Origin of the sequence: Chryseolinea soli (assembly GCF_003589925.1) — a bacterium.
GTDB classification, from domain to species: Bacteria; Bacteroidota; Bacteroidia; order Cytophagales; family Cyclobacteriaceae; genus Chryseolinea; species Chryseolinea soli.
The window spans coordinates 5244203-5359545 of record NZ_CP032382.1; the positions used below are offsets into that span (position 1 = coordinate 5244203).

85 protein-coding genes (2 of these 85 running past the window's edge) are annotated in these 115343 nt (G+C 52.3%); 58 read left to right on the forward strand and 27 right to left on the reverse strand.

Annotated elements, in window-relative coordinates; all coding sequences use genetic code 11:
• The 5 genes from D4L85_RS22315 to D4L85_RS22335 all read right to left on the reverse strand — a co-directional run.
• A protein-coding gene (locus tag D4L85_RS22315; RefSeq protein ID WP_228450580.1) for a M20/M25/M40 family metallo-hydrolase crosses the window boundary here: on the reverse strand, positions 1-1056 show its 5' portion. The gene continues 351 nt to the left of window position 1, outside the view; 1056 of the gene's 1407 nt are visible here — the first part of the coding sequence; its start codon is at positions 1054-1056; the stop codon falls past the left edge of the window.
• A 133-nt stretch (positions 1057-1189) separates the two neighbouring features.
• The gene (locus D4L85_RS22320; protein ID WP_119756386.1) at positions 1190-1456 is read right to left on the reverse strand and encodes a phosphoribosylpyrophosphate synthetase; all 267 of its coding nucleotides are present in this window, start codon (positions 1454-1456) and stop codon (positions 1190-1192) included.
• 22 nt (positions 1457-1478) lie between these two features.
• A complete protein-coding gene (locus tag D4L85_RS22325; RefSeq protein ID WP_119756387.1) occupies positions 1479-1676 on the reverse strand; it encodes a hypothetical protein in 198 nt (65 codons plus the stop codon).
• 241 nt (positions 1677-1917) lie between these two features.
• Positions 1918-2676 carry an SDR family oxidoreductase gene (locus tag D4L85_RS22330; RefSeq protein WP_119758900.1) on the reverse strand — a complete coding sequence of 253 codons (759 nt, stop codon included), beginning with the start codon at positions 2674-2676 and terminating at the stop codon, positions 1918-1920.
• A gap of 176 nt (positions 2677-2852) precedes the next feature.
• The gene (locus D4L85_RS22335; RefSeq protein WP_119756388.1) at positions 2853-5483 is read right to left on the reverse strand and encodes a sigma 54-interacting transcriptional regulator; all 2631 of its coding nucleotides are present in this window, start codon (positions 5481-5483) and stop codon (positions 2853-2855) included.
• A gap of 196 nt (positions 5484-5679) precedes the next feature.
• Here D4L85_RS22335 and D4L85_RS22340 point away from each other — a divergent pair, with 196 nt between their 5' ends.
• From D4L85_RS22340 to D4L85_RS22350, 3 genes are all read left to right on the forward strand, one after another.
• Positions 5680-6612, forward strand: a complete 933-nt coding sequence (locus D4L85_RS22340) for a helix-turn-helix domain-containing protein (protein WP_160143916.1) — start codon at positions 5680-5682, stop codon at positions 6610-6612.
• A 101-nt stretch (positions 6613-6713) separates the two neighbouring features.
• A complete protein-coding gene (locus D4L85_RS22345; RefSeq protein WP_160143917.1) occupies positions 6714-7091 on the forward strand; it encodes a nuclear transport factor 2 family protein in 378 nt (125 codons plus the stop codon).
• Between the two features lie 68 nt (positions 7092-7159).
• On the forward strand, positions 7160-7876 hold the full coding sequence (locus D4L85_RS22350; RefSeq protein ID WP_119756391.1) for an SDR family oxidoreductase: 717 nt from the start codon (positions 7160-7162) through the stop codon (positions 7874-7876).
• Between the two features lie 80 nt (positions 7877-7956).
• On the opposite strand, the gene D4L85_RS22355 is transcribed toward D4L85_RS22350, so the two are convergent.
• Positions 7957-8706 (reverse strand): motility-associated ABC transporter substrate-binding family protein, encoded by a 750-nt coding sequence (locus D4L85_RS22355; protein ID WP_119756392.1) that lies wholly within the window; start codon positions 8704-8706, stop codon positions 7957-7959.
• A gap of 201 nt (positions 8707-8907) precedes the next feature.
• Here D4L85_RS22355 and D4L85_RS22360 point away from each other — a divergent pair, with 201 nt between their 5' ends.
• Positions 8908-11508, forward strand: a complete 2601-nt coding sequence (locus tag D4L85_RS22360) for an ABC transporter permease (RefSeq protein ID WP_119756393.1) — start codon at positions 8908-8910, stop codon at positions 11506-11508.
• A gap of 129 nt (positions 11509-11637) precedes the next feature.
• Positions 11638-14376 (forward strand): alpha-L-rhamnosidase, encoded by a 2739-nt coding sequence (locus D4L85_RS22365; protein ID WP_160143918.1) that lies wholly within the window; start codon positions 11638-11640, stop codon positions 14374-14376.
• Here the strand turns inward: D4L85_RS22365 and D4L85_RS22370 are convergent.
• Complete coding sequence (locus D4L85_RS22370; RefSeq protein ID WP_119756395.1) at positions 14373-15398, reverse strand: zinc-binding alcohol dehydrogenase family protein; 1026 nt, start codon at positions 15396-15398, stop codon at positions 14373-14375. The genes D4L85_RS22365 and D4L85_RS22370 overlap by 4 nt on opposite strands.
• Positions 15399-15599: 201 nt before the next feature.
• Between D4L85_RS22370 and D4L85_RS22375 the strand changes: the two genes are divergently transcribed.
• Positions 15600-18059 (forward strand): glycoside hydrolase family 95 protein, encoded by a 2460-nt coding sequence (locus D4L85_RS22375; protein ID WP_228450582.1) that lies wholly within the window; start codon positions 15600-15602, stop codon positions 18057-18059.
• A gap of 192 nt (positions 18060-18251) precedes the next feature.
• Here D4L85_RS22375 and D4L85_RS34500 read toward each other — a convergent pair whose 3' ends face one another.
• A complete protein-coding gene (locus tag D4L85_RS34500) occupies positions 18252-18389 on the reverse strand; it encodes a hypothetical protein (RefSeq protein WP_160143919.1) in 138 nt (45 codons plus the stop codon).
• Positions 18390-18883: 494 nt separating this feature from the next.
• The gene (locus D4L85_RS22380; protein WP_335621947.1) at positions 18884-20074 is read right to left on the reverse strand and encodes a glycosyltransferase family 2 protein; all 1191 of its coding nucleotides are present in this window, start codon (positions 20072-20074) and stop codon (positions 18884-18886) included.
• 208 nt (positions 20075-20282) lie between these two features.
• Between D4L85_RS22380 and D4L85_RS22385 the strand changes: the two genes are divergently transcribed.
• The gene (locus tag D4L85_RS22385) at positions 20283-21518 is read left to right on the forward strand and encodes a PD40 domain-containing protein (protein ID WP_160143920.1); all 1236 of its coding nucleotides are present in this window, start codon (positions 20283-20285) and stop codon (positions 21516-21518) included.
• Here D4L85_RS22385 and D4L85_RS22390 read toward each other — a convergent pair.
• Entirely contained in the window at positions 21500-22096 is a 597-nt protein-coding gene (locus D4L85_RS22390) for an HAD-IB family hydrolase (protein ID WP_119756397.1), read from the reverse strand. The two genes, D4L85_RS22385 and D4L85_RS22390, sit on opposite strands and share 19 nt — an antisense overlap.
• A 3-nt stretch (positions 22097-22099) precedes the next feature.
• Positions 22100-22966: a UbiA prenyltransferase family protein gene (locus D4L85_RS22395; RefSeq protein WP_228450584.1), complete on the reverse strand. Its 867-nt coding sequence runs from the start codon at positions 22964-22966 to the stop codon at positions 22100-22102.
• 110 nt (positions 22967-23076) lie between these two features.
• Here D4L85_RS22395 and D4L85_RS22400 point away from each other — a divergent pair, with 110 nt between their 5' ends.
• From D4L85_RS22400 to D4L85_RS22410, 3 genes are read left to right on the forward strand one after another with little or no spacing between them, the layout of a single operon-like run.
• Positions 23077-25293, forward strand: a complete 2217-nt coding sequence (locus tag D4L85_RS22400; protein WP_119756398.1) for a GumC family protein — start codon at positions 23077-23079, stop codon at positions 25291-25293.
• Between the two features lie 6 nt (positions 25294-25299).
• The gene (locus D4L85_RS22405) at positions 25300-26682 is read left to right on the forward strand and encodes an MBOAT family O-acyltransferase (protein ID WP_119756399.1); all 1383 of its coding nucleotides are present in this window, start codon (positions 25300-25302) and stop codon (positions 26680-26682) included.
• A gap of 4 nt (positions 26683-26686) precedes the next feature.
• On the forward strand, positions 26687-27622 hold the full coding sequence (locus D4L85_RS22410) for an SGNH/GDSL hydrolase family protein (RefSeq protein WP_119756400.1): 936 nt from the start codon (positions 26687-26689) through the stop codon (positions 27620-27622).
• Here D4L85_RS22410 and D4L85_RS22415 read toward each other — a convergent pair.
• Complete coding sequence (locus tag D4L85_RS22415) at positions 27619-28383, reverse strand: FkbM family methyltransferase (RefSeq protein WP_119756401.1); 765 nt, start codon at positions 28381-28383, stop codon at positions 27619-27621. The two genes, D4L85_RS22410 and D4L85_RS22415, sit on opposite strands and share 4 nt — an antisense overlap.
• Complete coding sequence (locus D4L85_RS22420) at positions 28384-29121, reverse strand: class I SAM-dependent methyltransferase (protein ID WP_119756402.1); 738 nt, start codon at positions 29119-29121, stop codon at positions 28384-28386. It abuts the gene before it with no gap.
• A 51-nt stretch (positions 29122-29172) separates the two neighbouring features.
• Here D4L85_RS22420 and D4L85_RS22425 point away from each other — a divergent pair, with 51 nt between their 5' ends.
• The 10 genes from D4L85_RS22425 (at position 29173) to D4L85_RS22470 (ending at position 46338) form a co-directional block, all read left to right on the forward strand.
• Positions 29173-30501: a flippase gene (locus tag D4L85_RS22425; protein WP_119756403.1), complete on the forward strand. Its 1329-nt coding sequence runs from the start codon at positions 29173-29175 to the stop codon at positions 30499-30501.
• A gap of 1 nt (position 30502) precedes the next feature.
• The gene (locus D4L85_RS22430) at positions 30503-31699 is read left to right on the forward strand and encodes a glycosyltransferase (RefSeq protein WP_119756404.1); all 1197 of its coding nucleotides are present in this window, start codon (positions 30503-30505) and stop codon (positions 31697-31699) included.
• 31 nt (positions 31700-31730) lie between these two features.
• Entirely contained in the window at positions 31731-32594 is an 864-nt protein-coding gene (locus D4L85_RS22435; protein WP_160143921.1) for a beta-1,6-N-acetylglucosaminyltransferase, read from the forward strand.
• 73 nt (positions 32595-32667) lie between these two features.
• Complete coding sequence (asnB, locus tag D4L85_RS22440) at positions 32668-34563, forward strand: asparagine synthase (glutamine-hydrolyzing) (protein ID WP_119756406.1); 1896 nt, start codon at positions 32668-32670, stop codon at positions 34561-34563.
• 30 nt (positions 34564-34593) lie between these two features.
• Complete coding sequence (locus D4L85_RS22445) at positions 34594-35706, forward strand: glycosyltransferase family 4 protein (RefSeq protein WP_119756407.1); 1113 nt, start codon at positions 34594-34596, stop codon at positions 35704-35706.
• Between the two features lie 76 nt (positions 35707-35782).
• The gene (locus D4L85_RS22450) at positions 35783-36490 is read left to right on the forward strand and encodes a TolC family protein (protein ID WP_160143922.1); all 708 of its coding nucleotides are present in this window, start codon (positions 35783-35785) and stop codon (positions 36488-36490) included.
• 198 nt (positions 36491-36688) lie between these two features.
• Positions 36689-43372, forward strand: a complete 6684-nt coding sequence (locus D4L85_RS22455) for a fibronectin type III domain-containing protein (protein ID WP_119756409.1) — start codon at positions 36689-36691, stop codon at positions 43370-43372.
• 110 nt (positions 43373-43482) lie between these two features.
• On the forward strand, positions 43483-44601 hold the full coding sequence (locus D4L85_RS22460) for an acyltransferase family protein (protein WP_119756410.1): 1119 nt from the start codon (positions 43483-43485) through the stop codon (positions 44599-44601).
• Positions 44598-45242, forward strand: a complete 645-nt coding sequence (locus D4L85_RS22465; protein WP_119756411.1) for a class I SAM-dependent methyltransferase — start codon at positions 44598-44600, stop codon at positions 45240-45242. The genes D4L85_RS22460 and D4L85_RS22465 overlap by 4 nt, the downstream gene beginning before the upstream one ends.
• Entirely contained in the window at positions 45205-46338 is a 1134-nt protein-coding gene (locus tag D4L85_RS22470) for a hypothetical protein (RefSeq protein WP_119756412.1), read from the forward strand. The genes D4L85_RS22465 and D4L85_RS22470 overlap by 38 nt, the downstream gene beginning before the upstream one ends.
• A 12-nt stretch (positions 46339-46350) precedes the next feature.
• Here D4L85_RS22470 and D4L85_RS22475 read toward each other — a convergent pair whose 3' ends face one another.
• The 7 genes from D4L85_RS22475 to D4L85_RS22505 all read right to left on the reverse strand — a co-directional run bounded on the left by D4L85_RS22475 (position 46351) and on the right by D4L85_RS22505 (position 58551).
• Positions 46351-47691, reverse strand: coding sequence for a PorP/SprF family type IX secretion system membrane protein (locus D4L85_RS22475; protein ID WP_119756413.1), 1341 nt, complete (start codon positions 47689-47691; stop codon positions 46351-46353).
• Positions 47692-47715: 24 nt separating this feature from the next.
• Complete coding sequence (locus D4L85_RS22480) at positions 47716-53802, reverse strand: PKD domain-containing protein (RefSeq protein ID WP_119756414.1); 6087 nt, start codon at positions 53800-53802, stop codon at positions 47716-47718.
• Positions 53803-54334: 532 nt separating this feature from the next.
• Entirely contained in the window at positions 54335-54940 is a 606-nt protein-coding gene (locus tag D4L85_RS22485; RefSeq protein WP_160143923.1) for an acyltransferase, read from the reverse strand.
• A complete protein-coding gene (locus D4L85_RS22490) occupies positions 54931-55836 on the reverse strand; it encodes a glycosyltransferase family 2 protein (RefSeq protein WP_119756416.1) in 906 nt (301 codons plus the stop codon). Before D4L85_RS22490 ends, D4L85_RS22485 begins: the two co-directional genes overlap by 10 nt.
• Positions 55836-57038, reverse strand: a complete 1203-nt coding sequence (locus D4L85_RS22495; protein WP_119756417.1) for a glycosyltransferase family 2 protein — start codon at positions 57036-57038, stop codon at positions 55836-55838. The genes D4L85_RS22490 and D4L85_RS22495 overlap by 1 nt, the downstream gene beginning before the upstream one ends.
• 6 nt (positions 57039-57044) lie before the next feature.
• Positions 57045-58160, reverse strand: coding sequence for a sugar transferase (locus D4L85_RS22500; protein WP_119756418.1), 1116 nt, complete (start codon positions 58158-58160; stop codon positions 57045-57047).
• Position 58161: 1 nt separating this feature from the next.
• On the reverse strand, positions 58162-58551 hold the full coding sequence (locus tag D4L85_RS22505) for a response regulator (RefSeq protein WP_073140894.1): 390 nt from the start codon (positions 58549-58551) through the stop codon (positions 58162-58164).
• Positions 58552-59437: 886 nt separating this feature from the next.
• Here D4L85_RS22505 and D4L85_RS22510 point away from each other — a divergent pair.
• From D4L85_RS22510 to D4L85_RS22625, 24 genes are all read left to right on the forward strand, one after another.
• Positions 59438-59866, forward strand: a complete 429-nt coding sequence (locus D4L85_RS22510) for a CBS domain-containing protein (protein WP_119758904.1) — start codon at positions 59438-59440, stop codon at positions 59864-59866.
• Positions 59867-60068: 202 nt separating this feature from the next.
• Positions 60069-60497 (forward strand): NADH-quinone oxidoreductase subunit A, encoded by a 429-nt coding sequence (locus D4L85_RS22515; protein WP_119756419.1) that lies wholly within the window; start codon positions 60069-60071, stop codon positions 60495-60497.
• Positions 60494-61129 carry an NADH-quinone oxidoreductase subunit B gene (locus D4L85_RS22520; protein WP_073140895.1) on the forward strand — a complete coding sequence of 212 codons (636 nt, stop codon included), beginning with the start codon at positions 60494-60496 and terminating at the stop codon, positions 61127-61129. The genes D4L85_RS22515 and D4L85_RS22520 overlap by 4 nt, the downstream gene beginning before the upstream one ends.
• A gap of 115 nt (positions 61130-61244) precedes the next feature.
• A complete protein-coding gene (gene nuoC, locus D4L85_RS22525; protein WP_119756420.1) occupies positions 61245-62990 on the forward strand; it encodes an NADH-quinone oxidoreductase subunit C/D in 1746 nt (581 codons plus the stop codon).
• A 33-nt stretch (positions 62991-63023) separates the two neighbouring features.
• Entirely contained in the window at positions 63024-63488 is a 465-nt protein-coding gene (gene nuoE, locus D4L85_RS22530; RefSeq protein WP_119756421.1) for an NADH-quinone oxidoreductase subunit NuoE, read from the forward strand.
• 35 nt (positions 63489-63523) lie between these two features.
• On the forward strand, positions 63524-64786 hold the full coding sequence (nuoF, locus tag D4L85_RS22535; RefSeq protein WP_119756422.1) for an NADH-quinone oxidoreductase subunit NuoF: 1263 nt from the start codon (positions 63524-63526) through the stop codon (positions 64784-64786).
• Between the two features lie 2 nt (positions 64787-64788).
• The gene (nuoG, locus tag D4L85_RS22540; RefSeq protein ID WP_119756423.1) at positions 64789-67509 is read left to right on the forward strand and encodes an NADH-quinone oxidoreductase subunit NuoG; all 2721 of its coding nucleotides are present in this window, start codon (positions 64789-64791) and stop codon (positions 67507-67509) included.
• On the forward strand, positions 67482-68444 hold the full coding sequence (nuoH, locus tag D4L85_RS22545) for an NADH-quinone oxidoreductase subunit NuoH (protein WP_119756424.1): 963 nt from the start codon (positions 67482-67484) through the stop codon (positions 68442-68444). The genes nuoG and nuoH overlap by 28 nt, the downstream gene beginning before the upstream one ends.
• 28 nt (positions 68445-68472) lie before the next feature.
• Positions 68473-68988 carry an NADH-quinone oxidoreductase subunit NuoI gene (gene nuoI / locus D4L85_RS22550; protein ID WP_119756425.1) on the forward strand — a complete coding sequence of 172 codons (516 nt, stop codon included), beginning with the start codon at positions 68473-68475 and terminating at the stop codon, positions 68986-68988.
• A 3-nt stretch (positions 68989-68991) separates the two neighbouring features.
• Positions 68992-69519 (forward strand): NADH-quinone oxidoreductase subunit J, encoded by a 528-nt coding sequence (gene nuoJ, locus D4L85_RS22555; RefSeq protein ID WP_119756426.1) that lies wholly within the window; start codon positions 68992-68994, stop codon positions 69517-69519.
• Between the two features lie 20 nt (positions 69520-69539).
• Entirely contained in the window at positions 69540-69848 is a 309-nt protein-coding gene (nuoK, locus tag D4L85_RS22560; RefSeq protein ID WP_073140906.1) for an NADH-quinone oxidoreductase subunit NuoK, read from the forward strand.
• A 4-nt stretch (positions 69849-69852) separates the two neighbouring features.
• Positions 69853-71730, forward strand: coding sequence for an NADH-quinone oxidoreductase subunit L (gene nuoL, locus D4L85_RS22565; RefSeq protein ID WP_119756427.1), 1878 nt, complete (start codon positions 69853-69855; stop codon positions 71728-71730).
• The gene (nuoM, locus tag D4L85_RS22570; RefSeq protein ID WP_119756428.1) at positions 71727-73262 is read left to right on the forward strand and encodes an NADH-quinone oxidoreductase subunit M; all 1536 of its coding nucleotides are present in this window, start codon (positions 71727-71729) and stop codon (positions 73260-73262) included. Before nuoL ends, nuoM begins: the two co-directional genes overlap by 4 nt.
• Positions 73249-74682 carry an NADH-quinone oxidoreductase subunit N gene (locus tag D4L85_RS22575; RefSeq protein ID WP_119756429.1) on the forward strand — a complete coding sequence of 478 codons (1434 nt, stop codon included), beginning with the start codon at positions 73249-73251 and terminating at the stop codon, positions 74680-74682. Before nuoM ends, D4L85_RS22575 begins: the two co-directional genes overlap by 14 nt.
• 256 nt (positions 74683-74938) lie before the next feature.
• Complete coding sequence (locus tag D4L85_RS22580; RefSeq protein ID WP_119756430.1) at positions 74939-75772, forward strand: DUF7832 domain-containing protein; 834 nt, start codon at positions 74939-74941, stop codon at positions 75770-75772.
• A 189-nt stretch (positions 75773-75961) separates the two neighbouring features.
• The gene (gene abc-f / locus D4L85_RS22585; protein WP_119756431.1) at positions 75962-77551 is read left to right on the forward strand and encodes a ribosomal protection-like ABC-F family protein; all 1590 of its coding nucleotides are present in this window, start codon (positions 75962-75964) and stop codon (positions 77549-77551) included.
• Between the two features lie 174 nt (positions 77552-77725).
• Positions 77726-78538 carry a glucosaminidase domain-containing protein gene (locus D4L85_RS22590; RefSeq protein WP_119756432.1) on the forward strand — a complete coding sequence of 271 codons (813 nt, stop codon included), beginning with the start codon at positions 77726-77728 and terminating at the stop codon, positions 78536-78538.
• 202 nt (positions 78539-78740) lie between these two features.
• On the forward strand, positions 78741-80135 hold the full coding sequence (locus tag D4L85_RS22595; RefSeq protein WP_119756433.1) for a glucoamylase family protein: 1395 nt from the start codon (positions 78741-78743) through the stop codon (positions 80133-80135).
• A gap of 305 nt (positions 80136-80440) precedes the next feature.
• Entirely contained in the window at positions 80441-82354 is a 1914-nt protein-coding gene (locus tag D4L85_RS22600; RefSeq protein WP_119756434.1) for a 7TM diverse intracellular signaling domain-containing protein, read from the forward strand.
• Positions 82355-82656: 302 nt separating this feature from the next.
• Positions 82657-85680 carry a SusC/RagA family TonB-linked outer membrane protein gene (locus tag D4L85_RS22605; RefSeq protein ID WP_119756435.1) on the forward strand — a complete coding sequence of 1008 codons (3024 nt, stop codon included), beginning with the start codon at positions 82657-82659 and terminating at the stop codon, positions 85678-85680.
• Between the two features lie 11 nt (positions 85681-85691).
• Positions 85692-87206 carry a RagB/SusD family nutrient uptake outer membrane protein gene (locus tag D4L85_RS22610; protein WP_119758905.1) on the forward strand — a complete coding sequence of 505 codons (1515 nt, stop codon included), beginning with the start codon at positions 85692-85694 and terminating at the stop codon, positions 87204-87206.
• An 87-nt stretch (positions 87207-87293) separates the two neighbouring features.
• Complete coding sequence (locus D4L85_RS22615) at positions 87294-88205, forward strand: LamG-like jellyroll fold domain-containing protein (RefSeq protein WP_160143924.1); 912 nt, start codon at positions 87294-87296, stop codon at positions 88203-88205.
• Between the two features lie 78 nt (positions 88206-88283).
• The gene (locus D4L85_RS22620) at positions 88284-89918 is read left to right on the forward strand and encodes a glucoamylase family protein (protein ID WP_119756437.1); all 1635 of its coding nucleotides are present in this window, start codon (positions 88284-88286) and stop codon (positions 89916-89918) included.
• A 176-nt stretch (positions 89919-90094) separates the two neighbouring features.
• The gene (locus D4L85_RS22625) at positions 90095-92317 is read left to right on the forward strand and encodes a glycoside hydrolase family 3 N-terminal domain-containing protein (protein ID WP_119756438.1); all 2223 of its coding nucleotides are present in this window, start codon (positions 90095-90097) and stop codon (positions 92315-92317) included.
• A gap of 95 nt (positions 92318-92412) precedes the next feature.
• Here D4L85_RS22625 and rhaM read toward each other — a convergent pair whose 3' ends face one another.
• Positions 92413-92727 (reverse strand): L-rhamnose mutarotase, encoded by a 315-nt coding sequence (gene rhaM, locus D4L85_RS22630; RefSeq protein WP_119756439.1) that lies wholly within the window; start codon positions 92725-92727, stop codon positions 92413-92415.
• 20 nt (positions 92728-92747) lie between these two features.
• Complete coding sequence (rhaT, locus tag D4L85_RS22635; RefSeq protein WP_119756440.1) at positions 92748-93827, reverse strand: L-rhamnose/proton symporter RhaT; 1080 nt, start codon at positions 93825-93827, stop codon at positions 92748-92750.
• Between the two features lie 561 nt (positions 93828-94388).
• Here rhaT and D4L85_RS22640 point away from each other — a divergent pair.
• The 5 genes from D4L85_RS22640 (at position 94389) to D4L85_RS22660 (ending at position 100101) form a co-directional block, all read left to right on the forward strand.
• Positions 94389-95336 carry an acetyl-CoA carboxylase carboxyltransferase subunit alpha gene (locus tag D4L85_RS22640; RefSeq protein WP_119756441.1) on the forward strand — a complete coding sequence of 316 codons (948 nt, stop codon included), beginning with the start codon at positions 94389-94391 and terminating at the stop codon, positions 95334-95336.
• Between the two features lie 78 nt (positions 95337-95414).
• Positions 95415-96254: an MBL fold metallo-hydrolase gene (locus tag D4L85_RS22645; RefSeq protein ID WP_119756442.1), complete on the forward strand. Its 840-nt coding sequence runs from the start codon at positions 95415-95417 to the stop codon at positions 96252-96254.
• A 48-nt stretch (positions 96255-96302) separates the two neighbouring features.
• Positions 96303-97073, forward strand: coding sequence for a patatin-like phospholipase family protein (locus D4L85_RS22650; RefSeq protein ID WP_119756443.1), 771 nt, complete (start codon positions 96303-96305; stop codon positions 97071-97073).
• Positions 97070-99094 carry a urocanate hydratase gene (locus D4L85_RS22655; protein WP_119756444.1) on the forward strand — a complete coding sequence of 675 codons (2025 nt, stop codon included), beginning with the start codon at positions 97070-97072 and terminating at the stop codon, positions 99092-99094. The genes D4L85_RS22650 and D4L85_RS22655 overlap by 4 nt, the downstream gene beginning before the upstream one ends.
• Before the next feature lie 413 nt (positions 99095-99507).
• Positions 99508-100101, forward strand: coding sequence for a porin family protein (locus D4L85_RS22660; protein ID WP_119756445.1), 594 nt, complete (start codon positions 99508-99510; stop codon positions 100099-100101).
• A gap of 156 nt (positions 100102-100257) precedes the next feature.
• On the opposite strand, the gene tyrS is transcribed toward D4L85_RS22660, so the two are convergent.
• From tyrS to D4L85_RS22680, 4 genes are all read right to left on the reverse strand, one after another.
• Positions 100258-101541 carry a tyrosine--tRNA ligase gene (tyrS, locus tag D4L85_RS22665; RefSeq protein ID WP_119756446.1) on the reverse strand — a complete coding sequence of 428 codons (1284 nt, stop codon included), beginning with the start codon at positions 101539-101541 and terminating at the stop codon, positions 100258-100260.
• 49 nt (positions 101542-101590) lie between these two features.
• Positions 101591-102244 (reverse strand): carbonate dehydratase, encoded by a 654-nt coding sequence (gene can / locus D4L85_RS22670; RefSeq protein WP_119756447.1) that lies wholly within the window; start codon positions 102242-102244, stop codon positions 101591-101593.
• A 9-nt stretch (positions 102245-102253) separates the two neighbouring features.
• A complete protein-coding gene (locus D4L85_RS22675) occupies positions 102254-103813 on the reverse strand; it encodes a SulP family inorganic anion transporter (protein ID WP_119756448.1) in 1560 nt (519 codons plus the stop codon).
• Positions 103814-103918: 105 nt separating this feature from the next.
• Positions 103919-104299, reverse strand: a complete 381-nt coding sequence (locus tag D4L85_RS22680) for a hypothetical protein (protein ID WP_160143925.1) — start codon at positions 104297-104299, stop codon at positions 103919-103921.
• 143 nt (positions 104300-104442) lie between these two features.
• Here D4L85_RS22680 and D4L85_RS22685 point away from each other — a divergent pair, with 143 nt between their 5' ends.
• Entirely contained in the window at positions 104443-104913 is a 471-nt protein-coding gene (locus D4L85_RS22685; RefSeq protein WP_119756450.1) for a pyrophosphohydrolase domain-containing protein, read from the forward strand.
• A gap of 93 nt (positions 104914-105006) precedes the next feature.
• Here the strand turns inward: D4L85_RS22685 and D4L85_RS22690 are convergent, their stop codons facing one another.
• The gene (locus D4L85_RS22690) at positions 105007-105234 is read right to left on the reverse strand and encodes a hypothetical protein (protein ID WP_119756451.1); all 228 of its coding nucleotides are present in this window, start codon (positions 105232-105234) and stop codon (positions 105007-105009) included.
• Between the two features lie 53 nt (positions 105235-105287).
• Here D4L85_RS22690 and D4L85_RS34505 point away from each other — a divergent pair, with 53 nt between their 5' ends.
• The 8 genes from D4L85_RS34505 to D4L85_RS22725 all read left to right on the forward strand — a co-directional run.
• Positions 105288-105506 (forward strand): hypothetical protein, encoded by a 219-nt coding sequence (locus D4L85_RS34505; protein WP_160143926.1) that lies wholly within the window; start codon positions 105288-105290, stop codon positions 105504-105506.
• A 441-nt stretch (positions 105507-105947) separates the two neighbouring features.
• Entirely contained in the window at positions 105948-106838 is an 891-nt protein-coding gene (locus tag D4L85_RS22700) for a hypothetical protein (protein ID WP_228450586.1), read from the forward strand.
• A 237-nt stretch (positions 106839-107075) separates the two neighbouring features.
• Positions 107076-109121 (forward strand): carboxy terminal-processing peptidase, encoded by a 2046-nt coding sequence (locus D4L85_RS22705; RefSeq protein WP_160143927.1) that lies wholly within the window; start codon positions 107076-107078, stop codon positions 109119-109121.
• A gap of 317 nt (positions 109122-109438) precedes the next feature.
• On the forward strand, positions 109439-109612 hold the full coding sequence (locus tag D4L85_RS34510) for a hypothetical protein (RefSeq protein WP_160143928.1): 174 nt from the start codon (positions 109439-109441) through the stop codon (positions 109610-109612).
• 325 nt (positions 109613-109937) lie between these two features.
• Positions 109938-113030, forward strand: coding sequence for an ATP-binding cassette domain-containing protein (locus D4L85_RS22710; RefSeq protein ID WP_119756455.1), 3093 nt, complete (start codon positions 109938-109940; stop codon positions 113028-113030).
• 52 nt (positions 113031-113082) lie between these two features.
• On the forward strand, positions 113083-113535 hold the full coding sequence (locus D4L85_RS22715) for a hypothetical protein (protein ID WP_119756456.1): 453 nt from the start codon (positions 113083-113085) through the stop codon (positions 113533-113535).
• Positions 113536-113638: 103 nt separating this feature from the next.
• Entirely contained in the window at positions 113639-114259 is a 621-nt protein-coding gene (locus D4L85_RS22720; RefSeq protein ID WP_119756457.1) for an FISUMP domain-containing protein, read from the forward strand.
• Between the two features lie 278 nt (positions 114260-114537).
• A protein-coding gene (locus tag D4L85_RS22725) for a response regulator (RefSeq protein ID WP_119756458.1) crosses the window boundary here: on the forward strand, positions 114538-115343 show its start. Its footprint extends 1954 nt past the window's final position; 806 of the gene's 2760 nt are visible here — the first part of the coding sequence; it begins with the start codon at positions 114538-114540; its stop codon lies beyond the right edge, outside the window.

The window sequence follows — 115343 nt, forward strand, 5'->3', positions numbered from 1 at the left end:
GCTGACCAGGGTGGCCTTCACTTTTTCGGGATCTTCGCCCGGCAGCATGCGGCAGTTCACGGTGGCCGTGGCGGTTTGAGGCAAGGCGTTGTCGGCATGGCCGCCCTGGATGCGAGTGGCCACGCAGGTGGTGCGGAGCAGGGCGTTGTAGTTGGGGAAAGCCGAGAGGCGCTTCAGTGCTTCCGGATCGAAGGGCGTTTTCAAAATGCCTTTCATGTCTTCGGCCAGCGTGCCGGTCTCTATTTTTGAAGAACGCTCGAAGTACACGCGGGTGCCTTCGTTCAGGTTCATGGGAAAATCGAAGTTGGACAGGTTGTCGAGCGCGTGCGCCAGTTGATATATGGCGTTGTCTTTGCGGGGTTGCGAACTGTGGCCGCCGCGGTTGTGCGCTTCCAGCACAAAGCTTTGAAATACTTTTTCGCTGAGCTGCACCTGGTTCAGAATTTTCTTGCCGTCTTTTTCCTGACCGCGGCCTCCTTCGTTGAGGGCATACTCGGCGTCGATGAGGTCTTTGTGATTTTCGAGGAGCCATTTCACCCCGTTGTTCTCACCGCCTTCTTCATCGGCTGTGAGGGCCACGATGATGTCGCGATCGGGTGTGAAGTGTTCTTTCTTCATGCGCACCAGGTTGGCCACAAAGATGGCTGCCATGGCTTTGTCGTCGCTGGCGCCGCGGGCATAGTAGAAGCCGTCGATCTCTTCGAACTTGAACGGATCGGTGGTCCAGTCTTCGCGCAGGGCTTCCACCACGTCGAGGTGGGCCAGGAGTAGCAGGGGCTTGCGTTTACCACTTCCCCGCAGGGTGGCCACCAGGTTGCCTTTGCGATCGGTGGGCCCGCCGATAAAGAGGTCTTTGTCGGTGAAACCTGCCGCTTTCAGTCGCGCAGCCATGGCTTCGGCGGCTTGGGTAGTGTTGCCCACGGAGTGGGTGGTGTTGATCTCGATGAGCTCTTTGAAGATGTCGCGTGTGAGCTTCTGGTCGGGTTGGGAGGAGGCGCCAGTGGCGAGGAGCATCAGGCATACGCATAGGCCTGAGCAGAGGGTTACATGCCGCATAGATTTAGGTTAATGGTTAACTCCCCTAAAATAGTCAAAATTACACAACGCCGGTCGTGATTATGACGGCCGGCCTATGCTAAAAATGACAACGGTTGCAGAGCATGTATCCACGTAGAATCATTTCAAGATTTCACGTAGCGGACGGCGCATCCTTCGCATCCACCACCACCGTACCCTTTACTCCGGCCGTGGAAGAAATGGCATAGACCGTCGTGCTATCACCAGGATTGGAATTTCCTTCCACCCGGTCGATCTCATCGACATGAAAATCCTCCGGATCGAGCCGCAGGTCCAGATCGCTGCAGTACAGGCAGAAAGAGTCTGTTGCCAGATCATCTTCGTAGCCCTTTTTCTTTAAGGCTGACAAAGCATCGTCAAGAGATTCATAGTTTTGCATATCCTTTGATTTTTTAGGTTGATCAACTATTGTTTTGCGGACTTTCCGGGGAAACGTTTTCTTCGCCGGACGATAACGGCAGGTCCTCCATTCGGAGGGCATCATCAAGAAATTCACTGCCCTCATCCATATAGAGCGGGCGCTCATGATGAATAAGCGTGTGTGTATCGGATGGCTCTTTCAGATCATGATTCGTGGGATGTAAGAAGAAGAGGTTCATGATGTTTTGATTTAGGTTGTTGAATAGATTCTTTTCTCCAAGTAAAGACGAGTGAAAGTTTGGTCTGCTGACTTGTTGATTTGCCGTGTTGTTGGCCGGTTTTCATAAGGATCATACGCCGGCATAGGGATATCCTGATGCACGAACAGGTGGAAAGTGCATTCCCGTTTTTACAACCGCCTCGGCAAGCTGTCACCCGTCATCTTCGTTTCAACAGCCAGCAGACCAAAGAAGAAATTTTTTAAACTTTTTGAGGTTGGCTTCGCAGCCATTTTTCATAGCTGATCTTCCCCAGCTTGGCACGCCCGTCGGAAGGTACCAGGGCAGCGTTGGGAATTTCACCGCCATAATACTGGGAACGGCTGTTGGGTACTACCTGGCGGGAGTCGCTCGTGTCGTGGAGATAGCGGGTGACAAACTCCGGCATGGTTAGACGTTCGGGGCCGGCGATCTCCTGGATGCCTTTGATCGGTGCTGCCAGTGCCGCCTCGGCCACGAAGGCTGCCACGTCATCAGAGGCGATAGGTTGGAATTGAACCGCCGAAATATGCACTTGCGTTCCGTCGGTGGCTTGGTTCGCGATGCCCGGCAGGAAATCCAGGAACTGTGTGCTTCGGATGATGGTAAAGGGAACGCCCGACCGTTTGATCAGATCTTCCTGAACGAGTTTCGCGCGCATGTACCCCACATTCTGCATAAGGTCGACACCCACAATAGAAAGTGCGAGGTGATGCTTCACGCCGGCATTGATCTCCGCGGCCAGCAAATTGCGGCCCGCGGTTTCAAAGAATTCCATGACCGCCTTGTCTTCAAAAGAGGGTGAGTTGGCCAGGTCAATAACAACATCCGTATGGTTCATGGCTTCGGCTAAGCCTTCCCCGGTAATCGTATTGATGCCGGTGGCGGGAGCACCGACGATCACCTCGTGACCTCCCTGACGAAGAATGGCAACTACTTTGCTTCCAATGAGGCCGGAGCCTCCGATAACTACGATTTTCATAATGTTATTTTTTAGAATGGTTGATTTGATCCTATAGAGGCCAACCAGATGCCAGTTCGTCAAGTAATTGATTGTCAGATATGTAATAAAATCCAGCCGCTAATTTTTCACTGTATTTCGTGAAAGCACGAAAAGTTTCACGAAATAAGAGGACTAAATGGGCCGCGATGGCGTGATCAATTGGAAAAGTAGTCGGCTTTGGTAATGCCCAACTTTTTCATTTTGGAGTGCAGCGTATTGCCGGGGATCTTCAAGATTTCAGCAGCGCTACCGGCACCTGAAACTTTACCGGCACAACGTTTCAAGGTTTCAATGATATAACTGCGTTCAACTTCCTCCAATGAGCGATTTAAAAGAAACGCCTGCTCTTTCTTTTCCGCGTCGGCATGCTGGGGTATGTATACATCATCCAATGTACCGTCGGTTGCCAACAATATGCTGCGTTCTATTAGATACTCCAGCTCTCTCACATTGCCAGGCCACGTGTAGCTACGCAGTTGTTGGATTACCTTGGGGGCCACTTTCCTGATCTTACGGCCGGTATTCCGGCTGTACTTCTCTACAAAAAAATGGGTGAGGGGTTCGATATCGTCCGACCGGTCGCGTAACGGTGGCAAATGAATGGGAAACACATTGAGACGGAAATACAAATCGGCGCGAAAACGACCGGCTTTCACTTCCTCTTCCAGGTTGCGATTCGTGGCAGCAATCAAGCGGACATCGATCTTTATGGTTTGTTTGCCACCCAGGCGTTCCAGTTCGCGTTCTTGTATGACACGCAACAATTTTGCCTGTGCTTCGAGCGGCAATTCACCAATTTCATCGAGGAACACAGTACTATTATTACCCAGTTCAAATTTGCCAATGCGCCGGTCAAGGGCCCCGGTAAAAGCACCCCTTTCATGACCAAACAATTCGCTTTCGATAAGATTTGCCGGCAAGGCAGCGCAGTTGACTTTTACCATCAACTTGTCTTTTCGTGGCGATGCATTATGAATGGCACGCGCGATAAGTTCCTTGCCGGTGCCGGTCTCACCCAAGACCAACACGGTCGTATTGGAATCGGCCACCAGCGACATCAGCCGATATACTTTTTGCATCTGTTCGCCGCCACCGATGATCTCTGAAAAATTATAAATGGTTTTGATCTGCTCCTTCAGGTAATCATTCTCCACCTCCAGTTGCTTTTTATAGGCCAGTAATTTTTCATTGGCCAGTATATTCGCAATCGCAATGGAGATCTGTGCGCAGATGCCTTTCACGATCAAAGGACTCAAGCGGTTGGCCAGCAACCAGATCGTGCCGATGTTTTTGTCACCGACGCGCAGCGGCAGGCTGTACATATTCTTCAACCCGGTTGTTTTCCAGAGTTGTGCGTAGGCGTTCCCGCTCTTGAGTTCTTCTTCCACGTTAAACACCAACCCGTCCTTGCTGGCCAGCACCTGCGCGGTATAGGTTTCATCGATCGTGATGCGGTGGGCTGACATTTTATCAAAATCCACTTTTGCATTTTCAAACAATGTACGGTCAAACATAAACGGCAACATATGTACCCCATCCTCATCGATCACCCGGAGCATGGCGAGTTTCGTATGCAATATTTTATCCAGCACTCTGAAAATGGCGGTCTGCAGCTCAAGTTTCGTTCTGGCCTGCGTCACGTCATTGCTGAAATCCAGCAGGAAGGCCTGCTCTTCCTGTTTCTGACTGATTTGCTCGTTGGCCATGATGTTGGCCAGCGCGATGGAGATCTGTGCGCAAATCCCTTGCAACAACGGGATGTTGATCTCTTCAATGTCCAGGAACAAAATGCCATGATTCGTCTCCCCGTTACGCAACCGGATGCCGACGATCTCTTTGAATCCCATCCCTTTCCAATACTGTAAGTAGGCTGAGGTGATACCGCGTTGTATTTCCCGATCCACATTGAACAATAAAGGGATCGCACTATCGAGTATGCGGTTCTGGAGTCCGTCGTTGATGGGGTATCGCGCGCTCTCCAGTGCCCTCACTACTTTTGGATCATGTGTTTTGGTGAGGTCGTAGACATAAGGACTCATGGTCGTGTTGTCGTCATTGATCCTGCGGATCACAAAGCCACCCGGCGGATTTAGCTTGCCGAGTGCAGCGCGAACGGCACGCGCAAGCTCCTCTTTCGTCCTTACCGTGGCGATGTCGCTGCTAAACTCGAGCAGGAATGATTTTTCTTTTTCCTTCTTCAGCAGTTCCTCATTTTTGATAATGTTGGATACGGCGCTCGATAACTGAGGCGCAACACCTTTGATGACATTTCGAAATTCGTTGCTAAAGCTGCCCGGTTTGTCGGAATAGATGTGAATAAAACCCATCGGCTTGCCTTCTTTCATGAGCCGGGTCATGAGAATTTCTCGCACGCCTTTTTCATAGTTCACGCGGAGAAAAGCAGGGCTTTTGGGTTTGTCCATGATCTCTTCCAACAAAAAAGATATCGGTTCTTCTGCCTGCAACACGGCCTGGATGAAGGGTTCGTTCAAGGAAAACCTGGCCTGCACCATTTCGTTGTACCGGGCGTGCGTCCGGATGGGAGACCCGTCATTGTCCAGCAAGAAAGGGACATAGGTTTCGTCTTTGCGGTCGATCAGGGTAACGATGGTATGCGTAAAGTAAAATAACCCTTTGATCCGTTTTCTAAAAAGCGTGAGCAGGTCATTCTTTTCCCGGACCCGGGTGATGTCATCTCCCAATTCCAGCAAAACCTTTCTTTCCTGCTCCAGCGTCGGCGGGACGGGAACGGCGGTTTCAGGTGGCGGGAGCTTTGCGCTTTTCATGAAAGCAAGTTATGTAAAATACGGTTTGGAGACAGAAATATTCGACATCCTCTGGCTTTTTAAAGGCAGACGTTATTTTGAGCACCAGGTCATTCTTTTCGACTTATGGAGGTAATGTTTGCATGAATATTGGGGGAAGGTTTATCTTTGGTTCCCCCGCGCCGGAGATGCATTTATTTTTTTTAAGAACGATTCTGTGGGCAAGACAAAAAAGGAAAAACTTCCACAATACAAGCTCGAACACTACGCCGGTGCACACCGTTCCGGGGAGCAAAGTGTCGATTTCGGTTATAACACCCTGGAAGAATCGCTTAAAATTCCCGGGTTCGAATTGTATTCCACCCAAGGGCTACGGGAGCGCATCGGTCCGCTTAAATCTTTTTTCTACAGGATCGGATTCACGCTGGCAGGAGGTGTGTCGGTTGAACTGGGATTGGAGAAATATAGCCACAGCAGGGGTACGGTAAATTTCACGGCCATCAACGACATCTTTTCGCTCTATGACCCGACGCACGATTTTTTTGGCTACTACATGCTGTTCACGCCTGCATTCATGCAGGAAGAGCAAATGTTGTCGCGAAAGCTTGGCGACGAATATCCTTTTTGGCACCCGTCCAATATGCATTTTCTAAACTTGTCGGCCGGGGAATTGGATCAGATCGTATACTTTGCGCGGAAGATCGATGAAGAATTGCATCATCAGAAAACAGGACGGGTGGAGGCCGTGCGCATGTACCTCACGCTTATCCTGCTGGAATGCAAACGCAGCTTCGAACGTCAGGACTTGAGTTCCTACAAGGGCTTTTCGGAAAGCAACATGCTGGTGGCCAAATTCAAAAAACTGGTGGCCGAACATTTTTTGAAAGAGCGCCATGTATCCGACTACGCCGATAGGCTGGCCGTTACCCCCAATCATTTGAATAAAGTCATCAAGGAACATACGGGGCTTACCGCCCTGGAGAATATACAGGAAATGCTTTTGTTGGAAGCGAAGGCCCAGGTCCGGCACACAGACCAATCCATTTCCGAGATCGCCTACGCCCTGGACTTCAGCGACCCGGCGTCATTCAATCGTTTCTTCAAACGCTCCACCGGCGTTACACCCCTCGATTTTCGCCAGAAAGCATAATCCGGACAATACCGCGCCTGATCCGGCCAATGACGACCTTCCTTACAGGCTGCACCTTTGTAGTGTTGAATCCAATCAAAAAATTCAAATCAACAAAGACCATGAAAACAGCAAAGGAGATCGTCATGAACTACATGCAGGAAGTATGGGTGAATCGCCGTGTCGACGCCATCGACCGGTATATTTCTCCTCAAACCTTCATCCAGCACAATCCCAACCTCGACAACGGGAGGGAAGCTTTGAAACAGTTTCTGCCTTACCTGTTTGGTACCATCATGCCACAGGGCAGTTGGGAGGTGAAACGCGTCATTGCCGAGAACGACCTGGTGGTCGTGCATAGCCTGGCCGTGGCAGCATCGGGCCACCGGGGCACGGCCGTGGTGGACATTTTCCGGGTGGACGACAACCAGATCGTAGAACACTGGGACTTGTCGCACGAGGTCCCCGACACCACCAGAAGTGGTAATCCGATTGTATAAGGGACGCAGGGTACCGGATTTTTTCCGACACAAGATGGATCATTAAAAAAAAATAACAACAAACCAATATGAAATTAACGAACAAAAGAATCGTAGTGGCCGGAGGAAGCTCCGGCATTGGATTGGCCACGGTTTCCATGCTGGCCGAAGCTGGCGCCGAAGTGACCGCGCTGAGCCGCGGCGCGGATAAGCTCCAGGCGGTCACCGCTAAATTCCCACAAGTAAACACCGCTGCGGTAGATGCCGGTGATCGAATACAATTGGACGCTTTCTTTAAACGCTACGGGGCATTCGATCACCTGGTGGTGACGTTGAGTGGTGGCAAAGGCGGTGGCCTGTTCAAGGACCTGAACCTGGATGATATCCGCACAGGGCTGGAAGGCAAATTATTTCCGCAGCTGAACATCATGCAGGCCGCGCTGCCTTACCTGAGCAAGCAGGGAAGCATCACGCTGGTATCCTCGATATCGTCGCGTTCCAGGGCAGTCGGTGTGTCCGGTCTGGCCGCGATCAATGCAAGCATCGAAGCGATGCTGCCATCGCTGGCCCGGGAACTGAAGCCCTTGCGCATCAATGCCGTCGCCCCGGGCGTTGTGGACACGGCCTGGTGGGACTTCCTCGATGAGGATTCAAAACAGAAAACATTCGGAGCGTATGCCGCCCAGATCCCAGCAGGGCGTGTTGCACAGCCTGTGGATATTGCGGAGGCTATACTTTTTGCGGTGACCAATGACTACATGACCGGATCGGTGTTGGAAATCGATGGCGGGTTGCGCCTCACGTGAGCTGTTTGCTCTTGGTCTTTCAACATCGCCTGCTTTGCCTGCCTCGGTCTGGTCGACAAAAGGAGAGAGGAGCCATCCCATCAGCGCTTCAAAAGCCACTGAAAGGTATCGTGCATAAATTCCTGGCATTGATAGTCATCGACGCCTTCCCAACTGGTCATGTATAACGACACCATGCCGTCGCCCATCACGATGATCTTGCCACCGTTCTTTACTTCCTTGTATACGCCAAAGGGAAATTTTTCGGTGCGGATGTTAAAACAGAATGGCGTGCCACCATTCACGATCCTGGCACCGTGATAGGAGATCTTCAAAGGCTTCGGGGTGATGACGCCGGCCTTGGTTGAGCCGCCCGCCAAGCTATCGGGGTTGGGCCCATCGAACGCAATGCCAAACGGGCGGATCAGATCGTTCACGTTGGTTTGTTTCAGGTTGGACCAGTAGTCCGCGTCCATGACGACGAACAACGAGCCGCCGTTGCTGATGAACTTGGTCACGGCACTAACTTCTGCTGGAGTATACTGTCCCGACGGGATATGGATGAACAAGAGACTGCCTTTGGTGAGCTGCTCCGGTTTTATTTCATCTTTGATATACACCAATTCCGCATCCACGGAGTTGGCGGTTTTCGTTATCTCGCCGGTCATATAGTTTATCCGGTTGACCAGGGAAGGATCCTTACCCTCCACACCCGCCGGATCGTTCCAAAAGATTTGCTTATGGGCCAGATCGATAACGATCCGATGCTTGGCTTTTTTCGGAGTTTGGGCTTCGACGTATCCCGTGAAAACAATGGCAAGAAGGAGTGCAAATAATTTAATAGGGCGCATAATAGAATAGGTTGATATATGCGACGACAATGACAATGCGTATGCCAGGTTCTCCAGACCCCCTGGCACCACCTATTCGTAGCGTTGCTTGCAAGGGCGTGCCCGCAACTGGACAAAAGTGATCGATACCGGCTTCATTGCAATTCAGGAATTTATTGTGTTATTTACTTAACAAAATATAAGGATATAACCTCTCGTGCTATGCACCTACGCAACTTGGCCCTCCGTTTGTTAAAAGGATTCTGCCCGCCCGCTCTGCGTGAAGCCATCGAAGGCGACCTCTTGCAACGGTATGAGAAGGACGTGATGGCCTTTGGAGAACGCGAAGCTTCCCGAAGGCTGTTGTGGAATGTGCTCCGTTTTTTCAGACCGGGTATTTTGTTGAGAAACAAGATTCAAACACCAAACCATAATCTCATGCTCCGCACAAACGCCAAGGTGATCGCCCGTCAATGGGGCAGGAGCAAGGCGTTTTCGTTTGTGAACCTGACCGGCCTCACCCTGGGTGTGACGGTGTGTTTGCTGGTGACCCAATTCGTTTTGTTCGAGAATAGCTTTGAAGATTTTAACAGACGCGCCGACAGGACGTATCGTGTAAACCTGTACAACACAGAGAACGGTGTTTTCGACGAGATCACTCCCCACACGGTCGCGGGCCTGGGGTATGCGTTGAAACAAACTGCGCCCGGCGTGGAATCCGTGGCCCGCATCGGTTTCAAAACGCGGGGCGTGGTGACGCACAAGGCGCGCCAGGTCGAGGACCGGGAAGAGATCGTGTTTGCCGACCCCTCGATCGTTGACGTGCTGGACCTCGAGGTGACCACGGGCCGAAAAGCAGATGGGATGCGCGATGCAAGCACCCTCCTGATCTCGGAGTCGGCGGCCATGAAATATTTCGGCCGGCCCGACGTGACGGGCGAGACGTTGGAAGTGGGGTTCAACAACAACAGCCTGCAACCAAAGACCTATGCTATCGGCGGCGTGTTCAAGGACATTCCGGTCAACGCGCACCAGCATTTTCAATTCTTGCTGCCACCCGAGAACGAGCAGGCCTGGAATGGAGATTGGGATTGGAGCGAGGTGAACACGTATGTGGTGTTATCATCCAGCGTGCAACCCAGCGACCTGGACCTCGCATTGTCCCGCATCGTCAAAGAACATCACCACGACAACACCGGCGACCGTTACTTGCTGGAACCCGTACGCGAGATCCGGCTCCATGCGCTGGATGGAAGCGGCCGGGGGGCTGTGGTGAATTTCTTTATCCTGTTGGCGTCGGCGATCCTGTTGCTGGCATGGTTCAATTACATTAATCTCTCTACAGCCCGGTTCTTCGAGCGCATGAAGGCCGTTGGCATTCGCAAGTTGATGGGGGCCACGCGACGCCAGTTGGTCTTCCAGTTTTTGATGGAATCTTTTTTCTTTAATGTGCTTTCGTTTGGGTTTGCCGTGATCTTATTTTTTATGGCATGGCCCCTGGTAACGGACGTTTTGCAAGAGCCGATTCCCGTCACACTGTTCAACGAGCCATGGGCAGTTGGTTTTATCCCCGGTTTTATTTTGATAACGTCGTTGTGTGCGGGCTTCTATCCGGCATTGGCCCTATCTTCTTTCAAGCCTTTGTCTTCGCTTCAGGGGAAGATCAACGGCTACACGGACCGTGCTGTGCTGCGCAAAGTTTTGGTGACGGTTCAATTGGCCGTGTCGATGATTTTGATCACGGCCGTAGTGGCCATCCGGCAGCAAATCGGATTTATGCAAGGCCAACACCTGGGCATCGCCATCGATCAAACGTTGATCGTGGAGGAACCCTTAGTGACCGACGGCACCACCGTGCAAAAGTTTGAGACATTCAAGCATGAAATGCTGATGTTGCCCAGCGTGCTTGGGGTTACCTACGCTTCGACCTTTGCGGGCACAGAGATCGATTGGCATCGGATGGATATTACTTTAGGACAGGAAAACGCTACTCCTAGATTTCACAGCCGCATCGTTGCCGTGGGCACCGAGTTCCTGGACGTGTTCCAGCTGCCACTTTTGGAAGGAAGAAATTTTGATGCTGCAGCGGAGAGCGATCGCAAAGCAATGCTCATCAGCGAAGCGGCATGCAGGATGTTTGGTTTTTCCACGAACGCGGCGGCGCTGGGAAAATTGATCTTTGTGGGCAGCCGCCAGTTCGAAGTGATCGGTGTGTTGAAAGATTATCACTACCGTTCATTACAATCGGGTATTGAGCCGCTGCTCTACATGAAAGGATATCCGCGCAATCCACGCTATGCCATCAAGGTCGCACCGGAAAATATCTCTAAGACCTTGATCACGATAGAATCCAAATGGAAACAAGCTTACGCGGGGAATGTTTTCAAATATTATTTCCTCGATGAATTTTTCAACCGTCAATATAACGCCGATCAAAAACTGGGAACCTTGGTATCTGCACTTTCACTGCTGGCGGCATTCATTTCCTGCACCGGACTATTCGGCCTCACCCTATATTCCGTCAACCGTAAAGAGAAAGAGATCGGCATCCGGAAAGTTTTTGGAGCCTCTGTTTCCGATGTCGTCATCTTCTTAACACGCGACCTTCTCCGGCTCATCGCGGTGGGCGGCGCATTGGGTGTGCCATTGATTTATTATGGTGTGAACGCATGGCTTGAAGGATACGCCTATAAAATGCCATTGGGCATCCTGATGTTTGCTGGACCAGTAATGATTATTGCCGCGCTCGCGCTTATCACCACCGGCGCGCTTACGGTGGCTGCCGCCAGGCGAAGCCCAGTGGACGCGATGAAATGTGAATAACCTGCAGCATCAACTGCATTAACCATCCTGATCTATCCTGTATCGCGACGCACGATTTATCGCTGATGAATTTTGCATGATTTAATTTTAAGAAGGACATTGGACAAAATTCCATACACTTCTGGCATCATGAAAAAATTACAGTCCACCATCTGCGTCCTCATCGCTTTTCTTTCAGCATGCAGCATTGTACAAGCGCAAGACATCCGGCTTTACGACTTGCGTTGCAACAGCGCCACAAATCCTGTCGGCGTCGAGGATGCGCATCCGGCACTTTCGTGGAAGATCGCCTCGACCGCTCGTGGCGAAAAGCAAACCGCGTATCAGATCGTGGTGGGCCTCACCGAGAGCGACATAGAACGGGCACCCGTATGGAATTCGGGGAAAGTGATGTCGGAACAATCGGTACTCGTTCCCTATGATGGCCGGGCTTTGGAAAATGGCAAGCGCTATTTCTGGAAAGTGAAAATCTGGGATCGCAATGGGAAAGAATCGCCTTACAGCACCGCACAGTTTTGGGAGATGACCGTAAGCCTGGAACATTTCACCGCAGCGTGGATCAGCGCTCCTGCCGTGTTTGATTTTCAGAAACTGAACCGCCACCGCTATGCCATGATCAAAGGCGAGACGCACGACTTCCTGGAACCCATGCCCCTGCTGCGCAAGAAGTTCGACCTCAGGCAAAATATCGCGAAAGCCACCGTCTATGTGGCTGCGCCCGGTTTTTTTGAACTGTTTATCAATGGAAAGAAAGTTTCCGACGACATTCTTAACCCTGCCTTTACAAACTACGACAAGACCGTTCTCTTTTCAACCTACGATGTGACCTCCTTCCTGAAAGGTGGTGCCAATGCCCTGGGCGTGATGCTGGGAAACGGCTGGTATAACTCCACATCAAAAGAAGTATGGGGTTTCGACAAAGCGCCCTGGCGAAATTTGCCTGCCCTGAAATTGCAATTGGAGATCACCTACGACAACGGCGAAAAGCAAATGATATCCACCGACACTCAATGGCTGGCCATCGCAGGGCCGACCTTGTTTACGGCGCTGCGCCAGGGAGAGTATTACGATGCCCGCCTGGAAGTGCCACGCTGGAGTGAAGCAGAAGCCGATGAAAAGAACTGGCAGCCTGTACGCCGGGTAGCTGGTCCGATCGGAACGTTGCGGTCTCAAAAGCAGCCTCCGGTGCAGGTAACGCAGGTGCTTGATGCGGTGAAATCCCAACGCCTGGCCAATGGCCACATCGTCTATGACTTTGGGCAGAACATGGCAGGCTTTGTGAGTCTGAACGTTTCCGGGAAAGCCGGCAGCCGACTCCAATTCAAGTATGCCGAAAGGGTAGACGCCAATGGGGCCGCCGACCAGTCGAACATCAATAACTTGTTAGCGGACTCGCTGTTCCAGATCGATCGCTATACGCTGAAGGGCGGGGGAGACGAACGGTGGTCGCCGCGGTTTGTCTATCACGGATTTCGCTACGTGGAAGTGTGGGCCGATGGCGAACTGCCGCAATTGAAAAGCATTCAGGCGAAAGCCATCTCCACCGCGTTTGAGAGCGTGGGCGATTTCACGTGCTCCAGCGAAACCGTTAGCAAAATACAACAGGCCACCCGTTGGTCGTATCGCAATAATTTTGTCGGCTTCCCCACCGACTGTCCTCAGCGCGAGAAGAATGGCTGGACCGGCGACGCGCAGTTGGCTTGCGAAGGCGGCTTGTCGAACTTTGATGCAGCCACGGCCTATCAAAAATGGTTGGGCGACATTCGCGACGAGCAACAATCCGATGGTAGCTTGCCCGGCATCATCCCCACACCGGGATGGGGCTACTACTGGGGCAACGGACCCGCGTGGGACATCGCCTGCATCGTCATTCCCTGGGCAACCTACCGGTACACCGGCGACCGCCGCATCCTTCAGGACAATTTCGCCACCATGAAAAAGTATGTCGACTACATGCACATGCGTTCCCCCGATCTCATCGCCGACTTTGGTCTTGGCGATTGGATCCCGGTGGAAACGGAAACGCCCGTCGGAGTTACCTCCACCGGATATTTTTACTATGGTGCGTCCACCATCGCCAAGGCCGCTGGTCTGCTGGGCAACACAGCCGATCAGCAAGCCTACCAGGCCTTGGCCGCCAAAATAAAAGAGGCTTTCCATAAAAAATATTATAATCCCAAAACACAGACCTATGCCAATGGCTCACAAACGGCATTGAGCACGGCACTCTTCCACGGACTGGTGCCCGACAACCTCGTGAACGCGGTTCGCAAAAAACTGGTGCAGGCCGTGCACGCCAGAAACGATCACATCGACACCGGCATTCTCGGCGCCCGCTATATGCCCCATGCGTTGACCGACGCAGGAGAAGCCAACCTGGCCCTGAACGTGATCACACAAACCACCTATCCCAGTTGGGGCTACTGGCTGGCAAAGGGCGCAACCACGCAGTGGGAAGATTGGAAAGGCGAGTGGTCCCTCGATCACATTATGTTCGGCGACATGAGCTCTTGGTTCTATAAAGCGCTGACGGGAATCCGCCTCGACAGCAACGTACCCGGATTCAAGCACTTTATCATCAAACCCGAGCATACGGAAATCCTGCAATGGGCAAAAGGAAAATATGAGTCGGCTTATGGATCCATCTCAAGCGAATGGAAAAATGAGAACGGCAGATTTGTCCACGACATCGAAGTGCCCGTGAACACCACGGCTACCTACTATGCGCCCACCGGTAAGGCGACGAATATCAAAGAAAGCGGTAACACGTTAGCGAGCCAGGGAATTCGAATCACTGGAACCGGGCAGGGGAGGGTGGTGCTTGAACTGGAAGCTGGGAAATACCATTTTGAAATGGCCGGGAATTAGATCCGCACATCCCAATCCGTCATCACTTTGATCTCCGGCGAGGAAGGATTGGCCCATGTGGACAGCTCTATCAAAATGTCGCCACACGATGCATGCCGCGTAATGTAGGCCTCTGTATTGAATTTCTTTTGACGAAGCACGTTCATCACAAAATCAAAATCCTGGCGTGTGGCATTACGGCTACACATCAGTGTGGTTTCCTTGGCATGCAGGGCAGGGTGCTGAAAGGCCAGCTCGCCTTTGAATAGACCAACCAACACCAGCGTGCCGCCGTGCCGCATATAGTCGGTAGCGTTTTCAATGGCCCGCTTGCTGCCCGTGGCATCAATAACGACATGGGCGAGGTCGCCACCCGTAAATCTTTTCAGGTTTTCGATGGCCTCTGTGTTGGCCAGTAGGATCGCGTCTGCTCCGAAGTGTCGTTGCGCCAGCTCCAGGCGGCCTTCGTTGATATCGACGGCCACCACCGTCGCGCCGAGAGATTTTGCCAATTGGATGATCCCCATACCGATCGGACCGCATCCCAACACCACCACCAGGTCGTCCTTTTTCACACTGGCCCTCCGCAGCGAATGTGCGCCAATGGAGAGCGGTTCCACAATGGCGATCTCGTCGAACGACAGGTCGTTGGCGGGGATCAGCAAGTGGGGTGGCAGCGAGATGATGTCTTGCATGCCGCCGTCGGTGTGCACGCCGAAGACCTTCAGGTTCTGGCAGCAATTGGTTTTTCCGGCCTGGCAGGCCACGCACTGGCCGCAGTGAATATAAGGGATGACCACGGCCTTGTCGCCAACCTTTAGTCCATGATCCGGGCCGTCGATCGCCGTCACCTCCGTGGCCAGCTCATGGCCCAGAATGCGCGGATAGGAAAAGAACGGCTGGTTTCCTTTGAAAGCATGAAGATCGGTGCCACAAATGCCCACGCGCTTAACCTGCAGCAAAGTCATCCCGCTTTCCAGCGAAGGCTCGGGTTTGCTTTGAAACGAAAGCAACTCAGGACGCTCACAAATGATAGATCGCATAAATTTTACCGGTAAAGATAGCCTCCAAATAAACAGGATAAGAAAAGGTGAAATATAAGAAAGATGTGACATTATTTTGGGAAGGTGCCCCGTCGCCCTAAAAAAATAGGCGCTGAAAAAAAGAAACTGTCATCCCACGGGCAAGTGTGTTATATTGATCGCTCTTTTCACTATGGTATCCATCTATCTTATTTATTTTTTATGCTCCGTCCCTCTGCACGCCTGATCTGTCTTGCATCGTTTATGTTCTGCGTAATTTCCCAAAACGTTCTTGCGCAGGACGATCTGAAACTCTGGTACCGGCAACCCGCGCGAAACTGGAATGAAGCCTTGCCGCTGGGCAACGGCCACTTGGGCGCCATGGTGTTTGGTGGCGTCGCCGAAGAACGCTACCAGCTCAACGAAGCCACGCTTTGGTCAGGCGGGCCCGTCAACACCAATCCCAATCCGGCTGCACCACAATACCTGTCGGCGATCCGGAAAGCCTTGTTCGAAGAAGATTACCAGAAGGCCGAAGCGCTGACAAAAAAAATGCAAGGCCTGTTCACGGAATCATACGAACCGCTGGGAGACCTCCAGCTCAAACAAGTCTTGAACGGGACACCAACCGCTTACTATCGTGACCTGGACATTTCGCGTGCCATCGCCACTACGCGGTTCACGGTGGACGGCGTCGAGTACACCCGCGAGCAATTTATTTCCGCGCCCCAACGGGTGATGGTCATCCGCATCACGGCAAGCAAAAAAGGAGCCTTGAATTTCACGGCACAGACGTCCAGTCCATTGTCGGCCAAAGCGCAAGCCAGCGGCAACCAAATCGTACTGAAGGGAAATGCTCCCGTCCACACCGATCCCAGCTACCTGGAAACTATGGAATTGCCCGTCATCTACAACGACCCGCAACAATGCAAAGGCATGCGCTTTGAACTTCAAGTGAATGTGAAGACCAGCGACGGCCAGGTGACGACAACCGAAACCGGCGTGCAAGTGAGCAACGCAACGGAGGCCCTGCTGTTCGTTTCGGCTGCCACCAGTTTCAACGGATTTGACAAATGCCCTTTGAAGGATGGCAAAGACGAACACGCCATCGCCACCCAACATATGAGTGCTGCGAGTGGACTTTCGTTTGATCAATTGAAACAAGCGCACGCCGGCGACTACCAGAAATATTTCCAACGCGTTCGCCTGGAACTGAACGGCAATCCCCCAAGCGCACTTCCCACGGATGAGCGCCTGAAGCGGTATACGAAAGGCGAAGCAGACCCTGCCTTGGAAGCCTTGTATTTTCAATTCGGCCGCTACCTGCTCATTTCTGCATCGCGGCCTGGAGGCACAGCCGCCAATTTGCAGGGCTTGTGGAACCAGGAAGTGCGGCCGCCGTGGAGTGCAAACTACACCACCAACATCAACACGGAAATGAACTACTGGATGGTGGAGTCGTGCAATCTTTCAGAATTGCATCTCCCGCTGATCGATCTCATTCAGAATGTGTCGGTCACCGGGAAAGAGACGGCAAAGAATTTCTATGAAGCTCCGGGCTGGGTGCTGCACCACAACACCGACATCTGGGCCACCACCAACCCCGTGAGCGGCAGTCCTTCGTGGGCAAACTGGCCCGTGGGTGGTGCATGGTTGTGTCAGCATCTGTGGGAGCACTACCAATTTACCGGTGATAAAACGTATCTGCACGACACCGCCTATCCCGTGATGAAAGATGCTGCCTTGTTTTGCATGGCCTGGTTGATCGAAGACAAGAACGGCAACCTTGTGACCGCCCCCTCCACATCACCGGAAAATGTTTTTGTCGCCGACAAGGGCGTGAAGGGCACCGTCTCCGTTGCCACCACGATGGATATGTCTATTATCCGCGACTTGTTCGACAACGTGATGGAAGCGTCGGCCGTGTTGGAGACCGATGAAGCGTTTCGAAAAACAGTGGCCGCTCAGCGCGGCAGACTTTTTCCTTTGCAGGTAGGCAAGAAAGGCGACTTGCAGGAATGGTATAAGGATTGGGATGGAGAAGATCCACAGCATCGCCACATTTCGCACCTGTTCGGGCTTTTCCCCGGCCGCGAGATCTCACCCCTGACCTCACCGAAGTTTGCCAACGCCGCCCGCAAATCGTTGGAACTGCGCGGCGACGGTGGCACAGGATGGTCGAAAGGGTGGAAGATCAACGTGTGGGCACGCCTGCTGGATGGCGACCACGCGCACAAACTCATCCGTGAACAACTCACCCTCACCGGCATGGAAGGAACAGACTATTCGAACGGTGGCGGAACCTATCCCAACCTGTTCGATGCCCACCCACCGTTCCAGATCGATGGAAATTTTGGTGGCACGTCCGGCATCACGGAGATGTTATTGCAAAGTCATCTCAAGGAACTGCATCTTTTGCCGGCCATTCCTCACGAATGGTCTAGCGGTACCGTTAGCGGCTTGAAAGCAAGAGGTGGATTTGTGGTGGACATGACGTGGAAGAACAATACACTACAACAGGCCAGCATCCTGTCGTTGAATGGGGTGATGTGTACGATACGCTCGGCGGTTCCCATACGGGTGAAAGGAGCGAAAGCGACATCAGCGAAAAGCGACCAAGGTTACGTGACGACGTTTCCCACAAAAAAGGGTGCCACCTATACCGTCAAAGCCCGGAAATGAGCGGTAAAAAATCCGTTTGAGCACTGGAAATGCGATGTATTTCCGGGTGTAGTAAAAAAGAACAAGACGAATGCCGCAAGACGGTGCAGAACTGCGGATTTATCGCCGGTAATGACCGTTCATCCATGCGTTACGCGTTCGGATGGACGACGACTCCTCTTTTTACAAAGAAATGGCGATGAAAAAACTTTTTTAGCGGGTGAGTGAATCGATGACGAAGAACACCAGGAGGACAATGGCGATTCCGATGAGCAAACTGATGGTGAGAGCGATGATCAACCCCCTTTTTATGGGGTTTATTTCATATTTTCCGTGTACACGTTCAGGCATATACCAAGGTAGAGCATCGCGTGCACTGAAATCATTTCAATTTTTGTGTTTAATCAAGGGTGTATTGTTTTCAATTTTATTAGGGGCCTTTTATTTACTTAAGGAAACTTTCTTTCACACATGTGATCGGCAGAAAACGGCCACACATCGCGTCGCCAGACGGGTTTAAAACGGAGCCGAATGTTACGGATGGCCTATCGGTAATGAAATAATTTGACAAAAAATTCGTTTCGGGGGTTTGGGGTGAATCGGGCTAAATGCAACACTGTTTTGGAAAAGGGATGCATGTTTTCGGGGACTTTTTAAATTTTTGGTGGGTGCGTCTCGCGAATGTGAAGATTTTTGTGGAAGGAAGTAAACTCAGTTTGAACCGCCTCGCCTTCGCTGAAGCTTCGGCGAGCAAAGAAAGTCGCCCTCCTTCGCTAAAGCTGCGGCGGACAGGCAAAGTTGGCGCAAAGCGTTTTTCACTTTTTTTCTTTTTCGTATGCAAATGTTTAAGGCTCGTTTACCACCGACCGTTTTGCTTTTTCCCACAACACGGTTTGACTTCCTCTCATAAATCTTCCTAATCCTGCGAACACGGCAAGGTTCATGACGGAAAAATAGTAGGGGACAAAAAAGCCTTTGATGGAAATTTCCTTGTCGCGATTGAGATACCCTAAAAAGGCGATGGCATAGAAGAAGACTTGTGCAGCAAGGGCCAGTTGATAAACCAATAAACCTTGCCCGGCCAGGTACAGGCTGCTTGCGAAAACCAGTACCAGCGAAAGCGGCGCCAGCGTCCAGCGCAGCACGCGGTGCGAGAAGTATTGAAAGCTCACGATGCCATAGCGGAACGGGTTGAGGAGGTACATCAACATGCCCATAGCCTGGAATGCACCTGACGAGATGCGCACTTTGCGTTTCCATTCTTCTTCTACGGAGGCCGACGCCATTTCGGTGGCATAGGCTTCGGGCTCGTAGATGAAGCGGTGGCCCTGGCCCACGATGCGCATGGACAAGTAGAAGTCTTCGATGATCATGTTTTCGGGCGGCGTCTCATAGAGGGCCGTGCGCACGGAGAACAGCTCACCCGCGGCTCCGACTACGGAGTGCAGCTCGGAATCTTTTTTCTTGAGAAAGGATTCATATTTCCAATACAAGCCTTCGCCGCCACCCGAAGCATTGTCCTTGGCCTTTTTGAAGATGCGTTTCTCACCGGCCACACCGCCCACGTCGGGGGATTGGTAGTGGCGCACGATGTTGCGGACCGCCTGGGCATTGAGGTCGGTGTTGGCATCACAAAAGATCACCAGGGGGGTGGTCACGTATTTCATCACCCGGTTCACGGCGTGGATCTTGCCGCGGCGTTCGGGTTGGTGATACACGGCGATGTTGTGGAATTTGCCCAACACCTCGCGGCTGTTGTCGGAGGAACCGTCTGTCACAAATTTGACGATGAGTTTGTCTGTGGGATAGTCCAGGCTTAGGGTGTTGTGTACCTTTGTTTCCAGGTAGGGGGCCTCATTATAGGCGGCGATGAGCAGGGTCACTTCCGGCAGGTCGGCGTCGGGCAAGGGTTGGATTGGGGTGGGCTTGCCCTTGAGTTTGGCCAGCCCATAGACCACGATGCCGTAGCCGATGTACGTGTAGAGGACCACGGCGCTGCCGAGCCAGAAAAGGTAGAACGCGAGCGTATCCATCATCGAGGGTTTTGGGGAGTTTAAGCTACAAAGGGCAATTTAAATAGGAACACGGAGAAGTTAAGATATTTATTATTTTTGTCAGTTGCCAACGTGTGTAATCCCCGCCTTCACGTCTCCCTGGCATTTTATTTGGAGTGGGTTGCTGCCGTGAGGAATGCACCCGATTTTACCACGTGACAACGAAGGCATACTAAAAAAAAATGGGCGGATGCGCTTAGCTAGTTTTATTATCATTTTACTTTCTTTTCCGGCCTGCCTAGCAGTAGGGCAGGAGTTGGATTTTAGTCTACCGGTGAAGTTGCCGCCGGGTGTCAACAGCGATCAGAATGAGTCCGCGCCGTTGTTATCGGAAGATGGAAGCACGCTATATTTTATCCGGTCGGGCTCCGTCGAGAATGAAGGCGGTAAGTACGCCGGCACCGACGCCTGGGTGAGCCATTTCAATACGACCACCAAAGATTGGGGCCGGGCCGTCAACAACGAACTGCCAAACGACAAAGGGAACAACTCCGTAGTGGGCGTGAACTCCCGGCGGAGAGTGGTGTACATGCTCAACACCACGTCGTCGAAAATACCAAAGGGAATTTATTTTCTACAGCGCACCGAAACCGGATGGACGCGCCCGGAACTGGTCCCGATCAAGGGCCTTAGTTCCGAAGGATTTTTAGGCATTTATGTGTCGCCGGATTTTGACGTGATGTTCGTCTCCATGAAGGGCCCCGACTCCCGGGGCGAGGAAGACCTCTACATCAGTCTGAAGGCTGCCGATGGCCAATGGTCGACCCTGCAGAACCTGGGGGCCACCATCAACACGACAGGCTTCGAGATCTCGCCCTTCCTCTCGGCCGACAAAACCCGGCTTTTCTTTTCCAGCAATGGCCACCCCGGATCGGGCGACGCCGATATTTTTTACAGCGACCGTCTCTACAACTCCTGGGAAACGTGGACGGTGCCCAAGAACCTGGGGACGCAAGTGAACTCCCCCAAATTCGATGCATATTTTTCGATGCAAAAAGATTCCTCGGCCTACTTCGTGAGCAACCGCGGAGGAAAGTCGGACGATATCTACCGGACGAAGGCCAAGCTTCGCCCCTCGGCGGCCACCGCCACTTACCTCACCGAAAAAGAAACCGAAGAACTGCTGGGAATCAGGGTGATCCGCAAAATTGAATTTGCCCCCAGCATCACCACGCTGACCTCGCCACAACGCGAACTGATCTGGTTTCTCACCAACAAACTGGTGAGCAAGCACGAGATTCGCGTGCAACTGCAATATTTTGACAAAGAGGACGAGGAGACCTCGAAGCGCCTTTTGGAAGTGATCAACCAGTTGGTTTTGGCTGGAATAGACGGGTCGCGCATCGACAAGCTGAGCAAGGCTGGAAAAGGAGGGGGCAAGGACCAGATCGAGTTGGTCCTGATGCGTCAGACGATGGAGCGATAGTGGGGGTCTGTAGCCAGGGCCAGCATTTCGCGGTCGCCGCGTGAGTCGCCATAGGCAATGATGCGGTCGTAGCCGGCCAGGTCATATGCTTCGCGTATGCGACGGGCTTTTTCTTCGCCAAAACAATTCTGTCCTTTGATCTTGCCGGTGAGGAGATTATCACGGGTTTCCAGTTGGGTGGCCAGGCAACGGATCTGCCATTGAGCACACCAGGGGCCAACCCAATCCTCCGGCGAGGCCGACACCACGGCGATGTCGTATTGTTTTTGTTTATAGTCCTTGAGCAGGGCCAATCCCTGGTCGCGGAGGAGGGAGGGGACGACGGTGGTGGCAAATTCGATCCCTTTTGTCCGGAGCTTCGTCACGGGAACGTTGCCAAAAAAATGTTTTAAAACAATTTCCTTGGCCCGGTCGTTTCGGATAAGCTTGGTCATGTAGAGTGCCATCACGGGGCTGAGCCAGGCGAAGCCCAACAGGAACCGCAAGGTGCCATGATAGAAGCGGATAAAGGCGAAGAGGGTATCCTTCCGCGTGAGGGTACCGTCGAAATCGAAAAGGACCAGGTGCTTTTGCGCCATGCCTCAGTGGATGTAGATGATGAGGTAGAAACTCACGATCCATCCCAGCAAGGTGAGGATGATGAACTTGTCTTTGAGCAGGATGGCCGTGGGCGATCCGCTGTTTTCCGAGACAAAGGTGATCTGCAAATAGCGCATCACCCCGGCGATCACAAAAATGGTGGTGCCGAAAAGCCATTGCGTGTTGAGACGTTGCGTCACCTCGGGCGACACGGTGTACATGATATACGCAACGATGATGATACCGGCAAAGATGGCCAGGCAGGCGTTGATGAACTCAACATTATAGTTTCGTGACGATTTGCGCACGACGTTGCCGTCTTTGCCCAGCACCAGATCATCCCGGCGTTTGGCGAGGGCCAGCAGCAACGACAGCAGCATCACCATGATGGCGAGCCAATGCGAGATCTGAACACCCGACAGCACGCTGCCCGAGTAGATGCGGAAAAGGAATCCGGAGGCGACAATAAAGATATCGACGATGGATAAATTCTTCAACCCAAAAGTGTACGCTACGTTCATAAGGCCGTAGATGCTCAGTAGGATGAGGAAATTGCGATCGAGTGAAAAGGCAATAAACAGGGAGGACGCCAGCAGGGCGCCCAGAAGTGCAAAACTGACGTAAACATTCGCTGCCCCCGAAGCCAGCGGTCGGAACCGTTTTTTGGGATGGAGACGGTCCACTTCGCGGTCACGATAGTCGTTGAGAATGTATATAGCGCTGGCCATGAAGCTGAAGGCAAAAAATCCCTGGATTAGGTTGGGGTAGTGGTCCCATTCGAACGCTTGCCCCGCAAAGAAGATGGGAACGAAAATGAAAGTATTTTTAGCCCATTGGTGAACCCGAATGAGTTTGATATACGCCAGCATAGACTGTTTTTCGTAAATATAAAGGGTTGAAACAATCCTGCTGTATAACTGACGAATATTTTTGAAGGCTACGATTTTTTAGTGAACTTTGATACCTTATGCCCTAGTGTATGGATTTACAAACCCTCTTCCGTGTTCTGTGGAGAAAACGTTGGATACTCATCATCATCCCGCTGCTATCGGTTGGCGGAGCTTTCCTCATCCGGATGCTGGGCGAATGGAAGTACCGGTCCAGCGCCCAGATGGCCACCGGCATTACCGTCACCGATGAGTTGATCGGCGACAACGGGAAATATTTCAATCCCTACGAAATGCAGATCACCTTCACCAACCTGATCGAACAGATCAAGTCGCGGGTGGTGCTTTCGCAGGTATCCTACCGGTTGCTGTTGCGCGACCTCGATGGCAAGGAAATGCCCTTCCGCAAACCATCCCAATCCAAGCTGGAGGAACTGGCCAACGTAGACCTTAGCAGTCACAAGGCCGAGTTCGAGAAGATCCTCAACGAGAAGCTCGAAAGCCAGACGCTGCTGGACCTCACCGACCCCAAGCAAAAGCTGGTCAAAAAAGTGATGGACGTTTACGGCTACAACTACGAAGCGCTCAACGAAGAGCTGGCCATCAACCGCATCAATATTTCCGACTATATCGAGATCAGCTACAGCTCAGAGAGTCCTTACCTCTCGGCCTATGTGGTGAATACGCTTTGCAGTGAATTTATCCGGTATTACACCAACATCAAACTGAGCCGTTCCAATGTGTCGCTGGAGTCGTTGCAGTCCATTGTGGACCAACGCAAGGCATATCTCGACGAGAAAACAGAAGGCCTCAAGAACTTTCAGTCCAACCAACAGATGATCAACTCGGAAGCGGAAGGTGCCAGCAAGATCCGCCAGATCCAGGACTATGAAGACCAGATCGCCGACGAGCAAAAGAGCATCCGCGGCAACGAACTGACGCTAGCCAACCTGGAGATGAAAATCGAGCAAGCCGACCGGAGCCAGGGTAACAAACCCAACAGCAAGATCGTCGACCTCCGGAAAAAGATAAACACGTTCAACGAGCGCTATGTCGCCGGCGGACAAACCGACCAGGTGCTGCTGGACAGCATCACGCTTTTCAGGAACCAGTTGCAAAGCATGATGAACGCGGCCGGCGAGGCCACCAAGCTGACCCCTGCAGAGTTGAATGCCCTGAAAGATAAACGCGACCAGACCAAGATCGACCTGGAGATCTCGCGCGAGAACCTCGTGTCGCTCAACAATATTTTGAATTCCATCCGCTACAGCGTGGGCAACTTTGCCAGCCGCGAGGCCGCAAGCCAGGCCATGGCCAAGGAAGTGGAAGTGGCGCGCACAGAATACCTGGCGGCCCAGACCCGGTTCAACGAAGCACGCGAAAAGCTGGTGACCAACAAAATGCCCATCAAACAAGTGGTGGTGGGCGAAGTGGCCGAGAAGCCCGAGTCGCGCAAGACCATCGTGTTTATGGTGTTCACGGGCGTGCTGAGCTTCGGCTTGTGCGCCTTCGTCATCATCCTCACGGAAATGCTCGACACCCGCATTAAGACGCCACAACGGTTCAAAAACCTGGCGAAACTCCCGCTGGCGGGTGTGCTGGAACAGCTGCCTAAAAATGGCTCCGCTCCAAACTGGAATTTCTTCACTCCAGCAAACGAGTCGCAGGAATTGAACCGGCTCAACCACGATCTGCGCAAGATCCGCTACGAGATCGAGAACCGGAAAGTGCAGGTCATTTTGGTGACCAGCACCAAGAAGGCACAGGGAAAAACCTTCTCCATCATGTCGCTCGCCTATTCGCTGGGCCTCATTCACAAACGTACCCTCATCATCGACACCAACATGCGCAACAACAGCCTCACCACGATGCTGACCGCGCGCTTCAGCCTGAAGCAGTTGATGGAATATTACAATAAGAACACCAAACTGATCGGCACCGCCAAGCACACGGAAGCCAAAGATCCGGAAACGAACCTGATCACCCCCACCACCAATCCGATGGTGGATATTATCGGGAACAAAATGAGCCAGCTTTCTCCGTCGGAGATCATTCCGGGCGGCGATTTTAAAGTGTTGCTGGAATGGCTCAAGGTGCAGTACGACTACATCATCCTGGAAGGCGCGGGCTTGAACGAGTTCTCCGACTCGCGCGAACTGGTGCGGTTTGTCGATCTGGTTATCCCCGTGTTCTCGGCTGACTCTTCCATCACGGAAGAAGATAAAGAATCGCTTAACTTCCTTAAATCATTGCAAAATAAACTGGGACCCGCTGTGCTGAACAATGTTCCTAAGGAGGAGAAAAGCTAGCATTGTATGCTCTTTAGTGCACCCGAATTCATTTTTGCTTTTTTACCGGTAACCTTAATCGTTTACTTTTTGCTGTCGTCGAGCCAGAAGGTGGAGGCGTCGCGGTTGTGGTTGTTGGTGGCTTCGTTGTTTTTTTACGGTTGGTGGAATCCGGCCAACCTGATCCTGATCGGGTTGTCGATGATCTTCAATTTCACGTTTGGCAATCTCATCATTCGATACCGGAAAAAGTGGCTGCTCACCGTGGGTGTTTCGGCAAACCTGGCGGTGTTGTTCTATTACAAATACGCTAACTTCTTTCTAACCAATTTCAATGGCCTGTTCGAGGGGCATTATGCCTTGCTGAATGTAGTCCTGCCGTTGGGCGTGAGTTTTTTCACCTTCACACAAATCGCCTACCTGGTGGATAGCTCGCAGGGAAAAGTGGGCAACTACAAGTTTTCGCACTACTGCCTCTTCGTTACTTTTTTTCCGCACCTCATTGCCGGCCCCATCGTGCACCACACGCAGCTGATGCCGCAGTTTGCAGACCAGAAAAATGCGTTCCTGAATTTTCCCAACCTGGCGCGTGGTTTTTTTATTTTCAACCTGGGCCTGGCCAAGAAGATCATCATCGCCGACACGTTGTCGACCATTGTTGCCAAGGGGTATGGCGACACTGCGGCGCTCACTGCCGTGCAGGCCTGGGTGACGTCGCTGGCCTATTCGACGCAATTGTACTTTGACTTCAGCGGCTATTCCGATATGGCCATTGGTTTAGGGTTGTTGTTCAATATTGATTTCCCCCTGAACTTCAACTCACCCTACAAATCGAAAAACATCCAGGAATTCTGGCGGCGGTGGCACATCACCCTCAGTCAATTCCTGCGTGACTATATTTATATTCCGTTGGGAGGAAACCGTAAAGGGGAGTGGGGTACGGCCAGCAACCTGATGATCACCTTCATCCTGGGCGGCATCTGGCATGGCGCGGGATGGACATTTATTTTCTGGGGATTCCTGCACGGTGCCGCATTAGTGATCCACCGGCAGTTCACACGACTCAATCTCCGCATGGCCGATTGGCTTGGGGTGGCGCTCACGTTCCTGTATGTGAACGTGACGTGGGTCTTCTTTCGCGCACCGTCGTGGCATTCGGCCATCGATTTGCTGAGAGCGATGGTTGGCAAAGGGGTACAAACCTCCGACGTGTCGTTGGTGAGCGATTATTACATGGCGCCCATTTGGATCGCCGCCGCTATTTTGCTGTTCACCAAAAATACGAATGAATTGGGTGTCGAATTCAAGCCCGACTACCGGCGGTTGGCGACCTTGATCATGGTGGTCATGCTCAACCTGTTGTTTCTGAACTCGGCGACGAACCAGGAGTTTTTATACTTTGATTTTTAAACGTATGACGGCTCGTAAATTTCTTTTGCGCTGTACACTCGTCGTGATCTTGCTCACGGTCGTGCTGGTGGCCATCAATGCGTATGTCGACCTTTATGGATTGTTCCGTCCCGTGAAAGGACGCAGCCTCTCCATTTACAGCGACGAGCGCACGAGCAAATATTTGCTGGCGCACCGTTATGTGCCCGAAAATTTTGAAGGCTATATTCTGGGACCGTCGTTGTCGGCCAACCTGAACCCCAAGCTCATCACCGAACACAAGATCTACAACCTCAGCATGATGGGGGCCAACATCACCGAACAAAAAGCGGTGGTGGACAAGGCACTACAACACAAGGCGCCACAATTTGTGCTGGTGTGTCTCCATCCTTACCTGACGCACGATCATGGCATGAAAACGGGGATGATCAATCCCAAGGAATATTACGGTGCGCTGGGTTCCATGAGCTTGTATAAGACCTATGCCATTCGCTTCATCCGCGATCACAACCTGATGCCCGGCAAATATCCGCCAAACCAGTACAACGACTACGGCTATAATTTCTACGACAAGATCCTGCAGGTGATGCCGGTGGAGGAGAAGATCCAGGAACAGCTAAAACGTCCCGACGCCATCAAGACCGATATCGACTCCGTTGCCATGACCGAGTTTGTGGAACTTCTGCGATCGTTCAGAGAGAAGAACGTGAAAGTGATCGGCTATTTTCATCCACTCCCTTTTCCGCTTTACGATAAGTTTCGCGGGCCGCTGGAGGAATACAAACAAAAGATGCTGGCAGTGATGCCGGATGCGCGTATTGTCGATTTCAATACGCCCGAATATGAATTCTTTACGAAGGATCTTTCGAACTACATCGATCACGGCCACCTGAGCGAAAAAGGCCAGCAATACCTGTTGCGCGAAATTCTCACGCGGGCAGACATGCTAAAGCATCGTTAAGCGCGTACGCAGATCAGGTTCTCGCCTGAGACCAGCAGTGCAAAATTCTCTTTTTTGATCGCCTCGAAGAAGACGCGGGAACATCCCGGTTTCATGCGATCGTGTAATTCCACGACGATGGTCTTCGCATGGGGCAGCCATTTCTCTGCACCGAATTCGAAAACTTCCTTCTCGGCGCCTTCGATGTCGATCTTCAACAGGTCGATGCTCTTGATGTTGTATTGTTCCATCAGGTCGGCTACCGACAGGGCAGGCACGGCGCCGGCTTTTTTGGAGGTATTTTGTTCCACCATGAATCCCCAGTCGCTGGAGTCGGGGTTGTTGATGATCAACTCGTCTTTCTCGTGCCATAGGGCCGCTTGCAGGGGGACGACGTTTTTATAGGGCGCCGTGTTCTTCTTCAACTGCGCAAAGTTCCCATTTTCCGGCTCGATCGCGATGATCTTGGCGTTGGGGTAGCGATTGGCAAAGTAAACGGAAGCCAGGCCAATGTTGGCGCCGGCGTCGATGATCACTTTTATATCCGAAGGGATGGGCATGCCGAAATCCTGGTTGAGGTCGTATTCCTTCAATAGGAAAACTTGCTTGAACACCAATTGATCGGAGCTGCCGTTGCGCAGCGAGATGGGATAGCGTGCATCCGCTACGTTAATGGATTGTGTCTTCTTTAACTTAAGCTTAATGAAGAGGACCAGGCCTTTCCAAAAACCATAGCTCTTGACACAAAGACCCAACTCGTAAAAACGTACTCTATTTCTCATCTAGCGGAATCGGCTTAATACTTTGGATTTGAAAACAGCCTTGAAGATATCGGCCGTGGCACCCATGGCGGCCAGGTATTCGCGGCCGAGGCTTCGTTTGGGAACAATGTGTTCGTACATGCTTTTGTCCCAAACTTGCGTAAAGTATTTTTTCAACTCGGCATCTGTGGGCTCTACAACGTATTCAATACGGTCTTTCCACTCGTAGTTGACGGTGAAGATCTGTTGTTGGGTACGTTGGAGAATTTTGAAGCCGAAGGAGTTGCGCGGCAGGTAGTCGAGGAAGAGATCGCCGAAATCGTGGGTGCTTTTCATGCCCAGGCGCTCTTTGTCAACGATGACGATCTTTTTGTCGATCTCCAGCAACACCCACCTGTGGGCGCCCCGTGGGATCATGAACTCGCCGATCATAGAGGGCGCTTCCAGGTATCCGCCCTTGCCGACACGGCTGAGCTCATCCATGAATTGCGCGGGATGGTCGACGTGCTCAACCACATGGCAACAAATTACGTAATCGAACTCGTTGTCTGTGAATGGAAGGGTTTCACCATCGGCCTGGACGAAACGCTGTTTCTTCAGTACTTTGATGTCGCCGGCGCGGTGGTAGTTGTCCTCGATATATTTGTCGGTGACCACGTTTGCGCGGGGATGTGGGTTGTGACCACTTCCCACGTCCAATACGCTGAACTGGGATGGGATTTTGAGCTTAAAGCGAGAGGTAGGGTTGCTTACTTTCATATGTTTTATCAACTTACGAAGATTCAAAGATAAGGTTAATTATAATATTTCATGACCGAAAAAAATTATTGGGTGCGGGCCAGTACCTACGTTACCCTTCAGCGGCTGGCGATTTTTGTTTTTGGCTTCGGGAGTTATTTTTTCATGGTCAGGTATTTTTCCAAGGATACGTTTGGCGTCTGGACCCTGTTTGTGGTGATCACCTCCATTGTGGAAATGAGCCGGTCCGCCTTCATTCAGAACGCGTTCGTAAAATTTTACAGTCAGCCCAATATCGACAGGTTTTCGCTCACTACCGCCAGCATTACCCTTAATTTTATTTCCACACTCGTCTTTATTGCGCTCATGCTGGGGCTCATCCCAGTCCTGACCATTTTCTGGCACACCAAGGAAATTATGGGGCTCATCTTGTGGTACTGCTCCACATCGCTCATCCTGGTCCCGCTGACGCAGCTCAACTACCTGGAACAAGCGAACCAAAGTTTTCGCGGCGTTTTTTGGAGCGCTGTGGTGCGCCAGGGATTTTTCTTTAGCGTGGTGGTGATCTGCTTTTTGTGGGTTCCCAATATGTCGCTCAATTTTTTTGCCGCCATGCAAAGTGTGGGGGGCATCGCCGGGCTCGTCACCGCGTGGATCTTATCGAAACAATTTGCTCCGCGGAGGCTTGCAACCGATCGCGCTATGGTGCGGAACCTGTTTAAGTTTGGGAAATACATTCTGGGGACGGGTGTGGCATCGACCATCGGCAAGAACGCCGACCAAATTTTGTTGGGCTCCATCAGCCACAGTTCGGTGGCCTTGTACAACGCCGCCGTGCGGGTCATGAATTTTGTGGAGATCCCCACGCTGTCGATCTCGAACATCGTTTACCCGAAGATCGCCGAGCGCGCAAACCTGGAAGGGAAGGAGGCTGCCGGAAGGCTTTATGAAAAATCGGTGGCCACCATCGTGGGGATCATTCTGCCCGTGATCGTGGGCATCCTTGTGCTGCCGCAGATCGTGTTGCTCATCACCGCCGGCAAAGCCTACCTGGAAGCGGCACCGATCCTGCGGATCATGGCCACGGCGTCTGTACTCATCCCATTCAACGTGCAGGTGGGGTCGGCCTTCGAGGTGATCGGAAAGCCGCATGTGAGCTTTTATATTAACATTTCCGCTAACGTGGTGAACCTTGTGGTCAACATTCTGCTCATTCCCCGTCTCGGGATTATGGGGGCCGTGTGGGCTATGCTCATCACAAACGTCTTTATATTTGTAGTCAGCCAGGTGTTGCTGCGGCGCGAGATGGGCGTGAGCCTCTTGCGTACCGGCGTACAATTGGTGGAATTCTATACTACGGCCCCCGGCCACATCCGGGGCTTTATCTCAAGAAAAAAATAACATGCCCTACAATTTTGTCATCTTCAGCCTGTCGCCCTGGAACATAAACTATGGAGCAAACATCAAGGACCTCAGCTATGAGCTCGCCAAACACAACCACCGTGTCTTATATATAGACACCCCTCTGAAGCGCAAAGACCGCTGGCTGAAACGCGACAAACCCTTTGTGAGAGAAGTGGAAGAACGTATAAAATCCGGCAACCTCCTGAAACAGGTAGGAGAGAATCTGTGGCACTACATTCCGCAGGAAATATTGGAATCTGTGAACCAGGTGAAGTCCGCCTCCTTGTTCAACCTGGTGAACGGCGTGAACAACAAACGATTTTCCAAGTCCATTCTCCGGGCGGTGAAACAGATCGGCTTTGATGAATTCATCATCATCAACGACAATGAAGTCTACAACGGTCTCGCCATAAAAGAACTGGTGAAGCCATCGTTATATGTGTATTACCTGCGCGATAAGCTTTCGGCCATGAAGTATTGGAAACTTCATGTGGGCCGGGTAGAGCCTTCGCTCATCCAGTCGGCCGATGTGGTGGTGGCCAACTCGGAATACCTGTCGGACTATGCGGCGGAATTTAACAAACACAGCTACTATGTGGGCCAGGGATGTGACGTTACGCATTTCCTCACCCGTCCACCCCAAGCCGACATCGATGCGATGTTGAAGGACATCCCCGGGCCCATCGTGGGCTACATGGGCGCCATTAACGCCGAGCGCCTCGACATCAGCCTCATTGAAGGCATCGCTACAAAAATGCCGGACTACAGTTTTGTGTTCATCGGCATCGAAGATGATACCTTCAAACAAAGCGCATTGCACCAGCTGAAGAATGTGTATTTCCTCGGCAAGAAGGATTTTTCTGAACTGCCGGCATTTCTCTACGGCGTCGATGTGACCATCAACCCGCAAGCCATGAACGAGATCACCATCGGCAACTATCCACGCAAAGTCGACGAATACCTGGCCGCCGGCAAGCCCGTGGTCGCCACCAAGACGCACGCCATGAATCCCTTTCGCGAGCACGTCTATCTTGGCGAAAGCGTAGACGATTATGTAACTTTGATCCCGAAAGCGATCGCCGAGAACAACGCTGCCAAGGCCGCCGCGCGCCGCGATTTTGCCCTGGAGCATACGTGGAAGAAAAATGCCGAACTCATCCTCGAGGCTATTGAGAAGGTGAAACCGGCGAAGTAAAAAAAGAGACAGTACCCCTAAACACGATCGTGTGCGGATTGCCAATATTGTTGTCGCCCATAAAAATCCCAAGCAGGTATTGCGCCTGATGAAGCAATACGATGCGCGCCACTTCCATCACTTTGTGCACCTGGACGTGCGTTGCCCCTATGCGGGCGAATTCAACGAACTCCCGCACGTAACGCTCATGCCCATCCGGCGCAGGCTGGTCTATGCCGGCTACGGGTTTGTGCAGGTGGTGCTTGATGCGTTTGCCCTGGCGAAAGCCAAGGAGCCCTTTCAATATTTTAACGTCATGAGCGGGCAGGATTACCCCGTGAAGTCAACGGAGGCGTTCTATGAATTTTTGAAGGCTTCCTATGGCACCGAGTTCTTCGAGATCTACGACATGCCCTCATGGCCACAAGCCTATCACCGCTACGAGCGTTACCATTTGATTGAGTGGGAAGTGAAGGGCCGGTATAGACTAGAGAACCTGATCAACCGGTTTATTCCCAAGCGCGAATTCTTTCCCGGATTGGAGCCCTTTGGGCGGTCGGCCTGGTTTACGGCCACCGACCGGTTTGTGGATCACGCGGTAGCGTTTATTGAAAATAATCCCCAGTTTATCCGGCACATGAAAACCGTTTGGTCGCCCGATGAATTTATTTTCAATACTCTCGCCATGAACTCGTACCTTCGTGAGAAAGTTACGTTCAATAATCTCCGGCACATCGACTGGTCGGAAGGCAACGTGACCCCGAAGATCTTCAAAGCGGAAGACCTCCCTGTGTTGCTGGAGAGCCCGGCTTTCCTGGCACGCAAGTTTGATGACACGGTGGACGGAACGATCCTCGACCTGCTGGACCAAAGCAACCGTGCGTGGGACAACCGTAAGAAACAAACGATTGCTTAAGTTTTTAACGACTTTTGTTTTTGTATGCTTTTTAGAATGTCTAATTTTCTAAACCCTCTAATCTGAAATTGCTGTGTGTGGAATAGTTGGCTTTTGTGATTTCAACAAGCGTAGCAACGCAGACGTGTTGCAAAAAATGACGCAGTCGCTCCACCATCGTGGACCCGATGATTCCGGAACGTTCTTTGAAGAGCAATCCGGGTTTGCCCTCGGCTTTGGCCATACGCGCCTCTCCATTCTCGACCTGTCGCCGTTGGGCCACCAGCCGATGCGCGTTGGCAAAATGGTGATCACCTTCAATGGCGAAGTGTATAACTTCATGGAGATCCGTGAGCGCCTCGAGAAGGAGGGATGCACGTTCAAGAGCCATTCCGATACAGAGATGATCCTCTATGCTTTTCAGCAATGGGGGCCTTCGTGTTTGCAGTACTTCCGGGGCATGTTTGCCTTCACCCTCTATGATGAAGAAAAACAGAAGCTGTATGTGGTGCGCGACCGCGTGGGGGTAAAGCCGCTATATTATTATCACAAGGACAATACATTCCTCTTCAGCTCCACGCTGAAACCTTTCCACATGCATCCGGCTTTCCACAAGGAAGTGGATATGGCCAGCCTGGGACTGTTTTTACAGTATAGTTACATCCCAGGCCCGCATTGCATTTTCAAGCATACCCAGAAATTACTGCCCGGCCACTACCTGGAGATATCGCTGACCAACCGCGATATCAAGCTTCATAAATATTGGGATGTGGTCGACGCCTACAACCAACCGAAACTGGACGTGGGCGACGAGGAAGCGATTCGCGAAACGGAAAAGATCCTCAGCGAGTCGTTCAACTATCGCATGGTGGCCGATGTTCCCGTGGGCATTTTTCTCAGCGGCGGCTTTGACAGTTCGGCCGTGGCGGCACTTATTCAAAAGGACCGGACCGATCGCTTGAAGACCTTCACCATCGGTTTCGACGTTCCCGGATTTGACGAGGCCCCCGATGCCCGGAAGATCGCCAAGCACCTGGGCACCGATCACACCGAATACTATTGCTCGCCCAAGGATGCGTTTGATATCATCCCCAACCTGCCGGATATTTATGACGAACCCTTTGCCGACAACTCTTCCGTTCCCTCCGTGCTGGTGTCTCAACTGGCGCGCAAGCAGGTGACGGTGGCGCTTTCGGGCGACGGTGGCGATGAGATCTTTGCAGGCTATAACAAATTCAGCCAGTCGATAAAGTATGCCAACGGGTATCCGCAGTGGGTGAAGCGCTCCATTGCCAAGACCATGGGCATTATCAATCCCGATCACATTCCGGTGCTCAATCAGCAATACAACTTCTCGACCCGTTATGAGAAGATGAAGCACATTTTGCAGAGCAACGATCCTTCCGACGCCATGAACATCATCAGCCAATACATTCCGCAGCAGGAAGTGAAACGGCTGGTGGCAAAAGAATACAAAGACTATAAAACATTCTTCGACCTGAAAGAAGAATTTGCCGGCCACAACGATGCGCTGAGCAAGATGCTGGGCATCGATTACAAAACGTTTTTGAACGACAACAACCTCGTGAAGATCGACCGCGCCACCATGTCGGTGGGCTTGGAGGGAAGAGAGCCGTTCCTCGATCAGAAGGTCATCGAATACGTGTCGCGCCTCCCATCGCATTTGAAGCTGCGCGATGGGGTGACGAAGTATATTTTGAAGCAAATCGTTTATAAGCACATTCCCCGCGAGTTGATGGACCGGCCCAAGAAGCCGTTCATTGCCCCGCTCACCGTGTGGTTTATGAACGAGTTGAAAGACTTTTTCCTCAACTACCTCGACGAAGGACGTATCCGCCGCGAAGGCTTGTTGAACGCCGAGCCTATCCTGGCGATGCGCAACCAGTACCTGTCGGGGAAAAAAGTTAATCATCAAAAATTATGGAATTTGCTGATATTTGAAATGTGGATGGAGAAGTGGATGAAGTAAGTCAGCAACCCGTAAACCCCCAATAGTTTTTTGAAGCGCATAAAGATCGTTGAAGCCATCCGGCAAGGTTCCATTGGTGGCGGGGAAAGCCATGTCATCGACGTGGTGAAGCACCTGGACAAGGCGCGGTTCGAGCCCGTCGTGTTATCGTTCACGGAAGGAGAGATGATCCAGACCCTGCAGGTCATGGGGGTGAAGACCTTTGTGATTCCCACCACCACCCCGTTCGATTTCCGGGTATGGCCAAAGGTGACCGCGCTGCTAAGAGAGATCCAGCCCGACCTGGTGCATGCCCATGGTACCCGCGCCATGTCGAATGTGTTCCGCTCGTCGCGGGCGTTGAAGCTCCCTCTACTATATACCATCCACGGATGGTCGTTCCATGACAATCAGCGCCCCGTGGTGCAGCGTATCCGGGCCTGGAGCGAGGGCTTCCTGACGCGCCGCGCCAGCGTCAATATATCTGTATCCCAATCCAACCAGCAAACCGGGAAAAACAAGATCGCCGGCTTCAGGTCGGTCGTGATCATGAACGGTGTGGACCTGAACAAATTCGCCACCCAGACCAACACGCAGGGGCTACGCGACCAGTTCAACCTCCACGCCGACGATACCGTGATCGGCTTCATCGCCCGGTTTACCTACCAGAAATCGCCTGTGCTGATGGTGGAGGCGTTTGCCTCCTTATTAAAGGACCACCCCAACCTGAAACTGCTCATGGTAGGCGACGGTGAATTGATGCCCCAGGTGAAAGCGCGGATCGAAGCCCTGGGGATAGCGTCTAACGTGGTCCTGCCAGGATTCAGGAAAGACATCCCGGCGTTGCTGAGCATCATGGACGTGTATTGCCTGCCCTCGTTGTGGGAGGGGCTCCCGCTGGGCGTGATCGAAGCGATGGCCATGCAAAAGGCGATCGTCGCCACCGCTGTCGACGGCTCGAAGGAGATCATCGTGCCGGGCGAAAACGGCTTGCTGACCACGCCGGGCAACGGTGAGGAACTGCGCCAGGCGCTGGACCGCGTGGTGCGCGACAACGTTCTGCGCGAAAAAATGGCAACCAATGCCTTTCACTACGTGACGGCTAACCACAGCGTGGAGCACATGGTGCACCAGGTGGAAGATGTTTACAACACTTTGGTTTGATACGGGTTTTTGTGTTAACCTTTATAATTCTGAAATTCGATATAACTTTACCTTATCTATCATTAGACCCTTGACCATGAAAAATCTACTGATCCTCACGTTTGGAGTGCTCGTTTTTTGTCTCCCCGCCCGCGCGCAGCAAATCGATTATAAGAAGATCATTCTGCCCGATGGCATCACCAACCTGAGCATAGAAGAACGTCTGGTGCAATTGGCCTGGAAAAATAACCCGGAGGTCAAGGCCGTCCAGCACGACGTGAATGCCTCGCAGTATGATGTGAAAATAGCCGCTACGCGCTGGACCAGCTTGCTGGGCGCGCAGGGCAACTTGAACGAGTTTACCGTAAAACAGATCACGGGCTCCACGCAAACGACCAACAATTTCTATCCGCGTTACAACGTCTATCTCAACGTGCCGCTTTCGGCATTTTTTGAATTTCCCAATCAGAAAAAGGCAGCCCGCGAGCGCATGGGCATCAAACAGGAGCAATCCAACATGTTAAAGCTCGACATCCGGGCCCGGGTGCTGAAGTTATACAGCGATTACCGCAAAAACGAGACGGTTTGGCGCATCCGGAAGGAGGAATTGGACGATTTCAAGCTGAGAGTCAACACGATAGAACAGAAATTCAGCGACGGTGCCGCCACGTTGGAGGAGTATGTGACCGCCCAGCGGGTGTATCGCGACGTACAGATCCAGGAGGCGGTGGCCAAAAGCGACTGGGATAAATCGAAATTTGACCTGGAACAGGTGATTGGGGTGAAGCTTGAAGAAGTACTGTAATGCTGTTTTTTGACTTAAAAAGGTAACCACTTAAGTAAAAAAATACTTTAAAACCCTTTGAATTAGCCGAATTTGGCGGTTAGTTAAAAAAGACAAAAAAAATACTATGTAATATTTTTGTCCGTTATGGTAATATTTTTAATTTCGTGCTGTGCTTTTGTCGGCTGTCTATAGTTAATCTTTAATCTATTACCCTTTATGAAAAAGTCCCTGGCTTTAGTTGTGACCTTGTTGTTGGTTGCATTTTCAGCTTTTTCCCAGTCAGTCCCTTTTCCTACAGGCCCACGTGATAACAATGCCCTTGAAAATTGGGGCTATCAGCAAGTGGGTACCAATTGGGACACCTCACCGTTCCTGCCGTTCATTTATCAAGGCCGTTGGTTTAGGTTGATGCCTCCAAATGGAGTCACCTACACAGCCGCCACGAAGACGTGGACATTCTCGGAGCCGGGTAAGAAATACCCGCTCATTATGTTTTTACACGGTGCCGGTGAAGCGGGTACCGATAACAACAACCAGCTGAAACACGGTGGTCAGATCCACAGGGACGCGGTGCTCTCCGGCAAGTTCCCTGGTTTTTTGTTTTATGAGCAATCCTCGACACTCGACCAGATCAAAGCACAGCTTGAAAAGCTGATTGCTACGCTGCCCATCGACATCAACCGGATCTACATCCACGGTTTGTCCGGTGGTGGTGGAGATACCTGGAAGTTTGCCATTGCCAACCCGACCCTGATCGCCGGTGCGTTCCCGATGTCGGCTTCCAACGACGATGCCAAGCAAGAGAAAATGCTTTACATGAACCTGCGCCAGTCGCAAGGTGAAAGAGACAACAACCCTAACCCGGGATGGACGCAAACTATCGTTGACTGGTTCAACGCCAACGGCGGTCACCTGGAATACTTCTATTTACTCGGCGTAGGTCACGGTACATGGGATGCCATGTATAACCGCGCTGACTTCTTCCCTTGGTTTTTATCCCACAAGAAAAATGAAATCTTAGTACTCTTTAATAGGAATCTACTTTGTCCTGGTGCACCCACCTCTGTGACCATGGGCTTTACGCCCGGTTTCGATGCCTATGAATGGCAGAAAGATGGTGTGACCATACCCGGAGCAACCGCATTTAAGATCACGGCTACAGCTTTTGGTTCGTATACGGGTCGTATCAAGAACCGTGGCGTTTGGTCCGATTGGGCTACCCCGGTTGTTGTAGGCACGAAGCCTCCTACCTATACGCCTGCCATCACTCCCACAGCAGGTGAAACCATTGTGTTGCCTGCACCTGACGGATCGACCACTACTTCGCTGGAGGAACCCGAAGGTTATACAGCTTATGTTTGGAAGAATGCTGCAACGAATGCCATTGTGGCCAACACGCGTGTATATGCCAATGCCCCTGTAGGAACCTACAAGGCTACGGTTACGGAACAGAACGGCTGCTCCAGTGTAGAATCGCCTGCATTCACAGTAGTGAACGCCAACGGTCCGAACAAGCCCGATGGTATCAGCGGTTTCCTGGGTTATGCCAACACACAAACCCAGATCACCCTGGCCTGGAGCGATAACCCCACGCCTCTGAATAATGAGACCGGCTTTGAGATCTACAGAGGTCCCACGATTAGCGGTCCTTTTAGCATTGTCACGACGACTGTCGCCAACGCTAACTCTTTTATTGATACCAACCTGACGCCGAACACCACGTATTATTACTTGGTAAGACCGATCAACGCTTCGTCTGCAGGTCCCGTATCGCCGACCATTGGTGTTGCCACGAAAGTGGATGCCACACCTCCGACGGCTCCTACAAACCTGACCATCACCGGAACCAGCCCCGTTTCAGTTTCTTTGTCGTGGACTGCGGCAACGGATGATGTGGGCGTATACCGCTACGACATCTACAAAAATGGTGTAAAGACGTTGGCCGTAAATGATGTACAGGGCACTGTATTCAACCTCACCGCAGGTGAAGTATACAACTTCACCGTGAAAGCGAGAGACGTAACGGGCAACAGCTCGACCGAAAGTAACCAGGTGACGGCCCCCGCCGTCAACAACGGTCTTAACTATAAGGCATTCACCGGCACATGGACCAACCTCCCGGTGGATTTCAACGCCATCACACCAGTGAAGATCGGTAACACCCCTAACGTCGACCTCAGCGTAGCGCCTTCGGCTAACAACTATGCGATGTACTGGGAAGGTATGATCAACATCACGGCCGCCGGTACCTATACGTTTGAAACCTACTCCGACGATGGCAGCAAGCTGTACATCGGTGGCTACGGTTCTCAATACCAGGTGGTGAACAACGATGGATCGCACGGCGTGCGCTATCGCTCGGGCAACAAGACCTTTGCGGCACCCGGTCAATATCCGATCGTGATCACCTACTTCCAGGCAACCAGCGGAGCGACGATGCAGGTTTATTGGAGCAACACGCCCACCGGTATCACGTCCCGTCAGCAGATCCCGAATAGCGCCTTTGCTTCGAACTTTGTAATGCCCGGTGCAGCTCCTGCGCCGCCTACCCAGTTGACTGCTCAAGCCGTTGCCTACAACCAGATCAACCTGACCTGGACGGACAACAGCTCGAACGAGACAGGTTTCCAACTGTACAGAGCCACCAACACGGCTGGTCCTTATGCCACTGTAGGTACAATCGCGGCTAATACCACATCGTTTAGCGACAAGACGGTTGCTCCTGCAACGAAATACTTCTACCGTATCAAGGCCATCGGTCGCTACGGTGAGTCTGATTTGTCGAATGAAATCGCCAGGAGTTTGTCCTACTCGTACTATGAGGCAAACTTGGCCAATCTCAATACGATCAACTCGTTGACACCGGTCAAAACCGGCACGTCTTCGACCTTTGACCTGACGGTGCGCAACCGCACGACCAACTACGCATTCAAGTGGGTGGGTAAGATCAACATACCGACTACCGGTAACTATACCTTCTACACCACTTCCGACGACGGCAGCTTGCTCTATATCGACGGCGTGCTGCGTGTATCGAATGACACCCAAGTCAGTGTTGAGAAGTCAGCTACTATCAATAACCTGACGGCGGGTGCACACGACATCGTAGTCGCCTACAGACAGAACTCCGGTGGAGCCTCACTGAACGTAAGCTGGCAAGGTCCCAATATTACAAAGGCTGTGATCCCGGCCGGCGTATTAGCCCAAGATGAAATAAATGCCACAACGCCTGCGTTGCCCGCTGCCCCTGCAGCACCGACCAGCTTAGCCGCTACGCCGCTGTCGAAATCCTCGATCCAAGTATCGTGGACGGATGCCAGCACGACGGAAACCGGTTTCGAACTGTATCGTTCCGTGCATGTGAACACCAACTTCGTGTTGTTCAAGTCCCTGCCTCCGAACACCAACTCGTTCCTGGACGCTGGTTTGTTCCCGAATGAAACCTACTTCTATAAAGTATCGGCCGTTGGTGTAGGCGGAAGCAACTCTACAGCGATCGTGAGCGCGGCCACCCTGAACACCAAACCGGTGATCACCGACGTAGCCGACATCACTGTGAAATACGGCAAGACCCTTAGCTTGAGCGTTATCTCGCAAGACGATGACCACGAGCCTTTGACATTGACTGCTCAAGGCCTCCCCGGAAGCTGGGCAACCTTCGCCGATCAAGGCGATGGTACCGGTACCCTGGCCCTTGCGCCACTCATCGGCAACCTTGGCCAGTATCCGAACGTCCGCATCATTGTTGCTGACCAGCACAACGGCAAGGATACAACGACCTTTAAGATAACCGTAACCGACAAAGACGTACCCGCCATCGTTCCTGTGACCGATGTAGTGGTGAACGAAGGTTCGAACAGCGCCGTGACCATCACGGCAACGTCTGACGCCGGCACGGCAAACCTGACCTGGACCGCGGTGAACTTCCCTTCGTTCGCAACGTTGACAAACGATGCGCTCGGAACCGGAACCGTAACCCTGAACCCTGGCTATATCCACTCCGGCGACTATAACCTGACCGTGAAGGTGAAGGACAACGTAGGAGGGGAGTCTTCCAGAACGTTCAAAGTAACCGTAGTGGATGTGAACCCCAATTCGTCGATCTCGATGAACCTGGTGTACTCTACCAATGCGAATGCACCCTGGAACAACATCACCGGATTGACCACGACCGGTTTGAAAAACAATACTGGTGCGACCACCACCGTGGGATTGGCTTTCCAAACCACCGCATGGAACACCTGGTTCGAAGGTACCCAGACCGGCAACAACTCCGGTGTGGTTCCCGACAACGTACTGAGCGACTACTACTACTTCGGTATCTTCGGAGCACCGAACACGGTAGACGTGAAGGTGACAGGTTTGAATCCTGCCATGACCTATGCGTTCAAATTCCTCGCCTCCAGCAAGTGGACCGGTGTGCCTGATAACGGTACAACCCGCTACACCATTGGAGCGCAAACTTCCGCTGTGAATGCACAGAACAACACCAGCAACCTGGCGATCATCAATGGTGTGACCCCTGCCGGTGACGGTTCCGTGACCTTCACGATGAGCAAAGATGGCGCGTCGGTAGTAGGTTACCTGAATGCTCTTATTGTAGAGTCTCAATACCAAGCAGGCACGACACCTGCCGCTCCCCGCGCATTGGATATTGCCCTGACACCGAACAACGAAGCGAAACTGACTTGGATCGATGCACCGTTCAACGAAACTGGTTTCGACGTCTTCCGTTCGACGACCAAGGGCGGTACCTATACCAAGATCAACGCATCCCCTGTGGCTGCGAACAGCACATCGTATACGGATGCCAGCTTGACGGAAGATACCAAGTACTTCTATCAGGTAAGAGCGTTCAACGATATTGGAACATCGCCTTACTCGAACCTCGACTCGATCAGTGTGCCTAACCTTGCACCGAAGATCACCATCAATGGCAACCTGGCGTTGACCCGCGGTGTGCAATCTTCGATCACGGTTTCCGCTACCGATCTTCCCGCGAACCTTTTCACCATGGCCGTGACCAACCTGCCTTCGTTCGCAACGTATCAGCAGACCACGCCGACCTCCGGTACCATCACTTTCAATCCTACCTCGGCTAACCTGGGTGTGTTCACCTTCACGGTTTCCGCTACGGATAACAAGAGCGCTACAGCGACGAAAGATGTGACGGTAACGGTGAGCGAGACCCTGGTGTATAGAATAGACTTGAACTTCAACCAGAACTCGGTTGCTGCAGCACCTTGGAACAACACAAGCAAGGCTCCTGTAATCAACGACGTGTTCTCGAACCTGAAAGATGAAGGTGGCGTGAACCGCAACGTGAGCGTGACCCTGCTCTCTTCTTTTGGAGGCGTATACAATGAAGGTGCAGTGACCGGCACAAACTCCGGTGTAGTACCCGACGCTGTATTGCAAGAATACTACTGGTTCGGTGCCTTCAATGCACCGGATGCCGCAAAACTGAAAGTGTCTGGTCTCGATAAGCTGAACAAGTATACGTTCAAGTTCGTCGCCAGCAGTAACTTCAACAACAACGGATCCATCATCAACAACGGTAGCACCGTGTTCACGATCGGTGCACGTTCGTCCTCTGTAAATGTTCAGGGCAACACCTCTAACCTGGCCGTGATCACCGACGTGGTGACCAACGCCAGCGGCGAAGTGACCATCGACATCACCAAAGGCGGCGACGCAACGGTAGGTTATATCAACGGTTTGATCATCGAAGCCGTGGCCATCGATCCTTCGGGCTTTGCACCGACGAACCTCACGGCTTCCGGAAATTCGAAGACCAACATCATCTTGAACTGGTCTGACAACTCGCCTACGGAAACCGGCTTCCAGGTATATCGCTCCACTACGACATCGGACGGCGTGTATTCGCTGATCGGAACAACCGGCGCAGATGTAGCCACCTACACGGACAACACCGGTGCCACCAACGGCAAGAAATACTACTACAAAGTTAGAGCCGTCATCCCGAGCGGATTCACAGCCTACAGCAACGTGGCCAGCGCCGGAACGGTAGCCTTCGCAGTGTACATCAACGTGAACGGTGTAGCCGCTTACGATGCACCGGCACCTTGGAACAACTTGAGCCGCCTGGCGGTAGACAACGACGTGTTCTTCAACCTGAGAGACGAATTGGGCAAACAAACCGGCCTGCGCCTCCGCTTCGTGGAAGCCATGGAAGGTATGAACGACTGGGGTATGTCGACCGGCAATGACTCCGGTATCTTCCCCGACAAAGTGTTGAAGAGCTTCTATTACACCAACGCCTACAACGGTATCGGCAAGCTGACCGTGGAAGGTCTGGATCAAGGATTCAACTATAACTTCGGCTTCATGGGCGCTATCGACGTGCAGCTGAACGTGACCACCAACTTCTCGATCGGCGACAGAACCGTGTCGAACCGTCAGGATCAGAACATCTCGAATGTAGCGTACATCCGCAGCGTTCAACCCGATCAGAACAGCGAAGTGAAGATCCAGGTGCAGGAAGCTCTCGGATCACCCTGGTCGATCCTCAACGCGATCGTGATCGAAGCCTATCCTACGGACGACCGCAAGTCGGGTGTAGCCGGTGGCAGAACCAATACAAGCGGCCAGATGCGCGAAGTTCGCTACGGAGAGTCCAACCCTTCGGTGTTGCTCTATCCTAACCCGACACAACGCGAGTTGAACGTTCAAACCCTCGATTCTTCGATCGGTGATGTTCGCTACTCGATCGTGGATGCCATGGGTAAAGTGATGAAAGAAGGCACTTACGCCAACGACGAAGTGTCGTCCAACTTCACCGTCGATCTCCAAAGCAGCGGCTTCCAGAATTCGGTATACTTTATCAAACTGGTATATCCTGACGGAAAAGTGCAGCTGAAGAAGTTCGTCAAATACTAAGAATGTCTTTCTGAAAGACCTACCTCAAAACCGGGGTAGGTCTTTTTTTTGCTCTCATTTTAATACCTTTGTGGGTATTAACCCTTTTTTGTACACTTTATCAGAGACTATTGAATTACGTTAAAAATCTTGACGGAATCCGTGGGTTTGCCATTGTGCTGGTAATGTTCTTTCATTACGATTATCTGATCGAGGCCGGTTGGGTAGGCGTACAGTTGTTCTTTGTTCTTTCCGGTTTCCTCATCACCACCATCCTGATGCAGGACAGGCAAGACCAGCCCTTGGGTCATTACCTGAAAGGCTTTTACTGGCGCCGGACGCTTCGCATATTTCCCATTTACTATTTGTACCTGCTGATCGTGGCGTTGGTGTACGCCAAATTTCATACGCCCGAGGACTTCAAACAAACGGCACCGTTCCTGTTCACCTACACCTACAACTTGTTCCCGCTGGTGTATGAATTCAGTTTCGACATCTTCTTCACGCACTTCTGGTCGCTTTCCATTGAGGAGCAATTTTATCTTTTCTGGCCCATCATCGTCTATTTCCTCTCCACGCGGCAACTGCGCGTGCTGCTGGTGGTCATGATCCTGGTGGCGCCCGTGATCCGGTTTTGGCTGGCCAACTACTTGCTGGACGATGGGATCTCCAAAGATTTTACGGAACAGATCGTCTATCGCTTCACGTTTAGTCAATGGGATGCGTTCGCCTTTGGGGCGGCCATACCCGTATTTGGCCTCCAGGCGACGTCGTTCAACCCCTACAAGCTGTTGGTGGCGGGGATGGTGATGTTCGTCGGGTTCGGAATATTCAATTACAGGATGTTACTGGCAGAAGGCGAGAACGTAGGGCTTACGTCTTTCGGATTCCCGTTGGGCGTGCTGAACAACTACCAGCACGTGTGGTCCTATTCGCTCCTCAGCCTGGTTTGTATGGGCTTTATCCTGATCTGTGTGAAATACAGCCACAACATCGTGGTAAAAACCGTGTTTGGGAACCCGCTCATGGTGTTCCTGGGCAAGATCTCCTATGGCCTCTATGTCTATCATTGGGTCATCTGGATGGCCTTTGGCAGATTTCTTAAACCTTATTTCTCTTTCCCTTTACTGGGTTTTGTCTGCTACAGTGTTATTTGCATCGGCGTAGCCTATCTCAGTTTTGTTTTGATCGAAAAGCCGCTGCTGTCCTTTAAAAATAAGTTTTTCCATCGTAACCAAATCGCGACATGATTCAGACCAACGAGTTGGTTTCTTTTTTGAAATTGAAGACCGTGCATTCGGGATTCTTGGATCAAATTAAAGTCAGCTACCGCCCCCTGATCTGCCCTTTCGACGAATTGCTCAATGAAGTGAAAGACGCCCAAAGCGCGTTCGACATCGGTTGTGGCTCGGGCCAGTTCGCCTTGTTGCTGGCCGAATTCACCAGCATCAAAAGGATCGGTGGCATCGAGATCGACAAACGCCTCATCACCAACGCCCGCGAACTGCTGCAACCCTACAGCGGCAAGGTGACCACCGATTTCCAGCCCTATGATGGCAGCACGCTGCCGGATGCCATGAAGGAATACGACCTGATCTTTTTGATCGACGTGCTCCATCACATTCCCGTAGCCTACCAGGAGTCCTTCATCAAAAAAGTATATGACCACATGCGCCCCGGTGCGCGGTTCATCGTGAAAGACATCAACGGCGGCAGCCCTTTCGTGCTCTTCAACAAGATGCACGACCTCATCTTCGCCCGCGAGATCGGCCACGAATGGTCCATGAAACGCCTCATCGATACGGCCCAACAAGCCGGTTTTAAGATCCTTAGCACGAGTAAAAAGCAAATCTATGTTTATCCCCACTACACCGTCATCCTCACGAAATAAGGTAGCCTACAACATCCTGCTGGTCCTTATCGTTGCCTGGATGGCGACGTATCCTATTTACCAGAATTTTTACCGGGGTGAGGCCGTCGAACAATACCAACGCTTCCTCGATTGGAAAGCCGACAATTCGATGTTCTACAACCCCTGGCAATACCGCATCCTGTGCTACGAGATCGTCGAGGGCACCTACCAGGTGTTGGATCACACGGTATTCAACCTCATTCACTTTCGCGAACCGCAGCTGAATTTACCCGGCAACACCAGCGATAAAAACGAAGTCACGCAAAAGTTGCTGCAACTTGCCCAGCAACCGGAGTTTATCAAATACTCCATCGTATTCATTGGCTTTCGCTTTTTGCAGAACGCTCTCATTTTTGGGTTGGCCTTTATTTATTTCTCGCACTTCGTGAAAACCCGCGCGGTGGTGTTGCTCAGCATCATGTTCATCCCGATCATGATGGGCAATGCGGTGGTGGATAGCGATCTTTCCTTCAACACCTATATGGACATCACGTTGTACCTGTTGACAGGGCTTGTCATTGTGAAAGGCTACAGCGACTGGTGGATATTGCTCATCACCATCGTGGGCGCACTGAACCGCGAAACGTCGATGCTCATTCCCGCCATCTATTTTTGTTCGAAGGTAGATTGGTCGGCATGGCCCAACTTCAGGAAATTGTTCTTTACCGATCTCAAGCCGCTCATGATCGCCGCCCTCTCCATGGTATTTTTTGTTGCCATTTTTGTGGCAATACGGGCGCACTTTGGCTACCGGCCGCAAACCGACTGGCGTGTACCCGCCGGGTTGCCCATGCTGAAGATGAATTTGTTTAGCGGCGTGAGCGTGAAAACGTATATGGAAATGTATGGTGTGTTCGGATTCCTGCCCATTTGGTGTCTCTTCCTGTTCAAAGAGATGAACCCGTCCCTGAAGGTATTTTTTATCGTGATCGTGCCCGTGTGGTTTGCGGTCCACTTCATTTCGGTGGTCGCTTACCAAAGCCGGTTGTATCTGGTGCCTACACTGCTCATCTTTTTCCCGGCCGTGTTGCAGCACATCGAAAATCAAATACAGGCCAGGCAACGCCTGGCCTGATTAAAAAGGGTCTTATTCAAGTCGTTTGTACCATGCGTCGGCATACGGTGTCTGATGCCGTATCTCCATGACGCGGTCTAACGTGATGATCTTGGTTTTGTATTTGCTGATGTGCACGTAGTAGTAGTCATCCACTTTTTTCACTTCAGCTTGTACGCCGTCTTCAGCCATGTTGCGCACCAGCTTGTTGGCATTGGATTGCTTTTTGAACGTTCCCACAATGAGGTAGTAATAATTGCCGGGCAGTTTGTCGTCCACTTCCATGTGGTCTTGCCACGAGGGTCTGCGCTCCGGAGTAGTGGGCTCGGCCACGGCGGTTTGGGCGGCGGTGGTATCGGTGCTCTTGGTGTCGACGGTTTCCTCTTCTTTCTTCTCCGGTTCTACGGGAGGCGGCACGGGCGCTTGTGTCACGGCATCCTGTTTAATGGTGGAGCTCTGCTTCTTGGTCTTGCGCGAGACGGGGTCGACAAACTTGCCAAAGCGCCACTTCAATTGCACTTCATTCGAACCACCGGTAGATACTTGCATGTTCGGGGTAGGGAAGTCGTAGGCAAAGCCGATCTCGATATCCTTGATGTGTACCCGCAGCATGGCGTTGGGCCCAAAATACTGGCGGTAGCCACCTCCCACATCGAGTATATTTTTATACGACACAAAGGCGCCGGCTTCGTACAGGTTCAGATTGTTTTCATTAAAGCGATACGAAAACGATGGTTGCAGGGCCCACGTGTCGGTCACCAGGTTAAAGCGATAGGTGGCAAAAGCGATCTTGTTCTTCAGTTGGCTGAACGTCACCTTCTGGAAATTGTCTTCGGAAAGCGTCTGGTGATCCACCAGTTGCAACATGGAAAAACCGAGGGTCAGGTTCTTGAACGTGTAGTTCACGCCGAATTGTCCGTTGAAAGCAAAATTATTGTTGGTGCTGTTGAGAATGGCCGGGTCGTTGGAGTCGACATTGGAGATTTCCTCTTGCCGGATACGATTTGAGAAGATGCCAGCAGAAATACCAAAGCCCACCGAGTGGTTCGTAGCGATGGGCACTTTATACCCGAAGGTGAGCATAGCCGACGTGGCCGATAAGAGTACGGTACGATCGTTATACACGCTCAACCCAATCGCCATACGCGGGTCGATCGGATGCTGAAGGTCGAACTGCATCGTACGCGGACCGTCCTTGATGCCCGTCCATTGCTGACGATACGATACGTTGGCCTCCGTGCGCCGCCCCGCCGCAACCATCGACGGATTTATCGTGTATGGATTAAAGATCCATTGGGTATAGAAAGGATACTGTTGCGCAGTCGCCGACAAGGTTAGGAGTAGCAGTATCGAAACGAGGGTAAATTTCTGCATAGGGTCACAGGTCTTTTTTCTTTTTTATTTCAGGATGCGAACGGCGCCGGTCAGTTTTCGTCCATCCGTACAGGAAAGCGTATAATAATAATCGCCTTCGCCGAGCGGCTTGCCTTTGTAGGTACCATTCCAGTTGTTCTCATAGGGGAATGCATCAAACACCTGCTGTCCGGAGCGGGCAAATACGGCCAGCCTGCATTCGCGATACGATTCCACGTTGCGGAAGGTCCAGTACTCGCCGACGTTGTCGTTGTTCGGGGAGAAGAACTTCGGGATCTCATCCGTCTTGTCGATCACGCTGATATTTACCTCGTCGCTGGCGCTTAACGTGTCGCTATCTACCACCGTCAACCGGAACACATAGTCGCCCAGTGCCATGTCGGTGATGTGGATCACGTTGGCATCCACCGTGAACGGCACCTGTGTACCACCGATCTGTTCCCAGAAATAGCGTTCAATAAACCCGTCAGGATCCAAGCCCTGGCCTGCGATAAGCGCCTCATTGTCGGGCAACACGATGACCAGGTCATCGCCGGCATAGGCCACAGGCTTCTTCTTCACGTTTTGAGAATCTTCCGTAACATATACAATGGCGTCGCTGTAGGCTGAAGCATTTTCGTCGTCGGTTGCCGTCAGCCGGAACACATACATGCCCAGCACCAGTCCGCTGACATCGAGGGTAAGGGTCGTGGCACCCGAAATTGTGGCTGTGTTGGGGCCTTGCACTTGCGTCCACTTCACGCTTTGAACCGTGCCGTCGGTATCGGTGGCGGTTCCGTTCAAAGTGGCTTGGGTGGTCGGTAAGTTAACCACTTGTCCTGCGCCCGCGCTCACCACCGGAGGCTGGTTGGGAGGTACGGGTCCAACAACGACCTGCACATTGTCGGTCGCCACGGCGCCACCATTGTCTGTCGCTTCAAGACTAAATACATACGTGCCGACCGCGAGGTTTGACACTTGCAACGACAAGGTCAGATCGCCGGAAAGCGTCGCGGCAGCACCGCTCACTTGTTTCCATTTCACGGACGCGATCGTGCCGTCCGGATCGGTAGCGGTGCCGTTAAGTGTGACCTGAGTGGTGGGAAGGAAGATCTGCTGATCTGCTCCGGCGTTCACCACAGGAGGTTTGTTAACAGTGGCCGGCAGCACGGTCACCACGATCTGGTCGAACGAGGATGCACCCCCGTTGTCGGTCGCGGTGAGTTGAAGGGTATAGACGCCTTCCACCAGGTTCAGACAGTTCAGATCTTTTTCGGTTGGGTTAGCCAAGGTCACCGTGGGACCACTGGCCTTGGTCCACAGATAGCTTTGAATGCTGCCATCGTCGGTAACGTCGGCGTTTAGCAACACGGTGTTTTGAGGGAGATAGATGATGGTGTCCAGGCCTAGTTTTACATCCGGTGCGAGGTTGTTTGTGGGAGGCACTACCAGCAGCGTCATTTGATCAAACGATGAAGCCAGCATGTCGTCCGTCACGGTGATGCGGAAGGAGAAGGTGCCCTGTGCGAGGTTGCTCACTCTCAAGGTGGCACCATCCTGTCCGGCCAAGGTTGCCGCGGGGCCGCCGGTCTGGGTCCAATCATAGGAGATCACGGTGCCGTCCACATCCGAGCCGCTGCCCAAAAGCGATGTGGCGTTCACGGGAAGATAAAGACGCTTATCGCCGCCGGCGAATGCAATGGGCGGCTGGTTCACGTTGGCGGGCCTCACCAGCACTATGGTAATGTCGGCGTTGGTGGCACCACCATTGTCGGTCACGGTCAATTGGAAAGCGTATTGGCCTTCCTGCAGATTGGTCACCGTAAGGGTAGTGGTGTTGTCGTTGGTCAGTGTGGCGGTGCCGCCGCTCACTTTTATCCACTTGTAGGAAGCGATGATGCCATCCGGATCAAAGCCCGAACCTACCAGGTTGATGCTGTTCGTCGGCAAGGTGATGGTCTGGTTATCTTGTACGATCGCCAATGGCGGCTTGTTGGCCGTGCCGTCGCTTACTGTGATCAGAATGTCGTCGGATCCGGTAGCGTTGCTGTCGTCAGTGACCGTCAGACGGAGCCTGTATGTCCCCGTCACCAAACCTGCCAACGTTGTGTTGGCCGCGGCCGGTGTGCCAAAGACAGAAGTGTTTGGTCCGCTGACCTGTGTCCAGGCATAGGATTGTATCGTACCGTCTTCATCAAAGCCCGATCCGGAAAGTGTCGTCGACGTGGCGGGAAGATAAAGCGATTGGTTCGGTCCCGCATCGGCGAAAGGAGCGCGGTTCACGGTTGCCGGCAAGACGGTAATGGTGGCAGTGGATGATCCGGTGGCACCCTTATCATCCGTCACCATAAGGCGAAACACATAGGTGCCTTCCACGAGGTTGTTTACCTGTAAAGAAGCAATGGCGGGTGTAACCAGGGTCGCTGCGGGGCCGGAGACTTTTGTCCAGGCGTAAGAAGCTATAGAGCCGTCTCCATCCGTTCCGGAGCCGGCCAGGGTGATGCTGTTGGTGGGGAGTTGCAAGATCTTATTTCCACCCGCGTTAGCGATGGGAGGTTGATTGGTAGTGGCCGGTTGCACCGTTACCTGTACTTCGTCTGTGCCGCTGCCTCCGTCGTTGTCTTGCGCAACTATTTTGAATTTATACGTACCCGCCACCATGTTCAAAACGGTCAGCGCATCGGTGGTCTCATTGTTCAACAAAGCTGCCGGTCCACCGGTTTGCGTCCACGCATACGAAGCGATGGTGCCATCGGGATCGTTCGCGGTGACATTGAGTACGATGCTGTTGGTAGGAAGATAAATGATCTGGTCTGATTCTGCGACCACTGTCGGAAGCTGGTTGGTAGAAGCAGGCAGCACCGTCAGGGTCATTTGATCGCTTGCCGAAGCCAGGTTGTTGTCCAACACCGAGATCTGGAAAACATAGTCGCCCACATTCAAGCCGTTCACCGAGAGCGTCGGAGATCCTTGTCCACTCAACGTCGCTGCCGGGCCGGAAACTTTTATCCAGGTGTAGGCGTCCACGGTGCCGTCAGGGTCGTTGGCCGTGGCCGTAATGTCATAAGAACCGACAGCGGCCGACACGGTTTTGTCGCCCCCGGCATAAACCACCGGCGCAATGTTGCCGGTCGTAACGGTGACAGTAGCTAAGTCACTGGCCGATGCGCCTTGATTGTCGGTCACGGTGAAGCGAAACACATAGATGCCCTCCACGAGGTTGGTGAGCGTAAGCGTGGCCGTATTGTCGCCGGCGAGTGTCGCTGCAGGGCCACTGGCCTTTGTCCACAAAACACTGGCGATGGATCCGTCAGGGTCCGAAGAGGTGCCGGTGAGCGTGGTTGAGTTGGTGGGGAGCGTAATAAATTTGTTAGCCCCTGCACTCGCTACAGGCGATTGATTCACGGTGTTGGGTTGTACGGCCACCACCACGTCGGCCGAATTCTTTGCGCCTTTTGTGTCCGTGGCCTCCAAGCTAAATACATACACACCGGCCACCAGGTTTTGAAGCGTGAGGCTCAATGTGGCTTGGTTTACCATCGTAGCGGCTGGTCCACTCTTCTTGGTCCAGGCCACACTCGCAATACCGTCCGCATCCGTGGCGGTACCGGTGAGGACCACGGTATTGTTGGGAAGCGTCAGATTCTTATCCGGTCCGGCGCTCACCACGGGTGGGGTATTCACAGGCGCGGCGTTCACAACGACGTTCACTTCGTCATAGCCGGTTGCTCCATTATTGTCGGTTACCGTGAGCCCGAATTTATACGTGCCGGCGACCATGCCGGTCACCGTGAGAATGTTGGTATTGGCATTGGCTAAGGTTGCTGCACCACCGCTCACTTTCACCCACGCATAAGAGGCGATGCTGCCATCGCTGTCGGTACCGGATCCGGTGATCACAACGGTACTGGTAGGCAACGTAATGGATTTGTCCGCTCCGGCATTGGCCGTCGGACTTTGATTCGATTGTAATACCGATACTGTGACCTCGTCAAAAGCTGTTGCGCCCTTGTTGTCGGTCACGGTCACGCGGAAAACATAAGTTCCCAAAAGCAAATTGCTGGCCGTCAGCGATAGGGTTTTATCGTTGGTAAGCGTCGCGGTAGAGCCTGATTTTTTCTCCCACAAGATCGTCAATGCTCCGCCCTCCGGGTCGGAAGCCGTGGCCGTCAGGGTCACCTGGTTGATGGGCAGGTAAATGGTTTTGTCCACCCCGGCATTGGTAACGGGAGGCTTATTGGTCGCGACGGGGTTCACAGTCACCTGGACGACGTCGGTAGCCGAGGCGCCCTTATCATCGGTGACGGTGAGTTGAAATTGATACACGCCTTCCAGCAAGACCGTCAGCAACAGATCGGTGGTGGCAGCGCCGGCGAGGGTCACTGCCGGGCCGCTGAGTTTGGTCCAGGCATAGGTCAGCGCGCCGCCTTCCGGATCGGTACCCTGACCTTTCAGTGTGAGGGTGTTCGTGGGCAATGTCACCACTTGGTCAACGCCCGCTTTTGCCGTTGGATTCTGATTCACGGCCGCCGGGTTCACCGTTACGGTAACTTCATCGAAGGCCGTACCGCCCGCATCAGTCACTTGTAATTGAAATACATAACTACCCGCGACAAGGCCGTTCACGGTAACGGTGGCGGTATTATCGTTCACCAACGTAGCGGCGCCTCCGGATTTCTTTGTCCATAAGTATCCCGTAATGCCGGTCAGGCTCACACCTGTGCCGGGTAGGGTCACCGTGTTGGTGGGCAATGTAATGATCACATCCTTCCCTGCATTGGCGGAAACTTTACCGGTTTGATATTCGAATGCACCGATATCATATTTACCACCCGAAGGCCGGATGGCGCCGTCGAAGTCGTCGTTGATGCCGAACGCCGACATGTCCTTACCACCGTCGATGGCCGAAGAGCCGGCCAGCAGGTGAAAGTTCTTGCCCGCGGCATCTACAAATTTCGGAAGGTTGATGTCGTTGGTCTTGATGTTGTTCGTCTCCGTCAGCTTGATGGCTTTGGGATTGTTCAGGTTGATATAAGCATAGCCGTTGGCTTGGTTGGTGGCCACGATGATGTTGTTCACAAATTGGCTTTGCGCCGGGTTCTCGCTAAACATCAGCAAGCCCACCAGTTGACAGTTGATCAGGGTGTTGTTGGATACAATAAATCCGGTGGGCGCATAGCCCGGGTTGGTATCCTGCAGGAGGAAGCCGCCTTGAAGTCCGTTTATGCCCAGGTTGTTATAGTAGATCCCCCCACCGCCAGAATCATAGTAGCAGTGGCCGGTGCCGGTGTCGATGATGTTGTCGTGCACCACGGCGCGCGTCGTTCCGCCCCCGGCCTGGAAGCCGTTTTGGTGTCCGTAGTTGGCTTTGGTAGCTACGTTATATACGGTGTTGTGGTGTACTTCGCAGCCCTTGGTCACGCTGCCGATCTGGATGCCGTCGTTACCGATGTTGCGCAGTTCGTTGTTGTAGACCAGGCAGCCTTCAATGTCGTGTTCATACACCGTTTGTCCGCAGCCGCGGTCCACGCCGCTATCATAATGCGAGTTGCCGATGTAAAAACCTTCGCATCCTGTGTCGCCGATATAGTTGTCGTGGAAGATCAGATTTTTCATCACGAAGTTGCCGCGCCAGGTCGATTTGTCGCAGGTGGGGTCGGTCTTGGCCACGATGCCGCAACATCCCGTGAAGTTCACTTGCAGGTGATCAACCTCGAGGTCGGAGGAAAGCGATTGAAAGTTGATGCCCATCTGACCGCCGCGTATTTCGATACCATACTTTTCATTCGGGTTTGCCGAACCGGTCATGTGAATGAACGTGCAGTTGTCCACCTGCACGGAGTTACCGTAGCTGGCGGGTGCGTTGATGGTCACTTTGCCATCGCACATGTTGGTGATGATAACGGGTTTGTCTACGGTGCCGTGAATGTTCAGGAGCCCGATACCCGTTCGGGTGCCGGAGGCGAAGCAGATCTTGTCACCGGGCTTCACACCTTTTTTGACACCGTCGAATTGCCATTCGGCAGCAGAAGTGGAGATGATGAAGTTACAGCCGCATTGGGCGTTGAGCTGTGTGTAGAATGAAGTGAACAGTGCAGTAAGTACTGCCAGGGTAGAGAGTCGACAAGCCATAATCCTTTGATCTAAATTACTTAATCTACAAAAAACCGAAGCAAGAATAGCTGCTTTCCATTAGTTATTTTAGCGTAAACCTTTGAATGGCAGGAAATTCGAGTTAATGTGTTTCTAATGTCTTTTATGTTTACCCGGGTAACGTGAGTGCCCCTCATTCATAATCCATCCCTAGCCAAGCGTCCAGGATTGGGATGGTCTCTCACGGTTACTTTTTACGGCAAAACAGAATGGATGCTCCCTTCACGACGACCACAACACATGAGCGACCCCGATCTCGCACCGCCAACGATTACGCTCTCGCGATGATAAACAGTGGGCAGTTGATCTATTGTCTTGCGTATTTTTGAGAATACAATTTTGCAGGATACAGAAAATTCTGGACGATGGTGGTGTCGCCAATCAAGTGTCGCCGGTGAAAATCTATTCGTCATTTTCAGCTTCAAGTTGGGCGTTGAAGACGGCCTTATACAGGACAACGATTGGCGGGGGAACCTCTTACAAGATACTAAAAGCACCTGGGAAAGTACAGTTAAAGATCAATTTTCTTGACCACCTTCGCCGGCACACCGGCCACCACCGTATAGGGGGGTACGTCGCGCGTGACCACGGCGCCCGTGGCCACAACAGCACCTTTGCCTATACGCACGCCTTTCAATATCGTCGAGCGGGTAGCGATCCATACATCGTCTTCGATGATGATGGCCTTGGCCGGTCCGTCGGAGAAGTGATCCTTCAAGTCGTGAAAGTCGCTGTCCAGGATGATGGTGTAGGGGGCTATCCGCACATTGGCCCCGATCTCTACACGATGCTGACAATCGATGTGCACACCGTTGAGCCGCGAGTTGGTCCCTACGATCAGGGAGCCTTTGCGCCCCGTATATAATTTTGCCTGCACGATGTTGGACCACACGCGCACCTCGTCGCCGAGGATCATCTGCCCCTGGTTGTCGATGATCGGCTTCTTGTTGATGGACACCATGCGCCCGATGGAGGTGCATTTGCGCAGGTAAATTTTCGCCATGAACACACGAAGGCCACCTTGCACCAGGCTCACGAGAAAATCGAAACCACTGCCGTCAGGGTTATTGCTCTTGAAAGCCTGCTGTTTGGATTTGATGGTAGCACTTAAAGACATACACTCAAAGCTACGCGTAAGTGTGTCAAATTCCATCCTACGCCTCGTAAAAATGCCTTTAATAAATTCATTTTGCCTTTGGCCGTATACTTCAAAATATTCCACGGCACGGAAAACGTAAAGAAGAAAAGCATGCCGCTCAGCAGGGGAAGACCCGAAAAATTGCGTCGCATGAAAATGAGACGGTTCCGTGTGAGGTAGTAAACTTTAAGCGGACTGTCATTGCCCGTGCTCACTGACTCGGTGTGCAGAATTTTCGAATCGCCAATGTAATACATCGAAAACCCGGCGCGCTTCACCATCTCGCACCAGTCGTGTTCTTCATAGTATAAAAAATAAAGCTCCGGCATCAGACCCACCAGATCGATGATCTTGCGGGGCACGATCAACGCCGCGCCGTGACCTAGGTCGGTCTTGTAATTTTTATCATACTGCCCCTGGTCTTGTTCCAAAAGACCCAGCCTGCGCCCACGGCCGGTATAGGGGCTGATCTTGATGGCGCCGGTATATTGCAAGGTCTTGCCGTCGGGGTAAAGCACTTTCGGGGATGCCATGCCGGCGTCGGGGTGCGACTCCATGAAGGCGACGATGGGTTCCAGGAAATCGGGAAACATGATCGTGTCGTTGTTCACCAGGAAGATGTAATCCCCTTGGGAAGCCTTGATGCCGATGTTGTTGCCCCCGGCGAAACCGAGGTTCTGCTCGCTCCGGATAAATTTTATCCAGGGAAATCGCGACGTCAGTTCCGGGCCGGGCGATTGCTTCGAAGCATTGTCCACCACGATCATTTCGACAGCAGGGTAGGTGAGCTTTTTTACCGATTCCAGCATCAGGATGGTATCGGGAAGCGAATTGTAGTTGATGGAGATCAGCGAAACTAACGGCGTGTGCCCCATTAGACTTTTCGATTTAGCGGTTGTTCTTCCGGCGCGAGCGCTTGCCCGTGCGGCGTGTGGATGAATTTACGGTTGGCGCCCTTCAATTTAAAAAGTAAAGAGAACATGCGCACAAAAAGCATCGGCAACGCGAGCAACGCGCTAAACATTTTACGGGAATAAAATTCGCGCGGAAGCGAAAGCAATGTGGCCAGGATGTTCACACAAAATAAGACGACCCAGATCGTATAGCCGTAGTACAGATACCCCCGCACAAAGAAGAGCCCGAAGGTGAGCAGCGTGAGCAAGCCCAGGTTGATCAGGCGGGGCAATTGGATATTGGTGAGAATGGAACTCTTGAAGAAAAGAAAATTGCCGGTGAACAACGCCACCATGCCGTCTTTAAAATACTTGCGCAGGTAAAAGAACTGGCTCGCGATCCAGCGCTTCCGTTGGTTCTCGAACGATTTGGTCACCGCCACTTTTTCATCATAAACAATAGCGTCGCGGTCGTAATAGACGTGCACGTGATCTTTCAACAACAATAGCTCCAGTTCGCGGTCGAACCCGCCAACGGAAACCATGCTGGTGAGTTTACTCTTGAAGATCGTATAATCGAAAACAATCCCCGATCCGATAATGGAAGCGGGCATACCCAAGGCGACTGTGCCCTGACGATAGATGTAGTTGTTGATCGCTTCGCTGGCGCCATCGAGGAAGGCGAGCGAGTTGTCGTCGTTCTTGGCTTTGCGGCGTCCCTGAATGACGCGATAACCTTTTTGCAGCAGGCCGTTCATACGGTGGAGGAACTGGTCTTCCATCACATTGTCGGCATCCAACAAGGCGACCGCATCGTACACGCCGTCGGGCAAAACTTCCAAGGCCTTGTTGATGGATTTTACTTTCGTGCTGTTGGTGAACGAGACTTCAACGACTTGCAGGCGAAGCTGCTTCAAGGCCACGATCGTTTCCGGCTTCAGCGAGTCGGCAATCACGACCACGTCGAAGGCATCGGCAGGGTAGGGATGCTTCACGGCCTGCCGGGCAACCGACAAGATCACGGCATCTTCCTTATATGACGGAATGAGGACACAAAACTTCTTGAACGACGTCGCCGGGGGCAATGTCAGAGACCGGTAGAACAATCCACCAAAAGAAAACAGGGCCGTGTAAGAGACTACAAAAACGAAGTACGCCAGCACCAGCAGTTCAAGAACCCACATGGCGGCTTAAACGCGCTGCTTTTGGATGAGGGCCGGGAAGGTGCCGATAAAGATCTTCATGTCATAGAGGAACGAGTTGTTCATGGCATACTCCATATCCAACTGGATCCGTTCTTCTTCCGACATGTTGTCTTTGCCGCGCTTGGTCACTTGCCACAGACCGGTGATGCCGGCAGGGGCGAGGAAGCGCCATGCAATTTGATCTTTGGTCAGCTTTTCAGCCTCATATAAAGGAAGGGGACGATTTCCTACCAATGACATGTCGCCTTTCAACACGTTGATCAGCTGCGGAAGCTCGTCCAGGCTGGTGTCTCTCAGGATTTGGCCCAGTTTAGACACGCGGGGGTCGTTCTTCAGTTTGAAGAAAACGCTCCCGTCGGTAGACTGTTCGCCATATTGGTTCAAATGGGCCAATTTGGCCAATTCAGCATCAGCGCCAATGCGCATGCTGCGGAACTTATAGAAATTGAAGATCTTATAGCCCGAACCTGCCCGTTTCGAGATGTAGAATACCGGTCCTTTTGACTCCAGTTTGATGGCCAGGGCCACCAGCAACATAATAGGAGAGAGGAAAAGGAGCGCCGTTCCCGACACCAGGATGTCGAACGTTCTTTTCAGAGCCCAAAGTTTGATTTTTGGGGCGTCGTCCATGGCTTGCTTTACGTAGGGCTTGTTGCCGCGCGCGTTTTTGTAGTTCTTCAGCTTGTGGATGAAGTCGAGGCGCTTCAGGTAAGCGGCGGTGATGCTACCATAGAAGTAGTCGTCCACACCGTTTTTCAGCGCGCGGTCGCGGCAAAGTTGATCGTATTTGGAAGAATACACGATCAAGGGTATCGCTTGGGCTTTCGCCAGTGATTTCAGGGGTTGGATGGCAGCGGTAAGCTGGTCAAGGTGGATAAACACCGCATCGATCTGCTCGGAAGAGATGATGCTGTTGATCGCGCCTTGCAGCGTAGTATTGGTAAATAAGGTCTCGCCCAACGAATATTCATTTTCGAAGGCCGCGGAGGGGAAACCTACGCGCAGAATGTGCCGGTTGTGATCTTTTGCAGTCAAAGACTGGGAGTCAAGGCTAAGGCCTGCGCTGAAATTTTGGGGGTCAAAGGGTAAAACCGCTTCCATTTTAATTTACAAGTAAATTTTCCTTACGAAACGCTAATGCACGATCTACCTCGGTCACGAGTGACTGAGGGTCGAAGGGTTTGAGCAGGTACGTGAACGCACCGAGTTCAAGACATCTTCTTCGCTTGCTTCCATCTTCATAGCCTGAGAGGACAATGACCGGGATGTTGGTAAACAGCCCGCTGTTGCTCAGGTTTTCAAGAAGTTCGATGCCGTCGAGATTGGGCAATTTTAGATCAGAAATGATCAGGTCAGGCGTATTGCCATCGGTCAGCCACGACCAGGCTTCCATACCGTCATTAATGATAAAAATCTCGCAAGTATTCTTGAGGATTTTCTCAAGAAGCAAACAAAGAGGAGCGTCATCCTCGATCAGCAACACTTTTTTCATGGTATTAAAATTTAAATACCGAACAAACTATTGCTTTAAAGATTTGTGAAGAGCGCTTAGGACTGGATTCGGGATCTTTAAAGCCAAACTATTATTAGACATTTCAAAACTAGCAAAAAATCAGTATGCATGTAATTTTTTGCAAGAATTTATTTAAAAAAATTCCCGCGAACGTGTGAATAAGCCCGTTTTTGGGGATGAGTGAACGTATTTAGCCTTGAAAAACGAAGAACAGCCTTTTTTTTCATGTACTAGTTTGAGGTTTTTTGGACAATTTTGGGCCTGAAACCGGGTCTAACCTTTCCGCTGTCAGCCCCTTTTCTGGCCACCCCGGCACCCGGTTTCCCAGGCTGCCAACGGTATGGTTCCTTACGCAACAAGGCTGCCGAAGTTGCGAACTCTTAACTTTTGTAAGCTTTTTTTTCCTTTTGCAGGCTAAGGCTGCTCATTTGTCGCCGGACCGCCATTCCCATCACGGGGAAGGCTACACGCAGCCCACCCCACAGGGGATAATCTACCCACCCCTGAAGAAAAATCTCCTCAACAGCAACCACCAAGCCCCGATTCAAACAACCGCAATTCCACTTTCATAATTACCGACCCAATCGACTTCTGATCATTGATTATTGACAACTGACTAGTGGCTACTGACTGCTGGCTACTGGCTACTGACTACTGGCTACTAATAGACATAGCAAAAGACTCCTGACTCCTGGCTCCTGGCTTCTGACTCCTGACTCCTCCCCGCGAGCCCCCGCCCCCCAGGCTATCAGTTATTCCCAATATTTTTCCGCCCATCCGCTCTCCCGGCTCACTAAATCGTTTGCAACTTGCTTTTTCTATTTTTTCCCTATATCTTCATTTCAACATCAATCGCCTTATTTTTATGGGAAAAGTCAGAAACATCCTGCAGAATAAAGGGGAGGCCGTTTTTACAGTTGAGCCCACCATCACCGTGTATCACGGCTTGGAATTAATGGTTGAGCAAAACGTAGGAGGCCTGCTGATCTGCGACCAAGGAAAATTTGTCGGTATTTTTACCGAACGCGATTACGCCCGCAAGCTCGTTTTAAAGGGAAAAAATTCGAAAGAAACCCTGATTCGAGAGCTCATGACCGAGCATCCCGTCACCGTCTGTCCCGACGACACCATAGAAGAATGTATGAAAGTGATGACCAATCGCCAGATCCGCCACCTGCCCGTCATGGATGGCGACAAACTGGTCGGCGTCGTTTCCATCGGTGACCTCATCCGCTTTATGCTGGAAGAACAACGCTTCATCATCGAAAACTTAGAACAGTACATCACACACTAATAATAGTCCCGAGTCTTTCGTCGTTAGTCTCTGGTACTAATGACTCAGGACGAACGACTAAGTACTAAAAGTCTAGCACACTAGCACCGCCCCACTGCGCAGCCCGTAGGAGAGACCCGCTGCATTCGTCTTTATTGACAGGTAATTGTAGTTATTTATTGGAGTAAGAACTTTTAAACGATTTGCCGGAGGCAAATGTGTTTTGGAAGCTTCGTCTGAGAATACTGCACTGCTTTGGCCCATACTCGCGTATGCGGCAATCGTATTCACCCTTGTAGGGGCGATACTGGGACTTTCCTATGTCTTCGGTCAGCGTCATAACGACCGGGCTACGGGCGAGCCTTTCGAGTCCGGCATCCTCAACACCGGCAGCGCTCGTCTGCGCTTCTCCTCCCAGTTCTACCTCATCGCCATGCTCTTCGTCATTTTTGACGTGGAAACCATTTTCATTTTCTCGTGGGCCATCGCCTTCCGGGAATTGGGCTGGTACGGCTATGCCGGGGTGGTCACCTTTATTATCCTGTTGGTCGTAGTCCTTATATATGAGTGGCGCAATGGCGCCCTGGATTTTGGTCCCGATGGCGGTAAAATTCTAAAAGCATACAAAAAACTAAAAGGCAAAACCGCATGAATTGGTGGATCACAAAACCAGGCGCAACAGCAACCTTGGCTGGACCGGGTTCCTTCGAGGAAACCGTACAGCAAAACATCATGCTCACCTCTGTACAAAGCCTGCTGGGCTGGGGCCGAAAAAACTCCATGTGGCCTTTCCACTTTGGGCTCTCGTGCTGCTTCGTTGAGATGGCCACCAGCATGACCCCTAAGTATGATGTGGCCCGCTTCGGTGCCGAAGTAATTCGCGGCACACCCCGCGAAGCCGACGTGATGATCATCGCCGGTACGGTATTCATCAAAATGGCCCCCATAATCAAACGCTTATACGAACAAATGATGGAACCCCGTTGGGTGATCTCCATGGGTTCGTGCGCCAATTCCGGCGGCATGTTCGACATCTACAGCGTGGTGCAAGGCGTGGACAAATTCATGCCCGTGGATGTCTACGTTCCCGGCTGCCCGCCGCGGCCCGACGCCTTTATGGAAGGGCTGATGCTGTTGGCGAATTCCGTAGGAAAAGAACAACGTCCATTAAGCTGGGTGATCGGCGAACAAGGTGTGATCAAGCCGGCAAAAATATCAATGAAAGATCAACGCTATGAAAAACGGCAGGAGATGACCTCCTTCCGCTCTCCCGATGAAGTTTGAAGAACTGGATCGTGGGTTGGTTAAACGTTACGCACTTTAAAAACGAGTATCGAATGAGTGATTGAGAAAGTAAAACTTTAAAAAATCTGGACACGCTACGTGTTCAGGCCGACGTATGGAAAAACCGTTTGATCCAACCGAACAACTGGTGTTGAAGTTTGGTGATATTTTCACCAGGCAAACGACAAAGGATGACATGCTCACCCTCTGGTTGCCGTTGGAGCGTTTAAGGGAGGTACTCTACTTTTGTAAAAACGATCTCCGCCCCACCTACAAATTTCTCTACGACCTGACCGCCATCGACGAGCGGCCCCGCAAAAGAGAACCCGACTATCCTTCCGAAAATTTCACCCTGGTATACCATCTCTATTCTTATGATGGCAACCAATTCCTACGTTTCAAAATAGCCCTGAAAGAAAACGCATTGTCGGCACCGAGCATTACCGGTTTTTGGGCCAACGCCAACTGGTATGAGCGCGAGGTGTACGACATGTTTGGTATACGTTTCGAAGGCCACCCCCACCTCACGCGTATTCTCATGCCGCTGACCTGGGAGGGACACCCCTTGCGAAAAGAGCATCCTGCGCGCGCCACGGAAATGGGTCCGTTCCGCTTGTGGGATGAGAAACAGGACCGCGAGCAACATGCCTTGCAATTCCTGCCCGAAGACTGGGGCCTTCAGCGCCACAGCGAGGACAGCGATTTCATGTTCCTCAACATCGGCCCGCAACACCCCGGCACTCACGGCGTCATCCGTCTGGTACTTCAACTTGACGGGGAGGACATTGTCGATATCGTGCCCGACATCGGCTTCCACCACCGCGGATCCGAAAAAATGGCCGAGCGCCAGTCGTGGCACACCTACATCCCCTACACCGATAGAATCGATTATCTCGGCGGTGTCAACAACAATCTCGCCTACCTCTTATCCATCGAAAAACTTGCTGGCATTGAAGTCCCCGAAAGGGTGAAGGTCATTCGCGTGATGATGTGCGAGCTCTTCCGCATTGCCAGCCACCTCGTGTGGTATGGCACCTTCGCCCAGGATGTCGGCCAATTGTCGCCCGTCTTCTATATGTTCACGGATCGCGAAAGGGTTTTCGATATTGTCGAAGCCATCACCGGCGGCCGCATGCATCCCAACTGGTTCCGCATTGGCGGCGTGGCGCAAGACCTTCCCATCGGCTGGGAAAAACTGGTAAAAGATTTTCTGAATTATTTCCCCAAACGCCTCAAAGAATACGACAACCTCGTGATGCGCAACAGCTTGTTCAAAGCGCGCACCGTCGGCATTGGCATTTTCACGACGGAAGAAGCCATCGAGTGGGGCGTGACCGGCGCAGGCCTGCGGGCGTGTGGACTGGAATGGGACTTCCGCAAAAAACAACCTTACTCAGGCTACGAAAATTTTGAGTTCGATATACCCACCGGAGAAAACGGCGATTGCTATGATCGCGCCCGCGTGCGGGTGGAGGAAATGCGGCAGAGCCTTCGCATCATTCAACAGTGTATGGAGAATATGCCCGAAGGATCTTATAAGGCCGATCACCCTCTGACAACTCCTCCGATCAAGAAACACACCATGAAAGACATTGAAACGCTGATCACGCACTTTTTGGGCGTGAGCTGGGGACCTGTTATTCCCGCCGGCGAAGCCATGGTGTGCACGGAGGCGACCAAGGGGGCCAACAGCTACTACGCCATCAGCGATGGCAACACCTCGCCGTATCGTATGCGCATCCGCACGCCATCCTTTGCCCATATGCAAACTGTGCCCTACATCAGCAAGGGATACACGGTAGCGGATCTGCTCAGTATTCTGGGCGCGATGGATTATGTGCTGGCGGATATCGACCGGTAAAAAACGAAACAACAACCACGCATTGATAAGCATATGCTAACCGTAGAAGAAAAACTTGAAATAGACAAAGCGATCCACGAAGTTCCTGTGAAGAAGGCGGCCTGCATCGAAGCGTTGAAGGTCGTGCAGCAGAAACGCCGTTGGGTTTCGGATGAGAGCCTGAAAGACATTGCCGCCTATATGGACATGTCGCCGGAAGAACTGGATTCCGTGGCTACCTTCTATAATCTTATTTTTCGAAGACCTGTGGGGCGGCATGTCATTTTGATCTGTGATAGCATCAGCTGTTATGTCATGGGCCAAGAGAAACTCACCGACCTCATCACCAAACAGCTCGGCATCCGCTATGGCCAGACCACGCTTGACGGCCGCTATACCTTCCTGCCGAATCCGTGCCTGGGCACATGCGACCATGCCCCGGCATTGATGATCGACAACGATTTGTATAGGGACGTGACCCCCGAACAACTGGAAGAGATTCTTGGAAAGTATGCATAAATAATATTGAACGTATCGCCGGAAGGCAAATCAGTATGGAGAAACCCTTAACACAACATATGCGAGGCGACGGCGCACCACTCAGCTTGAAAGAGTATGAGCGGGCCGGTGGCTATCAAGCCCTTCGAAAAGCCTTGAAAGAAATGGAACCGAAGGCCGTTACTACTTTGGTTAAGGAATCCAATTTGAGAGGGCGGGGTGGCGCTGGTTTTCTCACGGGCATGAAATGGAGCTTCGTTCCCATGAACGTGCCGAAGCCCAAGTATCTCATCTGCAACGCCGACGAGATGGAGCCCGGCACATTTAAAGACCGTATTCTGCTGGAGCAAACGCCGCATCAACTGATTGAGGGAATGATCCTGGCGGCCTATGCGATCCAAGCCGATCAGTCGTATGTATTTCTTCGGTGGGCATATAAGCTCGCGGCGAAGGTGATCACTCAAGCCATTGAAGAGGCATATGCTGCAGGCTATCTCGGCAAAAATATTCTTGGGTCGGGTTTCGATCTCGACATGCATCTGCACACGGGTGTAGGTCGCTACATGTGCGGCGAGGAAACGGCGCTGCTCAATTCACTGGAAGGCAAGCGCGCCACACCGCGGGCAAAGCCGCCTTTTCCACAGATCAGTGGTTTGTTTGGTAAACCCACGATCGTGAACAACGTGGAAACCCTTTGTTGCATTCCGCACATCGTGAATCGCGGCACGGATTGGTTTAAGAATTTGAGTCCGGGTGCAGATGCCGGCACAAAAATCTATGGTGTGAGTGGCAAGGTGAAAAAGCCGGGCGCATGGGAACTCCCCATGACCGTCACGATGCGGGAATTGATTGAGGACTACGCGGGCGGCATGCAAGACGGATTAAAATTCCGGGGCGCGTTGCCGGGCGGAGCATCCACCGATTTTTTGGTAGAAGAACATCTTGACGTAAGAATGGACTACACCGGCGTTGCTGCCGCAGGAAGCCGGTTAGGCACGGGCACCATGATCATCCTGGACGATCACACGAGCGTGGTAGGATTCGTGAGAAACCTCGAACATTTTTTTGCCCAGGAGTCTTGTGGATTTTGTACACCGTGTCGGGAGGGATTGCCTTGGATCGAAAAAGTATTGCACACCATTGAAATCGGGGAGGGGAAACCGGAAGATATCAAGACGTTGGAGTTCCACACAAAATACCTGGGCCCCGGCAACACGTTTTGCGCCCTGGCGCCTGGTGCGATGGAGCCTTTGCAAAGTGCGTTGAAATATTTCAGGAAAGACTTTGAAGAATTGATTCGTCATAAAATTTCTGCTTAAGTATGGCCACATTATATATAGACAACAAGCCGTATAACCCGGGCACCGGGAAGAATTTGCTGGAGGTGTGCCTGTCGCTGGGATTCGACGTGCCGTACTTTTGCTGGCATCCATCGCTGGGTTCGGTAGGAGCGTGTCGCCAATGCGCGGTGAAGGTGTACAAAGATGCCGATGACAAGAAAGGACGCATCGTCATGTCGTGCATGGAACCGTTGACCGACAATCAGCGCATTTCCATCGATGATGTCGAAGCCAAAGAATTTCGCGAGCACGTCATCGAATGGCTCATGACCAACCACCCGCACGACTGCGCCGTGTGCGACGAGGGCGGGTCCTGTCACCTTCAGGACATGACCGTGATGACCGGACACAACTATCGTCACTACACCTACAAGAAACGGACCTACCAAAATCAATACCTCGGCCCGTTCATCAACCATGAGATGAACCGTTGCATCCAATGTTACCGCTGCGTAAGGTTCTATAAAGACTATGCCGGCGGCAAAGATCTGGACGCCTTTGCCTCGCGCAACCAGGTCTACTTTGGGCGACACGAGCCCGGCACACTTGAAAGCGAATTCAGCGGCAACCTGGCAGAGGTCTGTCCAACGGGCGTGTTCACGGACAAAACCTTAAAAGAACACTATACGCGCAAATGGGATCTCACCACGGCGCCGTCGATTTGCCAGCATTGCAGTCTCGGCTGCAACACCATTGCCGGCGAACGTTATGGCGAATTGCGTTCGATCACCAACCGGTATCACGGAAAAGTGAACGGCTATTTCCTCTGCGACCGCGGCCGGTTTGGCTATGGATTTGTGAATGCAGCGGGTCGCATCCGTAAGCCCAGAGTAAATGAGGTAGAGACGGACAAGCAGCAAGCGATAGAGGCCGTGAAGCAGGCCATCGTCGGTCAGCGTGTGATCGGCATCGGCTCGCCGCGCGCTTCGCTGCAAGCCAATTTTGTGTTGAAAGCCCTGGTGGGAGAGGATCGTTTCTATCACGGTGTTTCCGACAATACCCACAACCTGGGAGAACTTGTCATTAAAATATTGAAAGAAGGTCCGGTGCGCACGCCTTCCATGAAAGAGGTGGAAAGTGCAGACGCCGTTCTTGTCTTGGGCGAAGATCTCACGAACACGGCGCCCATGCTGGCGTTGTCCGTGCGACAAAGTGTGCGTCAACAGCCCTTAAAGCATGCTGCCGCATCAAACATCGCTTCCTGGAACGATGCCGCGGCCCGCGAATTCATCCAGGAAGAAAAAGGTCCGCTATACATTGCCACGGTGCACACCACAAAGCTGGACGACGTGGCCACAAAAACATATCGCGCCGCACCCGATGAGATCGCTCGTCTCGGTTTTGCGGTCGCACACTTTATCAATCCGGCTGCACCGGGTGTGAACAACCTCTCGGAAGCCGAAGTGGAATTGGCGCAACACATTGCGCAAAAACTTTTTGAGGCCAAGCAGCCGGTTGTCATTTCGGGAACGTCGTGTGAAAGTGAGCACATTGTCAGGGCCGCGGCCAATGTGGCCTGGGCCCTGCACGAAAAGAACAAACAGACCGGCATCGTGCTCACGCTGCCCGAGTCAAACTCGATGGGGCTGGCGCTCATGGGCGGCCACCGCCTGCACTCCGCGCTCGACGCCATCCTGAACCAACACGCCGACACCGTGATCATCATGGAAAACGATCTCTACCGGCATGGCCCCGCTTCGATGGTGGACGAATTTTTGAAGACCTGCAGAAAAGTGATCGTATTGGATCATACCCAAACGCCCACGACAGACAAGGCCCGGATTGTGATCCCCGCCGGAACGTTTGCCGAATCCGACGGCGTGCTGGTCAACAACGAAGGCCGCGCGCAACGGTTCTTCCAGGTGTATGAAGCCACCGACGTGATCCAGGAAAGTTGGCGCTGGCTGCTCACTATTGGCGCCGCCATTGACCATCCCAGGCTTACGAAATGGAAAAACTTTGAAGACATCACGCGCGCTCTCGCACAGGAGGAACCGCTGTTGAAAGGCGTAGATCATGTTACGCCTCCGGCATCGTTCCGCATGGCCGGGGACCAACGCATCCCCCGCGAATCGCATCGATACAGCGGACGCACGGCCATGAACGCAGGCATCAACGTGAGTGAACCAAAACCGCCGGAAGATCCGGATTCATCGTTGTCCTATACCATGGAAGGTTATCGTGGACTGGCGCCTTCCCAAATGATCCCCTTCTTCTGGTCGCCGGGTTGGAACTCGATCCAATCCGTTAACAAATACCAGGATGAAGTTGGCCATTCGTTGCGTGATGGCGACCCGGGCGTTCGCTTGCTGGAGCCGCACGGTACGAAGGCGACGTATTTCATTGGTATACCGGAACAATTTGTACCCCGCAAAGGCCATCTGATGGCCGTGCACCTCCATCATATTTACGGATCGGAAGAATTAAGTGCATGGTCGCCGCCGGTGGCCACGCGCATACCCCAACCGTATGTGCTCCTGAACCCCGTGGATGCCGAAGAAAGAAACCTGAAGGCCGACGACACCTTCCACTTCGACATTGAAGACCAGGCTTATGCTATGCCCGTAAAGATCAGTCCCGACATGCCGCAAGGTGTAGCGGGCTTACCCTATGGACTGGCCGGCTTGCCGTATGTTGAGTTACCCTCGTGGTGTATTCTTAAAACAAACATGTCATGGAAAAAGGAGGTTTACACCCCATGATCATTGTCGGCGCGGTGTTGGCAGCATTGCTCACCATCGCGCCCGGCCTCATCTGGCTGGAACGACGCATGCTCGCGTTGTGGCAGGATCGTTATGGCCCCAACCGTGCAGGACCGTTCGGCGTACTGATTGTGCTGGCCGACACCATAAAACTTTTCTTCAAGGAAGATTGGATCCCGCCGTTTGCGGATAAGTTTGTCTTCGTGGTGGCGCCGGCCATCGTGGCCATCACCGTGCTGATGAGTTTTGTCGTGGTGCCGTTCGCGCCGGGCATTATCGTGTCCAACATCAACATCGGTATCCTGTTTTTCCTGGCAATGTCGTCGATGGGGGCGTATAGCATCATCCTCGGTGGATGGGCTTCTAACAACAAGTATTCTTTGCTGGGCGCCATGCGCGGGGCAGCGCAAATGATTTCCTACGAAGTGTTCATGGGCCTCTCGCTCATGGGTGTGGTGTTGATGGCCGGCTCATTCAATCTCCAGGACATCGTGAACGCACAACGCGGACTTTGGTTCGTGGTGCCACAGTTCCTGGGCTTTGTCATCTTTTTTATCGCGGGCATTGCAGAGACGCACCGGCTGCCCTTCGATATCCCGGAATCGGAAAGTGAATTGGTGGCAGGGTTTCACTCGGAATATTCGGGCATGAAGTTCGGATTGTTCTTCGTGGGTGAATATCTCGGCATCACCCTGATATCGGCAGTAACCGTCGCGTTGTTCTTTGGTGGATGGCTGGGGCCGGCATTTTTGCCACCCGTAGTCTGGTTTGCCTTGAAGACCTTTGCGTTCATCGCGTTTTTCATTTTGCTGCGCGCCGCATTGCCGCGCCCGCGCTATGATCAACTGATGGAATTCGGATGGAAGATCTTGTTTCCATTAACCCTGGTGAACCTCCTGGCCACCGCCACCATTTTGTTGTGGATGGAGTCGTGAGGTAACAACACTAAAAAAAGTATACTCTATGTTCAGCATTTTGCGCAGCCTTTGGATCACGTGCATGCACATGTTCCATAAACGTGAGACCATCCAATACCCGGAAGAAAAAGTGAAGCTCACCACCCGCTGGCGAGGGCGCATCGTGCTGACCCGCGATCCCGACATGGGCGAGCGCTGTGTGGGATGCTATCTCTGTGCCGCCGCCTGTCCCGTGGATTGCATTTCCTTGCAAGCTACCGAAGACGAGACCGGCCGCCGCTACCCGGAATTTTTCCGGATCAATTTTTCGCGCTGCATTTTCTGCGGCTACTGCGAAGAAGCTTGCCCGACCTATGCCATCCAACTGATCCCCGATTTTGAAATGGGTGAATACAACCGGCAGAACCTGGTGTATGAAAAGAAGGACCTGCTCATCAATGGAGAAGGAAAATACCCCGGCTACAATTACTATAAAGTGGCCGGCATGGCCATCGGCGGTAAGGGTAAAGGCGAAGCCGAAAATGAAGAAGTTCCTGTGGATGTAAAAAGCTTACTGCCCTGACCTATGGAACTTACCTTTTACCTCGCATCGGGAATCGCTATCGTGGCCACCATCATGGTGATCACGCGCTACAACCTGATCCACGCGTTGCTCTACCTGGTCGTTTCCTTTCTGGCCGTGGCCCTGGTATTCTTTGTGTTGGGTGCACCGTTCGTAGCGGCGCTGGAAGTGATCGTGTATGCAGGGGCCATCGTGGTGCTCATCATCTTTGTGATCATGATGCTGAACCTGAAAGAGGAAGCCGTGGAGGAAGAACGCCATTGGCTGACGCGTGATGTTTTTATCGGTCCCGCGATACTTTCGGTTTTACTCCTGGCCGAATTGGTCTACATCATCATACAAGGCGACACGGGTCAGATCGCCTCAAAGGCCATTGACGCAAAGGCCGTGGGCATCTCGCTGTATGGACCCTATGTGATCGGTGTCGAATTGAGCGGCATTCTTCTTATGGCCGGGATCGTCGGCGCCTATCACCTCGGTCGCCAGAAGAAGAAAGTCGTGCACCGGTTTTTAGAACATGCCGAAGAATAAGCAGTAAAAAATGAACCACCATGAAAACCATTCCTATTGAAGCCGGGTTGCTCCTGGCCGGCATATTGTTCGTGTTGGGACTGATCAGCGTGCTGATCCGCCGCAACATCATCTTCATGCTCATCTCCGTCGAGATCATGCTCAACGCAGCAGGCCTGGCCTTCATCGTCGCCGGTTCGCGCTGGGCGCAGGCCGACGGGCAGGTCATGTTCATCTTCATCCTCACTATGGCGGCCGCCGAAGTTTCGGTAGGCCTGGCGTTGATCCTGCAGATCTACCACCAGCTGAAAACACTCGACGGCGACGCAGCAAACAAAATGAACGGATAACGCTATGAAAGAACTACTCTGGCTCATACCGGCATTACCCCTGGCAGGTGCACTCACCCTCATACTCGCCGGCGACAAGCTTTCGCGCGCACAGGCCGGCTGGGTCGGCTGCGGCAGCGTGGGCTTGTCAGCCATCATCACGCTGCTGATCGGGTTCGATTTTCTCTCATCACCCCAGCCCTACGATCAACTGCTCTGGTCTTGGATGGCCGTGGAAGGTTTTCACACCGAATTTGCGTTTCACCTGGACGCCCTCTCAATGGTGTTCTTGTTTGTCATCACCTTTGTGGGCACACTCATCCACATCTACTCCACCGGCTTCATGGCCGACGACGATGGGTTTGCCCGTTTCTTTGCCTATCTCAATTTGTTTGTCTGTGCCATGCTCATTCTCGTGCTGGCCGATAACCTGTTGCTGATGTACCTGGGGTGGGAGGGCGTTGGCCTTTGCAGCTACCTGCTCATCGGCTTCTGGTACCAGGATGAAAAGAACGGCTATGCTGCGCGAAAAGCTTTCATCGTCACGCGCGTGGGCGACACGTCGATGGCGATCGGTTTGTTTATGCTGTTCCAGGCCTTCGGAACATTGAATATACAAGAGCTAATGACCCATGCATCCCAAACCTGGCAGGTTGGGGCTCATGCGGCGGTCGTTATTGCATTTTTGTTGCTAGGTGGAGCTGTGGGCAAATCGGCGCAGCTGCCCTTGCAAACATGGTTGCCCGACGCCATGGCCGGCCCTTCGCCGGTGAGTGCGTTGATCCATGCCGCCACCATGGTAACGGCCGGCGTTTATCTCATAACCCGCACGCATGTGATCTTCGAGTTGGCCCCGGATGCGCAAATGGCGGTTGGCATCGTTGGTGCCGTCACGCTGTTGTTGGCGGGTTGCAGCGCACTGACACAGTACGATTTGAAACGCGTGCTGGCATACTCCACCATCAGCCAGATCGGCTATATGTTTTTGGCTTTGGGCATCGGGGCGTGGTCGGCGGGCATATTCCATTTTATGATCCATGCCTTTTTTAAAGCTTTGCTCTTCTTAGGTGCTGGCGCCGTCATCATGTTGCTGCATCATGAACACGACATGTTTAAGATGGGTGGGTTGCGCAAAAAGCTTCCGGTTATTTATTGGACCTTCTTGATCGGCTCCGCATCCCTTGCTGCCATTCCATTTGTCACCGCGGGCTTCTACAGCAAGGATCAAATTCTCTGGTTGGCGCTGGCAGGTGAAAAGGGAAACCCGGTCTTTTATGTGGCTGCGCTTGGGGGCGCTTTTATTACCTCCGTATACACCTTTCGCATGGTGTTTGTCACCTTCTTTGGTCATGAACATACGCACGTTGGTCATGATGCCGGAAGGTCCATGACGGTGCCCCTGATCGTGCTGGCCGTCCTCTCCACGATAGCCGGATTTATCGAACTGCCCCACACCTTCGGGCACGTCACCTTATTTTCTGATTTCCTGAATCCTGTTCTTCCAACCGTCGCACTAAAACCTGAACTGGAACATTTAGAAGTTCTGTTTCAGGCCATCGCTGCAGTGGTTGCGCTGAGTGGAGTATATATCGCTTACTTCTTTTATGTGAAACAACCCGAATTGCCCACCGTCATCAAGAGGGCAGTGCCCGGCTTGCACCATCTTTGGTTTGCCGGTTGGGGATTCGACGCGCTCTACAACACCTTGCTCGTGCGCCCCTTTGTCTTTTTCTCCACGCTCAACAAGAACGACGTCATCGACAAAGTGTACGGCGGAATGGTGACGTTCACCCAATATTGTAACGGCGTGCTGGTGCGAACGCAAAGCGGCATGATGCGATGGTATGTGATGGGAATTGTTATCGGCGCGATCTTAATGCTAACCCTGGGACTGATGTTATGATGCTACCACTTCTCATCGTATGGCTGATGGCCGGCGGCATCATCGCCTGGCTCGTAGAAAAGGTGAATGCCTCCCTTTCCAAATGGATCGCCTTCCTCGCGCTCGCGGCAGCGTTTGGCATGACGCTCGCCTGGTGGATGCAAATGAACACCTCCGGTGGCCTCAATGTGTGGCTCATGCAATACGACACCCCGTGGATCCCCGACTTCGGCATCCACTTCCACCTGGCTTTGGATGGACTGAGCCTGCTCATGCTCACGCTCACGATGTTTCTCGGATTGGCTGCCGTGCTCACCTCGTGGCACGAGATCGAATACCGCGTCGGCTTCTTCTATTTCAACATCCTTTGGGTGCTGGCCGGTATCACAGGTGTGTTTCTCACCATGGACCTCTTCCTGTTCTATTTCTTCTGGGAAGTGATGCTCATCCCCATGTTCTTTCTCATCATCATCTGGGGACACGAGAACCGCCGCTATGCCGCTTATAAATTCTTCATCTTCACCCAGGCCAGCGGACTGCTCATGCTCCTGGCCATTGTCGGTTTGTATTTTGTCCACGGCATCTCCAGCGGCACCTACACGTTCGATTATTTCCAATTGCTCAATACCCATTTCTCACCCCAAACCGGCCGCCTCCTCATGCTGGGTTTCCTCGCAGCTTTCATTGTGAAGCTGCCGGTGGTTCCCTTTCATTCTTGGCTGCCCGATGCGCACTCCGAAGCACCCACCGCGGGAAGTGTTATCCTGGCCGGCTTGCTGTTGAAAACGGGTGCTTATGGATTGATCCGTTTTGTCATTCCGCTGTTCCCGGCGGCCGCTGCCGAATTTGCGCCGTGGGGCATGGCGCTTGGCGTATTGGGTATTTTGTATGGTGCTGTCCTGGCTTTTGCACAGACCGATCTCAAGCGACTGGTGGCCTACACCAGCGTGAGCCACATGGGCTTTGTCATGCTGGGCGTGTTTGCGTTCAACGCACTCGCCCTCCAGGGCGTGGTCATGCAGATGATCACCCACGGTATCAGTACCGGCGCACTCTTCATCCTGGCCGGCACGATCTATGAACGCATCCACACGCGCGACATCGATCGGATGGGCGGCTTCTGGACACAGGTGCCGTTCATGGGTACCATTGGGATGATCTTTGCCATGGCCTCGTTGGGTTTGCCGGGACTTGGAAATTTTGTGGCAGAGTTCCTAACCCTGCTGGGCGCCTGGAAGGCCACGCACATTCTCACTATACTGGCTGCGATTGGATTGGTGGCGGCTACGGCCTATTCGCTGCGCATCGTTCAAAAAGTTTTCCTGGGAAGAAGCGAGCAAAAAGTTACCCTGCCCGACCTGAACTTCCGCGAAAAAATGATCCTTGTCCCCTTGGTGATCGTCATCGTTTGGCTGGGCGTCTATCCGCAGCCGGTCATGAACACCGTGAAGGAGGTGATCACCCTGACGCTGAACCCCACCGACATCAAACCTACAACGCCACGGATATCCGACAAGGAAATCCAGAAAGGAGGTACCCATGACCGCAAATGATTTCCTCAGCATCGTGCCGCTGTTCATCCTGACCAGTACGGCCATCCTTATCATGTTCTCCATCTCCGTAAAGCGAAATCACAAAGTCATCTATGCCATCACACTGGCATCGCTGTTGGCTGATTTTGTATACCTGATGGTTTACATGCGGGGCACCAGTCACAGCATCGAACCTTTGTTTATCGTCGATGGATTGGGTGTGTTCTACATCGGTCTCATCCTCATTACGTCGCTCATTGTGGCCATGATGTCGTATGCTTATTTCGAACAACGCGAAGAACGCAAGGAGGAATACTATATCCTGCTCATTCTGGGCACCCTGGGGGCTTCCACGCTGGTGATCAGCAAGCATTTTGTGTCGCTTTTCCTCGGGCTTGAAATTCTTAGCGTCGCACTCTATTCCATGATCGCATATCAGCGCAAACGCGAGCGTTCGGACGAGGCCGGCATCAAGTATCTTATCCTGGCTGCATTCTCCTCAGCATTTCTGTTGTTTGGGATGGCCCTCGTTTATCTTGTCACCGGAACGATGTCCTTCGACGGCATCGCCCGCCATTTGACGGCAAACGATGGCCTGTCGTTCATGCTGTTTGCAGGCTTGGGATTGATGATCGTTGGTGTAGGGTTCAAGCTGAGCCTTGTACCGTTCCACATGTGGGCTGCCGATGTATACGAAGGCGCTCCCGTGCCCGTCACCGCGTTCATCGCCACGGTGTCGAAGGGTGGGGTAGTGGGGTTGCTCATTCGCTTCTTTGTCACGCTCAATGGCCATCAGTATCCCACGCTGGTGCTCATCTTTACTGTCATCGCGATCACCTCCATGTTCACCGGCAACATCCTGGCGTTGCGTCAAAACAATGTGAAGCGGTTGCTCGCCTATTCCTCCATCGCGCACATGGGCTATTTGCTGGTGGCCTTCATCGCGGGTAATGCGCTGGGCACGGAAGCGGTGACATTCTATCTCGTTTCTTACTTCATCACCACGCTGGGCGCCTTTGGCATCCTGGCCATGCTCTCCGACACCGAACACGACGCCGAAGCCACGGAAGACTATCGCGGCCTCTTCTGGCGACGCCCCTGGACGGCGGCTACTTTCACGGCCATGTTGCTGTCATTGGCAGGCATTCCACTCACCGCTGGCTTCGTTGGGAAATTCTATATTATTGCTGCCGGCGTGAACATGCAGGAATGGCTGCTGGTCGTTATGTTGGCCGTGAACAGCGTCATCGGGCTGTATTATTACATCCGCATCATCGCGATCATGTTCGAGCAGCAAACCAAAGCAGAAACCTCCAACACCCGGTTGAATCCTGCGATCTATATTGTGAGTAGTGTGACGCTGGCCATTCTTACGGTGTCGCTGATTTGGCTGGGAGTATTTCCTTCGGGGTTGATGGGGATTATTAAGAGTTTGCTTTGATGCCAGGCGTGCCGACCCTTGCCTCCGAATTTTACAATATGCATACCGTGGCAAATTTTACTTTGTAGTTAACTGGCATCCGTCAGTGTTAGTACCGGTAATTCATTTCCAATTTATTTCCACAGGAATCGTAGCATATGCGGGCTTTGGTAATTTATTGCCAATAAATATCTTTGCGCGTCAATGATGGATAACGACGTTGCTGTTATCCAAATGTTGCGAGCTATTAAACTAATTCTAATAAAAAGGAAATAAGATGGGCGTTAAGGAAATGATTTATAATTGGCTTTTGTTTTTTGCCTTTGTTGCCCTGATTTTCTTTATCAATTTGTCCTTTAACAGGCTTGCGGCGAAATATGGCAAACGCAGGGGCTGGTATGGGGTGCTCGGGTTGGCGGTGTTTTTTGGTAGCCTTGTCATTAGCAGCCAAATTGAAACTTTGCTTAGGGCAATCTCCCCATCCGGCAATCTGTTGCATACATTGTCGTATTTCATGCGACTTCCCTTTAGTTTGTTTGCGTGGTGGGGTTTTTATCGGTTCTTGAAAAACAGATGGAGTAAGGAGGTTGAACAGGGTGCTGACCTTGTCGGGAAAGCAAGTCCTGTGGAACCACCCAACGGTACGTGGAAGGGCCTGCGAGACGTTGACAAGAAATATGTTTTTGACAAAGCGAAATATCATGACAATTCCGTTGCCGAATTAGGATTGAGCGACGTCCAATCTTTTGTACATACGGGACTGTTTTTAGTCTGGCTGGTGAATAATGAATTAATGAGTGATTTTTTTGTCAGTGAGACGGGCAACGAAATCGAAAACCTGAAAGTCAGAACTTCTTCGCCACTCGGGATCTATGAGTATTGGGATGGCGTATTGATTGGGGGAATGCTAAGCCGCGCGGGCTTCAATTTTGCGTTGGATTACTTTGATTTTGAAAAAGGAACCTATATGAAGGACTACGAACGAATTTTTAGCGTCACCCCGGAACGCGTATTTGAAGTCAAAGGCACTTGGGATAATTATGACAAATTGAAACCGGTCATTGACGCAGCCTACGAAAAGTGGAGAAATAAAGTGATCGATGCGCAATGAAGATGCTTTGAGATCACTGAAGCAGAAATGCAAAAAAGCGTCCCTTATAACTTCAGAATTTTTTCTTATTTTTGCCCCGTAGTCAAAATCACATCCTGTTAATGTAGAACATAATTTCTTTTCAGAAAAACAAAACGGAGCTCCAGAAGGCGCTCCCTCCGTTATTTCACTCTTTAAAGAAAAGAAATTATGCTTATTGCTCAAGGTATATCGTATGCCCTTCCCAATCGAGATATATTGTTTGCTGACATCGATCTTGCCCTCAACAAACAAGACAAGATCGCCCTCATTGGCAACAATGGTGCGGGGAAATCTACTCTCCTGAAGATTTTAGCTGGAAACTTGCCGGCTTCCAACGGACACGTAAGCGTGGACACAAAACCTTATTATGTGCCACAGCTCTTTGGTCAGTTTAATGACTATAGTATTGCGCAAGCACTCCAGATCGAGGATAAACTGAATGCGCTAAAGGAAATTCTCCAAGGCCAAGCAACAGATGAAAATCTGGCTTCCCTTAACGACGACTGGACGATCGAGGAACGTTGCAAAGAAGCCTTTGCCCATTGGAACCTTGGTGAATTGGATCTCGCCAAGAAAATGGGAGAGCTTAGTGGCGGCCAAAAAACAAAGGTCTTTCTCGCAGGCATCGACATCCACGGCCCTGAAATAGTTTTATTGGATGAGCCCAGCAACCACCTGGACGCCGCCGGTCGAAGCATTCTTTATGACTATATAACCGCCACAACCAAGAGTTTAGTGGTGGTGAGTCACGACAGAACATTGCTGAATCTTCTGAAAATTGTATTCGAACTCAGCAAGCGAGGCATCACGATCTATGGTGGGAATTATGATTTTTACGCTGAACAGAAAAAGATTGAGCGCGACGCTTTGCAACAAGACTTGAGAAACAAAGAAAAGGCTCTCCGAAAAGCGAAAGAAACAGAAAGGGAAGCCTTGGAACGACAACAAAAACTGGATGCGCGCGGAAAGAAAAAGCAAGAAAAAGCCGGGCTCCCCACGATCATGATGAAGACCTTCAGAAATAATGCCGAAAAAAGTACGGCGCGTATGAAAGGTGTTCACGACGAAAAAATTGACGGCATTTCGCAAGAGCTGAATCAATTGCGAAGAGAATTGCCGGGTGTGGACAAGATGAAGATGGACCTCGACAACTCTGCACTTCATCCGGGAAAAGTGCTGGTCACCGCAAAACATATAAATTTTGGATATAACAGCCGTCTCCTTTGGAAGCATGCTTTGAGTTTTCAAATCACAAGCGGCGACCGCATCGCGATCAAAGGGACAAACGGCTCGGGCAAAACGACACTGATAAAAATGATCTTAGGTGAATGCCCACCACAATCCGGAACGCTTGAACGGACTGGCGTTAAGGCCATTTACATCGACCAGGACTATTCATTGATCGACAACACATGCAAGGTTTATGAACAGGCGCAACAATTCAATGCAGGGGGCTTGGAGGAACATGAGGTAAAGATCCGTCTCAACCGTTTTTTGTTTACAAAAGCCTACTGGGACAAGCCTTGCCAAGTGCTGAGCGGTGGCGAGAAGATGCGATTGATACTTTGTTGCCTGACGATCAACCACCAGGCTCCGGATATCATTGTGTTGGACGAACCTACAAACAATCTGGATATTCAAAATATTGAGATCTTGACCGCGGCGATCAACGAATATAAAGGAACGCTCCTGGTGGTGTCTCACGATGAGTATTTTTTGAAGCAGATAAACGTAGAGCGATCGATGACTGTTCAGTAATTTGTATAACAGTTCCGTCATCCGGAGACGAAAGGATGCTGAGGGTGGAATTTCGTATCATGGCACGGGCCAACTTTTCCATTCTGTGAACGTAACTCGCCCGATCACCTTAAAGACCGCCGATCCGTCACTAGCGTCGGTGTTTTTCATGCTTTTTCGGATTATTTTTGTTTTATGGCTTTCCGTCTGCAGGTTTCGGTTTTCGCGAGTGCGGCAGTGATGCTGGCATTGGCCGGGTGTCGTTCGCGCGAGGGAGCCGTTGTGTCGACGGAGGTGGTGAACCTGAAGTCGTTGGACGAAGTGGTGATGTTGAAAGATGAGTTGGTGAAACCCATTCTCTACACCAACGTTGCAGGCCTTGACCGCCTGCCCACCGTCCAGGCGAAAGCGACCTTCATCTCCGCCGTACTGCCGTCCATACTGGTTGCCAAACATCGCATCGAGGAAGACCGCAAGCGCATGGTCATCCTCCGCGACAAGACCGAATGGGAACCCACCGACAGCACCTTCTTCCTCGACATGCAGCTCCGCTACAAGGCCAGGACCATGAACGATCTCATCGGCCGCATGCGCACTTTGCCCAACAGCATCGTGTTGGCCCAGACCGCCGTGGAAAGCGGGTGGGGGCAAAGCCGGTTCTTTCTCAGCGCCAGCAATCTCTTTGGCATCTGGTCATTTAACGCCAGCGAACCCCGCATCGCGGCGGCCCGCACGCGGGGGAACAAAATGATCTATTTGCGCTCGTATCCCGACATGTCGCAATCCATTCAACACTACTTCGAGATCCTTGCGCGCTCAACAGCCTATCGCAGCTTGCGGAAGGCACGCTTGCGGACCGACAATCCCTTCAAGCTTCTACCACACCTGAAGTATTTCTCCGAACGCCGTTCGGCCTACACCCGCCAGCTCAAGTCGGTCATCCTTGAAAACAACCTCACACAATACGATCGCTTCCGCATCGACCCGCAATACATCGAAGGTGAATAACCTTTGAGATCGAACCCGGAGTTCGAAGGGATTGCAGATTAAACCCCAACAGGTTACCTTTTTGGTCACCTGTGTTCCCGAGGTTCCACGCTCCTCTATGCAAAGCGTCGGCACTCCAATGCCATTCACATAAAAACCATCGCTGTCTTCTCATTTTTCTTACGATATTTCCCTCCGCATAAAACCTAATGCATCAAAACTTATGAGAAGACTGTCGCATCGGCTCTTGCTGGCCTGCTCCATCACCGTACTATTCTTCTATAGCACTTTCGCTCAACAGGCCGCAGCAACGGCGCCGGCCAAAGTGCCGCTGCCTAAGGCGTTCCTGGATTCACTGACCCGCCAAACCTTTGATTACTTCTGGGACCTTGCCGGCAAAGACAACGGCCAGCAACCGGACCGCTGGCCATCCGAAAGTTTCTCCAGCATTGCCGCCACCGGCTTTGGACTGACGTCTTACATTGTCGGCGTCGAGCGCAAATTCATTACCCGCGAACAAGCGGCAGCACGCGTGTTGACAACCCTGAAGTTCATGCAAGGCCTGCCCAAAGGCGAAGCCCCATCGGGTGTTGCGGGCAATAAGGGATTCTTCTATCACTTCCTCGACATGAAGACTGGTCTGCGCTATCAACAAGTGGAGCTCTCCACCATCGACACAGGCTTGCTCATGGCCGGTATTCTCTCCGTGCAATCCTACTTTGATGGTCCCGACGCCACCGAGAAACAAATCCGCGACATCGCCGACGCGCTTTACTTAGGCGTGGAGTGGGACTGGGCCATGAACGGCAAAGACGTGATGAGCATGGGTTGGCACCCGGAGCACGGCTTTATCGATGCCAAATGGCAAGGATACAATGAGGCCATGATCCTTTATATCTTGGCACTGGGCTCGCCCACCCACAGCATTCCCGCCTCAAGCTGGAAAACCTGGACAGACTCGTATCAATGGGCAAAATATCAAGGTCAGGAGTTCGTGAACTTCGGCCCGCTGTTCGGCCACCAATATTCCCACATGTTCATCGACTTCAAAGGCATTTCCGATCCCTACATGAAAACCAAAGGCATCGACTACTTTGAAAACTCCCGTCGGGCCACCTATGCCAACCGCGCCTATTGCGCCCTGAACCCCGGAGGCTACGTGGGCTACGATAAAACCATGTGGGGCCTCACCGCCTGCGACGGTCCCGGCAATGACAAGAAGAGCAATCCGAACGTTTCCTTCGAAGGCTATAACGCCCGCGGCGCATCCCAATTCTACGTGCGCGACGACGGCACTATCGCCCCCACAGCTGCCGGTGGTTCGCTCGCCTTTGCCCCGGAAATCTGCATCCCCACACTGGTGGAAATGAAAAAACGCCATGGCACCAAGCTCTATGACAAATACGGTTTCAAAGATGCATTCAACATGAGCATTGCCTACGCTGACGGCACACAGGGCTGGTACGACAAAGACTACCTCGGCATCGATCAAGGGCCCATCCTGATTCAACTGGAGAACTGGCGCACACGGATCATTTGGACGACCATGAAGAAGAACAAATACATTCGCGAGGGATTGAAGAAGGCAGGCTTTACAGGAGGATGGCTGGACCAGTAAGTCAGGAACCAAAATTGGTGCTCGGCATTCAGTAGCCAGTAGTCAGTAGCCAGGTGCTTTGGCGTTCAGTAGTCGATATTCAGTACTCATCAATTCAATGCAAGGGCCATAGTTTAATACTAGACAATGGCCCTTGTGTATTAAGTTAGTACCTGACCAGCCAGGGCTTTAATATCTCACAGAATTGGCCCCCTTCCAGACATGCCTTGAACAAGGACAAGACACCGAATTCTGGCTACTGGTTACTGACTACTGACTACTAAATTCTGGCTCCTTGAACACCACTAAATTCGTATATTTCCCCTATGAAGCAGTGGGGTATCCTTTTGGGAGCGATCGTGTTGTTTTTTGGGAGCGCGCGCGCTCAGAAAATATTCGAGGTGAATGATGCGCTGATCGAGCGTAATTTCATGCCGTACGAGTTGGAGTACTATGTAGACACTACGAACACCATTTCTTTCTGGCAGATCTCTTCGAACAGCTTTTCCAACCGCTTTCATCCGCATCCCGGCTATCACAATAAGGACTTTAAACCCAATGCTTCCTATTGGATCAGGTTGCCTATTCAACACCGGGCCGGTACGGGCAAGGTTTGGCTCCTGGAATTCTACGATCAGACCATCGATGAGATCGAGGCCTACATTCCCCAGGAGAACGGCTCGTACAAGAACGTGATGCTCGGCGACAGCCAGCCCTTCGCGCAACGCCTGGTGCCGCATAAGAATTTTGAGGTGCTGCTCAACATCAAGCGCGACACGTTGATGTATTACTACTTCAACATCCGCTCGCACGAGTTCGCCGACATCCGCATCGCCTTCCGGTCGGTGGACCGCTTTGTGAACTATGCCTTGAATGAGTATTTGTTGTTCGGCACCTTCTATGGCATGATCCTCATCATCAGCCTCTATAATTTACTGGTGTATATCGCCATCCGCGAGATCAAGAACATCTATTATATCTTCTACATATTAAGTGTGGCCGCCTATGCCATGAGCTATGACGGCATCGGGTTTCAATACCTGTGGCCGGGCCACCCGGAGTGGAACGACTATGCGGTGGGCATCACACTCTATTCGGTTATTCTTTGGGGGCTCATTTTTACGCGCCGCTTCCTGAGCACACGCGCTAACGCACCCGGATTGGACAAGGCGTTGAAAGGCATGATCTTGTTGCGTTCGGCGTGGTTCCTAGTCGAGTTGTTCTTCCTTCCCCAAATGCTCACGTATCGCAATGTGGAGATCATCCCGCTTTCGCTGATCTTTTATACCGGCATCACCATCTGGAACCAGGGCTACCGGCCGGCGCGGTTCTTTGTGATTGCTTATGGTATCCTGTTCACGGGATTTTTTGTGCGCACGATGGTCTACTTCAATGTGCTGCCTTTCACGACGCCGCTCCACTACAGCCTGCACTTTAGCTTTGTGTTGGAAATGCTCTTCCTCACGTTCGCACTGGGCGACAGGATCCGCATTCTCAAAGACATGCGCGACCGTGCGCTGAAACGCATCATCCAGCAGCACGAGGTGAACATGCAGTTGAAAGACAAGGTGAACCGCGAGCTGGAACAAAAGGTGATGGAGCGCACCCTGGAGCTGAACGAGAAGAACCACCAATTGGAGCAGACCAACGTCCTGCTGGAGAGGCAGTCGCACGAGATCAACCAGATCAACTCCATCCTGGACCTGGACAACTGGAAGCTGAAAAGCAGCATCAAAGAGGTGTTGAGCGAGCGGCTGATGGAAAAGAACATGGACTACCAGCAGTTCAAAACATTGTACCCCGACACGCTGGCCTGTTACCGCTTCCTGGAGAATTTGAAGTGGGAGAAGGCATTCCACTGCCGCAAATGTGGCAATGAGAAATATTTCGATGGCGCCCAGAAGTTTGCCCGCCGCTGCACACGTTGCGGCTATAACGAGTCTATCACGGCCTATACGATCTTCCACAGCATCAAATTCCCGATCGAGAAGGCCTTCTATATTGCCTACCTCACCGTCATCGGTCACAAAGAATATACCCTGGAAACCCTTGCCGAGCAGTTGGGACTGCGGGTGAACACGCTGTGGGCGTTCCGGCACAAGGTGGCCGAACGGTTGGCCGACCTGGAAAAGTCGGGCAGGAAGCCCCATTCCTCGCGCTGGGAGGATGTTATTCTGATCCTGGATACACCTGCCAAACGAACGCCCCGGGAGCATTCCATCAAGTCCCTGGAGGCCTGATTGCCCTCATTTTCCGGCCCCGAACCGACGGAATTGGCCTGCTTTTCCGATCGGCAGAAAACGATCCCGCACGCATGTTTTTTTTCTGGTAAAGAACCAGCCTCATTTTTACAGATAACGGTTGAAAAGGCTTGAAAACAATGTTTTTATTCTGGAAAATAACACACACAAAAACACACGAAAGGGGGTAGGATTTGGTCGACTTTACACGAAAAAATTCCCAAAAACCCTTGACAAGTCCAAACTTCACTTCGCGAGCAGCCCAAAACCCTAACTGAAACCCTGTCTCGCACTGTGGGTTTATGTGGAGACTTTTATCTAGCCTATTGATCCTCACCCTCTCGACCGCGGCGTGGGCCCAGAACCGCACCGTTACGGGCACGGTAACCGATTCGGCCGACGGCAGCGCCCTTCCCGGCGTAAGCGTGTTAGTACAAGGAACGACCAAGGGCGTGCCGACCGACCTTTCGGGCGCCTACACCCTGCAGCTCGCCCCCGGCGAGAACATCATCACCTTTTCGTTCATCGGCTACAAGACGCAGACGGTGACGGTGGGTGAACAAACCACGATCGACGTCAAACTGGAAAGCGATGCCACAGAGCTCACCGAGGTAGTGGTGGTAGGTTATGGCGAGCAAAAGAAAAGCGACATCACCGGCGCCACGGCCAACGTGAAAGGCGAGGAGTTGGCGAAACAGCCCGTGCTCACCGCCACCCAGGCCATGCAAGGCAAGGTGGCTGGCGTGCAGATCATCAGCAGCGGACAACCGGGATCGTCACCCCAGATCCGCGTGCGGGGTGTGGGAACAGCCCTTAGTGGAACGACTTCCCTGTACGTAGTCGACGGCGTACTGACCGACGACATTTCCAATATCAACACCGCCGACATCGTGGATATGAACGTGCTCAAGGATGCGTCGGCTGCTGCGATCTATGGCTCGCGCGGTGCGAATGGTGTCATCATCATCACCACGCGGAAAGGTTCGAGCGGCACGATGAAGATCACCTACAACAACAACATCGGTATACGCCAGGCATCCAACCTCGTGCAGATGGCAAATTCTGCCGAGTATAATAACTACTATCAGGCCGCCGTAGGCTTACCACCTCCATCGTCTTCCTACAGCACCGATTGGTACGGCACCATTTTGCGCAATGCCTGGGAGCAAACCCACAACGTGTCACTCTCCGGCGGCACCGACAAGTCGACTTACCTTTTCAACGTAGGGTATTTGAACGATCAGGGGATTGTGATCGACAACAGTTTTAAGCGCCTCACCCTGCGGTTGAACAACGACTACCAGATCCGCGAGAATCTGAAAGTCGGGATCCAATCATCCTACAGCAACAGTATCAATCAAAATGGTTTTAACATGATCGACATCGATGCCTATGGCAAGATCGGTGGCGTATACAACGATGCCTATCGCGCCGCGCCCATCATCCCATCGAAGGTAGATGGCCGTTATGGCAACACGTCCGCCTATGGCAACGTGGGCAACCCGCTGCTCGACATCGAGAACAACGACATGAAGGTGAAGGAAAATCGCCTGCAAGGCTCAACCTATCTCAGCTACAAGCCCGTGCCGTGGCTTACCCTGCGCACCTCGTTGGGCGCCGACTGGAAGAATTCACTGAACCGGCTCTACAACTATCAATTCCTGAACGACGAGAAGACCTTTATTGTGGGTGGCGGAAATCAAACCAATCCGTTGAGCTCGCTCAATGTAAAACAAACGCAAACGTTCCGTTGGGTGTGGGACAATACGGCAACCATTAACAAGACCATTGGCAAACACGACTTCACGTTCCTGGTGGGTACGACAGCAGAAAAATACAACCAACATTGGTTCTCCGCCATTCGCAAAGATGTGCCCGCCGATCCCAACCTGTGGTATATCAACGTGGGCGACGCCAACACATCGCAAAACGATGGAAAGGGCGATGCATGGTCGCGCAATTCTTACCTCGGCCGCTTGAACTACGCCTTCAATCAAAAATATTTGTTGACGGCCACGTTGCGGGTCGACGGAAGTTCGCGGTTACCCAAAGAGAACCGCTGGTCGTCGTTCCCTTCTGTGGGTGCAGCCTGGGTGCTGAGCCGCGAGTCGTTCATGCAAAGCCAGGGATGGTTTGACCTGTTGAAACTCCGGGCCTCCTATGGCAAGGTGGGCAACGACCAGATCCCCACGGATGCGTATGTGCAGACCGTTGAGTTGAATAAGGCCTATCCCTTCAACGGCAATGCCGGGACGGCTACCAACGGCGCACAGATCAACCAGATCATCGATCCGCACATCAACTGGGAGATCACCAAGGAGTACGACCTGGCCTTGGAATTTGCCATCCTGCAATCCAAGCTCACCGGCGAAGTGAACTATTACAACAAAAAAGTTGAGAACGCACTCATCAAGGTGCCCGTGTTGCGCACCGTAGGCGATAAGGACGGGCAGATCATCACCAACGTGGCGTCCATCCAAAACCGGGGCGTGGAAGTGGTGTTGAATTGGAAAGACCGCATCGGCGATAATTTCACCTACACCATCGGTGGCAACGTGACCTTTAACCACAACGAAGTGGTGGCGCTGAACGGCGGCCAGGCTGTTCAGGGTGGTGCTGTAGGATCGCAAGGCTTCACCACCATTACCGACAACGGCCATCCTGTGGGAAGTTTCTATGTGTTGAAGACCATCGGCGTGTTCAATTCGGAAGCGGATGTGGCGGCCTATCAAAGCAGCAACGGCACCGTGATTCAGAAGACGGCCCATGCCGGTGACTTCAAATACCAGGATGTGAACGACGACGGCAAGATCGACGACAACGACCGCGTGTTTGCCGGATCCTATCAACCCGTGGCTTATTTCGGGGTGAACTTGGGTGCGACCTACAAGAGTTTCGACTTCGCCATATCCATTTATGCCAACGTGGGCAACAAGGTCTACAACGGTAAGCGCGGCGCTCGCGTAGACGGCCGCGACAACGTGGAGAAAGACGTGGTGTACAAACGATGGACATCGGCCAATCACACACAAACCGAGCCTGCTGCAAACACCGGCAACTTGCCGGCGTCTGACTACTTCGTGGAATCGGGTTCTTTTGCCCGCATCAACAACCTCACGTTTGGTTACACATTGCCTTCGGCGGCACTCGACAAACTGAAGATCGCCAGCCTGCGATTCTTCATCACCTCTCAAAATCTTTTTACCTACAAGAAGTATAGCGGCTTCACGGCCGAGCTACCCGGCGATCCGCTCAACTCGGGCATCGAGCTGAGCTCATACCCTACGACACGCACGTTTGCAGCAGGTTTAAATGTAGGATTTTAAAAATGACGAACATGAGAACGACATTGAACATACGCAGCATCCTTCTTAGCCTTCTCACGCTGACCGCCGTTTCGTGCAGCGATGATTTTCTGAACGTCCCCGTGCAGGGCGGCGAAAACACCAGCGCCGATCCCAACCTGGCGCTAAAGCTGGTGACCGGCGTGTACAACGGTCTGCTGTTGGGCGACTCCTGGGGAGATAATGGCGACGTACACGGTTTTGCTTTTATCACCGTGACCAACATCATCTCCGACGATGCCGACAAAGGCAGCACCGCTGGCGACCAATTGGTGCCCATAGGCGATATCGATGATTTCAACACCACTTCAACAAACAAGTTTGCCGAAACGTTGTGGAGTGGTCACTATAGCGCCATCGGCAACGCGAACCAGGCGCTGAAGGGATTGAAAACGGCTAGCCTGGATGCCGCCACCATCGAGCAATTGGAGGCGCAAGTGAAATTCCTCAGGGGTTATTTGTATTTCAACCTCGTGCGCATGTACGGCGGCGTGCCGCTGGTATATCGCGTGCCCAACGATGCGGAAGATGCCAACAGCGATCCAGCATTTAAGAGCCGGGCCTCGGTGGACGTCGTATATGACAGCATCAAAGCAGACCTTCAATTTGCGGCCGACCACTTGCCGTTGAAGGTTACGGCTAGTGGCTTGGTGACCAAAGGAAGCGCGCAGGCCATGCTCGCCAAAGTCTACATGTATCGCAAAGACTGGGACAAGGTGTGGGAACTTACCAACGAGGTGATGACCTCCGGCAAATACGCACTCCTGGACGACTATGCCGAGATCTGGCGCCAATCGGGCGACAATAGCGCCGAGTCCATTTTTGAAATTGAGACCGGCGTATTCAACAATAGCTATTTGCGCGTAGACAATTATACAGTATGCCAGGGACCCCGCATCGGTGGCGCCGGCGGCTGGAATGATTTGGGGTGGGGTTTTAACAATCCCTCGTCTAATCTTGTTAATGCCTATGAGCCCGGCGACGTACGAAAGGATGCCACCATCATTTTTATCGACAACTCCGGCACGCACAAAGGCACTGTGCTATGGGATGGTTTTCGCATACCCAGTGCCGACAGCGTGCAAAATCAATATTATAACTACAAAGCCTACACCAGTACGCTGCGCGAAAGCTTTATCCAACCCGCCGACAAAGACCGGCCGAAGAATATCCGCATTCTGCGCTATGCCGATGTGCTGCTCATGAATGCCGAAGCGGCCGTTCACTTGGGCAAAGATGCGGCCACACCGCTGAACCTCGTGCGCAAGCGGGCCAAGCTCCCCGACATTGGCGCGCCCACCGAAGCCGACATCTGGAAAGAGCGGCGCGTAGAGCTGGCCATGGAGCACGATCGCTTCTGGGACCTGGTTCGTCAGGGCAGAGCGGCGCAGGTGATGCACGCTGTAGGAAAAACCAATTTTGTGGAAGGCAAGAATGAACTCTTGCCCATTCCCAATTCGCAGATATTGTTGAGCGGTGGCGCACTGGAGCAAAACTTTGGGTATTGAGCGGCAGCTGTCGGGCTACAATGTATTCTTTGTTTAAAACGGGCTTTAAAAAACTTCTTTATCCTAAAATGTTAAACTAAAATGAAAATGAGAAAACAAATGAGATTTTTGAAAGTAGGGATCCTTGCACTGGGTGTGCTGGCTATCGGATCCTGTAACAACGATGACGACAGCCTACCGCAGATCGATGGCTACAACAATTCGGATGAGGTAGGCGCCACGTACCTGGTAGCCCACTGGACGTTCGACGATACCAACAACGAAGTGATCTCCAGCACGGCGCCGAACAAAACGCTCGGTGGCGTAGCGTTCACCACGGGGCAGATCGGCAAAGCGCTCCAACTGTCCAAAGGAGCCATTGCGTTTCCGCCTATCGACAAGATCAACACGGTAGACGCTTTGAATAACTTCACGGTGAGCCTTTGGGTGAACGTGCAAGGAACAAAAGGTGTGGCCGGCGGCGGATTCACTTCTTTCTTTGGGATCTTCCCGACGTCGGTATCCGATGTTTGGGGTAACCTCCAGGCTTGCGCTGAAACATCGCGTCACCTTCCTGCATCCGATACGCTGGAGTTGAAGAACTATCTGAACACGACGCTGGCAGACAACTCGCAGAGCGGTCAGGACAACGTGGCGTTGAAGAACACCGGCACGGATGCCCCGAATGGTGGCACCGGTAAATATTTCATGGGTGGCAACAAGTGGGCACATTATGTGATGACCTGGGATGGAGCAACCCACCAGTTTGCGCTCTATGGTAACGGTGAATCCGTTGGCGGATATACCGACCGTGGCACGACACCGGTGTTGAAAATGCGTGTGCCTGCACAAGCGATGTTTGGTAGCATGGCCTCTGCCGACATGGGCTTCGCCAATGCCACCCGTCCCGACTGGGCTCCTTTGGCAACCGCCAGCATCGACGATGTGCGTGTATTCAATACCGTACTGGCACAAAAAGATATCGTAGCCTTGTTTAACCTCGGCACTGCAGGTAGGTAATTTGTAGTTTACGGGTAGAGGGTACACCTCGGTGTACCCTTTTTTTTATGCACTCACTTTATTTTTAGAAACCACAACATGAATGTAAAGGCCGTTTCCTTCGGGTTGATATTTTTTGTGATGACGATGGCGTCCTGTAAAAAGGATGACCCCGCGCCGGGAAGTGAAACGTCATTTACGTTGACATCCATCCAATCGGATGACCGTCCTGTCGGGTCAACCATTTCTGGAGCAAGCCTGACGCCAGAGATCGTCGCTTCGTTTTCAGCACCCATCGACAGAACCACCGTTCCCACGGCGATCGTGCTGGTATCGCCCACAGAAAATCTCACGCTGACCTATACTTTCAGTCATGGCGACAGCACCGTCACCATCAAGCCCAGCACGGCGCTGGAGTATTTATCAAAATATAATTTTCAAATCTCGACAGCGCTGACGTCTGTCGATAAAAAAGCATTGGGCGGAAACTTCGATAGTAAGGTCATTACTACTTTCGACCCCGCCGACAAATTTCCGGTAATCTCTGATGAAGAGCTGCTGACGCTCACCCAAAAGCAAACGTTCAAATACTTTTGGGACATGGCTGAACCAACCAGCGGCATGGCCCTCGAGCGCAAAGGTTCGGGGCCAACGGTGACCAGCGGGGGCAGCGGCTTTGGCATCATGGCCATCGTGGTGGGCATGGATCGAAACTTCATCACACGCACAGAGGGCGTGGAGCGCCTCAACAAGATCGTGACATTTTTAGAAACGGCCGATCGTTTTCATGGGGCCTGGTCGCACTGGATCAACGGCACGACGGGAAAAGTTATCCCCTTTAGCACAAAAGACAACGGTGGCGACCTGGTGGAAACATCATTCCTCATGCAAGGTCTCCTCACGTCGCGTCAATATCTGCAACCGACCGACACCGTCGGCAACAATCTCATCCGCCGCATGACAAAGCTCTATGAAGGTGTGGAATGGGACTGGTATCGCAAAGACGGGCAGGAAGTGCTTTACTGGCATTGGTCGCCCAACTATAACTGGGATATGAATTTTGCCCTTTCGGGATATTTTGAAGAACAGATCACCTACATCCTCGCCGCCGCTTCGCCCACGCACGGCATCCCCAAAAGCGTGTACACCAATGGCTATGGAAGAAACGGCGCCATAAAAACTGGACAAAAATATTACGGCTACACCTTGCCCCTCGGAACACCCAGTCCGTTGTTCTGGGTGCAATATTCATATTTGGGAATGGACCCCCACTTCAAAGACGACTATGCCGACTATTGGGAACAAAACGTGAACGCGACGCTGATCAATCACGCCTATTGTGCGGCCAATCCAAAAAACTATGTGGGCTACAGCGACGCCTGCTGGGGACTGACGGCGAGCGACAACCCGACCGGTTATGATGCCCACTCGCCGTCGAACGACCAGGGGGTGATCACGCCAACGGCTGCGCTATCCTCGTTTCCGTATGCACCGGAGGAATCGATGAAGGCACTGAAATTCTTTTATTACACGCTGGGCGACAAATTGTGGGGACCGTATGGATTTTATGATGCTTTCGACCTGTCGGACGGGTGGGTGGCCAATTCGTATTTGGCCATCGACCAGGGACCGATCGTGGTCATGATCGAGAACTATCGCACGGGGTTGCTGTGGAATTTATTTATGTCGGCGCCGGAAGTGCAGGCCGCCAAAACAAAACTGGAGTTTAATTGACCTATACTGAATAACACAAAGATCCTCCGCGAGGAGCCCAGCCTAAAGTACAGTCTCTCATTTTTTTGAGAGGCTTGCTTGGGTCTGGCGATGGGACAAAAATGACATTTGATCTTCGTAAACCGCTGCGTCCAAACACCGCGAGCTGTTTACACAAACCAAAAAATAATGAACGCATGAAAAGATTGTTCTTCCTGTGGATGGCCGGGATGCTGGTATTGACGGCCTGCCAAAAGAATGCGCCCAAGTCATCCGGAAACATCGCCGGTCGCGTGGACTCGGTGCTCGCCCTGATGACGCTGGAGGAAAAGATCGGCCAACTCACGCTCTTCACCAGCGACATCGACGTGACGGGCCCCACCATTCGCGAAAACTATCGCGAAGACATCAAGGCTGGCCGGGTAGGCGCCATCTTCAATGCCTTCGGTGCCGACTACACGCGCAAGCTGCAAGAGCTGGCCGTAAAGGAAACGCGTCTTCACATCCCGCTCATTTTTGGATATGATGTGATCCATGGCCACCGCACCATTTTTCCCATCCCGCTAGGGGAGGCCGCCAGCTGGGACCTCACCGCCATGGAACAGTCGGCCCGCATCGCCGGCGACGAAGCCTCGGCCCAAGGACTGCACTGGACCTTTGCGCCCATGTGCGACATTGCCCGCGACCCACGCTGGGGTAGGATGGCCGAAGGTGCCGGGGAAGACACATACCTGGGTGCACAGATCGCGATCGCCCGCGTAAAAGGTTTTCAGGGCAATGGCATTGGCGACCTCCATTCGGTGATGGCCTGCGTGAAACACTTCGCCGCCTATGGTGCCGTCCAGGCCGGCCGTGATTATCACACCACCGACATGTCCGATCGCATGCTACGCGAAGTATACCTGCCACCCTACAAAGCGGCCATCGACGCCGGTGCAGCCACCGTGATGACCTCCTTCAACGAACTCGACGGCGTGCCCGCGACCGGAAACAAATACCTGATGACCGACATCCTTCGCAAGGAATGGAACTTCAAAGGTTTCGTGGTAACGGACTACACCTCCATCATGGAGATGATCCCCCACGGCATTGCCGAGGACACCGCCTCTGCGGCCGCCCTCGCCCTGGAAGCCGGTGTGGACATGGACATGCAAGCCGGTTTCTACAACAGCTCGCTGCAACGCCTGGTGAAAGAAGGCAAACTAAAAGAAGGCCTCGTCAACGAAGCCGTGCGCCGCATCCTGACGAAGAAATTCGAATTGGGATTGTTTGAAGATCCCTATCGCTATTGCAACCCCGAACGCGAAAAGGCCACCATCATGAAGCCGGAATACCTCACGGCATCGCGCGATGTTGCGCGCAAGTCGATGGTGTTGCTCAAGAATGATCAGCATGTGTTGCCCTTGCCGAAGACCACGCGATCCATCGCAGTGATCGGTCCCCTGGCCGATGCCAAAAAAGAAATGATCGGTTCCTGGTCAGCCGCAGGCGAGGGTGCCAAAGCGGTGAGCGTCCTGGAAGGCATTAAAGCGGCAGCAACCCCTGCGACAAAGATCCTGTATGCCAAAGGCTGCAACATCAATGACGATACCACCAAGGGATTTGCACAGGCCATACAAGCTGCCAAACAAGCCGACATCGTCGTGATGGCTCTTGGCGAAGCTGCGCTCATGACCGGTGAAGCCGCCAGCCGGGCATCGCTCAACTTACCGGGCGCACAACAGCAGTTGTTGGAGGAGATCTACAAGACCGGCAAACCCATCGCGGTGGTTCTCTTCAACGGGCGGCCGCTGACCATAAATTGGATGACACAAAACAAAGTTGCCGTGCTGGAAGCATGGTTCCCTGGAACTGAAGCCGGCCATGCCGTAGCCGATGTGTTGTTTGGGGACTACAATCCCTCGGGCAAACTGCCCGTCACCTTCCCGCGATCGGTGGGACAGATCCCTATTTTCTACAACATGAAAAACACGGGCCGCCCTATGGATCCGAACAACAAATATTCGTCTAAATATCTCGACGAATCCAACGCACCGCTTTTCCCCTTTGGCTATGGCCTGAGCTACACCACCTTCGAATACGGCGACGTGCAGCTCAACAAGCAGGAGATCACGCAGCAGGAGGGCATCACCATCACATGCAAGGTGAAGAACACGGGCAAGCGTGAAGGCGAGGAAGTTGTGCAGTTGTATGTACGCGACCTTGTGGGAAGTGTGACACGTCCCGTAAAAGAATTGAAGGGCTTTAAGAAATTGATGTTGCAGCCGGGCGAGTCGAAAGAAGTAAGCTTCACGCTGACGCAATCTGATCTGTCATTCTACCGGAGAGATATGTCTTTTGGTACGGAGCCAGGTAAATACGATGTTTTTGTTGGGGGGAATTCGGATGATGTGAAGAAGGCTTCGTTTATATTAAAGTAGAAGACTTGAAAAAGAAGGTGCAAAGGATTCCAAATTCTTTTGCGCCTTCTTTGCGATGACTCTGCGCTTTGCGGTTTAAAATTATTTTGGGATGATCACCCCAAATAGAAAACCTCCACCAGAGAAACCTGCACCGGTGAAGCATCCGCATTCGTCTCCATAATATCCTTCATATACTCCCACCACTCCCGCATCACCGGATGATCGCGAAGCGGCCCCAACACCGCAGAATCCTCCACCTTCATCACCCCAAACAACGTCAGCGATGCTTCATCCAAAAAGATCGAGTAATCTTTGACCCCCGAATCCTTCAATAAATATTTCAGGGCCGGCCAAATCGCATCATGCCGCCGTTTATATTCTTCCACCTGACCGGGGAAAAGTTTCATGGTAAAAGCAAGTCGTTCCATAGGGCAATTTAATTCAGAAATCATTTCAAGGCATTGCCGTAGCCCACGAGGATCACCGAGAGCAAGATCGTGAGAATGCCGGCCGCGATCGTGTCCCGCGTTTTCGGTTGCACGCCTTTCCATTCTTTTAACAGGATCCCCCACAGGTTTGCCACGAGGATGATAAACGCCATGTGCAGGATCCACGAGCTGGCGCCATTGCCCAGCTTGCTTTCGCCCATGCCATAGAAAAAGAACTGGAGGAACCAGATCGTGCCGGCCAGGGCGGCAAAGAAATAGTTTTGAAGCAACGGCGTTTTGCTGTTGGTGTAGTCCCCAAACGTTTTGTTCCGTGTGTTCAGGATCATGCACCACACCAAGTTGGTGGTGAGGCCACCCCAAAGTAACACGACATAGATGACATTGTTTTGATACAGGAATTCGCTGGTGGCCTCGGGGTTGGCCGCCTGCCAAAGCGCATTGGCCTGCTCGGCCATGGACGTGCCGGCCTCGATGCCGTAGTTAAAACAGGCGCTGAGGATGCCCGAAAACGTGCACACGATCAGGCCTTTCACCAGGTTGAATTCTTTGATGCTCTCCTTCTTCTTTTCTTCGGGAAGCTCTTTTTCCTTCATCATCCCGGCCCGTCCGCAGAGATAGATCCCCACCAGGCAAAGGGTCACACCGAGCAACACAACGCGACCCCACGAAGTCGTCAGCAGCTCGTGGAAGCTGGTTTTGCCGGGTGTGGGAACAAAATCATAATACAAGGAAGGAACAATCGATCCGCACACCGACGTGAATCCCAGCAACACCGAGTTGCCCAGCGACATGCCCAGGTAGCGCATGCCTAACCCATACGTTAGTCCACCGATGCCCCACAGGATACCCCAGAAATAGGTCCACCAGAAAGTGGAGGAGGAAGCTTGCGAAATGATGTCGCTGAAATGCGGAATGGTGAGCCACGCGGCGAAAGGAGGGATGATGAGCCATGAAAAAAGACCGCCCACGATCCAATAACTTTCCCACGACCATTCTTTTACTTTTTTAAAAGGGACATAGAAGCTGCCGGAAGCAAACCCGCCGATGAAATGAAAAATGATACCGAAAATGACCTGCATAGATAGGGTGGTATAAGGTTCAGGGGAACACAGTGATTCCGGTAAAAATAGAAACTCTATGCAAACGAAACCGTCATGAGCTGTCTGCACAAAAAAAGCAGCCTCCTGCTACCGCAGCGCCCCAAAATTGGACGTCATTGATTCTTTTTCTCTACACTCCAACGTCCAAACCCTGCTTTTGGGCTCAGAAAGGCATTGGCATGCAAATCGTCGTGGCTTGAAATAAAAAGCTATGGAAACGCATAAGAAAATGAGCGGGACGGAATGGCTGGTGGAAATGGTCACCTGGGCGGCATTGACGCTGGTGCTCTTTTACGCATAAAAAACCAAGGGTCTTTTCTTTCGCTGGACAACCGGTCACGGAAGGCCCATAACAATATATACCCGGCAAAAAAAAGGCAACGGAAGGTCAGAAAAGGCAAAACGGAAGCCGCACAACACCCTTCACGAACGCCCACCGTTGGAACAGGCTATTGAATATGAGGGCATTAGTGCGAAACTTATCCATTAATTACCGATATTTCACAATCCTTCTAACTTTGTGCCGACAAAATCGACCATATGCTATTGGATTTTGAAAAGCCCATTGCTGCACTGGAGGCTAAACTTGAAGATATGAATCAGCTGGCCAGCGACAGCGACAAGGAAGTTCAGGCCGCTGTAAAAGCTCTCGAAAGAAAAATTCTGGACCTCAAGCGGGAGACCTTCGAAAATCTCACGGGCTGGCAACGCGTTCAACTGTCGCGCCACCCGGATCGTCCCTATACCCTGGATTACATTTACGAGATCACGTCCGACTTCATCGAACTGCACGGCGACCGCACCGTGTCTGACGACAAAGCCATGATCGGCGGCTTCGGCACCATCGACGGCCAGACGTTTATGCTCATCGGCCAACAAAAGGGACGCAATACCAAACAGCGCCAAATGCGCAATTTCGGTATGGCCAACCCTGAAGGCTATCGCAAGGCCCTGCGCCTTATGAAGATCGCCGAAAAGTTCAACAAGCCTATCGTGACGTTCATTGATACCCCAGGTGCTTTTCCCGGCCTCGAAGCCGAAGAGCGCGGACAGGGTGAAGCCATCGCCCGCAACCTCAAGGAAATGTTCGGTCTCAAAGTGCCCGTCATCTGCATTGTGATTGGCGAGGGAGCCTCCGGCGGCGCGCTCGGCATCGCCATTGGCGATCGCGTGCTCATGCTGGAGAACTCGTGGTACTCCGTGATCTCCCCCGAAAACTGTTCCACCATTCTCTGGCGCAGCTGGGATTTCAAAGAACAAGCCGCAGAATTGCTCAAACTCACGGCCAAGGACATGACCGCCCTGAAACTGGTCGACGGCATCATCAACGAACCCCTGGGTGGCGCGCACACCGATGTGAAGTGGATGGCCAACGAGATCAAGCGCGTGATCCTCGAGACCACGAAAGAACTCTCGGCGCTCGGCCCCGAAAAGCGCATCGACCAACGCATCGACAAGTTCTGTGCGATGGGCGTTGTAAAAGAATAATCATCGAAACGATATACCAAAGGCTGCAATGCAAGTTGCAGCCTTTTCTTTTTAGAGACCCTAACCGGAGCGCAACCCATGAAGCTTCACGTGATCGACACCGGATTTTTCAAACTCGACGGCGGCGCCATGTTTGGTGTAGTGCCCAAATCCATCTGGCAAAAAACAAACCCTGCCAACGAACAAAATCTCTGCAACTGGGCCATGCGTTGCCTGCTCATCGAGGACGGCAACCGGACCATCCTCATCGACAACGGCCTGGGCACCAAACAGGACGCGAAGTTCTTCAGTCACTACTTTCTGAATGGAGACGCAACCCTCCCGTCGTCGCTGCATCGTGCGGGCTTTGAACCGGCCGACATCACCGACATGTTTCTCACCCACCTGCATTTTGATCATTGCGGCGGTGGCGTCGAAAGGAGAGGAGATAAACTGGACTTGGCTTTCTCCAAAGCGCAGTATTGGAGCAACGCCGACCACTGGCAGTGGGCAACCCAACCCAACCCGCGCGAAAAAGCAAGCTTTCTGAAGGAGAACATCCTTCCCATGCAGGAGAGCGGTCACTTGAAATTTGTAGACGCCCACGCGCCCTCACCATTCGCATCGTTCGACATCCAATACGTTTCGGGGCACACCGAAAAAATGATGATCCCGATGATCCGTTATAAAAACAAAGTGATCTGTTTCATGGCCGATCTGTTGCCGTCTGTAGGCCACATCCCGTTGCCTTATGTGATGGGCTACGACACCCGGCCGTTGATCACACTCGAAGAAAAGGAACGTTTTCTCAATGAAGCGGCCACCCACGGTTACGTCCTCTTTCTCGAACACGACCCGGAGAACGAATGTTGCACGGTGAAGCATACCGAAAAAGGTGTTCGCGTGGATCAGACCTTCCGGCTGGCGGAAATTCTTTGAGCCGTTGGCGCGTAAAAAAATAGCACAAGTATAAATCAGGATAGAGACATGAAAATCGGATTGGTATTATCAGGCGGCGGTGCGCGGGGGATCTCGCACATCGGCGTGCTGAAAGCACTGGAAGAATTTGGAGTGAAGATCGACGTCGTGGCCGGCACAAGCGCAGGCTCCATCGTGGGTTCGTTGTATGCGTATGGCTATTCTGCCGAGAAGATCATGGACATCATTCTCACCACCAGCTTTCTCCGGTCGCTTCGTCCGGCGTGGACGATGCGCGGTTTGCTGAGTCTGGATGGACTCCGCGATGTCCTTCAGAAATACATGCCCGAAAACACGTTCGAAGCCCTGAAGCTGCCCATGACCGTTGCCACGACGAATATCGGGCAAGGCACGACCGAGTATTTTACAAAAGGAGAATTGATCCCCACGATCCTGGCGTCGTGTTGCGTGCCGCTCGTGTTCAACCCCATCCAATTCGACAACAAGATCTTTGTGGATGGCGGCATCACGGACAATTTGCCGGCCCACAGCATCCGCGGAGCGTGCGACCTGTTGATCGGTGCCAACTGCAATTTCATTCGGGGTGATTTCAATACTTTGAATTTCCGGTCCGTCATCGAGCGCAGCCTCATGATGGCCGTCAACGGCAACACCGCCACCAGCAAAGCGTTGTGCGACGTGTTGATCGATCCCCCGGGCGCGGGAGGAGTTAGCGGTTTTGATGTGAGCAAGGCGAAAGACCTTTTTCAAACCGGCTACCACTTCACCAAAGAAAATTTCAAACCGGAAGATTTCAGGATAAACCCGAAGCGACCATGAGCCTCACCTTCCAACAAGAAATCCTGCAGGGCATACCCGACACGTTGCCCCAGCCTAAACCCTACGACACGAACGTCAGTCACGCGCCCAAACGCAAAGACATCCTCACCGCCGGCGAAAAGAAGCTGGCCGTGCGCAATGCCCTCCGCTATTTTCACCCCCGGCATCACGCCGTGCTGGCAAAAGAATTTTACGACGAGTTGATCGCCTACGGTCGCATTTACATGTACCGCTTCCGTCCGGACTATGCCATGCACGCACGGCCCATCACCGACTATCCACAGCGTTCTTTGCATGCCGCAGCGATCATGCTTATGATCCAAAACAATCTCGACCCGGCCGTTGCGCAGCACCCCCATGAGCTGATCACCTACGGAGGCAACGGCGCCGTATTTCAAAACTGGGCGCAATATTTACTGACGATGCAATACCTCGCCCAACTGACGGACGAACAAACATTGCACATGTATTCCGGCCACCCCATGGGCGTGTTCCCTTCCTCCGCCGAGGCACCGCGCGTGGTGGTGACCAACGGCATGATGATCCCCAACTATTCCAAACCCGACGATTGGGAGAAGTACAACGCCCTCGGCGTGACACAATACGGCCAGATGACCGCCGGTTCCTACATGTACATCGGTCCGCAAGGCATTGTGCATGGAACCACTATAACCGTACTCAACGCCGGCCGAAACATCAGCCGTCAGGGTGAAGGATTGGAAGGCAAGATCTTTCTCACGTCAGGGCTGGGCGGCATGAGCGGTGCACAACCCAAGGCAGGCAACATCGCCGGTTGTATCTCCGTTGTGGCGGAAGTGAATGGCAAAGCGGTTCATAAACGACACGAGCAGGGATGGGTAGACGAAATTGTTACGACGTTGGAAGCATTGGTGGCGCGGGTGCGAAAATCACAAGCTGCAAAAGAGGTGGTCTCGCTCGCCTACCACGGCAACATCGTTGACGTTTGGGAAAAATTTGATGCTGAAAATATTCATGTGGCGTTAGGCTCCGATCAAACATCGTTGCACAATCCTTGGGCGGGCGGTTATTATCCGGTAGGCCTGTCGTTGGAGGAGTCAAACGCGCTGATGGTGAGTAGCCCCGGCGCATTCAAACAAAAAGTCGAGGAGTCCCTGCGCAGACAGGCAACGTCCATTGCAAAGCACGTGGCGAAAGGTACCTACTTCTTCGACTACGGCAACGCATTTCTCCTGGAAGCCTCCCGCGCTGGCGCTGCGGTGATGGCAGAAGATGGGATCAATTTCCGTTATCCTTCCTACGTACAGGATATCATGGGACCGTTGTGTTTTGACTTCGGATTTGGTCCCTTCCGCTGGGTATGCACGTCCGGCAAAGACAGCGACCTCGATTTCACCGATGCGTTGGCCGCCGAGATGCTGCAGGAAATATCGACCCACGCTGAGGAAGAAATTCAACAACAATTGAAAGACAACCTGCAGTGGATCCGCCAGGCCAAACAAAACAAACTCGTCGTGGGCTCGAAGGCACGCATTCTCTACGCTCACGCCGAAGGCCGCCTCAAAATTGCGGAAGCTTTTAACAAAGCCGTAGCCGAAGGCAAGATCGGCCCGGTAGTACTGGGCCGCGACCACCACGACGTGTCCGGCACCGACAGTCCCTACCGCGAAACGTCCAACATCTACGACGGCTCACGCTTCACCGCCGACATGGCGGTCCACAACGTCATTGGCGACTCCTTCCGCGGTGCCACCTGGGTGTCGCTCCACAACGGTGGAGGAGTGGGCTGGGGCGAAGTGATGAACGGAGGCTTTGGTCTGGTACTCGACGGTACGCAAGATGCCACCCGCAAACTACGCAACATGCTCCACTACGACGTCAACAACGGCATCGCGCGGAGAGCTTGGGCGCGGAATAAGAATGCGCAGTGGACGATAGAGCAAGAAAGCTTAAAAGGGGGCGGGATGAGGGTGACGAGGGCGAATCTTGTTGATGAGGCGTTTTTGGAGGGATTGGGTGAATCAGGAGTCAGTAGCCAGTAGTTCGAAACGCAGTGGCTAAGTTTCAGAGGAAGAATAAAGGTGATGATTTTGGATGTGGGGTTCGGGAGAATAACATTTCTCGTGCGCTTTGCGTGTTCAGCGTTGCACTTCATCTGTCTCGTTCCAACATCTCCTGATTCTTAATCTCTAACCCCGAAGGCCATTGGCTAATGACCACTGAATATTTATTTGTAGAAAACCACCAGATCCAACACCAACGATCTCCCCCATAACTCCTCACCCTATCTACTGGCTACTGACTACTGGCTACTGACTACTGAAAAAAGTAACGCCCGCCATAGATCAATCCCCCTCCGGCCGAGTTCAACCAACAAAAACCGCCGCCGAACTGCCCTATTTTTATACTTTAAGGCATTATCTTTGCCGGGTAGTTTTTAAAAACTTAACCAACTATGAAAAAACTCATTATCGTATTCGCATTGGTCGCAGCGTCCGTGGGTGCCTATGCGCAGGCTTCTGTTGCGATTGGTATTAAGGGTGGCTTGAATTTCGCAAAGTTGAACGGCTCCTCCGATGGGCAATCCACGCTTAAGACAAATTTTGACAATCGCACGGGCTATCATTTCGGCGCCTTCACGCTGTTCAAATTCTCCAAAATAGGTATTCAGCCGGAGGTGCTCTTTTCGCAACAAGGTTCTAAAGTAAAAACAGATGTCGGCAACTTCGACGCCAATTTCAGCTACATCAACATTCCGGTGATCGTAAAATTGTATACCGTGGCCGGCATAAATCTCCAGGTAGGGCCGCAATTCGGATTTGTTTCGCGTGCTGAGATTGACGATCAAAATGTAAAAGACTCCTTCAAGAAGTCGGACGTCAGCCTCGCCTTGGGTGCCGGCTGGGACATTCCCTTTGGCATCACGATCGATGCACGCTATAACCTCGGCTTGACGAACATCGATGACAGCCCCGCCTACCAAAACATCAAAAATCAAGTCATCCAAGTATCCGTGGGCTACAAACTCTTCAAATTCGGCAAGGACTAATCATCGCTTCCCGAAAACGAAAAAGCCACCCGCCGAAGCTTTAGCGAAGAAGGGTGGCTTTTTTTTGTTTCCTTGCTTGCCCGCCGAAGCTTTAGCGAAGGAGGGCGCTTTTTATTCTTTCTTTGCTGAAGCATTAGCGAAGGTGAGGCAGCAAAACTACTCCACCACGATCAGATAGTAGTTCTTCTTCCCCTTCTGCGCCAGCAAATATTTACCTTGCAGAAGATCGAACGCCACCGCATGATTCGGATCGGCAACTTTGGCTTTATTGATACTCACACCACCCGACTGGATCATTTTCCGGGCTTCACCCTTCGAAGTAAACACCAAACTATTCGTGGCGACGGATAACAGGTCCGTTACATTGGTACAAGTTTCCAAAGCGGCCTTCGAAATGGTGGTCTGAGGCACGCCGGCAAACAGCTCTAACAACGTCCGTTCATCAATACGCTTCAGTTCGTCGGTGGTCGCGTTGCCAAAAAGAATGTTGGTAGCCTGTACCGCCTTATCGAATTCCTCCACGGAGTGAACGCGCGTAGTGATGTCTTTCGCCAACACATGCTGCAGTTTGCGCAGGTGGGGAGCCGTGGCATGTTCAGCCAGCAAACTCTCCACTTCTTCACGCGTTAGCTGCGTAAAGATTTTGATGAAGTTCGAGGCATCCTCATCCGAAGTGTTCAACCAATATTGATAGAAAGTATAGGGCGACGTCTTCTTCGGATCCAGCCAGACATTGCCGCCTTCGCTTTTACCAAACTTGGTGCCGTCCGCCTTGGTGATGAGCTTGGTGGTCAAAGCAAACGCATCGCTGCCCGACTTGCGCCGGATCAATTCCGTGCCCGTCACAATATTGCCCCATTGGTCGGAACCACCCATTTGCAGTTTGCAACCTTTGTGGGTATTCAACCAATAAAAATCATAGCCTTGCACCAGTTGGTAGGTGAACTCCGTAAACGACAACCCGGACTCCAGGCGTTTCTGCACAGAGTCTTTGGCCATCATATAATTTACGGTGATGTGTTTGCCTACATCGCGGATAAAATCCAGGAACTTGAAGTCTTTGAACCAGTCATAGTTGTTCACCATCTCCGCGGCGTTGTCGCCACTGAAGTCCAGGAATTTCTCCAACTGCTGCTTCACGCATGCCACGTTGTGGGCCAACACTTCTTCCGACAGCAGGTTGCGCTCCTGCGACTTGCCCGACGGATCGCCCACCATACCCGTGGCGCCGCCCACCAGGGCGTAGGGCTTATGGCCCGCTTTCTGGAAATTGAGCAGCGTCATGATCTGGGCTAGGTGGCCGATGTGCAGCGAATCGGCCGTGGGATCAAACCCGATATAGCCGCTCGTGCGTTCCTTGTTCAATTGTTCCTCCGTGCCGGGCATCACATCGTGCAGCATGCCGCGCCAACGAAGCTCTTCAACAAAATTCTTGGTCATCTCAAAATGCAATTGGGCGCAAATATATTAAAAATTTACCCCCGCGCCCTTATTTGGTGCCCTTCACCACCTTGCTGGCAATGTGGTAGATAGGCGGAATCTCGCTGGCGCTGTTCATGGTCACCTCCAGGTCCTTGATCAGGCCCGTTTCCAGGTCGTAGACCCAGCCGTGCACATAGGGCGAATTGCGCTCGCGCCAGGCGTTTTGGATGATGCTGGTCTTGCTTAAGTCGAAAACCTGCTCCATCACGTTCACTTCTACCAGGCGCTTGAAGCGTTCGTTTTCGTCCGTAATGGCTTCCAGCTCGTCGCTGTGGAAACGGTAAACGTCTTTGATGTGGCGCAACCAATTGTCGATCAGGCCATATTGATCATTGTGCATGGCCGCCTTGACGCCGCCGCAGCCGTAATGGCCACAGACGATCACGTGTTTCACTTTCAGGATCGTCACCGCATAGTCGAGTACACTCAGCATGTTCATGTCCGAGTGCACCACCATGTTGGCGATGTTCCGGTGTACAAAGATCTCGCCCGGATCGGTACCGGTGATTTCGTTGGCGGGAACGCGACTATCGCTACAGCCGATCCACAAAAAATCGGGTGATTGCGTGTATTGGTTGCGTCTGAAAAAATCGTGGTCGTGTTTGGTTTTTTCTTCAGACCAGGCTTGGTTTTGCAATAAAAGTCTATTGTAGGAATCCATATGGGTTGATTAGTCGTGTTTGCGAAAGAAATCGTTTAGGGAAGCGTAACTCTTTTTTATTTCTACTTGAATGTGTCGGCTCGGTGCGTTCAGCATAAAGTCTTCAATGGTCTCGATAATATCGGCATCGATGAATTGCGAGTCACCACCGTCGATGATCAGGTTTGTATTCCGGGGAATTTTCTCAAACGTCTGGCGCAACAGGGCCTTGTTCAGGAAAGAGACGTCTTTGTGCATGCGCAGCAAATAATTCTCACCGTGCTTCACCAGTGACAACGCTTCCTGGAAATTGGACCGCAACACAAAGAAGACGCCGACGATGATGCCGATAAAAATACCAATCAAAAGGTTGGTAAACAAAATGGCTGCCACCGTGACGATGAACGGGAGAAACTGGCTGATGCCCTTGCGGAGCATGCCCACATATAGCGCCGGCTTGGTGAGCTTGAACCCAGTCATGATGAGGATGGCCGCCAGACAGGCGAGGGGGATGAGATTCAGAAACCGGGGGATCAAAATAACCGCCAGCAGCAGCCACGCTCCGTGCATGATGGTCGAGGCCCGCGAGCGTCCCCCCGACGAAATGTTGGCCGAGCTGCGCACGATCACGGCCGTGATGGGCAGACCGCCGAGGAGTCCGGAGATCATGTTGCCGATGCCCTGGGCTTTTAATTCCCGGTTGGGAGGCGTGGTGCGTTTGAAAGGGTCCATTTTGTCGGCGGCCTCCAGGCTGAGGAGGCTCTCCAGGCTGGCCACTAGCGCCAGCGTTAGGGCCGTGAAATAGACCTTGGAATTGCTCAGCCCGCTGAAATCGGGGAGCGTGAGTTGGGTAAGGAAATCCGACACCCCGGTCGACGCCTGGATGGCGACAAGGTGTTCCGCAGGAATGTCGAGGAAGGGCACGGAATGCTCGAAGACGAGGCTGGCGGAGATGCCCATCAGCACGACCACCAGGGGAGAAGGCACCCACTGGAAAAAGGCATATTTTTTTAACGCCGGCCGTTCCCACAGGATGATGATGGCCAGCGACACCAGGCAGATCACGATCGCGCCGGGCGTCACATACTCCCAGGCATTCATGATCTCAGTAAAGGTATTTTGACCGTCGGGTTGCACAAAGCTTTCGTCGCCTTCGAAGTCGCGGTCATAGCCCAACGCGTGGGGTATTTGTTTCAGGATGAGAATGATGCCGATCGCCGCCAGCATGCCTTTGATCACCGACGACGGGAAGAAGTGGCCGATGGACCCGGCCTTTAAAAAGCCCAAGCCAACTTGGATGGCCCCGGCCAGCACTACAGCACACAGGAAGACCGGGAACGACCCCAGGTCGTGAATCGCGGCGATCACAATCGTAGTAAGCCCCGCCGCGGGCCCGCTCACACTCACGTTGGAACCACTGAGCGACCCGATAACAAGCCCCCCGACAATGCCGGCAATGATCCCGGCAAACATGGGCGCGCCCGATGCCAGCGCGATCCCCAAACACAACGGTAGTGCTACCAGAAAGACCACTATACTGGCAGGAATATCATGGGAAAGATTTCCCAATGGATTTGATACGTTTCGCATATGAATAAGATAAAAAAAATGGATGAATACTACAGCACACCGCATGCTTTATGGATGGCCATTCACAGACTAACACCGGGAGAAAAGGGGGTGTTAAAAAGAAACTTATGCGAGGTATTCGGGAGGGGGATTCTGGATATCGAAAACGCCGGGCCGCAGGGCAGCGCCTTCAATGTGAACGACAGGTTTGGCGACAATAATGAAATGCAGGGTGATGGAGGTGAGTACGTTCGCTTCCAGGTCAACTTCTTTGCTCAGGGAATCGGCTTCATCGGCCAATTCTCCGCCGCCTTTTTCTTCTTCATTGACACCGGCGAACACCTTCACCATATTTTCCCACAGCACTTTGTTCTGTTTCCGGAGCTCCAGCGCATTCATCTCGACCAGAAAAAAGCTCATGTTGATAAACACGAGCCCCGTAAAGGCCGTCAGGAAGCGACGTAGCAGAGTGGGTCTCCAGAAATTCATCGTGCAAAGATAGTCCAAAAATTATGTTTTAAAGCTCGGATTTTATGACGTTCGTTGCAGATTTGGCAACAATCGGGCCAATGAATTGATAATCCGTGGGTTCGCGCAATGTTAAATCTTATCTATTATTTTTGGCCACCACTAACGAACCCTGTCATCGCATGAACCAACCCGAAACGCTTAACGCCGTAGCCCAGTTCCACCAGACCTTTAAACACCCCATCCTTCCAACCCCCACCATCCCCGACGAGAACCGCTGCCGTCTCCGCGTGGCCCTCATTGCCGAAGAATTGAAAGAGCTCGAAGTGGCTATTCTCGAAAAGGATATCGTTTCCGTGGCCGATGCCCTCTGCGACATTCAATACGTGCTCTCCGGCGCCATCCTGGAATTCGGACTCGGCGAAAAATTCAAGACCCTCTTCGACGAGGTGCAACGCTCCAACATGAGCAAGGCCTGCAACACCCTGGAAGAAGCCCAGGCCACCATCGACCACTATAAAAAGAAAGACGGCACCGAATGCTACTACCGTGAAGAAGCCGGCAAGTTTCTCATCTACCGCACGTCCGATAACAAGACCCTGAAGAGCATCAACTACAGCCCCGCCGACCTGGAGGGGATAATTAGCCGTTAGTCTTTAGTCCTGAGTCGTTAGTCCCAAAGAAACGTGGACTCTGTCTGGAGTTGTTAGCATGCGGTTAACGACCAATTGCTCAAGACTCAGGGCCTAGATATAAAACTCAAATTGAAAAACAGCATCCTGCCCCCGCAGTTGCATAGGATTGATGGCCAGGATAGGGGAGTCGTTGTAAGCTTTTATAAATTCCGAACGGCTGATCCGGAGCTTGCTGTGCCCCGGTTTGATCTTATGATATTGCATGCGGCCCGACGCGTTGGCCGTGGCGCTATAGACAAAGCTGAATTGAAGGGGAATGGGAGAGGGGATATACCTCATAGCAGTATGGGAATGGTTTACATCCTCCCATGATAAACGTTTTGGAAATCCGTATGAAGCATCGCATTCTGACGGGAATTGTACTGGGCCAGCAGCGCATATGCGCAATTTGGCACATAGCTAAACCGCTTTTCCAGTTCCTCAATCTTGAGGCAAAGTTCGCGCACATAGAACCGGATTTGCTCCAGATTCCTGCATTCCGAGGGCCTTTGAAAGTTCCGGGCGGTGAACGCCAACAGGTCCGTCTCAATCTTTTTACGGTCGAAATCTGACATAAAATTGTGTATTATTACACAATGATAGATTTTCCGCTTCAGGAAACCTAGAGAAATTGTGCAATTTTTCACAACCTATATTGCCTCATGCCCTAATGGGGGCAAGTAATGGGAGTATACTTACACAAACCAGGAATTACCGGTCTATTAAAAAATCACTGATTATCAATGTTTTGGGTAAACCGGAAATCAACGTGAAGCCGCTGTCTTTCGGGCTTCGAAATCCATCGGGCCAACGGAAGTCGGCCCTGACGGTCACGGCGTTTGCGTGATACATGATGCTCGAGATTCCGGATACGAACGCAAGCAACCGCGGAGTGTAAAAGAGAAGCGTAATTTTTTAGGAACGATGCGTACGCCCGAAGAAGTGAATTCGTTTTAATGCTTATCTTTAAAAGCACTAATCAACCGCAAACTAACCTTCATAAGCGCTCTCTAATGCAAACCGAAACCAGCCCATTTCTACAAGTTTGGCATCTCAGCATGATCATCGGCGCTATCGCCGTGGCCGCCATCGGAATTCTCATTTACGTCATGCACAACCTTCGGATATCGACCATCCGGGAGTATAAGGGGAAATACGACTACATCAATGGTCACGAGATCAAGAACTACAAAAAAGTGTTCCTCTGTTTTGGCATCGCCGCTATGCTGATCATCAATCTGTATGGCATGGGCAAACTGTTTTCGATCGGCGTATGGTTCTTCGTGCGCCTTTTCATTTCTGTCGCCGGCGGAACGCTCATTGCCTATGTCGCTTTCCTGATTTTGGACTATTATTATCCCACAATTCTCAATCGGAAACTCCGCAAGTGGCGTTTCATGCCCCGCAAGGGGAGTACCGGCAACACATTGCGGTTGCTGAGCGAGGAGGAAGAAGACGTGCACCTGGAAGAGGGGATGAAGGCCGAAGAAAGCGCGTTCTCCATCGACTATGACGTGTGGATCGACGAGCGGAGCGGCGAAGTGAAGATCGAAAAATATCCCGGCCACCTGCAGGCGCTGCGGTGCAACAGCTGCGGCTTCTACACCATGAAGGTCGTGCGCGAGGAGATCACCAAAGAACCCGGTCCCGACGGCCCCGGCGAACTCATAAAACACTATCAATGTTACTATTGCAAGTCTGTGCGTGCCACAGCCTTTAATATTTCCACCCGCGAAGCCGACGACTACAAAAACTCCCCCCGCATGGCTTTCCGTCGCAGCAAGAATGTGGAAATGATACGACTCGAAATCCAAACCAACACCGGTGGGAAGAAATTCTTCGAATTTCAAAGCGTGGGCCAGGCCCAGAAATTCCTGGAAGAATACGACTCCGAAAAACCTTAACGAAGAAAAGAACCGGCGACATACGCATTCCACGTTTTGTGGTATATCGCAGGCAGAGGACGATCGAATTATCCATTTTTACGTTCCAGAAAAAAAGCGAGGCATAACATTTGCCATAGAGAGAACAGAATTAGCCTGAAGTGACCCGAAGAGGCGTGAAGCAGGATTTTTGAGACCTACCGAAGGAAAGCCTCCGGCTCAGGTGTCACAAAGGCAGAAATGAAATGTAAAGACGACATGAAAAGAACTTTTTTAGCGGCGGCAATCGCCACTGTACTATGGACCGCTGAGGCCGCACAAGGTGCGACCGGCGTGGCGGATACTACGGCCCTGAAACCCAGCGCGGTGTATGGAAAAGAAGCGAAAGTGATGGCCTATATTCTGGACAACAACCACTACCGCAAACTGAGCCTCAACGACTCCCTATCGTCGGCCATCCTCGACGGTTATGTGAAGAGCCTGGATAACAACAAGACCTACTTTACGGCGTCCGACCTGGCCGCCTTTGAGAAATACCGGACAAAGATCGACGACCTCACCAAGGCTGAAAACGTGGACCCCGCTTACGAGATCTACAAGGTCTTCAGAAAGCGATTCAACACCCGCATGACCTATATCAAGACCAAGCTCATCCCGCAAGCATTTGACTATACGGTCCAGGAATCCTATGAAACCGACCGCGACAAAGAACCTTGGTGCAAGACTGACGCAGAACTGGACGAAGTGTGGCGTAAGATCATCAAAAGTCAGGCCCTCAGCCTTAAATTGGCCGGCAAGAGTCAGGAAGAGATCGAAAAAACGCTCACCGAACGCTACAACCGCTTTGCGAAGTCCATACAGCAGTTCAATAGCGAAGACGTGTTCAGCATGTATATGAACACGATCACCGAAGCCTACGATCCGCACACCAGCTACCTGTCGCCAAAAGCGGCGGAAGTATTTCAGCAACAGATGAGCCTTTCGCTAGAAGGCATCGGCGCCCGTCTGCAAACTGAAAATGACTATACGCGTGTAGCGGAGGTGATCACCGGCGGTCCCGCCGACAAGAGCAAGCTCATCAACGTGAACGACAAGATCATCGGCGTTGCCCAAGGCAGCGATGGCGAATTGGTGGACGTGATCGGCTGGCGCATCGACGACGTAGTGAAACTCATCAAAGGCCCTAAAGGCACGACGGTAAAACTCCAGATCCTGCCCACCGAAACGGGCGTGACCGGACCCTCCAAGGTTATCACGCTGGTGCGCGACAAGATCAAACTGGAAGACCAGCAAGCCAAAAAGAGTGTCATCAACTACAATATGAATGGCAGGAACCTCAAGCTGGGCATCATCACCCTGCCGAGTTTCTACATGGATTTTGAAGCCTACCAAAAAGGCGATCCCAACTACACCAGCACCACCCGCGACGTGAAACGCCTGCTCAAAGAATTGCAGGTCGACAAAGTAGACGGTGTCGTGCTTGACCTGCGCAACAACGGCGGCGGCTCCCTCACCGAAGCCATCGACCTCACCGGACTTTTCATCAAAGATGGTCCCGTGGTACAGGTGAAAAATTCAGCCAACAAAATTGATGTCGGCCAGGACGACGACCCGACCATTGCGTATAGCGGTCCGTTGGTAGTGATGACCAACCGCTTCAGTGCTTCCGCGTCGGAGATCTTTGCCGGGGCCATACAGGATTACAAACGCGGTGTCATCGTGGGTGAGTCCACCTATGGCAAGGGCACCGTGCAGACCATTGTGGACCTGAACCGCTTTATCAACGACCCCAACAACAAGGTAGGGGAGTTGAAGATCACCTTCCAGAAGTTCTACCGCGTCACGGGCAGCAGCACGCAACACAAAGGCGTAACCCCCGATGTGAGCTTCCCCACAGCCCTCGATGCCGAGCAATTTGGCGAGAGCTCCAGCCCTAGCGCCATGCCCTGGGATGAGATCAGAGGCACACTCTATCAAAAGACCACCGTCCTCAACGACCGCATCATTGCCAACCTGAACAAGGCCTACCAGGAAAGGTTGAAAACAGAACCCACCCTGCAACGCTACGTAGAGGAAACGGTAGAACAGCGCAAAAACTTTAAAGAAACCACGATCTCCCTCAACGAGGCCGTCCGCAAGAAAGAAATGGAAGAAGCCGAGAAAAAGAAGGCCGCCAACGACAAGCTCGACACCAAGATCGTCGGCAAAGAAGGCAAAGCCACTAATGTCCTCGAACTGGACGACGAATACCTCCGCGAAGGCCTCTTCGTCCTGGGCGACCTGATCAACACGAAAGTAGGATAAGAAAAAATATTCGCATTGAAATCGGAAAAGAAGCCATCGCGAGATGGTTTCTTTTTTTTTGCCCTTGTTGGTGTTCTTCACCAACAAGTTCAGCTTCCACTCACTTCCCAAAACCAGCATTTCCTAATCCATACAAGAACCACATCCCTCCACACTACGTTATTTCAACATACGGGAGCCACAATTCGGTTTTCAGTGTTATATGAACGCTCGCCATCAATCTTGTTGGGGAAGGACACCAACAAGCGCGATGCGGCAATGGTTGTGTAGAACTGCAAAGGTGAGGTGTTGATATTTTACAACTAACCAAAACGACCATGGAGATCACCGTAAAAGAAGGTACCGTCATCGAGCACGAAGGGCGGCACTGGATCATCACTCAGATCGGCGAAGACAACGAAGGCCAGACCGTCATCCACATCCGGTCCGGCGAAGAACTGAGCGTCATCAAGCTCAGCGACATGCCCTACGATTTGAAATTGGTCCGCTAGAAGGAGCACACCTGTCCATCGCGCCCACGCGCCCCGGTTGATGCCCACCACCAACCTGAGTGCTTTTGTGTATCCCCTCAAGTCCAACCCCATATCCTTGTTGTCCCTCCAACCAAAACCATTCCCATCCATCCACCCCCAATTTTTCCCTCCAACCCACAACCCCCCGACCACCTCCCGCCGTATAATGCTTGTAACCCAAACGGTTAGCTCGCAACGTCCTTGTTGGTGTTTTCCACCGATAAGATTCCCACATTTTCCTGAACCCCAATACCTTTAATTTCCATTTTTTAAAAGCTATTTTAGGGGCTCATTGCCTAGATCCATGAGTGAAGAATTACTCAAAGCCATATTGCAGCTCTTTGCTATCGTTGCCCGCGAGAGGATTACCGAAGCCGAGCGCACCAACATCAAAGAATTTCTCAGCCTCCACCTCAGCCGGGAGGCCACGAACTATTACCTGAAGCTCTTCGACGAATTTGCCGCCTCGCACGAGATCGAATCCCGCCAGGAGCTCAGCAGCCTCGATGAAGAAACGCAGCAGTTTGTAGACGATTGGGCCAAGATCATGAAGATCGTCAAGCAGGTGAACCAGGCGCTCACCATGCAACAGAAGGTCGTGCTCATTGTCAAGATCATCGAGCTGGTGTTTGCCGAAGACGTCATCTCCGATCGCCAGGGAAATCTGATCTTTTATATCGGCCAGGCCCTCAAAATCCCCCAGGCCGACGTCCAGGCCCTGCAGGCGTTTGTGACGGGCCACGACATCGACGAGCTCGCCAGCAAACAAGTCCTCATCATCGACGAAGGTTCGGGTGAGTATCCCGGTCCGCGCATCATCGAGAAAGACCTCACCGGCCTCATCGCCATCCTGAGGTTGCAGGATGCGGATACCTATTTTATCAAATACCTCGGTATCACCACGTTGTATTTGAACAGCATTCTCCTCAAAAGCCGGAAGATCGACGTATTCCCTACCGGTAGCACCATACGCGGGGATAAGGTCGGGCCCATCTATTACAGCGACATCATCGGCAAGTTCCTCAGCGACGCCAGCAAAACCCATATCTCGTTTACGGCCGACCACATTTTCTATCATTTCAAAAGCGGCCGGGCCGGCATTCAAAACGTGAACATCGCCGAACAGGGCGGCAAGCTCGTCGGCCTCATGGGCGCCAGCGGCTCCGGAAAGTCCACGCTCCTCAATGTGCTCAACGGCTCCGAGAAGCCGTCCAGCGGACGTGTGCTCATCAACGACATCAACATCCACGAACACCCGGAAAAAGTACAGGGCATCATCGGCTATGTGCCGCAGGACGACTTGCTCATCGAGGAGCTGACCGTCTTTCAAAACCTGTATTACGCCGCCAAACTGTGTTTCGCCCACTACACGGAAAAGGAGATGATCGAAGTGGTGATCCGCGTGCTCGTGAACCTCGGCCTGTCCGAGATCCGCGATTTGCGTGTGGGATCGCCGTTGGACAAGACCATCAGTGGCGGTCAGCGCAAACGCGTGAACATCGCTCTGGAGCTGCTGCGGGAGCCCACGATCTTGTTTGTGGACGAACCCACGTCCGGCCTCTCGTCGCGCGATTCGGAAAACATCATGGACTTGCTCAAGGAGTTGTCGCTCCGGGGCAAGATGGTTTTTGTGGTGATCCACCAACCGTCGTCCGACATCTTCAAGATGTTCGACACGCTCATCATCATGGACGTGGGCGGTTTCCAGATCTATTACGGCAACCCCGTGGAATCGGTCGTTTATTTTCGCGACATCATCAATGCCGCCAACAAAACGCAAGGCATGTGTCCCGAGTGCGGGAACATCAACCCGGAGCAGGTGTTCAGTATCATCGAAACGCGGGTGGTAAACGAATACGGCAGGCTCACCAATACGCGCAAGGTTTCGTCTGGTCAGTGGTATCAGTACTTCAAACAAAAGATCAAGGTCCCCCGCGTCGATCATGTGCAGGAGTCGCTGCCCGTGTTGCAGGCCATCCCAGCATGGGCCAAACAGCTCCAGGTCTTCATCACCCGCGACGTGCTGGCGAAGCTTTCCAACAAACAATATCTGTATATCAACTTGCTGGAAGCGCCCGTGTTGGCGTTCTTCATCGCCTTCATGGTGAAGTACTACAACGTGCTGAGCGACACCAATCCCGTATACACGTTTTACAACAACAATAACATCCCGGTCTACTTCTTCATGAGTGTAGTGGTGGCGTTGTTTTTCGGTCTTACGATGAGCGCGGAAGAAATCTTTCGGGACCGCAAGATCCTGAAACGCGAAGAGTTTTTGCACCTGAGCCGAAGCAGTTACCTTGTTTCGAAGGTGGCGGTGATGTTTGCTTTCTCGGCCATCCAGACGCTGTTGTTCTTGCTGGTGGGAAATACCATTCTGGAAATACCGCTGACGGAGATGCGTTATTGGCTCATCCTTTTCAGTTGTTCCTGTTTTGCCAACATGTTGGGATTGAACATATCGGCGGCATTCAACTCAGCCGTCACGATCTACATTCTGATTCCTTTGTTGGTGATCCCGCAGCTCCTGCTTAGTGGTGTGGTGATCAGCTTCGACAAGTTCAATCCGCGCGTGGGCAAGCCCATTGGTGTGCCGGTGGCGGGAGAGGTGATGGCATCGCGATGGGCGTTCGAGGCGTTTATGGTCACGCAGTTCAAAGACAACCCCTTTCAAAAACAATTCTACGACGTCGATAAAAGCGAGGCGGAGGCTGAGTACAAACGCGTGTATTACATCCCCGCCCTGGAATCGAAACTGGCCTATGTTGTGAACCGCCCTTTCAGCTGGCGTCACACCAACGACGAGCAGGTAATAAACGCCTTGAGCATTCTCAGAACAGAAATTGACAACGAGTTGGGCCACATCGGGAAAGAAAACTTTCCGGAAGTGGACAAGCTCGCAGTCGGTGAATTCGATTCGACGGTCTACCGGAAGACCATACGTTTCCTGACGACCCTCAAGCAGTATTACAGTATCCAGATGCGAAGGGCAGGAGGGGAGCGCGACAAGCGCATTGCCGAGCTCACCTCCACGCCCGTCAAGGCCGCGCACTTTGAATCGCTGAGACAACGCTACTCCAACAAGGCCGTTGCCGATGCCGTAGAAAACATCGGCACGCCCGACCGCATTGTGGAATACAACGGCACACTGGTTCAAAAGGTCTATCCCATCTATGTCGACGACCACAAACCCAAAAACAAACTCGACTTCTCGGCCAACCTATACCAGCCGACCAAGCAGTTCGCCGGCCTGACGTTCGATACGTTTTATTTCAACGTGGCCGTGATCTGGAGCATGACGATATTCTTGTTCCTCACCCTTTATTTTGACGTATTAAAACGCCTCATGCGCCGTCTCGAACGCAGCCGGAAATATCGCGTTCGCGACAAGCAGTAAATTAAATCCTGACTTCGTATTTTTACACAAACGCCATAACATCGATCACACCATGACCAAGAACGCAACCCAGATCATTTTCACCGCCCTGTTCTTCGCACTCCTCATCGCCTGCGGCACCAAAAAAGAAGCCGCAGCCCCCTCAACGCCTGCCGACTCCACAGCGGCCGACACCGACGAATGGAAAGCCATGGACGATTTTCACATGATCATGGCCGAGTCTTTCCACCCCTTTAAGGATAGCGCCAACCTGGCTCCCGCGAAGGCCAAGGCCGCCGAAATGGCCGCCTCCGCAGAGCAATGGCTCGCCGCACCGCTGCCCGAGAAAGTCAACAATGAAAACGTGAAGGCCAAGCTCGAAGCCCTGAAAGCAAAGACAGCGGCCTTTGTCGAAACCTCCAAATCAACAGACGACAAAGTGGTAGGCGACGCGTTGACGGAGCTTCACGACATGTTCCATGAGCTGCAGGAAGCTTGGTATGCGGGGCATGAGCATCATCATTAGAGGGATGTCACTCCGGGCAATCCCGACGTTAAAAACTTTAGAACGTTTTCTCTAGTCGGACAACGTTCAGACGGGGATCCTATTTGCATGGCAAAGATCAGGTATGAAAATAACCTCTTTAACGGCATTCACTACTTTTATTCTTTTGATCACAGGTTGCGCGACGAATTCCTTAAAAAGTCAACGGGCTACTTTAGTGAAAGACAAAGACCGCAATGCGTATGCTTTGCGCGTCATGTTAGATAACCGGCAGTGGATGACGCAAAATTTGAACATCGATATACCGGGTTCCTATTGCTATCAGGATAAAAAGCTAAACTGTGATCACTACGGTCGTTTGTATACGTGGGAATCAGCAAAGAAGGGATGTGAAATGCTTGGTGACGGATGGCAACTCCCGACAAATGAAGAGTGGGAGCGAATGGCCGGCTTCTATGGTGGGGTCCGTAAGGATTCCATTCACGATGGTAAAGCAGCGTATGCGGCCTTATTGTATGGCGGTGATTCGGGATTCAATATCGTGTTCGGGGGTAATCGTGAAGTCGCCGGTAGCTACGCGCGATTGGATGCTCATGGATTTTATTGGACCGCAACCGAATGGGATACCGATAACGCATGGCTCTACAACTTTGGAAAGGGAGGAAAAATGCTCAATCGTCATAATGATGGAGAAAAGGCAGGGGCGCATTCCGTGCGTTGCATTCGGAGGAGCTTTTCGAAATAAACCGGGCCGACGAGGCATTCAGGTGCCGGGTAAGAAAATAAAAAGCCCGCATCATTCATTCAATAAGGTTAGGCGGTCTGCGGAAACCCTCGTAAATTTTTAGGTGCAAAGTCCCCCGGACAGGAAGACTTTGATTGCTCAAAATCAAGTTTTAAGCAGCTACTAGCGAGCCACCTCAACGAAATCAGGTAGTTAGGATACAATGCCTGGTATTTTTCAAAGTCTTCCAATTTCGCCTGGGTCTGGCAAGTTAACTTTAGATAACGAATTTACCGATCATGAAAAAAGCACTTCTCATCTTGCTGTTAATACCTTTTTGGGTATGGGCACAGCCTGTAGCCGACAGCCTGGGAGTGCTGCTTTCTTCCGGAACACTAAAGGGAACGCAACGCATTGACGCACTCAACGGACTGGCCTACAAGATCAGGGTGTCCTTCCCCGATTCGGCGACGGCCTTAGCACAAGAAGCGCTCCGCCTGTCAAATGACCGTGCCTACGAGATCGGCAAGTGCGACGCCTATGTCGCCCTGGGCCTGCTCGCCTGGTTGGAGCCTGCCGCTGAAAAGGGCATTGAATACGGCCTGCTGGCATTGAAGACCGGCGATGCCGCGGGGTATAAAAAAGGCATGAAGGAAGCCAACTTGCTGCTGGGGCTGCTCTACACGGAATTGGATAATAAAAAATCCGAGGACTTTACCAGCCGCGGCCTCAACCTGGCCCTGGAAATGCAAGATGTAGAAGGCATCGCCCGGGCCTGCAACGCGTTGGGAAACCATTGTCGAAGACGCAACGATGGAAAAGAGGCCCTGTGCTTTTATGAAACGGGCCTTCGCCACCTCACCAACCGGAAGGATGTCTCGATCAAAAATCTTTTGCTCAGCAATGTCGCGTTGTACTACATCAACCGCGATGAAGAAAGAGAAAAAACAAAGCTCTACCTGGAAGAAGCCTTGCAGATCGCGCTGGCTTTCAAAAACAAAAGCGCAGAGTTGCTCACCCGCACCCGCATGGGCTTGTACTACACGAATTTAAACGACCTTTCCCAGGCCGACGAGCAATTCACACGCTGTGAACAACTCAGCCT

Coding starts and splice junctions, on each gene's coding strand:
- D4L85_RS22320 (WP_119756386.1), bottom strand. CDS start 1,456: ATGCAAAACTATGAATCTCTTGACGATGCTTTGTCAGCCTTAAAGAAA.
- D4L85_RS22325 (WP_119756387.1), bottom strand. CDS start 1,676: ATGAACCTCTTCTTCTTACATCCCACGAATCATGATCTGAAAGAGCCA.
- D4L85_RS22330 (WP_119758900.1), bottom strand. CDS start 2,676: ATGAAAATCGTAGTTATCGGAGGCTCCGGCCTCATTGGAAGCAAAGTA.
- D4L85_RS22335 (WP_119756388.1), bottom strand. CDS start 5,483: ATGAAAAGCGCAAAGCTCCCGCCACCTGAAACCGCCGTTCCCGTCCCG.
- D4L85_RS22345 (WP_160143917.1), top strand. CDS start 6,714: ATGAAAACAGCAAAGGAGATCGTCATGAACTACATGCAGGAAGTATGG.
- D4L85_RS22350 (WP_119756391.1), top strand. CDS start 7,160: ATGAAATTAACGAACAAAAGAATCGTAGTGGCCGGAGGAAGCTCCGGC.
- D4L85_RS22355 (WP_119756392.1), bottom strand. CDS start 8,706: ATGCGCCCTATTAAATTATTTGCACTCCTTCTTGCCATTGTTTTCACG.
- D4L85_RS22360 (WP_119756393.1), top strand. CDS start 8,908: ATGCACCTACGCAACTTGGCCCTCCGTTTGTTAAAAGGATTCTGCCCG.
- D4L85_RS22365 (WP_160143918.1), top strand. CDS start 11,638: ATGAAAAAATTACAGTCCACCATCTGCGTCCTCATCGCTTTTCTTTCA.
- D4L85_RS22370 (WP_119756395.1), bottom strand. CDS start 15,398: ATGCGATCTATCATTTGTGAGCGTCCTGAGTTGCTTTCGTTTCAAAGC.
- D4L85_RS22375 (WP_228450582.1), top strand. CDS start 15,600: ATGCTCCGTCCCTCTGCACGCCTGATCTGTCTTGCATCGTTTATGTTC.
- D4L85_RS34500 (WP_160143919.1), bottom strand. CDS start 18,389: ATGCCTGAACGTGTACACGGAAAATATGAAATAAACCCCATAAAAAGG.
- D4L85_RS22380 (WP_335621947.1), bottom strand. CDS start 20,074: ATGATGGATACGCTCGCGTTCTACCTTTTCTGGCTCGGCAGCGCCGTG.
- D4L85_RS22385 (WP_160143920.1), top strand. CDS start 20,283: ATGCGCTTAGCTAGTTTTATTATCATTTTACTTTCTTTTCCGGCCTGC.
- D4L85_RS22390 (WP_119756397.1), bottom strand. CDS start 22,096: ATGGCGCAAAAGCACCTGGTCCTTTTCGATTTCGACGGTACCCTCACG.
- D4L85_RS22395 (WP_228450584.1), bottom strand. CDS start 22,966: ATGCTGGCGTATATCAAACTCATTCGGGTTCACCAATGGGCTAAAAAT.
- D4L85_RS22400 (WP_119756398.1), top strand. CDS start 23,077: ATGGATTTACAAACCCTCTTCCGTGTTCTGTGGAGAAAACGTTGGATA.
- D4L85_RS22405 (WP_119756399.1), top strand. CDS start 25,300: ATGCTCTTTAGTGCACCCGAATTCATTTTTGCTTTTTTACCGGTAACC.
- D4L85_RS22410 (WP_119756400.1), top strand. CDS start 26,687: ATGACGGCTCGTAAATTTCTTTTGCGCTGTACACTCGTCGTGATCTTG.
- D4L85_RS22415 (WP_119756401.1), bottom strand. CDS start 28,383: ATGAGAAATAGAGTACGTTTTTACGAGTTGGGTCTTTGTGTCAAGAGC.
- D4L85_RS22420 (WP_119756402.1), bottom strand. CDS start 29,121: ATGAAAGTAAGCAACCCTACCTCTCGCTTTAAGCTCAAAATCCCATCC.
- D4L85_RS22425 (WP_119756403.1), top strand. CDS start 29,173: ATGACCGAAAAAAATTATTGGGTGCGGGCCAGTACCTACGTTACCCTT.
- D4L85_RS22430 (WP_119756404.1), top strand. CDS start 30,503: ATGCCCTACAATTTTGTCATCTTCAGCCTGTCGCCCTGGAACATAAAC.
- D4L85_RS22450 (WP_160143922.1), top strand. CDS start 35,783: ATGAAAAATCTACTGATCCTCACGTTTGGAGTGCTCGTTTTTTGTCTC.
- D4L85_RS22455 (WP_119756409.1), top strand. CDS start 36,689: ATGAAAAAGTCCCTGGCTTTAGTTGTGACCTTGTTGTTGGTTGCATTT.
- D4L85_RS22465 (WP_119756411.1), top strand. CDS start 44,598: ATGATTCAGACCAACGAGTTGGTTTCTTTTTTGAAATTGAAGACCGTG.
- D4L85_RS22470 (WP_119756412.1), top strand. CDS start 45,205: ATGTTTATCCCCACTACACCGTCATCCTCACGAAATAAGGTAGCCTAC.
- D4L85_RS22475 (WP_119756413.1), bottom strand. CDS start 47,691: ATGCAGAAATTTACCCTCGTTTCGATACTGCTACTCCTAACCTTGTCG.
- D4L85_RS22480 (WP_119756414.1), bottom strand. CDS start 53,802: ATGGCTTGTCGACTCTCTACCCTGGCAGTACTTACTGCACTGTTCACT.
- D4L85_RS22485 (WP_160143923.1), bottom strand. CDS start 54,940: ATGTCTTTAAGTGCTACCATCAAATCCAAACAGCAGGCTTTCAAGAGC.
- D4L85_RS22490 (WP_119756416.1), bottom strand. CDS start 55,836: ATGGGGCACACGCCGTTAGTTTCGCTGATCTCCATCAACTACAATTCG.
- D4L85_RS22495 (WP_119756417.1), bottom strand. CDS start 57,038: ATGTGGGTTCTTGAACTGCTGGTGCTGGCGTACTTCGTTTTTGTAGTC.
- D4L85_RS22500 (WP_119756418.1), bottom strand. CDS start 58,160: ATGGAAGCGGTTTTACCCTTTGACCCCCAAAATTTCAGCGCAGGCCTT.
- D4L85_RS22505 (WP_073140894.1), bottom strand. CDS start 58,551: ATGAAAAAAGTGTTGCTGATCGAGGATGACGCTCCTCTTTGTTTGCTT.
- D4L85_RS22510 (WP_119758904.1), top strand. CDS start 59,438: ATGGGAAAAGTCAGAAACATCCTGCAGAATAAAGGGGAGGCCGTTTTT.
- D4L85_RS22520 (WP_073140895.1), top strand. CDS start 60,494: ATGAATTGGTGGATCACAAAACCAGGCGCAACAGCAACCTTGGCTGGA.
- nuoC (WP_119756420.1), top strand. CDS start 61,245: ATGGAAAAACCGTTTGATCCAACCGAACAACTGGTGTTGAAGTTTGGT.
- nuoE (WP_119756421.1), top strand. CDS start 63,024: ATGCTAACCGTAGAAGAAAAACTTGAAATAGACAAAGCGATCCACGAA.
- nuoF (WP_119756422.1), top strand. CDS start 63,524: ATGGAGAAACCCTTAACACAACATATGCGAGGCGACGGCGCACCACTC.
- nuoG (WP_119756423.1), top strand. CDS start 64,789: ATGGCCACATTATATATAGACAACAAGCCGTATAACCCGGGCACCGGG.
- nuoH (WP_119756424.1), top strand. CDS start 67,482: ATGGAAAAAGGAGGTTTACACCCCATGATCATTGTCGGCGCGGTGTTG.
- nuoI (WP_119756425.1), top strand. CDS start 68,473: ATGTTCAGCATTTTGCGCAGCCTTTGGATCACGTGCATGCACATGTTC.
- nuoJ (WP_119756426.1), top strand. CDS start 68,992: ATGGAACTTACCTTTTACCTCGCATCGGGAATCGCTATCGTGGCCACC.
- nuoK (WP_073140906.1), top strand. CDS start 69,540: ATGAAAACCATTCCTATTGAAGCCGGGTTGCTCCTGGCCGGCATATTG.
- nuoL (WP_119756427.1), top strand. CDS start 69,853: ATGAAAGAACTACTCTGGCTCATACCGGCATTACCCCTGGCAGGTGCA.
- nuoM (WP_119756428.1), top strand. CDS start 71,727: ATGATGCTACCACTTCTCATCGTATGGCTGATGGCCGGCGGCATCATC.
- D4L85_RS22575 (WP_119756429.1), top strand. CDS start 73,249: ATGACCGCAAATGATTTCCTCAGCATCGTGCCGCTGTTCATCCTGACC.
- D4L85_RS22580 (WP_119756430.1), top strand. CDS start 74,939: ATGGGCGTTAAGGAAATGATTTATAATTGGCTTTTGTTTTTTGCCTTT.
- abc-f (WP_119756431.1), top strand. CDS start 75,962: ATGCTTATTGCTCAAGGTATATCGTATGCCCTTCCCAATCGAGATATA.
- D4L85_RS22590 (WP_119756432.1), top strand. CDS start 77,726: ATGGCTTTCCGTCTGCAGGTTTCGGTTTTCGCGAGTGCGGCAGTGATG.
- D4L85_RS22595 (WP_119756433.1), top strand. CDS start 78,741: ATGAGAAGACTGTCGCATCGGCTCTTGCTGGCCTGCTCCATCACCGTA.
- D4L85_RS22600 (WP_119756434.1), top strand. CDS start 80,441: ATGAAGCAGTGGGGTATCCTTTTGGGAGCGATCGTGTTGTTTTTTGGG.
- D4L85_RS22605 (WP_119756435.1), top strand. CDS start 82,657: ATGTGGAGACTTTTATCTAGCCTATTGATCCTCACCCTCTCGACCGCG.
- D4L85_RS22610 (WP_119758905.1), top strand. CDS start 85,692: ATGAGAACGACATTGAACATACGCAGCATCCTTCTTAGCCTTCTCACG.
- D4L85_RS22615 (WP_160143924.1), top strand. CDS start 87,294: ATGAGAAAACAAATGAGATTTTTGAAAGTAGGGATCCTTGCACTGGGT.
- D4L85_RS22620 (WP_119756437.1), top strand. CDS start 88,284: ATGAATGTAAAGGCCGTTTCCTTCGGGTTGATATTTTTTGTGATGACG.
- D4L85_RS22625 (WP_119756438.1), top strand. CDS start 90,095: ATGAAAAGATTGTTCTTCCTGTGGATGGCCGGGATGCTGGTATTGACG.
- rhaM (WP_119756439.1), bottom strand. CDS start 92,727: ATGGAACGACTTGCTTTTACCATGAAACTTTTCCCCGGTCAGGTGGAA.
- rhaT (WP_119756440.1), bottom strand. CDS start 93,827: ATGCAGGTCATTTTCGGTATCATTTTTCATTTCATCGGCGGGTTTGCT.
- D4L85_RS22640 (WP_119756441.1), top strand. CDS start 94,389: ATGCTATTGGATTTTGAAAAGCCCATTGCTGCACTGGAGGCTAAACTT.
- D4L85_RS22645 (WP_119756442.1), top strand. CDS start 95,415: ATGAAGCTTCACGTGATCGACACCGGATTTTTCAAACTCGACGGCGGC.
- D4L85_RS22650 (WP_119756443.1), top strand. CDS start 96,303: ATGAAAATCGGATTGGTATTATCAGGCGGCGGTGCGCGGGGGATCTCG.
- D4L85_RS22655 (WP_119756444.1), top strand. CDS start 97,070: ATGAGCCTCACCTTCCAACAAGAAATCCTGCAGGGCATACCCGACACG.
- D4L85_RS22660 (WP_119756445.1), top strand. CDS start 99,508: ATGAAAAAACTCATTATCGTATTCGCATTGGTCGCAGCGTCCGTGGGT.
- tyrS (WP_119756446.1), bottom strand. CDS start 101,541: ATGACCAAGAATTTTGTTGAAGAGCTTCGTTGGCGCGGCATGCTGCAC.
- can (WP_119756447.1), bottom strand. CDS start 102,244: ATGGATTCCTACAATAGACTTTTATTGCAAAACCAAGCCTGGTCTGAA.
- D4L85_RS22675 (WP_119756448.1), bottom strand. CDS start 103,813: ATGCGAAACGTATCAAATCCATTGGGAAATCTTTCCCATGATATTCCT.
- D4L85_RS22685 (WP_119756450.1), top strand. CDS start 104,443: ATGAACCAACCCGAAACGCTTAACGCCGTAGCCCAGTTCCACCAGACC.
- D4L85_RS22690 (WP_119756451.1), bottom strand. CDS start 105,234: ATGAGGTATATCCCCTCTCCCATTCCCCTTCAATTCAGCTTTGTCTAT.
- D4L85_RS34505 (WP_160143926.1), top strand. CDS start 105,288: ATGAAGCATCGCATTCTGACGGGAATTGTACTGGGCCAGCAGCGCATA.
- D4L85_RS22700 (WP_228450586.1), top strand. CDS start 105,948: ATGCAAACCGAAACCAGCCCATTTCTACAAGTTTGGCATCTCAGCATG.
- D4L85_RS22705 (WP_160143927.1), top strand. CDS start 107,076: ATGAAAAGAACTTTTTTAGCGGCGGCAATCGCCACTGTACTATGGACC.
- D4L85_RS34510 (WP_160143928.1), top strand. CDS start 109,439: ATGGAGATCACCGTAAAAGAAGGTACCGTCATCGAGCACGAAGGGCGG.
- D4L85_RS22710 (WP_119756455.1), top strand. CDS start 109,938: ATGAGTGAAGAATTACTCAAAGCCATATTGCAGCTCTTTGCTATCGTT.
- D4L85_RS22715 (WP_119756456.1), top strand. CDS start 113,083: ATGACCAAGAACGCAACCCAGATCATTTTCACCGCCCTGTTCTTCGCA.
- D4L85_RS22720 (WP_119756457.1), top strand. CDS start 113,639: ATGAAAATAACCTCTTTAACGGCATTCACTACTTTTATTCTTTTGATC.